The 111,520-nt window shown below is 64.9% G+C and carries 111 protein-coding genes and 1 pseudogene (1 of these 112 cut by a window edge); 52 read left to right on the forward strand and 60 right to left on the reverse strand.

What is annotated here, in order from left to right:
* A partial coding sequence (locus tag VSR34_RS18465; protein WP_342963166.1) for a peptidoglycan DD-metalloendopeptidase family protein occupies positions 1–383 on the forward strand: 383 nt, incomplete at its 5' end.
* A 174-nt stretch (positions 384–557) separates the two neighbouring features.
* Here VSR34_RS18465 and VSR34_RS18470 read toward each other — a convergent pair.
* On the reverse strand, positions 558–1,346 hold the full coding sequence (locus VSR34_RS18470) for a DNA/RNA non-specific endonuclease (RefSeq protein WP_028209817.1): 789 nt from the start codon (positions 1,344–1,346) through the stop codon (positions 558–560).
* Between the two features lie 251 nt (positions 1,347–1,597).
* Positions 1,598–1,957 (reverse strand): DUF3564 domain-containing protein, encoded by a 360-nt coding sequence (locus tag VSR34_RS18475; protein WP_028209816.1) that lies wholly within the window; start codon positions 1,955–1,957, stop codon positions 1,598–1,600.
* Positions 1,958–2,252: 295 nt separating this feature from the next.
* Here VSR34_RS18475 and VSR34_RS18480 point away from each other — a divergent pair, with 295 nt between their 5' ends.
* From VSR34_RS18480 to VSR34_RS18490, 3 genes are all read left to right on the forward strand, one after another.
* Entirely contained in the window at positions 2,253–2,675 is a 423-nt protein-coding gene (locus tag VSR34_RS18480) for a rubrerythrin family protein (RefSeq protein ID WP_028209815.1), read from the forward strand.
* A 118-nt stretch (positions 2,676–2,793) separates the two neighbouring features.
* Positions 2,794–4,131 carry a heterodisulfide reductase-related iron-sulfur binding cluster gene (locus VSR34_RS18485; RefSeq protein ID WP_028209814.1) on the forward strand — a complete coding sequence of 446 codons (1,338 nt, stop codon included), beginning with the start codon at positions 2,794–2,796 and terminating at the stop codon, positions 4,129–4,131.
* A gap of 39 nt (positions 4,132–4,170) precedes the next feature.
* A complete protein-coding gene (locus tag VSR34_RS18490; RefSeq protein ID WP_028209813.1) occupies positions 4,171–4,752 on the forward strand; it encodes a DUF3501 family protein in 582 nt (193 codons plus the stop codon).
* Between the two features lie 6 nt (positions 4,753–4,758).
* On the opposite strand, the gene VSR34_RS18495 is transcribed toward VSR34_RS18490, so the two are convergent.
* Positions 4,759–5,223: a GNAT family N-acetyltransferase gene (locus tag VSR34_RS18495; protein WP_028231301.1), complete on the reverse strand. Its 465-nt coding sequence runs from the start codon at positions 5,221–5,223 to the stop codon at positions 4,759–4,761.
* 97 nt (positions 5,224–5,320) lie between these two features.
* Here VSR34_RS18495 and VSR34_RS18500 point away from each other — a divergent pair, with 97 nt between their 5' ends.
* Positions 5,321–6,799, forward strand: a complete 1,479-nt coding sequence (locus VSR34_RS18500; RefSeq protein WP_342963167.1) for a PLP-dependent aminotransferase family protein — start codon at positions 5,321–5,323, stop codon at positions 6,797–6,799.
* Positions 6,800–6,803: 4 nt separating this feature from the next.
* On the opposite strand, the gene VSR34_RS18505 is transcribed toward VSR34_RS18500, so the two are convergent.
* The 12 genes and pseudogenes from VSR34_RS18505 to VSR34_RS18560 form a co-directional block, all read right to left on the reverse strand.
* Entirely contained in the window at positions 6,804–7,778 is a 975-nt protein-coding gene (locus tag VSR34_RS18505; RefSeq protein ID WP_028209810.1) for an aldo/keto reductase, read from the reverse strand.
* Positions 7,779–7,893: 115 nt separating this feature from the next.
* Entirely contained in the window at positions 7,894–9,198 is a 1,305-nt protein-coding gene (locus VSR34_RS18510; RefSeq protein ID WP_342963168.1) for an FAD-dependent oxidoreductase, read from the reverse strand.
* Positions 9,198–10,490, reverse strand: a complete 1,293-nt coding sequence (locus tag VSR34_RS18515) for an FAD-binding oxidoreductase (protein WP_028231304.1) — start codon at positions 10,488–10,490, stop codon at positions 9,198–9,200. The genes VSR34_RS18510 and VSR34_RS18515 overlap by 1 nt, the downstream gene beginning before the upstream one ends.
* Positions 10,491–10,550: 60 nt before the next feature.
* The gene (locus tag VSR34_RS18520) at positions 10,551–12,143 is read right to left on the reverse strand and encodes a DUF3138 family protein (protein WP_028209807.1); all 1,593 of its coding nucleotides are present in this window, start codon (positions 12,141–12,143) and stop codon (positions 10,551–10,553) included.
* A gap of 97 nt (positions 12,144–12,240) precedes the next feature.
* Complete coding sequence (locus VSR34_RS18525; RefSeq protein ID WP_028231305.1) at positions 12,241–13,152, reverse strand: ABC transporter permease subunit; 912 nt, start codon at positions 13,150–13,152, stop codon at positions 12,241–12,243.
* Complete coding sequence (locus VSR34_RS18530) at positions 13,149–14,120, reverse strand: ABC transporter permease subunit (protein WP_028209805.1); 972 nt, start codon at positions 14,118–14,120, stop codon at positions 13,149–13,151. Before VSR34_RS18530 ends, VSR34_RS18525 begins: the two co-directional genes overlap by 4 nt.
* Before the next feature lie 13 nt (positions 14,121–14,133).
* Positions 14,134–15,213, reverse strand: a pseudogene (potA, locus tag VSR34_RS18535) (polyamine ABC transporter ATP-binding protein); the annotation flags it as partial.
* A gap of 322 nt (positions 15,214–15,535) precedes the next feature.
* Entirely contained in the window at positions 15,536–16,657 is a 1,122-nt protein-coding gene (locus VSR34_RS18540; RefSeq protein WP_028209803.1) for a polyamine ABC transporter substrate-binding protein, read from the reverse strand.
* A 76-nt stretch (positions 16,658–16,733) separates the two neighbouring features.
* Positions 16,734–18,176, reverse strand: coding sequence for an aspartate aminotransferase family protein (locus tag VSR34_RS18545; RefSeq protein ID WP_342963169.1), 1,443 nt, complete (start codon positions 18,174–18,176; stop codon positions 16,734–16,736).
* Positions 18,177–18,194: 18 nt separating this feature from the next.
* Entirely contained in the window at positions 18,195–19,529 is a 1,335-nt protein-coding gene (locus VSR34_RS18550; RefSeq protein WP_342963170.1) for a glutamine synthetase family protein, read from the reverse strand.
* A gap of 31 nt (positions 19,530–19,560) precedes the next feature.
* Positions 19,561–20,370, reverse strand: a complete 810-nt coding sequence (locus VSR34_RS18555) for a gamma-glutamyl-gamma-aminobutyrate hydrolase family protein (RefSeq protein ID WP_342963171.1) — start codon at positions 20,368–20,370, stop codon at positions 19,561–19,563.
* Positions 20,371–20,648: 278 nt separating this feature from the next.
* The gene (locus tag VSR34_RS18560; protein WP_112171111.1) at positions 20,649–20,873 is read right to left on the reverse strand and encodes a hypothetical protein; all 225 of its coding nucleotides are present in this window, start codon (positions 20,871–20,873) and stop codon (positions 20,649–20,651) included.
* A 445-nt stretch (positions 20,874–21,318) separates the two neighbouring features.
* Between VSR34_RS18560 and VSR34_RS18565 the strand changes: the two genes are divergently transcribed.
* The 3 genes from VSR34_RS18565 (at position 21,319) to VSR34_RS18575 (ending at position 23,667) form a co-directional block, all read left to right on the forward strand.
* On the forward strand, positions 21,319–21,870 hold the full coding sequence (locus VSR34_RS18565) for a cupin domain-containing protein (RefSeq protein WP_342963205.1): 552 nt from the start codon (positions 21,319–21,321) through the stop codon (positions 21,868–21,870).
* Between the two features lie 80 nt (positions 21,871–21,950).
* Entirely contained in the window at positions 21,951–23,441 is a 1,491-nt protein-coding gene (locus VSR34_RS18570; protein WP_342963172.1) for an aldehyde dehydrogenase, read from the forward strand.
* A 67-nt stretch (positions 23,442–23,508) separates the two neighbouring features.
* Positions 23,509–23,667, forward strand: coding sequence for a hypothetical protein (locus VSR34_RS18575; RefSeq protein ID WP_154671281.1), 159 nt, complete (start codon positions 23,509–23,511; stop codon positions 23,665–23,667).
* 13 nt (positions 23,668–23,680) lie between these two features.
* On the opposite strand, the gene VSR34_RS18580 is transcribed toward VSR34_RS18575, so the two are convergent.
* From VSR34_RS18580 to VSR34_RS18590, 3 genes are all read right to left on the reverse strand, one after another.
* Positions 23,681–24,526 carry a carbohydrate ABC transporter permease gene (locus tag VSR34_RS18580; RefSeq protein ID WP_028209797.1) on the reverse strand — a complete coding sequence of 282 codons (846 nt, stop codon included), beginning with the start codon at positions 24,524–24,526 and terminating at the stop codon, positions 23,681–23,683.
* Complete coding sequence (locus VSR34_RS18585; RefSeq protein ID WP_028209796.1) at positions 24,523–25,428, reverse strand: sugar ABC transporter permease; 906 nt, start codon at positions 25,426–25,428, stop codon at positions 24,523–24,525. The genes VSR34_RS18580 and VSR34_RS18585 overlap by 4 nt, the downstream gene beginning before the upstream one ends.
* A gap of 214 nt (positions 25,429–25,642) precedes the next feature.
* On the reverse strand, positions 25,643–26,875 hold the full coding sequence (locus VSR34_RS18590; RefSeq protein WP_028209795.1) for a sugar ABC transporter substrate-binding protein: 1,233 nt from the start codon (positions 26,873–26,875) through the stop codon (positions 25,643–25,645).
* Between VSR34_RS18590 and VSR34_RS18595 the strand changes: the two genes are divergently transcribed.
* The 4 genes from VSR34_RS18595 (at position 26,860) to VSR34_RS18610 (ending at position 30,031) form a co-directional block, all read left to right on the forward strand.
* On the forward strand, positions 26,860–27,168 hold the full coding sequence (locus tag VSR34_RS18595; RefSeq protein WP_155836757.1) for a hypothetical protein: 309 nt from the start codon (positions 26,860–26,862) through the stop codon (positions 27,166–27,168). The two genes, VSR34_RS18590 and VSR34_RS18595, sit on opposite strands and share 16 nt — an antisense overlap.
* A complete protein-coding gene (locus VSR34_RS18600) occupies positions 27,165–27,938 on the forward strand; it encodes an SDR family oxidoreductase (protein WP_028209794.1) in 774 nt (257 codons plus the stop codon). The genes VSR34_RS18595 and VSR34_RS18600 overlap by 4 nt, the downstream gene beginning before the upstream one ends.
* 58 nt (positions 27,939–27,996) lie before the next feature.
* A complete protein-coding gene (gene ugpC / locus VSR34_RS18605) occupies positions 27,997–29,058 on the forward strand; it encodes a sn-glycerol-3-phosphate ABC transporter ATP-binding protein UgpC (protein WP_342963173.1) in 1,062 nt (353 codons plus the stop codon).
* 61 nt (positions 29,059–29,119) lie between these two features.
* Entirely contained in the window at positions 29,120–30,031 is a 912-nt protein-coding gene (locus VSR34_RS18610; protein ID WP_342963174.1) for a MurR/RpiR family transcriptional regulator, read from the forward strand.
* Between the two features lie 9 nt (positions 30,032–30,040).
* Here the strand turns inward: VSR34_RS18610 and VSR34_RS18615 are convergent, their stop codons facing one another.
* The 3 genes from VSR34_RS18615 to VSR34_RS18625 form a co-directional block, all read right to left on the reverse strand.
* Positions 30,041–31,495 (reverse strand): cytochrome P450, encoded by a 1,455-nt coding sequence (locus tag VSR34_RS18615; RefSeq protein ID WP_342963175.1) that lies wholly within the window; start codon positions 31,493–31,495, stop codon positions 30,041–30,043.
* Positions 31,496–31,575: 80 nt separating this feature from the next.
* On the reverse strand, positions 31,576–32,460 hold the full coding sequence (locus VSR34_RS18620; RefSeq protein ID WP_342963176.1) for an IclR family transcriptional regulator: 885 nt from the start codon (positions 32,458–32,460) through the stop codon (positions 31,576–31,578).
* Entirely contained in the window at positions 32,448–33,338 is an 891-nt protein-coding gene (locus VSR34_RS18625) for a helix-turn-helix domain-containing protein (protein ID WP_028231311.1), read from the reverse strand. The genes VSR34_RS18620 and VSR34_RS18625 overlap by 13 nt, the downstream gene beginning before the upstream one ends.
* A 292-nt stretch (positions 33,339–33,630) precedes the next feature.
* Between VSR34_RS18625 and VSR34_RS18630 the strand changes: the two genes are divergently transcribed.
* From VSR34_RS18630 to VSR34_RS18655, 6 genes are all read left to right on the forward strand, one after another.
* Entirely contained in the window at positions 33,631–34,590 is a 960-nt protein-coding gene (locus VSR34_RS18630) for an MBL fold metallo-hydrolase (protein WP_342963177.1), read from the forward strand.
* A gap of 38 nt (positions 34,591–34,628) precedes the next feature.
* The gene (locus VSR34_RS18635) at positions 34,629–36,341 is read left to right on the forward strand and encodes an FAD-dependent oxidoreductase (protein ID WP_342963178.1); all 1,713 of its coding nucleotides are present in this window, start codon (positions 34,629–34,631) and stop codon (positions 36,339–36,341) included.
* Between the two features lie 27 nt (positions 36,342–36,368).
* Positions 36,369–36,599 (forward strand): DUF2783 domain-containing protein, encoded by a 231-nt coding sequence (locus tag VSR34_RS18640; protein WP_036017696.1) that lies wholly within the window; start codon positions 36,369–36,371, stop codon positions 36,597–36,599.
* 360 nt (positions 36,600–36,959) lie between these two features.
* Entirely contained in the window at positions 36,960–38,168 is a 1,209-nt protein-coding gene (locus tag VSR34_RS18645) for a Crp/Fnr family transcriptional regulator (protein WP_028209785.1), read from the forward strand.
* Between the two features lie 100 nt (positions 38,169–38,268).
* Complete coding sequence (locus VSR34_RS18650; protein WP_342963179.1) at positions 38,269–39,072, forward strand: flagellar motor protein; 804 nt, start codon at positions 38,269–38,271, stop codon at positions 39,070–39,072.
* A 21-nt stretch (positions 39,073–39,093) separates the two neighbouring features.
* Complete coding sequence (locus VSR34_RS18655; RefSeq protein WP_342963180.1) at positions 39,094–39,762, forward strand: OmpA family protein; 669 nt, start codon at positions 39,094–39,096, stop codon at positions 39,760–39,762.
* A gap of 40 nt (positions 39,763–39,802) precedes the next feature.
* Here VSR34_RS18655 and VSR34_RS18660 read toward each other — a convergent pair whose 3' ends face one another.
* Positions 39,803–40,285: an Lrp/AsnC family transcriptional regulator gene (locus tag VSR34_RS18660; protein WP_028202732.1), complete on the reverse strand. Its 483-nt coding sequence runs from the start codon at positions 40,283–40,285 to the stop codon at positions 39,803–39,805.
* A gap of 386 nt (positions 40,286–40,671) precedes the next feature.
* On the opposite strand from VSR34_RS18660, the gene VSR34_RS18665 reads away from it, so the two are divergent.
* On the forward strand, positions 40,672–41,298 hold the full coding sequence (locus tag VSR34_RS18665; protein WP_028231315.1) for a LysE family translocator: 627 nt from the start codon (positions 40,672–40,674) through the stop codon (positions 41,296–41,298).
* A gap of 62 nt (positions 41,299–41,360) precedes the next feature.
* Here the strand turns inward: VSR34_RS18665 and VSR34_RS18670 are convergent, their stop codons facing one another.
* The 3 genes from VSR34_RS18670 to VSR34_RS18680 all read right to left on the reverse strand — a co-directional run bounded on the left by VSR34_RS18670 (position 41,361) and on the right by VSR34_RS18680 (position 45,053).
* Positions 41,361–42,452, reverse strand: a complete 1,092-nt coding sequence (locus tag VSR34_RS18670) for a DUF2242 domain-containing protein (RefSeq protein ID WP_342963181.1) — start codon at positions 42,450–42,452, stop codon at positions 41,361–41,363.
* Between the two features lie 297 nt (positions 42,453–42,749).
* Positions 42,750–44,105, reverse strand: a complete 1,356-nt coding sequence (locus VSR34_RS18675; protein ID WP_028209782.1) for an APC family permease — start codon at positions 44,103–44,105, stop codon at positions 42,750–42,752.
* Positions 44,106–44,222: 117 nt separating this feature from the next.
* The gene (locus VSR34_RS18680; RefSeq protein WP_342963182.1) at positions 44,223–45,053 is read right to left on the reverse strand and encodes a carbon-nitrogen hydrolase family protein; all 831 of its coding nucleotides are present in this window, start codon (positions 45,051–45,053) and stop codon (positions 44,223–44,225) included.
* A 129-nt stretch (positions 45,054–45,182) separates the two neighbouring features.
* On the opposite strand from VSR34_RS18680, the gene VSR34_RS18685 reads away from it, so the two are divergent.
* Positions 45,183–46,043 carry a LuxR C-terminal-related transcriptional regulator gene (locus VSR34_RS18685; protein ID WP_342963183.1) on the forward strand — a complete coding sequence of 287 codons (861 nt, stop codon included), beginning with the start codon at positions 45,183–45,185 and terminating at the stop codon, positions 46,041–46,043.
* Here the strand turns inward: VSR34_RS18685 and VSR34_RS18690 are convergent.
* The 5 genes from VSR34_RS18690 to VSR34_RS18710 form a co-directional block, all read right to left on the reverse strand.
* Positions 46,040–46,471: a rubredoxin gene (locus VSR34_RS18690; RefSeq protein ID WP_081715803.1), complete on the reverse strand. Its 432-nt coding sequence runs from the start codon at positions 46,469–46,471 to the stop codon at positions 46,040–46,042. The two genes, VSR34_RS18685 and VSR34_RS18690, sit on opposite strands and share 4 nt — an antisense overlap.
* Before the next feature lie 40 nt (positions 46,472–46,511).
* On the reverse strand, positions 46,512–46,640 hold the full coding sequence (locus VSR34_RS18695) for a hypothetical protein (RefSeq protein WP_255217789.1): 129 nt from the start codon (positions 46,638–46,640) through the stop codon (positions 46,512–46,514).
* A 287-nt stretch (positions 46,641–46,927) separates the two neighbouring features.
* Positions 46,928–47,527: an FUSC family protein gene (locus VSR34_RS18700; RefSeq protein WP_238327596.1), complete on the reverse strand. Its 600-nt coding sequence runs from the start codon at positions 47,525–47,527 to the stop codon at positions 46,928–46,930.
* 165 nt (positions 47,528–47,692) lie between these two features.
* Entirely contained in the window at positions 47,693–48,106 is a 414-nt protein-coding gene (locus VSR34_RS18705; RefSeq protein ID WP_028209777.1) for a DoxX family protein, read from the reverse strand.
* 120 nt (positions 48,107–48,226) lie between these two features.
* Entirely contained in the window at positions 48,227–48,952 is a 726-nt protein-coding gene (locus VSR34_RS18710; RefSeq protein WP_342963184.1) for a pirin family protein, read from the reverse strand.
* Between the two features lie 112 nt (positions 48,953–49,064).
* Here VSR34_RS18710 and VSR34_RS18715 point away from each other — a divergent pair, with 112 nt between their 5' ends.
* The 3 genes from VSR34_RS18715 (at position 49,065) to ahpF (ending at position 52,738) form a co-directional block, all read left to right on the forward strand.
* Positions 49,065–49,973, forward strand: a complete 909-nt coding sequence (locus tag VSR34_RS18715) for a LysR family transcriptional regulator (protein WP_028209775.1) — start codon at positions 49,065–49,067, stop codon at positions 49,971–49,973.
* A gap of 425 nt (positions 49,974–50,398) precedes the next feature.
* Complete coding sequence (ahpC, locus tag VSR34_RS18720) at positions 50,399–50,962, forward strand: alkyl hydroperoxide reductase subunit C (RefSeq protein ID WP_028209774.1); 564 nt, start codon at positions 50,399–50,401, stop codon at positions 50,960–50,962.
* Between the two features lie 174 nt (positions 50,963–51,136).
* The gene (gene ahpF, locus VSR34_RS18725) at positions 51,137–52,738 is read left to right on the forward strand and encodes an alkyl hydroperoxide reductase subunit F (RefSeq protein ID WP_028209773.1); all 1,602 of its coding nucleotides are present in this window, start codon (positions 51,137–51,139) and stop codon (positions 52,736–52,738) included.
* Positions 52,739–52,863: 125 nt separating this feature from the next.
* Here the strand turns inward: ahpF and VSR34_RS18730 are convergent, their stop codons facing one another.
* The 4 genes from VSR34_RS18730 to mprF form a co-directional block, all read right to left on the reverse strand.
* On the reverse strand, positions 52,864–53,151 hold the full coding sequence (locus VSR34_RS18730; RefSeq protein ID WP_202905066.1) for a HigA family addiction module antitoxin: 288 nt from the start codon (positions 53,149–53,151) through the stop codon (positions 52,864–52,866).
* A gap of 7 nt (positions 53,152–53,158) precedes the next feature.
* Positions 53,159–53,407 (reverse strand): type II toxin-antitoxin system RelE/ParE family toxin, encoded by a 249-nt coding sequence (locus tag VSR34_RS18735; protein ID WP_342963185.1) that lies wholly within the window; start codon positions 53,405–53,407, stop codon positions 53,159–53,161.
* Between the two features lie 133 nt (positions 53,408–53,540).
* Positions 53,541–54,923 carry an AcvB/VirJ family lysyl-phosphatidylglycerol hydrolase gene (locus VSR34_RS18740; protein WP_342963186.1) on the reverse strand — a complete coding sequence of 461 codons (1,383 nt, stop codon included), beginning with the start codon at positions 54,921–54,923 and terminating at the stop codon, positions 53,541–53,543.
* Positions 54,920–57,529: a bifunctional lysylphosphatidylglycerol flippase/synthetase MprF gene (mprF, locus tag VSR34_RS18745; RefSeq protein WP_028209772.1), complete on the reverse strand. Its 2,610-nt coding sequence runs from the start codon at positions 57,527–57,529 to the stop codon at positions 54,920–54,922. The genes VSR34_RS18740 and mprF overlap by 4 nt, the downstream gene beginning before the upstream one ends.
* Before the next feature lie 447 nt (positions 57,530–57,976).
* Here mprF and VSR34_RS18750 point away from each other — a divergent pair, with 447 nt between their 5' ends.
* Entirely contained in the window at positions 57,977–59,140 is a 1,164-nt protein-coding gene (locus VSR34_RS18750; RefSeq protein WP_028209771.1) for a porin, read from the forward strand.
* 93 nt (positions 59,141–59,233) lie between these two features.
* Here the strand turns inward: VSR34_RS18750 and VSR34_RS18755 are convergent, their stop codons facing one another.
* Positions 59,234–59,647, reverse strand: coding sequence for a DUF2917 domain-containing protein (locus VSR34_RS18755; RefSeq protein ID WP_051381433.1), 414 nt, complete (start codon positions 59,645–59,647; stop codon positions 59,234–59,236).
* Between the two features lie 550 nt (positions 59,648–60,197).
* On the opposite strand from VSR34_RS18755, the gene VSR34_RS18760 reads away from it, so the two are divergent.
* The 5 genes from VSR34_RS18760 to VSR34_RS18780 all read left to right on the forward strand — a co-directional run bounded on the left by VSR34_RS18760 (position 60,198) and on the right by VSR34_RS18780 (position 64,732).
* The gene (locus VSR34_RS18760) at positions 60,198–60,470 is read left to right on the forward strand and encodes a hypothetical protein (RefSeq protein WP_081715801.1); all 273 of its coding nucleotides are present in this window, start codon (positions 60,198–60,200) and stop codon (positions 60,468–60,470) included.
* On the forward strand, positions 60,451–61,179 hold the full coding sequence (locus tag VSR34_RS18765) for a GntR family transcriptional regulator (protein ID WP_028209769.1): 729 nt from the start codon (positions 60,451–60,453) through the stop codon (positions 61,177–61,179). The genes VSR34_RS18760 and VSR34_RS18765 overlap by 20 nt, the downstream gene beginning before the upstream one ends.
* Positions 61,180–61,640: 461 nt before the next feature.
* Positions 61,641–62,888, forward strand: a complete 1,248-nt coding sequence (gene frc, locus VSR34_RS18770; protein ID WP_028209768.1) for a formyl-CoA transferase — start codon at positions 61,641–61,643, stop codon at positions 62,886–62,888.
* Between the two features lie 14 nt (positions 62,889–62,902).
* Positions 62,903–63,715, forward strand: coding sequence for a fumarylacetoacetate hydrolase family protein (locus tag VSR34_RS18775; protein WP_028231324.1), 813 nt, complete (start codon positions 62,903–62,905; stop codon positions 63,713–63,715).
* A 72-nt stretch (positions 63,716–63,787) separates the two neighbouring features.
* Positions 63,788–64,732, forward strand: a complete 945-nt coding sequence (locus VSR34_RS18780) for a hypothetical protein (protein WP_342963187.1) — start codon at positions 63,788–63,790, stop codon at positions 64,730–64,732.
* A 159-nt stretch (positions 64,733–64,891) separates the two neighbouring features.
* Here the strand turns inward: VSR34_RS18780 and VSR34_RS18785 are convergent, their stop codons facing one another.
* Positions 64,892–65,836 (reverse strand): LysR family transcriptional regulator, encoded by a 945-nt coding sequence (locus VSR34_RS18785; RefSeq protein WP_028209765.1) that lies wholly within the window; start codon positions 65,834–65,836, stop codon positions 64,892–64,894.
* Between the two features lie 369 nt (positions 65,837–66,205).
* Between VSR34_RS18785 and oxlT the strand changes: the two genes are divergently transcribed.
* Positions 66,206–67,561, forward strand: a complete 1,356-nt coding sequence (gene oxlT / locus VSR34_RS18790) for an oxalate/formate MFS antiporter (protein WP_028209764.1) — start codon at positions 66,206–66,208, stop codon at positions 67,559–67,561.
* Positions 67,562–67,581: 20 nt separating this feature from the next.
* Positions 67,582–68,688, forward strand: a complete 1,107-nt coding sequence (locus tag VSR34_RS18795) for a LysR family transcriptional regulator (protein WP_081715818.1) — start codon at positions 67,582–67,584, stop codon at positions 68,686–68,688.
* A 117-nt stretch (positions 68,689–68,805) separates the two neighbouring features.
* On the opposite strand, the gene VSR34_RS18800 is transcribed toward VSR34_RS18795, so the two are convergent.
* The 3 genes from VSR34_RS18800 to gltS form a co-directional block, all read right to left on the reverse strand.
* Positions 68,806–69,783 carry a 2-dehydropantoate 2-reductase gene (locus VSR34_RS18800; RefSeq protein WP_028209763.1) on the reverse strand — a complete coding sequence of 326 codons (978 nt, stop codon included), beginning with the start codon at positions 69,781–69,783 and terminating at the stop codon, positions 68,806–68,808.
* Between the two features lie 206 nt (positions 69,784–69,989).
* Entirely contained in the window at positions 69,990–70,610 is a 621-nt protein-coding gene (locus VSR34_RS18805) for a LysE family translocator (RefSeq protein WP_028209762.1), read from the reverse strand.
* 84 nt (positions 70,611–70,694) lie between these two features.
* Positions 70,695–71,921 (reverse strand): sodium/glutamate symporter, encoded by a 1,227-nt coding sequence (gene gltS, locus VSR34_RS18810; RefSeq protein WP_028209761.1) that lies wholly within the window; start codon positions 71,919–71,921, stop codon positions 70,695–70,697.
* 325 nt (positions 71,922–72,246) lie between these two features.
* Between gltS and VSR34_RS18815 the strand changes: the two genes are divergently transcribed.
* The 9 genes from VSR34_RS18815 (at position 72,247) to VSR34_RS18855 (ending at position 80,391) form a co-directional block, all read left to right on the forward strand.
* Entirely contained in the window at positions 72,247–73,656 is a 1,410-nt protein-coding gene (locus VSR34_RS18815) for a DUF2252 domain-containing protein (protein WP_028231327.1), read from the forward strand.
* Between the two features lie 229 nt (positions 73,657–73,885).
* A complete protein-coding gene (locus tag VSR34_RS18820) occupies positions 73,886–74,929 on the forward strand; it encodes a transporter substrate-binding domain-containing protein (RefSeq protein WP_238327595.1) in 1,044 nt (347 codons plus the stop codon).
* 23 nt (positions 74,930–74,952) lie between these two features.
* Complete coding sequence (locus VSR34_RS18825; RefSeq protein ID WP_051390722.1) at positions 74,953–75,735, forward strand: SDR family oxidoreductase; 783 nt, start codon at positions 74,953–74,955, stop codon at positions 75,733–75,735.
* A gap of 129 nt (positions 75,736–75,864) precedes the next feature.
* Positions 75,865–76,134, forward strand: a complete 270-nt coding sequence (locus tag VSR34_RS18830) for an oxidoreductase-like domain-containing protein (RefSeq protein ID WP_081715799.1) — start codon at positions 75,865–75,867, stop codon at positions 76,132–76,134.
* 14 nt (positions 76,135–76,148) lie between these two features.
* The gene (locus VSR34_RS18835) at positions 76,149–77,015 is read left to right on the forward strand and encodes an NAD-dependent protein deacetylase (protein WP_028231328.1); all 867 of its coding nucleotides are present in this window, start codon (positions 76,149–76,151) and stop codon (positions 77,013–77,015) included.
* Positions 77,016–77,044: 29 nt separating this feature from the next.
* Entirely contained in the window at positions 77,045–77,662 is a 618-nt protein-coding gene (locus VSR34_RS18840; protein ID WP_342963188.1) for a pyridoxamine 5'-phosphate oxidase family protein, read from the forward strand.
* A gap of 47 nt (positions 77,663–77,709) precedes the next feature.
* The gene (locus tag VSR34_RS18845; protein ID WP_342963189.1) at positions 77,710–78,324 is read left to right on the forward strand and encodes a DUF938 domain-containing protein; all 615 of its coding nucleotides are present in this window, start codon (positions 77,710–77,712) and stop codon (positions 78,322–78,324) included.
* 119 nt (positions 78,325–78,443) lie between these two features.
* Positions 78,444–79,853 carry an NADP-dependent phosphogluconate dehydrogenase gene (gene gndA / locus VSR34_RS18850; protein WP_028209756.1) on the forward strand — a complete coding sequence of 470 codons (1,410 nt, stop codon included), beginning with the start codon at positions 78,444–78,446 and terminating at the stop codon, positions 79,851–79,853.
* Positions 79,854–80,064: 211 nt separating this feature from the next.
* A complete protein-coding gene (locus tag VSR34_RS18855) occupies positions 80,065–80,391 on the forward strand; it encodes a DUF4148 domain-containing protein (protein WP_028209755.1) in 327 nt (108 codons plus the stop codon).
* Between the two features lie 382 nt (positions 80,392–80,773).
* Here VSR34_RS18855 and VSR34_RS18860 read toward each other — a convergent pair whose 3' ends face one another.
* Complete coding sequence (locus VSR34_RS18860) at positions 80,774–81,565, reverse strand: DUF2968 domain-containing protein (RefSeq protein WP_028209754.1); 792 nt, start codon at positions 81,563–81,565, stop codon at positions 80,774–80,776.
* A gap of 152 nt (positions 81,566–81,717) precedes the next feature.
* Complete coding sequence (locus VSR34_RS18865; RefSeq protein ID WP_028209753.1) at positions 81,718–82,038, reverse strand: hypothetical protein; 321 nt, start codon at positions 82,036–82,038, stop codon at positions 81,718–81,720.
* A gap of 265 nt (positions 82,039–82,303) precedes the next feature.
* Between VSR34_RS18865 and VSR34_RS18870 the strand changes: the two genes are divergently transcribed.
* Both VSR34_RS18870 and ltaE read left to right on the forward strand, forming a co-directional pair.
* Positions 82,304–83,038: a peptidoglycan DD-metalloendopeptidase family protein gene (locus tag VSR34_RS18870; protein ID WP_028209752.1), complete on the forward strand. Its 735-nt coding sequence runs from the start codon at positions 82,304–82,306 to the stop codon at positions 83,036–83,038.
* A 155-nt stretch (positions 83,039–83,193) separates the two neighbouring features.
* Positions 83,194–84,198, forward strand: a complete 1,005-nt coding sequence (gene ltaE / locus VSR34_RS18875) for a low-specificity L-threonine aldolase (RefSeq protein WP_028209751.1) — start codon at positions 83,194–83,196, stop codon at positions 84,196–84,198.
* A gap of 72 nt (positions 84,199–84,270) precedes the next feature.
* Here ltaE and VSR34_RS18880 read toward each other — a convergent pair whose 3' ends face one another.
* Entirely contained in the window at positions 84,271–85,683 is a 1,413-nt protein-coding gene (locus VSR34_RS18880) for an MFS transporter (protein ID WP_042288451.1), read from the reverse strand.
* Positions 85,684–86,214: 531 nt separating this feature from the next.
* Between VSR34_RS18880 and VSR34_RS18885 the strand changes: the two genes are divergently transcribed.
* Positions 86,215–88,668 (forward strand): glycogen/starch/alpha-glucan phosphorylase, encoded by a 2,454-nt coding sequence (locus VSR34_RS18885; RefSeq protein WP_342963190.1) that lies wholly within the window; start codon positions 86,215–86,217, stop codon positions 88,666–88,668.
* An 82-nt stretch (positions 88,669–88,750) separates the two neighbouring features.
* On the opposite strand, the gene VSR34_RS18890 is transcribed toward VSR34_RS18885, so the two are convergent.
* From VSR34_RS18890 to VSR34_RS18905, 4 genes are all read right to left on the reverse strand, one after another.
* Positions 88,751–89,131 (reverse strand): DUF6232 family protein, encoded by a 381-nt coding sequence (locus tag VSR34_RS18890; protein WP_028209748.1) that lies wholly within the window; start codon positions 89,129–89,131, stop codon positions 88,751–88,753.
* A gap of 62 nt (positions 89,132–89,193) precedes the next feature.
* Positions 89,194–89,979 carry an SDR family NAD(P)-dependent oxidoreductase gene (locus VSR34_RS18895; RefSeq protein WP_238327594.1) on the reverse strand — a complete coding sequence of 262 codons (786 nt, stop codon included), beginning with the start codon at positions 89,977–89,979 and terminating at the stop codon, positions 89,194–89,196.
* Entirely contained in the window at positions 89,979–90,632 is a 654-nt protein-coding gene (locus tag VSR34_RS18900; RefSeq protein ID WP_342963191.1) for an SDR family oxidoreductase, read from the reverse strand. Before VSR34_RS18900 ends, VSR34_RS18895 begins: the two co-directional genes overlap by 1 nt.
* A 4-nt stretch (positions 90,633–90,636) precedes the next feature.
* Positions 90,637–91,254 (reverse strand): NAD(P)H-dependent oxidoreductase, encoded by a 618-nt coding sequence (locus VSR34_RS18905; protein ID WP_028231333.1) that lies wholly within the window; start codon positions 91,252–91,254, stop codon positions 90,637–90,639.
* A gap of 109 nt (positions 91,255–91,363) precedes the next feature.
* Here VSR34_RS18905 and VSR34_RS18910 point away from each other — a divergent pair, with 109 nt between their 5' ends.
* Together VSR34_RS18910 and VSR34_RS18915 are read left to right on the forward strand one after the other, a co-directional pair.
* The gene (locus tag VSR34_RS18910; RefSeq protein ID WP_028209745.1) at positions 91,364–91,798 is read left to right on the forward strand and encodes a helix-turn-helix domain-containing protein; all 435 of its coding nucleotides are present in this window, start codon (positions 91,364–91,366) and stop codon (positions 91,796–91,798) included.
* Positions 91,799–92,805: 1,007 nt separating this feature from the next.
* The gene (locus VSR34_RS18915) at positions 92,806–93,498 is read left to right on the forward strand and encodes an alpha/beta family hydrolase (RefSeq protein WP_028209744.1); all 693 of its coding nucleotides are present in this window, start codon (positions 92,806–92,808) and stop codon (positions 93,496–93,498) included.
* Between the two features lie 479 nt (positions 93,499–93,977).
* Here VSR34_RS18915 and VSR34_RS18920 read toward each other — a convergent pair whose 3' ends face one another.
* Positions 93,978–94,376 (reverse strand): nuclear transport factor 2 family protein, encoded by a 399-nt coding sequence (locus VSR34_RS18920; protein ID WP_028230705.1) that lies wholly within the window; start codon positions 94,374–94,376, stop codon positions 93,978–93,980.
* Positions 94,377–94,456: 80 nt separating this feature from the next.
* On the opposite strand from VSR34_RS18920, the gene VSR34_RS18925 reads away from it, so the two are divergent.
* Both VSR34_RS18925 and VSR34_RS18930 read left to right on the forward strand, forming a co-directional pair.
* The gene (locus VSR34_RS18925; RefSeq protein ID WP_028209742.1) at positions 94,457–95,398 is read left to right on the forward strand and encodes a LysR substrate-binding domain-containing protein; all 942 of its coding nucleotides are present in this window, start codon (positions 94,457–94,459) and stop codon (positions 95,396–95,398) included.
* Positions 95,399–95,550: 152 nt separating this feature from the next.
* Positions 95,551–95,763, forward strand: a complete 213-nt coding sequence (locus VSR34_RS18930; RefSeq protein WP_154671209.1) for a hypothetical protein — start codon at positions 95,551–95,553, stop codon at positions 95,761–95,763.
* Positions 95,764–95,810: 47 nt separating this feature from the next.
* On the opposite strand, the gene VSR34_RS18935 is transcribed toward VSR34_RS18930, so the two are convergent.
* The 4 genes from VSR34_RS18935 to VSR34_RS18950 form a co-directional block, all read right to left on the reverse strand.
* A complete protein-coding gene (locus VSR34_RS18935) occupies positions 95,811–96,539 on the reverse strand; it encodes an amino acid ABC transporter ATP-binding protein (RefSeq protein ID WP_028209740.1) in 729 nt (242 codons plus the stop codon).
* 40 nt (positions 96,540–96,579) lie between these two features.
* On the reverse strand, positions 96,580–97,239 hold the full coding sequence (locus tag VSR34_RS18940; RefSeq protein WP_028209739.1) for an amino acid ABC transporter permease: 660 nt from the start codon (positions 97,237–97,239) through the stop codon (positions 96,580–96,582).
* 74 nt (positions 97,240–97,313) lie between these two features.
* Complete coding sequence (locus tag VSR34_RS18945; protein ID WP_028209738.1) at positions 97,314–98,126, reverse strand: transporter substrate-binding domain-containing protein; 813 nt, start codon at positions 98,124–98,126, stop codon at positions 97,314–97,316.
* Between the two features lie 194 nt (positions 98,127–98,320).
* The gene (locus VSR34_RS18950) at positions 98,321–98,551 is read right to left on the reverse strand and encodes a DUF6356 family protein (RefSeq protein ID WP_028209737.1); all 231 of its coding nucleotides are present in this window, start codon (positions 98,549–98,551) and stop codon (positions 98,321–98,323) included.
* A gap of 480 nt (positions 98,552–99,031) precedes the next feature.
* On the opposite strand from VSR34_RS18950, the gene yegQ reads away from it, so the two are divergent.
* Positions 99,032–100,336: a tRNA 5-hydroxyuridine modification protein YegQ gene (gene yegQ, locus VSR34_RS18955; protein WP_028209736.1), complete on the forward strand. Its 1,305-nt coding sequence runs from the start codon at positions 99,032–99,034 to the stop codon at positions 100,334–100,336.
* Between the two features lie 138 nt (positions 100,337–100,474).
* Here yegQ and VSR34_RS18960 read toward each other — a convergent pair whose 3' ends face one another.
* The 9 genes from VSR34_RS18960 to phnG form a co-directional block, all read right to left on the reverse strand.
* Positions 100,475–101,590 (reverse strand): succinylglutamate desuccinylase/aspartoacylase family protein, encoded by a 1,116-nt coding sequence (locus VSR34_RS18960; protein WP_028209735.1) that lies wholly within the window; start codon positions 101,588–101,590, stop codon positions 100,475–100,477.
* Positions 101,591–101,818: 228 nt separating this feature from the next.
* A complete protein-coding gene (locus VSR34_RS18965; protein ID WP_028209734.1) occupies positions 101,819–102,586 on the reverse strand; it encodes an ABC transporter substrate-binding protein in 768 nt (255 codons plus the stop codon).
* Between the two features lie 464 nt (positions 102,587–103,050).
* Positions 103,051–104,184 carry an alpha-D-ribose 1-methylphosphonate 5-triphosphate diphosphatase gene (locus tag VSR34_RS18970; protein ID WP_028230702.1) on the reverse strand — a complete coding sequence of 378 codons (1,134 nt, stop codon included), beginning with the start codon at positions 104,182–104,184 and terminating at the stop codon, positions 103,051–103,053.
* Between the two features lie 46 nt (positions 104,185–104,230).
* Positions 104,231–105,025: a phosphonate C-P lyase system protein PhnL gene (phnL, locus tag VSR34_RS18975; RefSeq protein WP_028209732.1), complete on the reverse strand. Its 795-nt coding sequence runs from the start codon at positions 105,023–105,025 to the stop codon at positions 104,231–104,233.
* Between the two features lie 10 nt (positions 105,026–105,035).
* Positions 105,036–105,806, reverse strand: a complete 771-nt coding sequence (gene phnK / locus VSR34_RS18980) for a phosphonate C-P lyase system protein PhnK (RefSeq protein ID WP_028209731.1) — start codon at positions 105,804–105,806, stop codon at positions 105,036–105,038.
* Complete coding sequence (locus VSR34_RS18985; RefSeq protein ID WP_342963192.1) at positions 105,803–106,732, reverse strand: alpha-D-ribose 1-methylphosphonate 5-phosphate C-P-lyase PhnJ; 930 nt, start codon at positions 106,730–106,732, stop codon at positions 105,803–105,805. The genes phnK and VSR34_RS18985 overlap by 4 nt, the downstream gene beginning before the upstream one ends.
* Positions 106,729–107,847, reverse strand: a complete 1,119-nt coding sequence (locus VSR34_RS18990) for a carbon-phosphorus lyase complex subunit PhnI (RefSeq protein WP_342963193.1) — start codon at positions 107,845–107,847, stop codon at positions 106,729–106,731. Before VSR34_RS18990 ends, VSR34_RS18985 begins: the two co-directional genes overlap by 4 nt.
* On the reverse strand, positions 107,847–108,479 hold the full coding sequence (gene phnH, locus VSR34_RS18995) for a phosphonate C-P lyase system protein PhnH (protein WP_342963194.1): 633 nt from the start codon (positions 108,477–108,479) through the stop codon (positions 107,847–107,849). Before phnH ends, VSR34_RS18990 begins: the two co-directional genes overlap by 1 nt.
* A complete protein-coding gene (phnG, locus tag VSR34_RS19000; protein WP_342963195.1) occupies positions 108,476–108,982 on the reverse strand; it encodes a phosphonate C-P lyase system protein PhnG in 507 nt (168 codons plus the stop codon). Before phnG ends, phnH begins: the two co-directional genes overlap by 4 nt.
* A gap of 209 nt (positions 108,983–109,191) precedes the next feature.
* Between phnG and phnF the strand changes: the two genes are divergently transcribed.
* From phnF to VSR34_RS19020, 4 genes are all read left to right on the forward strand, one after another.
* Positions 109,192–109,947 (forward strand): phosphonate metabolism transcriptional regulator PhnF, encoded by a 756-nt coding sequence (gene phnF, locus VSR34_RS19005; RefSeq protein ID WP_028209726.1) that lies wholly within the window; start codon positions 109,192–109,194, stop codon positions 109,945–109,947.
* Positions 109,944–110,669: a DUF1045 domain-containing protein gene (locus tag VSR34_RS19010; protein WP_028209725.1), complete on the forward strand. Its 726-nt coding sequence runs from the start codon at positions 109,944–109,946 to the stop codon at positions 110,667–110,669. Before phnF ends, VSR34_RS19010 begins: the two co-directional genes overlap by 4 nt.
* Positions 110,666–111,217: a phosphonate metabolism protein/1,5-bisphosphokinase (PRPP-forming) PhnN gene (phnN, locus tag VSR34_RS19015; RefSeq protein ID WP_028230696.1), complete on the forward strand. Its 552-nt coding sequence runs from the start codon at positions 110,666–110,668 to the stop codon at positions 111,215–111,217. Before VSR34_RS19010 ends, phnN begins: the two co-directional genes overlap by 4 nt.
* Positions 111,218–111,331: 114 nt before the next feature.
* Positions 111,332–111,520, forward strand: partial view of a LysR family transcriptional regulator gene (locus VSR34_RS19020; protein WP_028209723.1) — the beginning only. 732 nt of this gene lie beyond the right edge of the window; only the first 189 of its 921 coding nucleotides appear in the window; the start codon lies at positions 111,332–111,334; its stop codon lies beyond the right edge, outside the window.

The raw sequence follows: 111,520 nt of genomic DNA on the forward strand, positions 1-111,520 counted from the left end.
CCCCCGCCCCCGCCCGCGCCAAGCCCCCGTTCGTCTGGCCGATCGAAGGCAGCGTCGCGCAATCTTTCAAGGGGAAATCGAAGGGCGTGGTGATCGCGGGTCCGGCGGACCAGCAGGTGAGAGCGGCGGCGGCGGGGCGCGTGGTCTATGCCGGGAGCGGCATGAAGTCCTACGGCAAGCTCGTCGTCGTGAAACACGGCGCGAATCTCGTCACGGCGTATGGCCACAACGGCAAGCTGCTCGTCAAGCAAGGCGACCCGGTGAAGCAGGGCCAGCCGATCGCCATGAGCGGCACCGATGGCGCGGGCATTTCCGCCCTCATATTCGAAGTGCGGGAGAACGGCAAGCCTGTCGATCCGCTTGCCTGGCTGCCGAAGCTGTAGCAGGAATCAGGAAGGATGCCGAAGCCGATGAAGAGAAGGGAATTTCTCGCAGGCGGCTCGCTCGCCCTGGCCGCGTGGCTCGTCGCGAGCGCAGGGCGCGCCATGAACCCGGCTTGCGCCGACCGGTCTCGCGGCTCGATAACTAGCGCGCCAGGCGTTCGTGCGCCCGGCTCTTTACCAGCCCCACCGGCTTACAGCGAAGCTGCGGCCGTTGAACGACACTTTCTCCTTTGATGCCGCCTCCGCCGGAATACCGGGGAACGCAATACCACTCTGCGCCTCGAGGTCGCGCACCGAGCGTACTTCATAGCGATCGACGGCCGCGTTGTCCGCGACGATGGCGAACGCGAGCTGCTGCGAAGGCACGTACACGACCTTGAAGATCCGCGTGGGCACGAGCACGCGCGTGGCTCCGATCGTCTGGAGTTGAGCACCCGTGAAGAGCGGGCCGGTCACGACCCAGGCCTCGCCATATTTCGTCGCGAGCTTGCGCACCGCGGTTTCGATATGGGCCCAAAGACGCTGGTTGTTGTCGCGATTCTGCGGAACGATGTTCGCGAGTGAAAACGATTCCGCCATCGCCTGCGCATTCCAGCGATTGCCCGCGGGGCTCATGTGACCGCGGTCGAAGCCGCTGCGCTTGTAGTCCGCGAGCGTCGCGCCTTCGCCTTCGGGCAGGCGGTCGTCTTCGAAGAAGCGGTTCGTGCGCGTCATGTCCTTTGCGGCTTCGAGGTGATCGCGCGTGAGATGCTCGGCCGACCACAGCGGCCCGTGCGTGATGCCCGAATGCAGCACGACGAAATCCGAATAACAGAGCACGCGCGTTTTCGGCGCCATGCGCGGGTTCGTGAGCGTCGGGAATTGACCGTCGGGCACGAATTGCGAACAGGCAGGCGCGGCCGAGGCATGGCTCGCAGCTGCGAGCATCAGGGAGGAAATCAGCGAGACAAACAGCTTCTTCATCGGGGAACTGACAGGACCGGGGTGGGATCAGGCGGCCTGAAAGTATAGCGGCCGTGATGACGTGCGCGAAACGCGTGGCGCAAAAAAACGCGCGCCCGCCTCATGGGCGGGCGCGAGCGCGCGTCACGTCAGAGCGGACGCACAACCAGATGCAATGAGCGCGGCAGCATTGCGTTGCTGCGCGAGGAGCGAGACGGCGAACGATGCCGCCTGCATTCAATCAGTCAATCGGTCGAGACGCCTGTAGCGACTCAGCCTGCAAAAAGCGCATGTTCGGCGTGGACCTGCTGGCGGTCCACGGCCTGGAGGCGCCACTGGCCCTCCATTGGCGAGTGCGATGCTTCACACGACCAGGTCGCGTCGCCGTGCGCGGAACTGATTTCCTGGCGGCGGTTCACATGCAGCCCGCGCAGCGTGCACAGCGGCTCGTTCTCGAGCGGCGCACACAGCGACGTGACACCATTCACGTCGCGTAATTCCCCCCATTCCGGCAGGTCGATCCCTTCATGGGACTCGCGGGACCAGCGTTGCTGATCGGTGTCGAGCCAGAGCACTGCATAGTCATGATTGACGGTCGGATCGGAACCGTTGATCAGGATCGTAAGTCGCATGGCATCTCCGTAAAGATTGAACGGGCGCGTCGGCATTCCCAAGTCTAGAACGAGTCTGCGGGCGCGCAAAGCAGTTCGCGCGGGGCAGATCGTCGCGCGCACGGCGCATGCCCGGAGCGCCCTCGCTGATGCCCGCGTAAACCCGGTGACACTATCGACCGGATTGAAAATCACAATTGGGAAGACAGAGGCCACAATCTAGATTAATAGTGCGGCGGACTCGCCCTCCGTTCTGCAGCGCACGAAGGCGAATTGCGTCGCGTCCCCAATATCAGGTCGAAAGACGGAGGAACAGATGGCACAGCTAAAGGGCTCGAAGACGGAACAGAACCTCAAGGATGCATTCGCCGGCGAATCGCAGGCCAACCGCCGTTATCTGTATTTCGCAGCGAAGGCCGACGTAGAAGGGCAGAACGATGTCGCGGCGCTGTTTCGCTCGACCGCTGAAGGCGAAACCGGCCACGCGCACGGCCACCTCGAATATCTGGAGGCGGTAGGCGACCCGGCAACCGGACTGCCGATCGGCACCTCGCGCCAGAATCTGCAGGCGGCGATTGCGGGCGAAACGCACGAATATACGGACATGTACCCCGGTATGGCCAAGGCGGCGCGCGAGGAAGGATTCGACGAGATCGCGAACTGGTTCGAGACGCTCGCGAAGGCTGAGCGCAGCCACGCCAACCGCTATACGAAAGCGCTGGAAGTGCTGGCGGACTGAGCATCGCTGCGTGCCCCGGCTCGGCACGCGTGCACCACGCGCGCTTTTTTTCGCGTGCCGGGCAGGATCCGGCGCGCGTTCGCGCGCGCCCAGCCGATAACTAGAAGAAGGAGACGTCATGCCCCACAAGGAAGGCAGTCTCGAAGCGCCCACCCGCCATCCGCTCGACTGGCGCTCGGACGCGTTCTACGATCAGGCGCAGCTCGACACCGAGCTTGCGCGCGTATTCGACATCTGCGCGGGCTGCAGGCGCTGCGTGTCGTTATGCGGCGCGTTTCCGGCGCTCTTCGATCTCGTCGACGAGACCGACACCGGCGAAGCGCACGACGTCGACAAATCGTTGTACGGCAAGGTCGTCGACCAGTGCTATCTGTGCGATCTCTGCTATATGACGAAGTGTCCCTACGTGCCGCCGCACCCGTGGAACGTAGATTTTCCGCATCTCATGCTGCGCGCCAAGGCCGTGCACTATCGCAAGGGCGAAGTGAAGCTGCGCGACCGCGTGCTCTCGAACACCGATGCGCTGGGCCAGCTCGCCGGCATTCCCGTCGTCACGCAAACGGTGAACGCGATCAATCACACGAAGGCGATGCGCGGCGCCATGGAGGACATGCTGGGCGTCGATCGCAAGGCGTGGCTGCCCGACTTCGCCGCACACAAGTTCCGTAACGTTGCAAAACGCGCGACCGCGAGCGAGGTGCGCGACGGCGAGCGCACGCCGGGCAAGGTCGCGATCTACGCGACCTGCTATGTGAATTTCAACGAGCCGGGCATCGGCCACGACCTGCTCGCGGTGCTCGACCACAACGAGATTCCCTATGAGCTGGTGAAGAGCGAATGGTGCTGCGGCATGCCGCTGCTGGAGCAAGGGAACCTGGAGGGCGTGGCGCACAAGCAGGCGCAGAACATGCCGATGCTCGCTCGCTACGCGCGCGAAGGCTATGCGCTGATCGGCGCGGTGCCGAGCTGCGTGCTCATGTACAAGCACGAACTGCCGCTCATGTTCCCCGACGACGCCAACACGAAAGCCGTGAGCGATGCGTTCTGGGATCCCTTCGAGTATCTCGTGGCGCGTCATCGCGATGGCTTGCTCAAGACCGACTTCCGCGCGCCGCTCGGCAACGTGTCGTATCACGTGCCTTGTCACGCGCGCGTGCAGAACATCGGCCGCAAGACCTTCGACCTGCTCTCGCTCGTGCCCGAAACGAAAGTGACCGTGGTCGAGCGCTGCTCGGGCCATGCGGGCACGTTCGGCGTGAAGAAGGAATTCCACGCAATGTCGATGAAGATCGGCACGCCTGTGTTCAAGCAGATGGGCCAGGCCGCGCCCGACTTCATCTCGTCGGACTGCCAGCTCGCGGGCCATCATATCGCGCAGGGCATCGAGGAAAACCAGCTTGGCGAGCCGCCGCTCGCTCACCCCATCACGTTGCTGCGCCGCGCCTATGGCATTTGAGCGGCGCCGCCATCATGCAACGGACACGAGGCACGACTCATGACGATCGCCAGAAATTCGCTGTTGACGCTGGAAGCCTATGCCAGGGTGCGAGGCGACATGCGCAAACGCATCATCGAGCACAAGAAGCAGCGCGTGGTTTCGCTCGGCAACCACCTCACGTTCCTGTTCGAGGACGAGACCACGATTCGCTACCAGATCCAGGAGATGCTGCACATCGAAAAGATTTTCGATGAAGACGGCATTCAGGGCGAGCTTGCGGCGTACTTGCCGCTCGTGCCGGACGGCAGCAACCTGAAGGCGACCATGCAGCTCGAATACGAGAGCGAAATCGAGCGGCGCGCGGCGCTCGCGCGGCTCATCGGCATCGAGGACAGGGTGTTCGTTCAGGTGGAGGGCGAACCGCCCGTGTATGCGATCGCCGACGAAGATCTCGAACGCGAGAACGCCGAAAAGACTTCGGCGGTGCATTTCGTGCGCTTCGAACTCACGCCGCAAATGAAGACGCGGCTGCGCGAAGGCGCCGCGTTGGCGATAGGCTGCGATCATCCGCACTACCGCGTGCCGACGCAGACCCTCGACGGCGAGGTGCGCGCGTCGCTGCTCAAGGACCTCGCCTGAGGCGCTTCATATGTCCTTGCGATACATGACGAAGCCGGGCTTGTTCGCCACGTCGTCGTAAAGGCGCATGGCCGTGTGGTTCGTTTCGTGCGTGTGCCAGTACACGCGCGACGCGTTCGAGTCTTTCGCGTGCGCATACACGGCCTCGATCAGCGCGCGGCCCACGCCCTGGCCGCGCGCGTCTTCCACGGTGAAGAGATCCTGCAGATAGCAGATCGGCCCTTCCATGATCGTGTTGCGGTGATAGATGAAGTGCACGAGGCCGAGCACGCGCTCCCCGCGCACGGCGATGAACGCGTGCATTGGCTCGTAGCCGTCGAAAAAGCGCGACCATGTCGTGCGCGTGATGTGCTCCGGCAGTGCCGTCTCGCCAAAGCGCCCATAAAAGCGGTTGTAGCCGTTCCACAGCGGCAGCCATGCGTCGAAATCGTCGCGGGCGACGGCGCGCACGTGAAGCGTCGTGTCGGTCATGGTTGGTCTCCTTTCAGGCATCGTCAAGCCTCAAAGCGTAAGCGACTTGTGGCACCATTGTTAGTCCCACCGAAACCGCAATTGATGGAGCCACGGGTTGGACTATGCATTGATGATGGCGGCCTATGCGAAGCGCGCCGTGCGCAAGCTCACGCAGCAGGACTTGCTTTACGAGAGCCTGCGCCGGTCGATTCTCGACGGCGACATTGGCCGAGGTACGCGCCTCGCCTCGAGCCGCGCGCTTGCGGAGCAGCTCGGCATTGCCCGCAACTCCGTGCTGTATGCGTACGAGCGGCTCGTGGAAGAGGGGTTTGTCAGCGCTACGCGTCACGGTTCGGTCGTCAATGCCGTCAACGCGGGCGGCACGGCAACACCCGCGCAAACCGCGCCGCCTCACCCCGGCACGCCTCTACTCGCGCGCCGCGTGCGCGAACTTCCGCCGCGTCGCGCGAACCGCGATGGCGCAAGAGCGCTGCGCCCCGGCGTGCCCGCGCTCGACCAGTTTCCGTACGCGCAGTGGCGCAGCGCGGTCGAGCGCGCGCTGCGCGAGTTGCGCGCGCACGATCTCGGCTACGGCGACAGCGCGGGTATGCCCGCGCTGCGCCAGGCGATCGCGCAATATGTGCGAGTTTCGCGCGGCGTGCGCTGCCAGCCCGAGCAGGTGTTCGTCACGGACGGCACGCAGGCGAGCCTCGATCTCTGCGCCCGAATCTTTGCGGACGAGGGCGAGCGTGCATGGATCGAAAATCCCGGCTACCTCGGCGCGCGCGTGTCCTTCGCAGCCGCGGGCCTGCAACTCGTGCCGATGAGCGTGGACGCAGCGGGCATGGCCGCGCGCCCCGAGGACTGGCGCGAGCGGCCGCCGCGCCTCGTCTATCTCACGCCGTCGCACCAGTATCCGCTTGGCTGCGTGCTGAGTCTCGAAAGGCGGCTCGCGCTCATCGAGCAGGCACGCGCGTGCGGGGCGTGGATCATCGAGGACGACTACGACAGCGAACTGCGCCACGACGGGCCGCCGTTGCCGTCGATCCAGGGCCTCGCCGACGACGCCCCCGTGATCTATCTCGGCACCTTCAGCAAAACGCTCTTTCCGGCCCTGCGCATCGGCTTCATGATCGTGCCTCAGCGCGTGGTCGCGCCGTTCGCGCAGGCCCACCTCACGCTCGTGCGCCAGGGGCGCGTGGCGGAGCAACTGGCGCTGGCCGATTTCATCGAAAGCGGGCGCTACTCGCGCCATTTGCGGCGCATGCGCAAACTCTACGAAGAGCGCCGCGACGGCCTCGTCGCGGCCATCGACAAGCATCTCGCGGGCATGATGACGGTCTCGGCCGACGCGGGCGGCATGCACCTGAGCGTGCGCCTCGACGCGCCGCTCGCCGACGTCGAAGTGAGCGAAGCCGCGCGTGCGCATGGCCTCCAGCTTTCGCCGCTGAGCGCGTACTGCCTCGATGCCCCCGATGCGGCGCGCTACAACGGCTTCCTGCTCGGCTATGCGGAGACGCCGCCGCGCGTGGCCGACACGCTCATCCAGACGCTCGCGCAAATCGTGCGCGAGCGTTTGCCGGCCTCTCGATGACGCGTCATTGATGCCCGGCGATCACGTGCGGCAAGTAGGGTGCTTCGAGCGCCTCGACCTCTTCGTCGGTGAGCGTCAGGGAGAGCGCCGCGACGGCGTCTTCGAGATGATGGGGTTTTGATGCGCCGATGATCGGCGAGGTGATGCCGGGCTTTTGCAGCAACCAGGCGAGCGCGACCTGCGCGCGCGAGACGTTGCGCGCACGCGCGATCGTTGCGACCGCATCGATAATGGCTTTGTCAGCATCGGCGCCATAGAGCGTCTTGCCGAACTTGTCGGTGGCTTCGCGCTCGCTCGTTTCGCTCCAGTCGCGCGTGAGGCGGCCACGGGCGAGCGGGCTCCACGGCATCACGGCGATGCCCCGATCGGCGCACAGCGGCAGCATTTCGCGCTCCTCCTCGCGATAGAGCAGATTCACATGGTTCTGCATGCTCACGAATTCGGTCCATCCGTGCAGACGCGCGGTGTAGAGCGCCTTGCCGAACTGCCACGCATACATGGACGAAGCGCCGATGTAACGCGCCTTGCCCGCCTTCACGACATCGTGCAGCGCTTCGAGCGTCTCTTCGATGGGCGTGTTGTAGTCCCACCGATGGATCTGATAAAGATCGACATAATCGGTGCCGAGGCGCTTGAGGCTATGGTCGATTTCCGTGAGGATGGCCTTGCGCGAAAGCCCCTGACCGTTCGGGCCCGGCCGCATGCGGTTGTAGACCTTCGTTGCGAGCACGATGTCGTCCCGCTTGACGAAGTCGCGCAGCGCCCGCCCAACGATCTCTTCGGAAGTGCCGTCCGAATAGGTGTTTGCGGTGTCGAAAAAGTTGATGCCGGCGTCGAGCGCCTGGCGGATGAGCGGTCGGCTGGCGTCCTCGCCGAGCGTCCACGGGTGCGTGCCGCGCTCGGGCACGCCGTAGGTCATGCAACCGAGGCAAAGACGCGAAACCTGCAGCCCCGTCGAGCCGAATCTGACGTAATCCATTGCTGTTGCTCCTGGCGAAAAAGCGAATGAAGCAGGGGAAGCTCGTGCGCCGCGCGAGGGCGGCGGACTTTCGCAAGGGTATAACAGCGAGGGACAACGTGCAGGGCGCGCCGCTTCAGAACATCTCCATCACGCGGTGATAGAGCATGCCGATTTCGAGTGCGGGGCGCCGCCACGCGGGGCCGCCGGGGAAGCGCGCGTGTTGCAGGCGCGCGAACAGATCGAATGAAGCGCGCTCACCCACGATCGCCTGTGCAACGAGGCGCCCCGCAATGCCGGTTAGCGCGACGCCGTGCCCGGAAAAGCCTTGCACGTAGTAATAATTCGCGTCGATCGCGCCGAAGTCCGGCGCGCGATTGCGCGTGACGTCGACAAAGCCGCCCCATGCGTATTCCACGCGCGCCGCCGCGAGCTGCGGGAACGTATCGCTCATACGCGTCTGCATGGCCGCCGTGAGTCGCGCGGGCGCCGCGCCCGTCGAATCGGCGCGGCCGCCGAACAGCATCCGGTCGTCTGCCGAAACGCGGAAGTAGTCGAGAAAGAAGTTGTTGTCGCACACGGCAGAACGTTGTGCGATCAACGAGTTTGCCAGTTCGCGCCCCAGCGGCTCGGTGGCGATGATGTACGAGGCGATGGGCGCGATGCGTGCGGCCACGTCGGCAGGCAGCACGCCGCCCGGCGCGGCGTTGCAGCAGGCCACGACGAAGCGGCAGCGCACTTCGCCGCGTGCGGTCTTCACGACGGGCCGCGCGCCGCGCACGACCTCGAGCGCGCGGGTATGCGCGAACAGTTGCGCGCCTTCGCGGCGCGCGGCAGCGGCGAGGCCAAGACAGTACTTGAGCGGATGCAGATGCCCGGAAACGGGATCATGAACGCCTGCGATATAGCGCTGCGAGGCCACGCGTGCGCGCGTGGCGTCGGTATCGAGCCATTCGAGGCGGTCGTAGCCCCAGCGCGTGCGTGCTGCGTCCATCCACGCGCGCAAATCGGGAACGCGCTTCGCTTTGGTCGCGACGGTCAGAAAACCGGGCGTGAAATCGCAATCGATGCCGTACCGTGCAATGCGCTCGCGCACGAGGTTCACGCCTTCGACGGAGAGCGCCCACGCGGCGCGTATGCCCTGCGAGCCGAGCTGCTTTTCAAGCACTTCGTCTTTTGCGAAGCCCACGAGCGTTTGGCCACCGTTGCGGCCCGAAGCGCCCCAACCCGGGCGATGCGCGTCGAGCACCACGACGGAGAGACCACGCGCGCGGCACTCCAGCGCGACCGAAAGCCCGGCGAAGCCCGCGCCGATCACGCAGACGTCGGCGTCGAGCGCGCCTTCGAGAACGGGGTCGTCAGCGGCGGGGCGCGTGGCAGTGGCTTCGTAGTACGAGTCGCGGGCGAGTGCGTTCGCCTGGGCGTCGAGGTCGAGTGTCATCAGAGCAGGTCCTTCATTCGGTACCACGCCATCGCGAGCACGAGGGCAGGGGTTCGAAGTGTAGCGCCGCCCGGGAAATCGCGGTGGCGGATCTTGCCGAACAGGTCGAAGCGCGCGGCCTGGCCGTGAATGGCTTCGGCGATCAGCGTACCCGCGAGTCCCGTGGTGTTCACGCCGTGACCCGAGAAGCCCTGCGCGAAATACACGGTGGGCGAGAGGCGGCCGAAGTGCGGCGCACGGTTCATCGTGATGTCCACGTAGCCGCCCCATGCGTACTCCACCTTTACATCGGCGAGTTGCGGAAACGTTTTGAGCATGTCGCGGCGCATGGCTTCGCCCAGATTCGGCGGCGCGAATGTCGAATAGCTCACTTTGCCGCCCCACAGCAGGCGTGTGTCCGGCGCGGGCCGGAAGTAGTCGAGCACGAAGCGGCTGTCGCATACGGCGGCCTGGGCGGGCATGAGGGCCTTCATGCGATCGGCGCCCAGCTTTTCGGTGGCGATCACGTAGGTGCCAACGGGCATGATTTTGCGCGCGAGAGCGGGTGCGAGGTTGCCGAGGTACGTATTGCATGCGAGCACAACGAATTTCGCGCGTACGTTGCCGCGTTCGGTTTCGACCACGTGGGTGCCGCTTTCGTCGCGCAGGCGCGTGACGGGGCTGTTTTCGAATATGCGCACGCCGGCTTCGACGGCGGCGCGCGCGAGGCCGAGCGTGTAATTGAGCGGATGCAGATGCCCGCTATCGGGATCGTAGAGGCCGCCCCGATAGCGCGACGACTGCACATAGCGCCCGACGCCATCGCCATCCACGTACTGGAAACGGTCGTAGCCGAAGCGCTGCGCCGCTTCATCGCGCCAGCGCTTAAGCGCATCCACGTCGCGCGCCTTGTTCGCGGCGGTGAAATAGCCTGGCGTGAGCGAACAATCGATGCCGTGCTGCTTGACGCGCCGTTTCACGATATCGAGCGTTTCGAGGCCCATGTTCCAGATCTGCCGGACTTCGGCTTCGGGCATGAACTGCGCGAACGTATCGATATCGCAGGCAAAGCCGCCGATCAACTGCCCGCCATTGCGCCCGCTCGCGGCCCATCCGACTCGCGAGGCTTCCACGAGTGCGACGCGGTAGCCGCGTTCGGCAAGATTGAGCGCAGCGGAAACCCCCGTGAGGCCCGCGCCGATCACGCAGACATCGGCTTCAATGGCGCCTTCCAGCATGGGGTGGGCCGTCGTGTCGTTGACGCTCGCCGCGTACCACGAGGGCGCATGCGGTTGATTGGCGAATTTGAGCATAGGAAAAGGTACAAAAAAAGACGGGCGACGACCCGATGGCCGCCGCCCGTCCTGGCTCCATCAGAACGAGTAGATGAACTGCGCGCCGAACAAGTCGTTGCTCTTGCCGTACGAGCCGTCGTTGTGGAGGAATACGCGCTGCGTCGCCCAGTCGTGACGATATTCCATCTTCACGATGATTTGCTGCGTCGGGAAGAACAGCAGGTCGAGCGCCACGTCCTGACGCGTCGCGCCCTTGCACTCGAAGCCGAAGCCGCCGCCCGCCTTCGAGTTCGTCAGGCAGTCCGCACCAATGCCGAAACCGTTGGACGTATCCATGCCGTTCGAGTTGAGCACGATGCCGCCGCCGCCGCCGCCGTTCTTGCTGTTGGCGAGCAGGTCGTAGCGTACGGTCGCGCCCATGCGGCCCACCACCGGCGCATTGAACTTGCGGTGCGCGAGCAGCGAGAAGCCGTACCACTGTGCATTGCCGCCGTTGAACGCCGCGTGCTGCTGCTGGCCGTAATCGACTTCGGCGTTGTACTGGATGTCCGCGAGCGTGTAGCTCGCGTCGACTTCGCCGAAGAAGAAGTAGCCACCCGAGCTCGATGCCTGGCCGCCCACGCCGTATACGGCCTGGCCCGTAGTCGAATTGAACGCGCTCGGCAGCGTCTGGCGGCCGATGTTGAACGAACCGCCGATATCGAGCGCGCTGGACCACGTGTAATCCGCGCGCGCCGTGAAGGTCGGAATCTTGTTGCTCGTGGTGATCGGGTCGCCCAGTGCGTTCTGGCCCGTTTGCACGACCGCGCCATTGGTGCGGTACTGCTCGTTGGCGATCATGAACTTGAAGGCCCACTGGCCGCCCGGCGAGTAGTTCCAGCCGACACCCACATAGCTGCCCGGATCCGAGAAGTCATAGAGCAGGTTGTGCGTGAGTGTGAGCATCTGGTTGGACTGCTGCACTTCATAGCCGCCGAAGCTCGGCATGAGACCGGCGACGAAGGTGCCCGTGGGCGTGACCGGCACGGTGACGACAGCCGTGTTCAGGATGTTGCTGCCGATCTGGCCATGCTCGTTCTGCAGCAGCGTGATGCCGTTGCCGCGGTTGGGCATGAGCGTGATTTCGGCCGAAGGCGCCATCGGGCCTACGCCAAAGGTCTTCTTGATGTCCAGATAGACATCGCCGAACGTGCTGTTGAAGTAGTTGTACGCACCGGTATGGTTCGCGAACAGGAACGACGAGGTGCCCGGCGCGCGGTTGTAGATATACGTCGGGTCGATGTAGCCGGTGATCGACAGGCCCGCGAGCGGGCCGGTCGTGGCCGCGTCGGTGAGCGAATCGACCTTGAGCTGCTGGCTCGCGATCTGCTGCTTCATCGCTTCGACCTGATCGTTGGTCAGATTCGCCGGCGCCTTGCCGTAGTCGGGCGAGGTGATATCGACGACCGGCGCCGCTGCCGTTGCCGGTACCGTGGGCGCCGCCGCGGCGGTCTTCGCGGAAGGTCGTGCCGAAGCCTTCGATTCGGCCAGTTCGTTCCTGAGCGATTTCACCTCTTTTTGCAGCGCATTCAACTGCGCCTGCAGGGCCTTGATCTGTTCGCTGGTCGAGTCCGCGAGCGCGAGCCCCGGCAGCGCCCCGGCCACCAGCAGACAGATTAACTTCTTCTTCATTGAAATTCTCCTTGTTGGTCGTTATTGCAGTTACTTCAAGTGCGGCTAAGGGACGGCGGGCGGCCGCGCGCCGCCCCTCGTTGTTACGCAATCCTCATCAGACAGCGCGCCGGCCGATGGGCGTGCCCACGGCGCCCGCAGGGGCGGCCGGTTTGATGACTTCGGCGGCCTCGGGCTGGACGAAGGCGAGCTGCATATCGCGCATGCGTCGTTTCTCGCGCGCCGACATCAACTGGTTCACCACGATCACGCCGATCGTCACCGCGCTGATGAAGAGCGTGGCGAGCGCGTTCATCTCCGGATTCAGACCTAGGCGCACGCGCGAGAACACGACGAGCGGCAGCGTGGTCGAGCCCGGCCCGGAAAGGAACGCGGACAGCACGAGGTCGTCGATCGAGAGCGTGAACGAGAGCAGCCAACCCGAAAGCAGCGCCTGCGAGATGAGCGGGAGCGTGATGACGAAGAACACCTTGAGCGGCGTCGCGCCGAGATCGAGCGCGGCCTCCTCGAGCGACTTGTTCATCTCCTTCACGCGCGACTGCACGATGATGGCGACATAGGAGACGCACAGCATCACGTGGCCGATCCAGATCGTCACGATGCCGCGCCCTTTGGGCCAGCCGAGCATCTGCTCGAGCGCGACGAAGAGCAGCAGCAGCGAGATGCCCTGAATGACCTCGGGAATGACGAGGGGCGCATTGATCATGGCGGTGTAAAGCGTGAATCCGCGAAAGCGCCCGAAGCGCGCGAGCACGAAGCCGGCCCATGTGCCGATCACGACCGAGGCGAAGGCCGTCATCAGGCCGATCTTCAGCGAGAGCCACGCGGCACTGAGCAGCTCGTCGTCCCGGAGCAGCGCCGCGTACCACTTCAGCGAGAAGCCAGACCACACCGTGACGAGCTTCGACTCGTTGAACGAGTACACGACGAGGCTGATGATCGGGATATAGAGGAACAGGAACCCGAGGCTGAGAACGCCGGTGGAAAGCGTACGGTTGGGCTTGATCATTTGCCTTCCTCCAGTTCCTTGACCTGGTAGTACTGAAAGATCGCCATCGGCACGAGCAGCAGCAGCACCATCGCAACGGTGACGGCCGAGGCCATTGGCCAGTCCATGTTGTTGAAGAACTCGTCCCACATCACGCGGCCGATCATGAGCGTGTCCGCGCCGCCGAGCAGTTCGGGAATCACGTACTCGCCGACTGCCGGAATGAAGACGAGCAGGCTGCCTGCGATGATTCCGTTCTTCGAGAGCGGCAAGGTGATCTGCGTGAACGCGACCCAGGGCCTGGCGCCCAGGTCGTATGCGGCCTCCAGCAGCGTGAGGTCCATCTTCACGAGGTGCGCGTAGAGCGGCATCACCATGAAGGGCAAATACGAATACACCATGCCGATGTAGACGCCCGCGTCGCTGTGATAAAGCCGCAGCGGAGCGTGGAGGAGCCCGATGGCGATGAGCGCGTGATTGAGCAGGCCGTCGTCTTTGAGAATGCCGATCCACGCATAGACGCGGATCAGGAACGACGTCCAGAACGGCAGCATCACGCCCATCATGAGCAGGTTGCGCGTGGCCGGGTTCGAACGCGCGATGTAGTAAGCGATGGGGTAGCCGATCAGCAGGCAGAAGATCGTCGAAACCGCCGCCATCTTCAGCGAGCTGATATAGGTGGCGATATAGAGGCTGTCCTGAAGCAGGAACGCATAGTGGCCGAGCTGCAGCGCGAAGTGCACTACGCCGTCCTTCATCTGGACCAGGTTCGAGTAGGGCGGAATGCCCATCACCTGGTCGGCGAAGCTGATCTTCAGCACGAGCACGAACGGCAGCGCGAAGAACAGCGTGAGCCACACGAACGGCACGCCGATCACGGCAGTGCGGCCCGAAGGCACGAAGCGCGAGAAGAAGCGAGCGAATGCGCCGCGGCGCGTGTCCGCGGCCGCGCGCCCTGATGCAGGCGTGGTGTGAACAGTGGTACTCATGGTTCAGGTCTCCTTACTGCGTGAGCACGACGCCGCTGGCCGGCGACCAGGACACATAAACGTCGTCGTTCCAGGCTGGCGCGCCGTCGGTCATGAGGTGCGAGCTGGAAAGATTCGAGACGACCACCTTGCCGCCCGGCAGGCGCACGTGGTAGAGCGAGTAGCTGCCCATGTAGGCGACGTCCGTGACTACACCGCGCGCCCAGTTGTGCTGCGTGCCGGGCCTCTCGCGCGTCACGCGCACCCGCTCGGGGCGTACCGAAATGCCCACCGGCATGCCGAGCGGCCCGGTCACGCCGTGGCTCACGTACATGCGCGTTTCGAGGTCGTCGCTTTCCACGAAGATGTGATCGGGTTCGTCTTCGACCACGCGGCCTTCGAACAGGTTGGTCGAGCCGATGAACTCGGCCGAGAAGCGGCTGTTGGGGAATTCGTAGACTTCGCTGGGCGAGCCGATCTGCACGATGCGGCCTTCGCTCATCACGGCGAGGCGGTTGGCCATCGTCATCGCCTCTTCCTGGTCGTGCGTGACCATCACGCAGGTGACATCGACTTTCTCGATGATGTTCACGAGTTCGAGCTGCGTTTTCTGGCGGATCTTCTTGTCGAGCGCGGACATGGGCTCGTCGAGCAGCAGAAGCTTTGGCCGCTTCACGAGCGAGCGCGCGAGCGCCACGCGCTGTTGCTGGCCGCCGGAAAGCTGATGCGGCTTGCGCTTGGCGTAGCGGCCCATTTGCACGAGATTGAGCGCGTCGGCCACGCGCTCGCGAATCTCGTTCTTCGCCACGCCTTCCTGCTTGAGGCCGAACGCCACGTTCGATTCCACGCTCATATGCGGGAATAGCGCATACGACTGGAACATCATGTTGACGGGGCGGCGGTAGGGGGGCAGCGTCGCGAGATCTTCCCCGTCGACGAAAATGCGGCCCGACGTGGCGGTCTCGAGGCCCGCGAGCATGCGCAGCAGGGTGGATTTGCCGCAGCCGGAGCTGCCGAGCAGGGCGAACAGCTCGTTCTTGGCGATGTTCAGGCTCACGTTGTCCACGGCGGTGCTCTCGCCGAACTTCTTGACGACGTTTTCGATGCGCACGAACGCGTCGTTCTTCGCCGGGTTCGAGTTTGCGCGCACAGCTTCTGGGGCATTGACTTGGGACGTCGAATTCATGATCTGACCTTGGTTCTTTTCTGATCGCAGCACAGGTTTTTCGGGCGCGAGCCGGCCCGCACGGGGCGCACGGGCGACTCGCGATTAGTACTGCGAACGGAGCTCGTTAAAGGCTCGCGCGCGTCGTCAGATAAAGCGGGCGGCGCTGCGCGGCCGGACTTCGGCATTGCGCACTTCAGGCGGGGAGGGGTCGAGCGATCCCTCTCCCGCGTCGTCTCCTTCTTGTTTCCTTCAGGGGGTGATCCGCGTTTCAGTGGCCCGACTTCAACTGGGCCCAGAGGCGGTTTTCGAGGCGCAGGATTTCAGCAGGCATCGGTTTCATCAGCGTCATTTTCTTGAGCACGTCTTCCGGCGGGTACACCGTCGGGTCCTGCGCAACGGACGCCGTGACGAACTGGCGGGCCGCCTTGTTCGCGGTGGGGTAGAACACTTCGTTGGTGATTTGCGCGTTGACCTTCGGGTCCGAGATGTAGTTGATCCACTTCATCGCGTTTTCCGGATGCGGCGCGTCCTTCGGCACGACCATCACGTCGAACCACAGCAGCCCGCCTTCCTTCACGTTCGAGAACTTGACCTCATACGAGCGCTTGGCTTCCTCGGCGCGGCGGTGCGCGATGCCGACGTCGCCCGACCACGCCACGGCCACGCAGATGTCGTTGTTCACGAGGTCGTTGATATAGCCCGACGAATTGAACTGGGTGATGTACGGGCGGACCTTCTTCAGCACTTCAAACGCTGCCTGGTAGTCACCCGGGTTCGTGCTGTTGGGGTCCTTGTGCATGTACTGCAGCGTCGCGGCAAACACGTCCACGGCCTGGTCGAGGAACGACACGCCGCAGCCCTTGAGCTTCGAGAGATTCTGCGGATCGAACACGAGCGCCCAGCTATCGACGGGCGCGTTCGGCCCGAGTGCTTTTTCCACAGCTTGCTTGTTGTAGCCGATGCCGTCGGTGCCGAACGCCCAGGGCACACCGTACTGATTGCCCGGATCGGCGTCGGCGATCATGTGCATGAGCACGGGATCGAGATTGGCCAGGTTGGGGATCTTCGACTTGTCGAGCTTCTGGTACACGCCGGCCTGAATCTGCTTGGCCATGTAGTTCGATGTGGGAACAACGATATCGTAGCCAGAACTGCCCGCAAGCAACTTGGCTTGCAGCGTGTCGTCGCTGTCGTAGTTATCGTATTTGACCTTGATGCCCGCTTCCTTTTCGAAGGTCGGGATCGTGTCTTTCGCAATGTAGTCGGACCAGTTGTAGACGTTCAAATCGCCGTCGGCCGCGCGCGCAGGCACGCTGGACATCGCCGTGAGGCCCGCACACGCTGCGAGGGCCGCGAGCGCGACCGTGTGACGAAGATGACTGACACCCATGTTGTTTCCCCTGAAGATGAAGATCGGCGGGAGGCTCTGCACCCCGTTGTGTGCCGCCCGCCGTGGACAAGAAGCGTTATGAAAGACCCAGTTGCTGCGCCGTTGCATCGATGGCTTTCTTCGCCTTCGACACGATCTCGTCGATCTCGCCGCGCGTGACGACGAGCGGCGGCGAGAGCAGCATGCGATCGCCCGTGGCGCGCATGATGAGGTTCCCGTTGAAGCAGAAGTCGCGGCAGAGGGTGCCCACGTCGCCGCCGTTCGCGAAGCGCTTGCGCGACTTCGGGTCTTCGGCGAGCTGCAGGCCCGCAACGAGCCCGGCGCCCGAGATGTCGCCGATGATCGGATGATTGCCGAACGTCTCGCGCAGGCGTTGCTGGAAATACGGGCCCGTATCGTTCTTCACGCGCGTGACGATGCCTTCGTCGCGCAGCAGCTTGAGGTTCGCCACGGCCACGGCCGCTGCGACCGGATGCCCCGAGTACGTGAGGCCATGATTGAATTCGCCGTGCTCGATCAGCGCCTTCGCGACGCGATCATGTATGCCCACCGCGCCCATCGGCACATAGCCGCTCGTGAGGCCCTTGGCCATCGTGATGAGATCGGGTTCGAAGCCGAAGTGCTGATGCGCGAACCATTCGCCCGTGCGGCCGAAGCCGCCGATCACTTCATCGGCACAAAGCAGGATGTCGTACTTGCGGCAGATGCGCTGGATTTCCGGCCAGTAGGTCGAAGGCGGGAAAATCACGCCGCCCGCGCCCTGGAACGGCTCGCCGATGAAGGCGGCCACGTTTTCCGCGCCCACTTCGAGAATCTTCGCTTCGAGCTGCTGTGCGCGTGCGAGACCGAACTCCTCGGGCGTCATGTTGCCTTGTGCTTCGCCGTAGAAGTATGGCTGGTCGATGTGCACGATGTTCTCGACCTTCGATGGCATCTGCTCGTGCATGTAGCCCATGCCGCCCAGCGTGCCGCCCGCGATCGTCGAACCGTGATACGCGTTCTTGCGCGAAATGACGACCTTCTTCGAAGCCTTGCCCTGCGTGAGCCAGTACTGATGCACGATGCGCAGCACCGTGTCGTTGCCTTCCGAGCCACTGTTGCAGTAGAAAAAGTGATTGAACGGCTCGGGCGAGAGCTGCGCGAGCAACGCGGAAAGTTCGATGACCGGCGGGTGCGTGGTCTTGAAGAACGTGTTGTAGAAGGGCAGTTCCTGCATCTGCCGGTACGCGGCGCTGGCCAGTTCCTCGCGGCCATAGCCCACGTTCACGCACCAGAGCCCGGCCATGCCGTCGATGATCTGGTTGCCCTCCGAGTCCCACAGATACACGCCTTTCGCCTTCACGATCACACGGCTGCCCGCCTTGTTGAGCGAGCCCATGTCCGAGAACGGGTGAATGTGATGCGCGGCGTCCAGCGCGCGGTACTCGCTCGTCGAGCGCGTGGCCTGTGCCGGGTGTGCACGCAGCGTCGTCGGCACTTCCTGCAGCGCGGCGGCGGGGGCGTCGATTCGATAGCTCATTGCGATGTCTCCTTTCGTTTATACGTGCAGCAGCAGGTGCTTGCGTTCCCACGAACTGATCACGCGGAAATACGCTTCGTATTCGGTTTCCTTCAGCGCAAGGTAGGCGCGCACGAACTTCTCGCCGAGAATGTCCATGAGCGGCTGGCTTGCGCTCATCAACGTGAGGCCTTCTTCCAGGTTGCGCGGCAACTGGTAGGGCAGCGAATAGCCGTCGCTCACGAGCGGATCGGTGGGCTTGAGGTGCTGCGTCATGCCCAGATAGCCGGCGGCGAGCGTCGCGGCGATCGCGAGATACGGATTGGTGTCCACGCCCGGGATGCGGTTCTCGATGCGGCGCGCGGCCGGCGACGAGTACGGCACGCGAAAGCCCACCGTGCGGTTGTCATAACCCCATGCCACGTTGATCGGCGCTGCCATGAAGCGCGAAAGACGGCGATACGAGTTGATGTACGGCGCGAAGATCGGCATCAACGCAGGCGTGTACTTCTGCTGGCCGGCGATATACGCGTAGAACATGTCGGTCGGCTTGCCGTCGGAACCGGTGAAAAGGTTCTGGCCGCTTTCCGCCGAGACGAGACTCTGGTGGATGTGCATCGCCGAGCCCGGCTCGTTCTCCATCGGTTTCGCCATGAAGGTGGCGTACATGTGATGGCGCAGCGCCGCTTCGCGCACCGTGCGCTTGAAGAGGAACACGCGGTCGGCGAGATTGAGCGGGTCGCCGTGCAGGAAGTTGATTTCCATCTGCGCCGCGCCCACTTCGTGAATGAGCGTATCGACTTCGAGATCCTGAATATCGCAGTACTCGTAAATGTCTTCGAACAGCGGATCGAATTCGTTCACCGCTTCGATCGAATACGCCTGGCGGCCCGTCTCCGGGCGGCCCGTGCGGCCGATCGGCGGCGTGAGCGGAATGTCCGGGTCCTTGTTCATGTCGACGAGATAGAACTCGAGCTCCGGCGCGATGACGGGCTTCCAGCCCTTCGCCTCATAGAGTTCGAGCACGCGGCGCAGCACGCGGCGCGGCGAGATTTCGACGGGCGAGCCGTCGAAATGCACGCAGTCGTGGATCACCTGGGCCGTGGGATCGACGGCCCAGGGAATGATGCGGATCGTCGATGGGTCGGGCACGCACACCATATCGGGATCGGTGACGCCGGTGAGGCTGCCGTCCTCGGGATAGTCGCCGGTGACGGTCTGGATCATCACGGCCTGCGGCAAGCGCATGGATTCGCCCGATTCGAACTTGCTGCGCGGAATGATCTTGCCACGCGCGATGCCCGCCATGTCGGGGATGATCGCTTCGATTTCGGTGATGTGGTGTTTCTTCAGGAATTCGTCGATTTCATGCATGATCTTTCTCTCTGTTCTGTATGGGCCGGCATCAGGCGTGGGCGGTGCGCGGCGCGTGCGCCACGTCGTGTCCGGCCCCGCCCGGTATTCGGGCCAGCATGCGGTTGCGGCAAGCCTCGCCGAACGCGTGGAAGATGGCGGTGGACAGGGCGTCGTCGGCATGCTTCCACTCGGGGTGCCACTGCACGCCGAGCGCGAAGCTGTTCGCGTTTGCAACGCTCACGGCTTCGATGAGGCCGTCGGGCGCGAATGCCTCGGCTACGAGGCCCGCGCCAAGCCGCTCGATGCCCTGGCCGTGCAGCGAATTCACGCGAGCTTCGCGCGAGCCGCCCGCAAGCCGTTGCAGCAGGCCGCCTTCCACGAGCTTCAACGCGTGCGCAGGACCATATTGCGTGTCGAGCGGATCGTCCTTGTTCTCGCGGTGGTCGTCATAGCGGGCAACGGTGTGCACCTGCTGATGCAGCGTGCCGCCGAAGACGACGTTCATTTCCTGAAAACCGCGGCAGATGGCCAGCACCGGCACGCCTGCCTCGATAGCGGCGCGCATGAGCGGCAGCGTCGTCGCGTCGCGTGCGGGATCGTGCAGCGTGCCGGTCTCGCTCGCCGGGCCGCCATAACGGTGCGGCTCGACGTTCGAGTAGCTGCCGGTGAAGAGCAGCCCGTCCACGGTTTCCAGAATGTCCGCCGCCGTCTGGCGCTCGCCGAGCGCGGGAACGACCAGCGCGAGCGCGCCTGCGCCGTCCACCGCCGCGGCGATGTACTTCTCGCCGGCAACGTGCGACGCGTGCGGCCCCATCATCGTGCGGTCGGCTGTGACGCCAACTAATGGTCTGGTTCGCATGACTAATGATTCACTTCCTTGCCCTTGCGCCATGCATCGACGCTACGGGCGTGACATGACCTTGCAGCCTTGCTGGACGCAAAACTACAACCCTGTGTGCTCCGGGGCAGCGACGCTAACGGATGGCGCTGCGCGTGGAGATCATGTAGGCGGTTCGCTTTCTTCCGGTGTGGGGCGCGACGGTGTTCAGACGCGCACGACGACATCGTTCAGGCGCGACGAGACACCTCGCGAACGAACGACGGCGAAGAAAACGAACGGCGCAGGAAGGAGAGGCGCTACGGCAGAAGCGACGCGACTTCGTCCGTGTGGACGGCGATGAATGCGCGCGCGGAAACGGAGTTGTGACGCCGCACGGAGCGGCGGGAAAGGATCGTGAAGACGGACAGGAACAGGCGAGAGGCAAGCCTGCCGCTACTGCCGTCGGCGAGGGCGGCGCAGTCACTGCGAAGACACCTCGCATGACTACGATCCCATCTCACCAGAGGGCCACGGACTCTCACAATAACACTCGACCAGTTGCGTTGAGGAAGACGTTTGGTGCAGGCATTCGAGGTCGTCAATTTTATTGCCGTTTCACACATTGAACGACTTCGATGTATCGCTTTCCAAACGCGGTCGATTTGCAATGTTTCTCGCATAAAACGCGTTTTTTGCACTGCAACGCGGCTGAAACACTGCGCTGTTCGACCTGTGGTTCAGCATATACGAGCCAAAAAGGGCGTCAATTATTTTTTTAAGTTTTTGACGTCAGCACTTTCCCCGAGGGTCTTTTGGATATAGCACGCTGTGCGAAACAAGGGCTTTTCTCCTTATATTTCGTATCACTTACAGGGGTTTGTACTGACGCAAAATAGAACAAACTGATTAGAATATTCAACACCTGCACCGCGTCGTGCACGCGCGTCTCCTTGTCAACGGTCCTTCATCGTGTCCGAGTCCTCCTCTGTGTCGTCCGAAGTCGCCACGCGCCTGCGGCATGTCCGCAAACGCTATGGCCTGTCGCAGCGGGAACTGGCCAAGCGCGCCGGCGTGACCAATGGCGCGATCTCGCTGATCGAGCAAAGTCGCGTCAGTCCCTCTGTCGGCTCGCTCAAGAAACTGCTCGAATGCATACCGATGAGTCTTGCGGAGTTCTTCACGTTCGATCTGAGCGAGGGTACGGGTGTCGTGTCGCGGCGCGGCGAAATGCCGAACCTCGGCAACGCGTCCATCGAGTTCTATCTGGCTGGTGCGAACATCAAGGACCGCAACATGTGCATCATGCGCGAGGTCTATCAGCCGCTTGCCGATACGGGGCCCGAGATGCTCACGCACGCCGGTCACGAAGGCGGCGTGGTGGTCGCGGGTCAGTTGGAGCTGACCGTGGATGGGACGACGTGGCTGCTCGACCCCGGAGACAGCTACTACTTCGAAAGCCGCTTCCCGCACCGGTTTCGTAATCCCAGCGCGAACGAAGTTTGCGAAGTGGTGTCGGCGAACTCGCCGCCCAGCTTCTGACTGCCTGATCGCGCAAACCCGTTTCATCTGGCGCCGCATCGAGGCGGACAGGGTGAATCGCAAATCATTGAGGCATCCTCATGGAAATGAAAACGCTCACTTACTGGCAGGACAAGGCCGCGACGCTATCGATCGAGGGCCGCGCATTCATCGACGGCGCGTATCGCGACGCGTACTCGGGCCGTACCTTCGACTGCGTGAGCCCGATCGACGGCAGGGTGATCGCGAACGTGGCAGATTGCGGCGCGGCCGACGTGGACGCGGCGGTTGCAGCCGCGCGCCGCGCGTTCAATGAAGGCGTATGGGCGGGCCTGAACCCACGCGCGCGCAAGGCAGTCCTGCTGCGCTGGGCCGCGCTCATGCGCGAGCATCTCGACGAACTCGCGCTGCTCGAAACGCTCGACGCGGGCAAGCCCATTGGCGACACCACGACCGTGGACGTGCCGGGCGCGGCCTATTGCGTGGAATGGTTCGCTGAAGCCATCGACAAGGTGGGCGGCGAAGTCGTGCCCGCAGATCATCATCTGGTGGGCCTCGTGACGCGCGAGCCCATTGGCGTGGTGGCCGCGGTGGTGCCGTGGAATTTCCCGATCCTCATGGCCTCGTGGAAGTTCGGCCCCGCCCTCGCCGCGGGCAACAGCGTCGTGCTCAAGCCATCGGAGAAGTCGCCGCTCACCGCGATTCGCGTGGCGCAGCTCGCGCACGAGGCCGGCATACCGGCAGGCGTGTTCAACGTGCTGCCGGGTGGGGGCGAGCCCGGCAAGCTGCTGGCACTGCATCACGACGTGGACTGCATTGCGTTCACGGGATCGACCAACGTGGGCAAGCAGATCATGCAGTACGCGGGCCAGTCGAATCTCAAGCGCGTGTGGCTGGAACTGGGCGGGAAGTCGCCCAACATCGTGCTGCCCGACTGTCCGGATCTCGACCGCGCCGCCAACGCCGCGGCGAGTGCGATCTTCTACAACATGGGCGAAATGTGCACGGCGGGCTCGCGCCTGCTCGTGCATCGCGAGATCAAGGAGGTGTTCCTCGCGAAACTCATCGAGGCCGCGAAGGCATATAAGCCTGGGAATCCTCTCGATCCGCAGGTGTCGATGGGCGCGATCGTCGACAAGATCCAGCTCGAGCGCGTGCTGGGCTACATCGAGGCAGGCCGCAAGGACTCGAAGCTGCTGGCAGGCGGCGAGCGCGTGAACCATCAAAGCGGCGGCTTCTATATCGAGCCCACCGTGTTCGACACGCACCACGACGCGAAGATCGCGCGTGAAGAGATTTTTGGGCCGGTGCTGTCCGTCATTACGTTCAACACGATCGACGAGGCCGTGCGCATTGCCAACGACAGCGATTACGGGCTGGCAGCGGCCGTCTGGACAGCAAACCTCACGCACGCGCACGAAATTTCGCGGCGCCTGCGCGCGGGCACGGTCTGGGTGAACTGCTACGACGAAGGCGGCGACATGAATTTCCCGTTCGGCGGCTTCAAGGAGTCGGGCAACGGCCGCGACAAGTCATTGCATGCGCTCGAAAAGTATACGGAGCTGAAGTCCACGCTCGTGCGGCTGCGCTAACGCAAAAGTAAGGGGCCCGCAGCGCTGCGGCGGCTCCTCGCGACCGCCGCCGCGCGTGGACGCGCGCGTGATGCTGCTGTTCGACTTCAAGATGATGTTCGTGGCGACGCTTCTCGTCATTCCGCTGCTATTTCTGATCCGGACTGGCCCGAACACCGTCACCCCCGATACGAGTCACGCGGCGATGGACCAGGCACGTCCTTCGCCTTTTCGCCCGGGCGCTTGAAAAAGCCGAGCCCTCACTTCACGGCGCCAAGCGCGAGGCCCTTCACCATATAACGCTGGAGCCACGCAAACACCACCGAAACCGGCAGCGTGGCCGCGAGCGTCGCCGCCATCACGAGTTGCCATTCCACGGTGTACTTGCCGGCCACCATGTCGGTGACCTGCACGGTGAGCGTTTTGTTCTCGGGCGAGCGGATCAGCGTGTAGACCACGGCGAACTCGTTCCATGCGCTGATGAACGTGAAGATCGCCGTCACGACCACCGCCGGGACCGCGAGCGGCAGGAACACGCGAAACACCGCACTGGTGCGGCTGCAGCCTTCGAGCCATGCCGATTCTTCGAGATCGCGCGGCACGGTCTGGAAATACGATGAGAGCATCCATACGGCGAATGCGATATTGAAAGCCGCATACGAGACGATCACGCCGATCTTCGAATCGACGAGATTGCCGTCGCCGTACGGAATCATCGCGGCGAGCCGGAACAGGCCGACCACGAGCAGGATCGGCGAGAGCATCTGCGTGACCAGCAGGAACTGCCGGTAAAGACCGCGCCCGCGAAACGGAAAGCGCGCGAGCGCATAGGCGGCCGGCAGGCTCACGGCGAGTGCGAGCGCGGTGGAAAGACAGCTCACCACGATGCTGTTGCGCAGCGCGACGCCGAAGTTCGCGGCCTGCCACATGTCGACGTAGTTCTGCCAGCGCCATTCCATGGGCAGCCAGCGCGCCGGAAAGACGAACACTTCCGATGCCGGCTTGAACGAGGTGAAGAACATCACGGCGAACGGGAACAGCACGACGAGGACGAGCGGCGAGAGCGCGAGCCAGCACCAGATCGAGCGTTTGAGCTTGCGGTTCATGCCAGGTCTCCTTGCGCGCTGCCGCGTTTGGCCTGCAAGCGCAGGTAGGCCACCGAAAATGCGAACAGAATGACGAGCATGATGAGCGAGACGGCGGCGGCTTCGCCTGGTCGTCCCAACCGAAAGCCGAGTTCGTAAAGGTAGGTGACGAGGATATGCGTGCTGTCGTCGGGGCCGCCTTGCGTCATCACCCAGATGATCGGGAACGAGTTGAACACGTAGATCACGTTGAGCAGGATCGCCATGTTGATGAACGGCTTGAGCAGCGGCAGCGTGAGCTGGCGGAACTGCTGCCAGGCCGTAGCGCCGTCGATGCGGGCGGCTTCGTAGATGTCGCCCGGCACTGAGGAAAGGCCGCCCATCAGGATGGTGGTCGTGAACGGTATGGACACCAGTATCCCGACGCAGATCTCGACCGGAAACGCATACTCGGGCGTGGCGAGCCAGTGAATCGGCCCGGCCGTGAGCCCGAGGCGCTGCAGCGTGACGTTGACCATGCCGTAGTCGTCGTTGAACGCCCAGCGCCACACCACGGCGGTCATGGTGAGCGAGACGGACCACGGCAGCATGACGATCGTGCGCGCAATGCCGCGGCCGTAGAAGTCCTGATTGAGCACGAGCGCGACCGGCACGGAAATGAGCACCGTGCCCACCACGACGAAGAATGTCCAGATCAGCGTGTTCCTTAACGCGCTCATGAACACCCGATCGCCGAACACGTTATAGAAGTTCTGCAGACCGCTGAAGTCGCGGATCTGCCCGAAGCGCGATACATCGTGCAGCGACTGGTACACGATGTTGAAGATCGGATAGCTGATGATGAAGAGCGCGAGCACGAGACTCGGCACGATCAGGAGCCACGGTGCGCGGGGCGTGGAAACGGCGCGGGGGAGTCGGCTCATGCGGGTTCGTGCGCGTGATCGGTCGGGGGCATCGCCGGCCGGCGGGGCGGCGGGCGAGGGCTTCAGTGGACCCGTAGTCATGTCGAAATCGTCGGTGCTTCGAAACGTCGGTTCTCAGGCGGCCCGGCGCGCGCCGCAGACTCTGGGCGCGCGCCGGGCAGGCCATCAAGGCAAGGCTTCCTGGCTGGCCGATACGCCAACCAGGTTGCCAAACTTACTTGCCGAGCGCCTTGTTCGCCTCGGTGGCCGCCTGGTTCAGCGCGTCGGCGGGCTTGGCCTTGCCGAGGTAGATCGACTGCATCGCGTTGGTCACGGCCTTCGCGGTGTCTTCCCAGCCCGTCACGGTCGGCGCGAACTTCGCGTGCGGCAGGAGCGCGATGAACGCCTTCGTGTCCGGGTCCTGGAACGCCGGGTCGGTCGCCTCGGCCTTCGTGGTCGGCAGGAAGCCTTCCGTGCTCGTGAACTGCACGCGCGGCTCCTTCGTGAACAGGAAGTCGAGGAACTTCCAGGCGCTCTTCTTCACCTTGGAATTCTTGAACATCATGATCGAGTCGGTCACCGCGTAGGTGGCGGGCGTCGTCGCAACCGGGATCGGGTCGATGCCGTACTTGATGTTCGGCGCTTCCTTCTTGAGCTGCTTGGCGAGGAACGGCGCCGAGATCATCATCGCCACGCGGCCCTGCTTGAAGAGGTTCTGCACGTCTTCGCGGCTGTAGCCCGTCACGCCAGGCTGCGTGAGACCTTCGTCGATCATGCTCTTGTAGAGCGTGGCGGCCTTCACGCCGGCCGGCGAGTTGAACGCGGCCTTGCCGTCCTTGCCCACCACGTCGCCGCCGTGCGTCCACAGCGCGTAGTAGTAGTACACGTCGGTTTCGATTTCCTTGCCTTGCAGACCGAAGCCGGCAATGCCCTTCGCCTTGAGCTTCTTCGAGGCGTCGATCACGTCGTTCCAGGTCTTCGGGCCGTCCGGATAGCCAACCGAAGCCAGCATATCCTTGTTGTAGTACAGCGCACGCGCCGAGGCGGCGATCGGCAGACCGTAGGTCTTGCCGTTGATCTGACCCGGGGCGAGGAACGGGCCGATGAAGCGGCCCTTGAAGTTCGCGTCCATATACGGGTCGAGCGGCTCGGCAATGTCGTCCTTCACGAAGTCGAGCAGCCAGCGCGTGCCGATGATCGCGAGGTCGGCATTGGCGCCGCCGGAGATGTCCGTTTGCAGCTTCTGTTGCAGCGAGTCCCAGTTCACGTCTTCGATCTTGATCGTGATGCCGGGATTGGCGGCCTCGAACTGCCTCGCCATTTTCTCGAAGTACGGAGCGGTGGCATCGCTGTAGTGCGCGACGGTCACGCGGACCGTATCGGCGTGCGCCGCGGCGGTGATGCCGGCGAACGCGAGCGCGACGGCGAGCTTGCCGAACATGGTGGTTGCACGTGCCTGAAACGACATTCTCTCTCTCCTGGGTAGTTGTTCCTGCTTATGCCGCCGCCATTTCCCCGGCCGCTGGGTTGCGTTGTTTGAAAAAATCCTACAGGATGAAAAAAACGTTGTCACCTGGTATTCCCGATATTGTTTCGAGCGCCGGGATTTGCATAACATGCTGTAAAACAGGGGAAATTCATGCGGTGCAGCAGCGCGGCGCGGTCGGTATAAACCCGCACAGGGCCGCCGCGCGTCATTCGTATGTAGGAAATTTACAGGCCCGCTGGCGCGACTGGAGGGCCGCACGGAGAGGGTTATGAGCCGGGTAGTGCTGGTGACGGGCGCGAGCGGCGGCATAGGCCGCGCGCTGTGCAAACGGTTTCTCGATGCGGGCGACACGGTGCTCGCGCTCGACCGCGACGCGGCGGGTGTGCAGCAGCTCGCGGACGAATTGGGCGCGGTGCGGCTCGAACCGCTCGCCGCCGACGTGAGTGACCCGGCCGCCGTGACTGCTGCGGTGGCGCGCGGCACGGCGGCGCGCGGCCCCGTGGACGTGGCGGTGGCGAACGCCGGCGGTGCGCTCGGCACGACGCTCGCGCGCACCGACGCCGAGAGCTGGCGGCGCGACATCGAACTGAACCTGAACGGCGCGTACTACACGGTCGAAGCCGTGCGCGCCTCGATGATCGAACGCAAGAGCGGTGCACTCGTGCTGATCGGCTCGGTGAACGGGCTCACCGCGCTCGGTCATCCCGCGTACAGCGCGGCGAAAGCCGGCCTCGTGAGCTACACCAGGGCGCTCGCCATGGAGCTGGGTCCGCATGGCATACGCGCGAACATCGTTTGCCCCGGCACGGTGAAGACGCCCGCGTGGCGCGAGCGCGTCGACCAGCATCCGAAGATATTCGAAGAACTAAGCAAATGGTATCCGCTCGGCGACGTCGCCACGCCCGAGGACATCGCCGACGCCGTGCAGTTTCTCGCCTCGCCGCAGGCGCGCGTCATTACGGGCGTGGCACTGCCCGTGGACGCAGGCCTGATGGCCGGCAACCGGCTGATGGCGAACGAGCTGACGCTCGATCCGTTCTGAGCCGCTCGAGCAAGCACGACGCAGCGACCTGTAAAGACTTCACGCACACGAGGACAGCATGGCAGCGGTACAACTGAACGGCATCTACAAGCGCTATGGCGAGACCCAGGTCGTGCATGGCGTCGATCTCGACATCGAAGACGGCGAGTTCGTCGTGCTCGTCGGCCCGTCGGGCTGCGGCAAGACCACGCTGATGCGCATGATCGCGGGTCTCGAAGACATCTCGGGCGGCGACCTCACGATCGCCGGCACGCGTGCGAACGCGCTGCCGCCGCAGCAGCGCAACATCTCGATGGTGTTCCAGAGCTACGCGCTCTACCCGCATCTCTCGGTGTACGACAACATCGCGTTCGGCCCGCGCATTCGCAAGGAGCGCGAAGGCGCGTTCAAGCCGCGCATCGAGGCCGCCGCGAAAATGCTCAACCTATCGAGCTATCTGGAGCGTCTGCCGCGTGCGCTCTCGGGCGGTCAGCGCCAGCGCGTCGCGATGGGCCGCGCCGTGGTGCGCGAGCCGGCGGTGTTCCTGTTCGACGAGCCGCTCTCCAATCTCGACGCCAAGCTGCGCGTGCAGATGCGCACCGAAATCAAGGCGCTGCACCAGCGCCTGCGCAATACGGTGGTGTACGTCACCCACGACCAGATCGAGGCGATGACGATGGCCGACCGCATCGTCGTGATGAACGCGGGCCGCATCGAGCAGATTGGCCGCCCGCTCGACCTTTACGACAAGCCGGGCAACCTGTTCGTGGCGAGCTTCCTGGGCTCGCCTTCGATGAATTTCGCCGAAGGCACGGTCATGAGCGACGCGCGCGGCACCGCGCTCGTGCTCGAAGACGGCGTGCGCATCGCGCTGCCCGAAGGCAAGGCGCAGGCGGGCGCGCGCGTGACGCTCGGCGTGCGTCCCGAGCACATCGAGGCGGGCGGCGACGTGCCGTTCAACGTCGAAGTGATCGAGCCGACTGGCGCGGAGACCCACTTGTACGGGAAAATAGGCGGCACGACATGGTGCGTCACCACGCGCGCGCGGACGGACATAGCGCCCGGCCAGCGCATGACGCTGGAATTGCCTCTCGCGCACCTGCATCTGTTCGACACTGAAAGCGGCAAGCGGCTCGATTGAAGCGGAAGCCCGCATCGAAACTGGATAGCGGGTGCCTCGTATCATTCACGGGAAAAACAGCTTGCCGGTCTCCAATCTCATCCATCACGTCCGCAACGTCGCGGCGTCGCTGCGTCCCGCCGAGCGCAAGGTCGCGGAGATGGTGCTCGCCGACATCGACTTCGCCATGCGCGCGAGCATCACCGAACTCGCGCAGCGCGCGGACGTGTCCGAGCCCTCCGTCACGCGCTTTTGCCGTGCGGTGGGCGCGCACGGCCTGCGCGACTTCAAGATGCGGCTCGCGCAGAGCGCGGCGGGCAACGTGCCCTTCGCGCTCGCCACCGAGACGACGGCAGGCGAGGCTGGCGGCGCTCAGTGGGCCGGTGAGGTCGGCACGCTGCTCGACAAGGTGACCGAGTCGGTCGTGCAGGGGGTGACGCACGCGCGTGCCTCACTGGATACCGCCGTGTTCGAAGCGGCCGTGGCGGCGCTGGGCAGCGCGCGGCGCGTGTACTTCTTCGGCGTGGGCGCGGGTTCGGGGCTCGTCGCGCAGGACGCGGCGCTGCGCATGCTGCGGCTCGACATCGCGGCGAGCGCGTTCACCGACGCGCATCTGCAGCGCCTCTACGCAGGGTTGCTCGAACCCGGCGACGTGGCGTTCGCGATCTCGCAATCGGGGCGCAGCGTGGAAGTGAACGAGAGCATTCAGATCGCCAAGGAGCGGGGCGCGACGACCATCGCACTCACGAGCGCGGGTTCGCGTCTCGCGTGGGTGGTGGACATTCCGCTCCTGCTGCGCGTGCCGGCCGCGAGCGACGCGCACGCGCCCGCTGTGGTGCGCATCGCGCATCTCGCGGTGCTCGATGCGCTCGCCCTGGGCGTGTCGCTCGGGCTCGGGCCCAAGGCGCTCGCGAAGATGCGCGATGCGCAGGCGCGCAGCGATGGCGCGCCCGACGATGCCTCGGCCGTTGGGACTCCCGAAGACGGGCGCTGAAACCCCGGCTCACGCGCTGCCGCTGCTGCTGCGCTCGCGAGGCCTCAGCCGCACGGGCATCGTATCCGGCACCATCGTAAACGCCTGCACTTCCCGGATTTCCGCGGGATCGATCGCCAGTTCGATCGTGAACGATTTCATCAGCATCGAGAGCGCGAGGCGCATTTCCACGGTCGCGAGATGGCGGCCCGGACACACGCGCGGCCCCGCGCCGAACTGCAAATAAGCGCGGACGTCATGGACTTTTTCGTCGGTGTCCTGATCGCCGCGCTTGATCCAGCGCCACGGATCGTAGCGCTGCGGATCGGAGAAGTGCTTCGCATCGAGCATCGCCGGACGAGCCACGAAGAACATGCGCGTGCCTTTGGGCAGCGCCACGTTGTCCACCACGACATCCTCCAGCGGCTCGAACGAATGCACGGACGCCACCGGACGAAGGCGCGTAGCCTCGATACAGATCGCCTCGAAAATATCGAGGTCTTTCAACGTCGCGTAGTCGGGGCAAACCGTCGAAGCGCCGAGCGCGCCTGAGGCCGTGTCGCCGAGATGCCGCTGCAAATCCGCATCGGCGGCGATGTAGGGCAGCGTCCAGGCGATGGAGTCGGCGGTCGTGTCCTCGCCCGCCAGCAGCAGCGTGAGCACGTTGGCGCGGATCTGCGCGTCGCTGATCGGCGTAGCGCCGTCTTGCGTCTCCTGCTGCGCGAGCATCGCTTCGAGCAGATTGCGCGGCGTTTCGGATGGTTCGTCGCGCATGCGCTCGCGGGCGCGCGCCATCATTGCGTTCACGTAGCGGTGCACTTCCTCCAGCGACTGCTCGAGCTTGCGATCCGCCGGCAGCTTGACGTATCGCCAGTAGGGGAAGAGCGCGTTCGTGCGCCTCATGACGCCAGGCAGGATGCGCTCCAGGTGCTCCTGAATCACGCCATGATCGCGCTCCAGCGTGCGCGGGTCTTCGCCGAACGCGAGCGCGCTCGTCACGTCCACCGTGTAGCGCTTGAGGTCGTCGGTCATCTCGATCGTCTCGCCGCGCTCGGCCGCGCGTTGCCAGCGGGTATGCAGGCGCTGCGTGATATCGGCCAGCGTTGGATAGAACGCCTTGATGTTGGGGATGGACAGCGCCTGCATCACGAGCCTGCGTTGCGGCTCCCACGCAACGCCTTCCGCGGAGAAGAGCCCGTTGAACCCCATCTCCTCGAACACGGCTTCGATCGGCTGATAGCGCCGGTAGCGATGCGGGCGCTCGCGCATGATCTGCTGGATCAGTTCGGTGTCGGTCCAGATCGTAATGGGGATGCTGCCTACCTGGAAGCGGTAGGGCGCACCGAGTTCGGCGGCCCATTGCTCGAGGATCAGATGCAGACGCGGCGGCGAAAGCTGCAGCAGATTGCCGAGCAGCGGCACGCCGCGCGGGCAGGGCAAGTCGGCGATCTGGCGCAAGGCCGGGCCGGTGGAAGCGGTGCTCATGTGCGGTCCTCGTCAAGTGGGCGCGCCGCTATATGCGGCTTGTTGTGCGCCGTGTCGTTTGCTACTGCCCCAGTGGGCGATCAGAGCGGGGCTGCCGCCGCGCCCGCCATGTAGCCGAAGCGGCGCGAAAGGCGCTCCGCTGCGGCCATGAGCAATTGCCCCGCCGTGCCTTCGCGCTCGACGTCGAGGCTGCCCGTAGGTCCCATCACCGCGAGCACGAGGCACACGCTGCCGGTATGGTCGAACACCGGCGCGGCAACCGTGCTGATGCCGGGAATGGGTTTGTCGAGCGCCGTGTCCACCCCGTGCGCGCGAATGGCCGCAAGCCGGGCGAGGTAGTCGGGTGTTGCGCCCTCGCGCGGCTTTGCGCCCGCTAGCCGCAGTTCATCCTGCGCGAGCAGCGCCTCGCGCACGTCGTCGTCGACCCATGCGGCGAATACGCGCCCGATCGCCGTGTTCACGAGCGACATCACCGTGCCGGGACGCAGGCTCACATGCAGCGGCAACGCCGATTCTTCGAGCCGCACGACGGTCGGGCCCAGCGGCCCCGGCACCGCGAGCGCGACGCTCATGGCCGTGGCGGCGGCGAGGCCGACCAGTTCGGCGTCGGCTTCGCGCACCGGCGAGAGGCGCGCAAGGCCGATCAGGCCGAGTTCGAGGCTGAGCGGCCCCGCTTCGTAGCGGCCCGCCGCATCGCGTGCGAGCAGGCCGATCTTCTGGAGGCTCACCAGATGCGGGAACGCTTTGGCGGGCGCCATGCCGGCGGCGGCGGCCAGGTCGCGCAGCGGCAGCGGCGTGCCCGCCGCGACGAGCGCCGCGAGCAGGTCACCCGTCACGTCCAGGGACTGGATGCCGCGCTGCGGCTTTTCCGCGGCATCGGCGGCTTCGTCGGCAATAGTGGCCGTCTGAACGCTGACCGATTCCGCTGCGTCGGACTGGGGGGGCGGGGCGCTTACTCGGGGCATGTTGGTGTCGGGGAAAAAGCAGCCGCGGCGATCTCGGCCGCGGCGTTGCGCAACGCGCGCACGACGGCGCCATTGGCGTGCACGTCGAGCACGCCGCTCGCGCCGATGGCGGTGAGCGTCAGCTTCGGTTCGCGCTGCGGATCGAGCACCGGCACGCAGACGCTGCTAACGCCGGGGCTGGGCGCGTCGATGCCGAGTTCGTAGCCGCGCGTGCGGATGGCCTCGAGCGATGCGAGGAACGCGACGTCGGGCGCCGGCGGCGTGCTTTCCTGCGACGCGCCGGCGCCATCGGCCGCATGACGGGTGCCGCGCCAGGCAGGCTGCGCCGACTGCCGCGTCCAGACGTCCTGCAGCGCATCCGCTGTGAGAAACGCGCAGAACACGCGGCCCGTGGACGTGGCGCGCAGCGACATCACAGTGCCCACGTGCAGGTTCACGTGCAACGGCAGGCTCGCATGCTCGTAGCGCACGATGGTAGGCCCCTGCGGCCCGGCGATGCACAGCGCGACGCTGCAGTTGAGCGCTTGTGCGAGCGCGGCTGCGCGCGGCACGGCCTCGCGCAGCGCGGGCTGCTGTGCGAGATGCAGGAGGCCGAGGCGCAGCGCGAGCGGGCCCGGCTCATAGCGCCCCGAAAGCGCGTCGCGCTTGATGAGCCCGAGGCGCGTGAGGCTCACCAGGTAGGCATGCGCCTGGCTCGACGGAATCTCGCCGCTCGTCGCGAGATCGGTGGCGCCAAGCGGCGCGCGCGCATCCGCGAGCGCGCGCAGCAGGCGCCCGCCCACCTCCACGCTCTGGATGCCGCGCTGCGTGCGGGCCGGCGCCGCGCTCTCAGGCGCTTGCGCGGACACCGATGCGGCGCTGTCGTTGCGACGTCTCATTGGCGCTTTTCTCTGGCTGAAAAAGGGTCCATGTTAACTGATGGGCGGCGCGCAATGGCTGCGGTCGTCAAGCCCTCGTGCCATCCAGCGTAGTGCGCGAAGAAATTAACGTATAGCGAAGTGAATCGCTATTGACAAATAAAACAGTGAAGGCCATCATGGCTTCACCCCGACACAACAGCGGTCCAGTTCTATTTCCAACGGGGCGAGACAAAGGCTGGCGCGTTGCGCGCCCCGCTCGTCGCGCTTCGCCCCGCCCGGCTTCAAGAGCCCCTCAATACGGAGACTCAACATGGCAAAGGCGTTCGCATCCCAGGCCGACCTCGAGGAAAAGAAGGTCACCTTCACGCAGCTCTCGGAAAACGCATACGCATACACCACGGAAGGCGATCCGAACTCGGGCGTCATCATCGGTGACGACGGCGTGCTGATCGTCGACACCACGGCCACGCCGGCCATGGCGCAGGACCTCATCGCGAAGATCCGCACGGTCACCGACAAGCCCATCAAGTATGTGGTGCTCTCGCACTATCACGCGGTGCGTGTGCTGGGCGCTTCGGCGTATTTCAAGGAAGGCGCGCAGCAGATCATCGCGAGCCGCGGCACCTATGAAATGATCGTCGAGCGCGGCGAAGCCGACATGAAGTCGGAAATCGAGCGTTTCCCGCGCCTTTTCGCGGGCGTCGAGACGGTGCCGGGGCTCACGTGGCCCACGCTCGTGTTCGAGAAGGAAATCACGCTGTTCCTCGGCAAGCTCGAAGTGAAGATCGCGCACCTCGGCTCGGGCCACACGAAGGGCGACACCGTGGTGTGGCTGCCGCAGCAGAAGGTGCTGTTCTCGGGCGACCTCGTCGAATACGACGCGGCCTGCTATTGCGGCGACGCCCAGCTCGCCGATTGGCCCGCCACACTCGAGGCGCTGCGCTCGCTCGGTGCCGAAAAGCTCGTGCCGGGCCGCGGCCCCGCGCTGCTCAACCCGGCGGAAGTCAACAAGGGGCTCGACTACACGAAGGACTTCGTGACGACGCTGCTCGCGCAAGGCCGCGCCGCCGTGGAGCAGAAGCTCGATCTCAAGCGCGCGATGGACCTCACGCGCAAGGCGATGGACCCGAAGTTCGGCCATGTGTTCATCTACGAGCATTGCCTCCCGTTCGACGTGACGCGCGCCTATGACGAGGCGAGCGGCATCACGCATCCGCGCATCTGGACGGCGCAGCGCGACAAGGAGATGTGGGACGCTCTGCAAGACTAAATACTGCGTTCGAGAACGGCATGGCTGGAGACAAAACGATGACTGACTATCAGACGCTGACCTTCGACTACGTGCGATGCAGCGAGCAAGCCCCGGACGCGCCGGCCAGCGTGCGCCCGGTCGTGGTGGTCGGCGCGGGGCCGGTGGGCCTCGCGACGGCCATCGACCTCGCGCGGCAAGGCGTTCCGGTCGTGCTCGTCGACGACGACTGCACGCTTTCCACGGGCTCGCGCGCCATCTGCTTTTCGAAGCGCTCGCTCGACATCTTCGACCGTCTCGGCTGCGGCGAGCGCATGGTCGAAAAGGGCGTGAGCTGGAACGTGGGCAAGGTGTTCCGCAAGGACGAACTCGTCTACACGTTCAACCTGCTGCCCGAAAGCGGCCATCACCGGCCGGCCTTCGTGAATCTGCAGCAGTACTATGTGGAAGGCTATCTGCTCGAGCGCGCGCAGGAATTGCCCAACCTCGAAATCCGCTGGAAGAACAAGGTGACGGGCGTCGCGCAGCGCGGCACGCCGGGCGAAAGCGACGCACACGTCGCACTCGAAATCGAAACGCCCGATGGCCCGTACACGCTGCTCGCGCGTTACGTGGTCGCCGCCGACGGTTCGCGCAGCCCCTTGCGCAAACTGCTCGGCCTCGACAGCCACGGGCGCACCTTCAAGGACCGCTTCCTGATCGCCGACGTGAAGATGGAAGCGGACTTCCCCACCGAGCGCTGGTTCTGGTTCGATCCGCCGTTCCATCCGAACCAGTCGGTGCTGCTGCATCGGCAGCCCGACAACGTCTGGCGCATCGACTTCCAGCTCGGCTGGGACGCCGACCCGGTGCTCGAAAAAACGCCCGAGCGCGTGATTCCGCGCGTGCGTGCGCTGCTCGGGCCCGACGTGAAGTTCGAGCTGGAGTGGGTGAGCATCTATACGTTCTCGTGCCTGCGCATGGACAGTTTCCGCCAGGGCAACGTGCTGTTCGCCGGCGACTCGGCGCATCTGGTCTCGCCGTTCGGTGCGCGTGGCGCGAATAGCGGCTTCCAGGACGGCGAAAACCTCGCGTGGAAGCTCGCCATGGTGCTGGAAAATCATGCGCCCGACGCGTTGCTCGACACCTACGCGAGCGAGCGCGAATACGCGGCGGACGAGAACCTGCGCAACTCCACGCGCTCGACCGACTTCATCACGCCGAAGAGTGCGGTGAGCCGCGTGTTCCGCGACGCCGTGCTGACGCTTGCCCGCGAACATCCGTTTGCGCGGCAACTGGTGAACAGCGGCCGGCTTTCCGTGCCGGCGGTGCTGCGCGAATCGTCGTTGAACACGCCCGACGAAGAGACGTTCGACGGCCAGATGGAGCCGGGCGCTTCGTGCGTGGACGCGCCGGTCGTCGATGCAGCAGGGCACGAGAGCTGGCTCCTTGCGCACCTGGGCGACCGGTTCGCGGGACTCCTGTTCAGCCGTGCGGGCTCCGCATTCGATACCGCGACGCTCGAAACGCTGCAGGCGCTTTCACGCACGCCGGTGCCGCTCAAGTTCGTCGTGATGCTCGAAGGCGATGCGGCGGTGCCCGCGGGCCTGCCCGCGGCGACGGTGGTGTTGCGCGACGTGCAAGGACTGGCCGCGCAGCGCTATGGTGCGCAGGACGGTGCGTTTTATCTGATACGCCCGGACCAGCACGTGAGCGCTCGCTGGCGGCGCGCCGATGCCGTGCGTGTGGAGAACGCGCTCAAGCGGGCGCTGTGCGTTCAAGGCACGGCATAGCGCTTTTTGAGGATCGAGGAGACGACAATGCTGAACACCCAACCGAATCTGGCACGGCCGGACGACTTCTACGAAGCGCTCATCGACATGCACCGCGATCTCGACGAAGCGCAAAGCCAGTCGGCCAACGCGCAACTGATCCTGCTGCTCGCGAACCACATAGGCGATCACGAAACGCTGATGCAAGCGATCCGCTTCGCACGGGCAGGTGTGACGGCGCCGGCAAGCAACGGCGCCACGGGAAAGCTTGCGGCGTGAAAGCGTCGATACGTGAAGACGTGCGGCTGGCGTAAGCGGGCCGCACGTTTTTTTGCGGCACGTGACGGCCCAATCAAAAATAAAAAAGCGCCGCGCAATTTGTCGCACGTTGCAATTCACAAGCGCCTTTGTAGCGCTACGCGCACACGCAATCGTTTGCGCGCGCGAATCACGATCGGCGCGATCGTGCACACACTTTCGACATGGGCTTTCGGCGCGCTTTCCGCGAGTGCCGGCTATGCAAACTGATTCAAGAACGCCCCGTAACGCGCCGTAAACGCAGCACATGGGACTTACATCGCGGACGCACGAGCCATTCGGATTCGTGTGAGCGATGGCAACGATTTCCGGGGACAGAACTTGAATCGCAGTCAAACATGGTCACGTACGGCGGCGCCTGGCGAGATCATTTATTCGGAAGGCTTTGCAGGCGAACGAGTGATATTCGTGGTCGCCGACGGCAAGGTCGAAATCTCCACTCGCTGCGACGACAAGAAGGTCGTGATGGCCACGCTGGGCCGCGGCGAGTTTTTCGGCGAGACCGCGCTGCTCGGCGCCGAGCCGCGTCCGAACACGGCCAAGGCACTGAGCTTTTGCCAGTTGACGGTCGTGCCGGCGAGCCTCATCGAAGAAGAGCTCGAACGCGTCTCGCCGATGCTGCGCCACGTCGTGCGCACGCTCACGCGGCGCGTCAAGGCGAAGGACGATCTGCTCGCGACCTATACGCATGCCGATTTCATGCCGGGCGTGCTTTCGTACGCGCACGTGCTCGCGCTGATCGCGGGCGCGAGCGATCGCAGCGATGGCGGCGATACCTGGTCGCGGCATGGCGCAAGCGGCGGCGAGGCGAGCGTGCCGCTGGCCGACGTGGTGCAGAAGTGCCGCGCGGTGGCCGGCCATTCGCGCCCGCATGTGATGGCCATGCTGCGTCGCATGGAGAAGCTCAATCTCATCGCCGTGCAAAGCGCGCAAGCCACGCATCTCGCCAACGGCGCGGCAGCCGAGGGCGCGTTGGGCCGCCAGGTCGTGACGTTCGACCCCGCGCGCATCGTCGAACGCGCGGCGCAGGTGGCCGACAGCGATCTCGACGTGTCGATCAACAGCGAACTCGAACTGATCGAACTGGCCGATCTCGAAGCGTTGATCGGCGTGGAGCGCAAGGTCATTCTCAACAAGCTCTCGCACGCCGAGATCGCCGACGAGGTTTTCGCGTTCCGCAAGTCGAAGGTACTCAACTTCGTCGAACAGAAGGGCGTGGCGTACTTTTCGAAGCGCGCGAGCCGCGGCTCGGGCGAACTCAAGTCGCTCGACGATCTTTTGTTCGTCGATCAGCGCACGTTGTTCGAAGCCGTGAGTGCGCTCGATACCTACGATCTCGCCAAGCTGCTCGCCTCGATCGAGGATGCGGCCGTGTCCGAGCGTTTGCTCGCGGTCATGGCGGACGCGCGCAAGAACGAGGTGTCGTGGGTCATGCGCCGCGACATCAAGATCGATCCCGTGGAAGTCGAGGACATCGAGCAACGCCTGCTTGAAACCGTGCGCACGCTCAAGTCGCCTGGCGCGCGCTGAGCGGCGCTATTTCACCTTCGCGCATTGCCGTCCCGGGCCGCGACCACGCGCCGGGCGGCGCATGCGCACGCAATGCGGATGGATTCATCCGGAGACATGCATGGATCTGCTTACCTTGTTGGGTATCGCCGTCGGGGCGCTGGCCGTGGTGGCCGGCTTCTCGCTCGAAGGCGGTCACTTCGTCACGCTGCTTCAGCCCGAGGCGCTTGCAATCGTGCTGGGCGGCACGCTCGGCGCCGTGATGATCCAGAACACCTGGGCGCGCTTCTTCGACGCCGTGAAGTCTCTGCGCATGGCCTTCGTGAAAGCGCCGCGCGTGGATCAAGCGAGTCTCGCCGCCGTGCTGGAGTGGGGCGATCAGGCGAAGATCAACGGCCTGCTCGCGTTCGAGTCGATGGATCTGCAAGGCATTCATCCGTTCGCTCGTCGCGGGCTGGAACTGCTCGCGAGCGGCGTCTCGACCGCCGTGCTCGAAGACGCACTCAATCGCGAGCTCGAAGCCTGCGGGCGCACGCATATGGCAGCGGCGCGCGTATGGCAGCAAGCGGGCGGCTATGCGCCGACGTTCGGCATACTTGGCTCGGTGCTCGGTCTCATTCAGGTGACGGGGCATCTCATCGAACCTGCGGAACTGGGGCCTGGCATCGCCGTGGCATTCGTCGCCACGCTGTATGGGCTCGCCTTCGCGAACCTGGTTTTTCTGCCGCTCTTCGGCAAGATGCGCGCGTACATCGAAAGCGAACTGCGTCTGCGCAAGCTCTACCTCGACGGCCTGCTCGCCATTTCCCGCAAGGAGTCGCCCCATACGATCGCCACGCGCCTCGCCGGTGAAGTCGGGCGCAACACCGGCGGCTTGCAGGGCGAAGCGAACGTGTGGGCGCTGGACACGACGCGCGCAAGCTGAACCGCAATCCGGCAACCCCGCATGCACATGCCTTCCGAAAAAGACCTGCCGCTCACGGCGCAATTCGATCATGCCGATGACGGAGGCGGCGAATCCCATTCCGGCCGCTGGCTGATTTCCTACGCGGACTTGATCACCACGTTAATGGTGCTGTTCCTCGCGCTATACGCAATGCAGCTCGCCAAGCATAAGGAATCCGAAATTCGTACGGCGGCGCAACGGACCAGCACGCCGGCACCCGCAGACAAAGTGCCACCCGTCGATCAGGCGTTGCTCGCCTCGCTCGAAGCGCTGCGCGAGCGCGGCGAGATCACGATCGTGCCGGCGGCGCGCGGCGTGGAAATCGGCATCAACGCGAAGATCCTGTTCAACGCGGGCGATGCCACGCTGCTGCCCGAATCGCTCGGCGTGCTGGCCCGCATCGCCGAAGTGCTGCGCGCGGCGCCGGTGGGCAATATCCTCGTGGAAGGGCACACCGACAGCACGCCGATCTCGAACGCGAAATACGCGTCGAACTGGGAGCTTTCTTCAGCGCGCGCGGGCGCCGTGGTGCGCTATCTCGCCGAGCGCGGTATCGAGCCTCACCGGCTCGCCGCGATTGGCCGCGCTGATAACTATCCGCTCGTGACGGGCAGCGACCCCGCGAGCCGCGCGTTGAACCGGCGCGTGACACTGATCGTGCAGCGCTGAGTCTGCCGGATATCAATCGTTCGGACGCCGAAGTAAAACATCAAACCTGCATGGACGGAACATCCTTCATGCAGCGCAACGCGAACATCGACCGGCTGTGCCGAATGCTCGAGATGCGATAGAGCTTCTCGCGCAGAAAGCGCTCGTAGCCGGCGGTGCCATCCACGGCCACCTTGATCCAGTAGTCGTATTCGCCGGAGACGAGATAGGCCTCCAGCACTTCGGGCAGCGCCGCGAGCTCGGCGCCGAACCGCGCGAGCGCGTCGTCTTCGTGACGATCGAGCGTCACTTCCAGAATCACGATATCGGCGTAACCCAGCTTTTGCTGGTTCACGAGCGCGACATAGCCGTCGATGTAGCCATCGGCTTCGAGCTGGCGCGTGCGGTTCCAGCACGCGGTGGTGGACATGCCCACCTGCTCGGCCAGTTCGGCGTTCGAAAGTCGGGCGTTTTTTTGCAGGGCGCTCAGGATCTTGCGATCCTGGTTGTCGAGCGCTTTGGGCGGGCGTTCACGTGGGCTCATGAGTCGAAAAGAATTTTGTACAGGTGAAGGCGATTTTAGCGGAACGTGCTTCCGCACATTGACGGTTTTCACCGGAAAACAGGAAGCCTATACAGGCTTTTGCCCGGTATATTTTCTCCATGCCTCTTGCCCGGCACGACCCACGCGGCTATCTCGCTGCGCTGGGGTGCGCCGCCGCAGCCACAAGCTGCAGCGGTCCGTCAGGGCCCGTCTTCCGCTGCACCAGCGGCGGCCAACCGGGCGTTGCGCGCGTTCACCACGCAGCCAGCAATGTCCGGCCGGGCAGATGGCATTCGAAGACCGCGCGCTCACCCGGTCTTTGGTCGCCCCGTTTTTCGTCATATCGAGCGCTTCCCGTCACAACGCCTTCACCAGCACGCCCAGCAATGTCGATCCCGCTGTATCTGTCTTTTTTCGCCGCCGCGCTCGTACTCGTCTACACACCCGGTCCTGTCAACGTGCTCACCATGAGCCAGGCCCTTCAGGCCGGCTGGCGCGGCGCGCTGCCGTGCGTCTGGGGCGGCACGCTCGCCGTGCTGCTCCAGCTTGCGCTGACGGCGCTGTGCCTCAACTCGCTGCTGCTCATCAGTGAGCATTCACTTACGGTTCTGCGGTGGCTGGGCGCGGCTTATCTCGTCTGGTTGGGCTGCAAGCAATGGCGCAGCCGCTCGCTCGCGGGCGCGAACGCGCCGACGGAAGCCGATGGCGCTAGCCGCCGCGATCTGTTCTGGCGCGGATTTGCGACGTCGGGACTCAATCCGAAGACGCTGCTGTTTTTCCCTTCGTTTTTCCCGCAGTTCATGAGCGCCGAGGCGCCCTGGAGCGCCAACCGTCAGTTTTTTCTGCTGGCCGCGACGTTCGTGCTGCTGTTCGCAGGCGGCGTGGCTTCGATGGCCTTGATTTCACACCGGCTGCGCCATGTGCTGCGGCGGCCGAAGCGCCTGCGCGCCGTGAATCGGCTGATGGGGAGCCTGCTCGTGGGGATGGGCGCGATGATGGCCGGCTTGCGCTGAGCGCGACGAGCCGTTTGTAGGCGTAGCGCCGGTTTGCCGCGCTATGTCGATGGGAACAGTGCTTAAGGCGTGGCCGTAGTACCCGCGGTCGATGCAGTCGGCGCTGTGGAGATCGCCGCGGCTGCCGGAGCGGTCGCCGCCGCGCTCTGGGTCGCGGTCGTCGAAGCGAGCGTTTGCGCCGTCTTCGCGCTGCCCGCAGCGGCATTCGCCGTGGCCGGCGTCGCAATGGGCGCGGAAGCGGCCGCCGGCGGCGTCGCGTTGTGAGTGGTCACACTCGCCGTAAGCGCCGCACCTGGAGCGTTTGCCGAAACGGAGGCCGGCGCGCCGATGATCGCCGCCGCAGCCGCCGTGGCGTGGTCGACCGGGAGGGCTGGCGCGGCATGCGCCGACACGACCGGCGCAGCCGGAACCGCGTCGTTGTGCAGGACCGCCGCACCGGTTGCCGCAGCTGCCGCTGTGGCCGCGGGCGCTGCGGAACCCACGCTGGCCGCGGCGGGCGCGGCGCTCACTGCGGCGGTGGCAGGCTCGAGGGGCGGTGGCAGCGGCGAGACCTTGATTGCGCCGCTGCCCGGTACGGGCTCGCTTTTCGCCGAGGCGTTCAGATAGCGCCCCACCAACTCGAAGAAGCGCGTATAAAACGGCCCCGACTGGATCGTCTCGCTCGAAATTCTGACCATCTCGTCGCTGTTCGAGCGGATGGGCAGGGAGACCGACCCCAGAATCGAGAGCCCCACGCTCGCCGAGGTGTCGCTCTTCTTGAGCGCGTAACCGTTCTGTACGGCGTTCACGTACACCATGCTGGTATTGCTCGCGTCGCCGGGCGTACAGACCACATGCACTTCCACGACGATGTGCTGATCCGCGGTCGGCTGGAAGTTCTTGGTGGCATCGACGGTGTCATTGCGCGCCATCGTCGTCATGTAGCCCTGGCTCAGCAGCGCGCGGCGCGATGCTTCGCAGGCGTCGGCGCTCGCATAGTTGAAGCTGCGCGCGAACTGGCTCGACCCGCTGCTCAGGAGCTGGTCTTCCTGGAATTTCGGACTGGGCGAAGAACACGCGCCGAGCGAAGCGGCCAGCGCCACCGTAACGGCGGTGAGGGCGGCTATGCGAAGCGGCACGGGCAGGAGAGGGACGGCTTTGGAAAAACGGGACATGTTCGGGGCCAAACAGGGCAGGAATGCGGCATTGCATCGGACGGGATGCATTGTAGTTCGGTTCCGCTGCGCGTGACCGAATGCTCAATATATCGAAAGCTGCCCGAAGGATTCGCGGCTCGCGCCTCGCGATGCGAAAAAAAAGGCGGCGAGCGAAGTGAAAGCCCCGCGTGGCGGCGCGGCTGGCGGCGCTGGATTAGCGAGCGCGCGGAAATGCCGGCTGCACCGCACTATGTCAAAAAAAACGGCTAGCGCCCGTTGCAGAGGACGCTCGCCGTTCTTGCTTCAACACGCGCCTTACACCGCCATTTCCGGCGGCGCCTGACGGAAGCACCGCGTGATCCAGCCGAGGTACACGAGGCCTAACACGAACCAGATCGCGCCGAGCACGATCGCGGTCTTTTCGAGGCTACACAGCAGCCAGATATCGGTCACGGCGCCGATCAGCGGGAACACCACGCCGCCGAGAATGCCGAATCCGCGCGAGCCCGCCGCGCCGCTGAAATACTGGCGGATCACGCACAGGTTCACCGCAGTGAACGCGAGGAACGCGCCGAAGTTGATGAACGACGTCGAGGTGGCCACGTCGAGCTTCAGCGCGACCAGACCGATCACGCCGGCAATGGCGATGTTGATCGCGGGCGTGCGAAAACGCGGGTGAATGTAGCCGAAGATCGACTTGGGCAGCACTTCGTCGCGGCCCATTGCATAGAGCAGCCGGCCGACGCTGGCCTGCGCCGAGATGCCCGAGGCGAACTGCGCGAGGATCAGGCCCGCGAGGAAGATCGTCACGAAGATATCGCCGCCCACCTTGCGCGCGATTTCGAACGCCGCCGAATCGGGATCCTTGAACACCGCGCCCGGATGCGCGAGCTGCAGCGTGTACGCGGCGATCACGAAGATCGCACCGCCCACCAGCGCGATCAGCACGATGGCGCGCGGAATCGTTTTTTCTGGCTCGATGGTTTCCTCGGTGAGCGTGGAAACCGCATCGAAGCCGAGGTACGAGTACGCGGCGATCGCGGCGCCGGCCATCGTGGCCGAGAGCGGCACGTGCGGCTGGAAGAACGGCTGCGCCGAGATGAGACCGCCGGGGCCCGCGGCTGCGGAGGCGTAGTGGAAGCAGAGGACTACGAACATTGCCGTAATGCCGAGCTGCACGATCATCAATACGATGTTGAAGCGCGCCGCGAGTTCGATGCCGACGACGTTCAGTGCGCTCGTGAGCACGATGAACGCGACGATCCAGATCCACGTGGGCACGCTGGGAAACGCGGCGCCGAGATAGGCCGCGCCGATCAGCCAGATCACCATCGGCAGGAAGAAGTAATCGAGCAGCGTGGCCCAGCCGATCATGAAGCCGAGATGCGAATTGAAGCTCTTGCGCGTGTAGGTATAGGCCGAACCTGCCACCGGAAAGAGCCGCGCGAGCTTGCCGTAGCTGAGCGCCGTGAACACGATGGCGATGAGCGCGATGAGATACGCGAGTGCGGCGGTGTCCTGGCTTGCGCCGGCGAGCACGCCATAGGTGCCGTAGACGATCAGCGGCGCCATATAGGCAAGGCCGAACAGGAGCACGGACGGCAGGCCGAGCGTGCGCTTGAGGTGCGGTTCGTGAGCGCCGCGTTCATGCGACGGCGAGGCAGGCTTCATGATGCAGTTGTCTCCAGGGTGCTGCGGATTTGACGGGCATGGGCGTGCCTGGCCGGCCGCGAGTGGCGGCTGGCCGGCGCGCCCGTTACGGGGCTTGTTACCTGAGTTGCTGCGCCTTTAGCGCGTGCGCGGGCGGATGCCGAGCGAGCGGCGGCCTTGCGCGTCGTTCTCGTCGACGAGATCGAGCGCAATGCGTGCGTCATGCAGATAGCTGTAGTGCTCGCGGCTTTGCGCGAGCAGCGCGCGGTCCACCTCGGCATGCAGCACCGCGTCTTCGTTTTTCAGTTCGCAGAGCACGTCGCCGAACGGGCTCACGAGTGCCGTCTCGCCGGGGAACGTGAGGTCGTCGTCGCCGTCGCCGATGCGGTTCACGAGCGCCGCGAACATCTGGTTCTCCATGGCGCGCGCAACGATGGCGCGGCGATGCACGGGGCCGAACGGGTCCATGTTGCCGTTCGTGACGACGAGCATTTCCGCGCCGAGCGAGGCCACGGCGCGCGCCGTTTCGGGAAATTCGATGTCGTAGCAGATGAGCAGGCCGACGGTCGTGCCCTTGAATTCGCACACCTCATAGCGGTCGCCGGGCGTGAACACGCCCACGTCCGTGGCCCACAGGTGCGTCTTGCGGTAGCGCAGTGCGATCTCGCCGCGTTCGTCGATCAGGACAGTCGTGTTGTAGAAGCGCTCGCCTTCGCGTTCGGCAAGGCCTACCGCCACGCCGATGTTCGCGGCGCGCGCGGCGTCGCGAACTTTGGAGAGCGAGGGGCCGTCGAGCGTTTCGGCCACGTCGCGCACGTTCTCGCGCGTGGGAAAGCCGGTGAGCGTGGCCTCGGGGAAGACGATGAGATCGCTGCCCTCGCGGCGCCTGGCGATAGCATCGAGCACGCGGGCCAGGTTGGGAGCGACTGCGCCGTCCACTAGCGGGATCTGCGCGAGTTCGAGTTGCATGCTTGTCTCCTCTTTGTTTATGACGTAAAGCACCGCGTGGGCGTCAGGAGCGGCTATTATCGCCACGTTATTTTTGTCCAGGAATTACCCACCCGGGGTACCCTGATCGGAGGACGCATGGAACCCCTCATGGAAAACAACTGGCACGACCGCGCGTTCCACCACCATATCGCGACGCTGATCGACGCCCTCGACGGCCCCGATTTCTGGACCCGCATGACGCGCGTAATCGAGCGCTTCGTCGCGTTCGACAACTGGGTGGCGCTCGTCTTCCGGCGCGATCGCGCACCGCTCGTCTGCGCCGAGTCGCCGATGCCCGACGGCACCGTGGATCGCTTGTTCCGCGCGTATCTGGAGGGGATGTACCTGCTCGATCCGTTCTATATCCACGCGAGCGAAAAGCCGCGCGCGGGGCTCGTCACGCTCGCCGAAGTCGCGCCCGACAACTTCCGCATGACGGACTACTATCAGCGCTATTTCAAGAGCAACATCATCGGCGACGAAGTGCAGTTCAACTTGCCCGTCGATGGCGAGCGCACGCTGATTTTCTCGTTGGGCGCAAAGCACCATTACACGGAGCGCGATATTGCGCAGTTCGCGATGTTCGCGCCGTGGGTGGTCGCGCTCATGAAACAGCGGCTTGCCTATGAGACGTTCGCCGAGGGTGCCGCGGAGGCCGTGGCGTCCGATTCGGTCGAAGCCGGGAGCGCGGCGCAACAGGGGCAGTTGAGCGAGGCAGGCTTTGCGAGCCGCATCGAGTCGGTCACGCAGCAAAGCGGACGCGTGGCGCTCACGGCGCGCGAGATCGAAGTGGTGCGTTTGAGCCTGAGCGGCTTTTCCACGCGCGCGATTGCGGAACGGCTCGACATCTCGTTCGAGACCGTGCGTGCGCACAAGAAGCACATTTACGCGAAGCTCGGGGTGAGTTCGCAGTCGGAGTTGTTCGCGCTCTTCTACGAGCCGCTCGGGCGCATGAGCGCCGCACTTTAGAACTCGACCAGCGCGAAATCTTCCTTGCCCACGTCGCAGAGCGGGCAGCGCCAGTCGTCGGGCACGTCGGCCCAGCGAGTGCCGGGGGCGAGGCCGTCGTCGGGTGCGCCGGCCGCTTCGTCGTAGACCCAGCCGCAGATCACGCAGACCCATTGCTTGAGGCCGGCGTCGGCGTTGTCTTCAGCGCCGGCGGCGGACGAACCGGCGTTTGCGTGCGCTGCTTCGGGTGCAGCGCTTTCGCGCGGCGTGTCGAGCGCGACCACGAGCGGCGCAGCGGTGCTCTCGCGCAAGGCGAGCTTCGCTTGCAATGTGGCGAGCAGCGCGGCAGCTTCTTCGGAGGTGAGGTCGATCCAGTAGGGATCGCCCGCGCCGTCATTGAGGCGTTCGGGGGAGAACTGGATTTCGAGGGCGACGCCTTTCTTGTACATGAGCAAAAACGATTGGCTTAGCGTTCCGCACGCGCTGCGCTCACAGGAAGTAGCGGAACAGCAGCGAAGCCGCGATGCCGGCGGCGGCGATCACCGTGAGCATCTGTAGCAGCGTGATCGACTTGCTGGACTTGGCGTTCGGTGCGGCGGGACGGGTGGTGGTGTTCATAGGATGAAATGGCGGCGTGAATTGCGTTCTCGATGCGCCGTCATTCCGCCATGGCGGAACGGCGCGGCGGGGGAGTTTCGCACGATTTCGCGTTGAATGGGCGTTTTGGGCGGCGGCTGCGCGCATGCGCCGCAGGATTCGCCGCGCGCGCATTCGGACATTCCGCCACCGGCAGCCTTCGCCGCACAGCGGCACAGATTATTGCCGCTAATCCCGGGCGCGATTCCTGAGCACGCGGAGATGGACTATTTCGCGGCAGTTGAGAGCGCGGCGCAGATCGAGCGCGCTCAGATATGCAGCCAGCGCTGCTCGATCCAGGAGAACAGCCACGACACCGGCACCGCGCACGCCATGCCGATGGCGACCTGGGCCACGCGAATGAGTGCGACGTCCCACACGGGGCCGTTCATGGGCACCAGCAGCACGATGGTGGTGGTGATGGCGCCTAGCCGCGCGGCGGTGCTGACGCTCAGGCACCAGCAGCCAATGATCACGACGCTCACGGCCACGAGGTAGGCCGCGAGATTCTCGGGGCCGAGCACGGCCGTCGCGAGGCCCACGATGCCGCCCGCAATCGCGCCGATGAACTGGTCGCGCGACTGCGCGAGCGTGTCCGCGTAGTCGTGCTGCGTGACGGCGATGGCCGTGATCACGGCCCAGAACGCCTGTTGCGTGTGGAGCGCGCGGCCGATGCTGTATGCGAGGCCCGCTGCGCATACGGCGCGTAGCGCCATGAGCGCGCCCTGCACGACGCGGCTCTTGAGCGGCAAGCGCTTGAGCGTACTCACCGCCGTTTGCTGGAGCGAGGTGAGATAGGCGAAGAGGTTGTCTTGCGGGTCGTGCATCGAAAGGCCAACGTTGGGAATGGCGGGCGCGTTACGAAGCATATCAAGCCGTGTTCCCGATGCGCGAATCGACGGGTAGGCGATGCACGCGCAACGGTTTCGCAGCATAGCGCGGGGGAAAGCCTTCGGCGTCGCGCCAGAAGCGCAAAAAGAGCGCGATGCCCTCGAGCATCGCGCCTTTTCGCAGCCAGGGCCGTGCGTGACTTCCTACTTCCGGTCGATCGAAATCCCACCGGGACCCGTCACCGCGAGCGCGAGCAGGCCGCCCGCGATGCTGATGTTCTTGTAGAAGTTGATCATGTTCGCCATTTGGTCGGCGCCGGTCATGGTCCAGAAATGATGGCCGATGAACGCCGTCGCGACGGTGTAGATCGCGAGCAGCACCGCGAGCGGCCGCGTGTAGAAGCCCACGAGAATCAGGATGCCGACCACGAATTCCATGATCACGGCGATGACGGCCGAAAGCATCGGCACGGGCGCGCCCACGTGCGCCATGTAGCCGACCGTGCCCGAAAAGCCGGTGATCTTGGACCAGCCGAACAGGATGAACAGGGACGTCAGCAGGATGCGCGAAACCAGCAGCACGACGTGATTGCCGGGCCCGAAAAGGTTGTATCGCATGGTTATCTCCCAAGAAGAATTATTGACGGTTCACTACGTATGACTTCGCGCTTGCCGGACGGCGGGCCGCCTTCACTCGCTTTCAGCGGTCCGCCGCGCTCGGGTCAACGCACGGCAATCTTACGACCAGAGCTCCGACACTTCGATATTACGCAGTTCGAACACCAGGACCTCCGCATCGTGTCCGTCGCTGAAGCTCAATTCGCGCTCGGAGCGGATGCGCGCGCCGTCGCCTTCGCCGAGTTCCACGCCGTTCAGCTTCACGCTGCCGCGCGCCACATGAACGTAGACGTAGCGGTCTGCGCCGACTTCGAGCTTCGCCGTTTCGCTGCCGTCGAGCCGGCCGGCATAGACGCGGGCGTCCTGGCGCAGCAGCAGGGAATCCTCGGCGCCGTCCGGCGAGAGGATCAGGCGGAACTTCCCGCGCTTTTCCTCATCGGCGATGTGCTTCTGCTGATAGCGCGGCTGCGCGCCCTTCACGTTCGGTGCAATCCAGATCTGCAGGAAGTGCACCGGATCGTTGGCCGAGTGGTTGAACTCGCTGTGCGCGACCCCGGTGCCGGCGCTCATCAGCTGCACGTCGCCGGGGACGATCACCGAGCCCGTGCCCATCGAGTCCTTGTGCTCGAGCGCGCCTTCCAGCACGTACGAGAAGATCTCCATGTCGCGGTGCGGGTGCTTGCCGAAGCCGCGCGCCGGGGCCACGCGGTCGTCGTTGATCACGAGCAGGTCCGAGAAGCCGACTTGCTTCGGATCGTAATAGTTGGCAAAGGAAAACGTATGACGCGAGCTGAGCCAGCCATGTTCGCCGCGGCCGCGTTGGTCTGCCTTGCGAAGTTCGATCATTTTCCGTCTCTCCGTTGTGAATCGGTTGCGATGGAAAGGATTGTAGGTCAATCAAATCGTAGTGAATCGACGTAAAATACGACTCACTGTCACTCTTCAGTGGACAATTGGGATGCAACTCGACGACATGCGGATCTTCGTGAACACCGTGGATGCGGGCAATTTCACGGCGGCGGCGCACCGGCTCCGGCTTTCCAAGCAGTTCGTGAGCCGGCGCGTGGCGGCGCTGGAGGCGGACCTGGGCGCGCGCCTGCTCGTGCGCAACACGCGCAAGCTGGCGGTCACCGACCTGGGCCAGGACTTTTACGAGCGCGCGAAGCGCATTCTCGCGGACGTGGCCGAGGCCGAGCAGGCCATGTCGGACCGGCGCAGCGAACCGCGCGGGCTCCTGAAAGTGAGCGCCCCGATGTCGTTCGGCATGGCGCATCTGTCGCCGCTCGTCGCCGAATTTCTGCGCGACCATCCGGACGTGCGCTTCGACATGGACCTGAGCGACCGCACCGTCGACGTGATCGGCGAGGGCTTCGACATGGCATTGCGCATCGGGCGCCTCGCGGACTCCACGCTGGTCGCGCAAAAGCTCATCGACGTGCGCATGATGGCCTGCTGCAGCCCCGGCTACCGGCGCCGCCGGCGCGCGCCCCAAACGCCCGCGGACCTCGCGCAGCACGCCTGCCTGCCTTATGGGCAGCAGGGCCGCGCGCCGTGGGAATTCATCGTCGATGGCGTGCGCACGCCGTTCGAAGTCCATGGGCCGCTGCGCGCGAACAACGGCGAGGTGATCCGCGATGCGGCCGTTGCCGGGCTCGGCATCTGCTATCTGCCGGACTTCATCGTGGCGGGATCGGTAGATGCGGGCTTGCTCGTCGAGGTGCTCGAGCCGTTCATGCCGCCGCCCAACGCGCTCCATGCGCTGTATCCGCAGCATCGTGAAGCTTCCGTGACGATTCGCGCGTTCACGCAATATCTGCGCGAGCGGCTCACGGCCCGTGCGGCGACTGCGCGCGGCGGCGCGCTTTGACGCAGCAAACAAGCGCGGATCTTGCAGAAGGGCAGTTGCGCCTGCATCTAACGCGTAAACGTTCGAGCCCGCGAGCGCAGGCAATGCGGAACCGAACGCCTGCCGCGGCGCTCACACTGAAAGCAGGGCATTCCCGGATTCGTCCCGGTTCCACAGTGGCAACACGAATGCCCCCGGATTCATCAGGCACGTGAGGCGCACTGTCGCACTTTCGTTGTATGCTCACCGCCCCGAGGGTTGCTCGGGCCGCTCGAAGCGCGTTCGACGCGGGCATGGAATCCCCTGCTGGCGGGCATCCGGGCAATGTCATGGGGCCCGATAGGCAGGGTTTATACCGGCGATCAAAGCAACCAATTTTTCAAACGGACGCGGTTCCCGTAACCTGTGTCCATACCTTTTCCCAACCCAGAGCGAGGAAACAACGCATGTCTCTCATCAACACGCAAGTCAAGCCGTTCAAGGCAACCGCATACCACAACGGTAAGTTCGTTCCGGTCTCTGAAGATAATCTGAAGGGCAAGTGGTCGGTTGTCGTGTTCTACCCGGCCGACTTCACTTTCGTGTGCCCCACGGAACTCGGCGACCTGGCTGACCAGTACGCGGAATTCCAGAAGCTGGGCGTCGAAATCTACGGCGTCTCGACCGATACGCACTTCACGCACAAGGCGTGGCACGACACGTCGGAAACCATCGCCAAGATCAAGTACCCGCTGGTCGGCGACCCGACGGGCGCGATCACGCGCAACTTCGACGTGATGATCGAAGAAGAAGGCCTGGCGCTGCGCGGCACGTTCGTGATCAACCCGGAAGGCGAGATCAAGCTGTGCGAAATCCACGACAACGGCATCGGCCGTGACGCCAAGGAACTGCTGCGCAAGGTGCAAGCTGCCCAGTACGTGGCATCGCACCCGGGCGAAGTCTGCCCCGCCAAGTGGACGCCGGGCGCTGAAACGCTGAAGCCGTCGCTCGACCTCGTCGGCAAGATCTAAGCGTCGCAGTTTTCATGCGATCGCCCTGATCGCATGACGCTTCAGATATCCAGCAGGACTTCAAAGCTGTAAATCGAAGCTGTAAATCCGGGCCGCGCCCTCGCGGCCTGCGGCCCGGACGCATCCCAAGCCTCAAGGCATTCCCCCGCTTCTTCTCCAGCCGGAAATAACGCCATGCTCGACGCCAATATCAAAGATCAACTCAAAAGCTACCTCGAAAAAGTCACGCAGTCGATCGAGATCGTTGCGTACCTGGACGACGGCGAGAAGTCGCAGGAACTGCAGCAACTGCTGCAGGACATCGCATCGCTTTCGAATCGCATCGGCTACGAAGAACGCCGTGGCGCCGCAGCCGGCGACGCGCGTACCCCTTCGTTCGACATCAAGCGCGCGAACTCCGACGTGAAGGTGACGTTCGCGGGCATTCCGATGGGCCACGAATTCACGTCGCTCGTGCTCGCGCTGCTCCAGGTGGGCGGCCACCCGGTCAAGCTCGAAAACGAAACCATTGAACAGGTGAAGGCGCTCGACGGCGTGTTCTCGTTCGAAGTCTACATGTCGCTGTCGTGCCAGAACTGCCCGGAAGTCGTGCAGTCGATCAACGCGATGGCCACGCTCAACCCGAACGTGCGGATCGTCACGATCGATGGCGCGCTCTATCAGGACGAAGTCGAGAAGCGCCAGATCATGGCCGTGCCGACCATTTACCTGAACGGCGAAGTGTTCGGCCAGGGCCGCATGGGCGTCGAGGAGATTCTCGCGAAGCTCGACACCGGCGCATCGGCGCGTGCCGCCGAAAAACTGAACCAGAAGGACGTATTCGACATGCTCATCGTCGGCGGCGGCCCCGCAGGCGCGGCGGCTGCGATCTACGCGGCGCGCAAGGGTATTCGCACCGGCGTGCTGGCCGAGCGTTTTGGCGGGCAGGTGCTCGACACGATGGCGATCGAGAATTTCGTCTCGGTCACGGAAACGGAAGGGCCGAAGTTCGCGATGGCGCTGGAGCAGCACGTGCGCGCCTATGACGTCGACATCATGAATTTGCAGCGCGCCGAAGCGCTCGTGCCCGCGGGCAACGGCTTCGAAGTGCGCACGCAAAGCGGCGCGACGCTGCGCGCGAAAAGCGTGGTGCTTGCAACCGGCGCGCGCTGGCGCAACGTGGGCGTGCCGGGCGAGCAGGAGTACAAGAACAAGGGCGTGGCTTACTGCCCGCATTGCGACGGGCCGCTCTTCAAGGGCAAGCGCGTGGCGGTGATCGGCGGCGGCAACTCGGGCGTGGAAGCGGCGATCGACCTGGCCGGCATCGTGAGCCATGTCACGCTGCTCGAATTCGGCGCGCAACTGCGTGCGGACGAAGTGCTCCAACGCAAGCTGCGCAGCCTGCCGAACGTCACGGTGCACGTGAACGCGCAAACCACGGAGATTTCCGGCGACAGCCAGAAGGTCACCGGCCTTGCGTATCTCGAGCGCACGACGGGCGAGAAGCGTCACGTCGAACTCGAAGGCGTGTTCGTGCAGATCGGTCTCGTGCCGAACACGGAATTCCTCAAGGGCACGGTGGCGCTCTCGAAGCACGGCGAGATCGAAGTGGACGCGAAGGGACAGACGTCGGTGCCGGGCGTGTTCGCCGCGGGCGACGTGACGACCGTGCCGTTCAAGCAGATCGTGATCGCCGTGGGCGAGGGCGCGAAGGCATCGCTTGGCGCATTCGAATACCTGATCCGCTCGTCGGCGGAGCAGGAAGAGGATGCGAAGGCTACGCCTGTGGTCGCGTAAGCGAAGGTTTGCAGTAGTCTCTCTTTACGCCGGCTTGCGCCGGCGTTTTTTTGGGGGGCTTCATGCCGCCGACTTCCCGTACGGCAGCCCGCTCGTGCGGGACAGAGCGAGTTCGCGCCCGCGGCCTACGCGGCCAAGGGCCGTAGATCCGATAGATCGGCGTTTCGAGCGGCTTCCTCCAGATCGTAGTCGCTCTGAAGGGTCATCCAGAATTGCGGCGTAGTCCCGAATACAATCGACAGACGCAGCGCCGTGTCGGCGGTTACGCTGCGTGCGCCATGGACAATCTCGTTGATGCGTCGCGGCGGCACCTTCATGGCGCGAGCGAGCGCGTTCTGGCTCATCTCCATCGGCGTGAGGAATTCTTCCTGCAAGACTTCGCCGGGATGGACGTTTCGGAGTCTTTTCATCATCCGCACCTCAGTGGTAGTCGACGATTGTCACGTCGTGGGCGTGGCCGCCGTGCCACCGGAAACATACCCGCCATTGGTCGTTGATGCGGATACTGTGCTGGCCGGTGCGATCACCGTTCAGTGCCTTGAGACGGTTGGCCGGCGGGATGCGCAAGTCTGCGAGATTTTGCGCGGCATTCAGTATGCGCAGTTTACGGCGCGCCACCTGCTGGACATCGACTGGGAGCCGACGTGACTGCGCCCCGGACCAGATCAAATGCCGTTTCTCTGTCGCGGAAGTTCTGGATCGCCATGCCAAAGCATAACGCCATGCGTCATATGTCGCATGGCGTTATAGTTGGCGAAAGTCTGTCCGCCGTCAAGCGAACGGCGATAAACTGCCCGCTCCCTTACCCCCGCGCCGCAATTTCCCTCTTCCACCCCGCGATGATCTTGCCGGCCAGTGCGTTGTAGTCGCCGTCGAAGTGATGGTCGCCGCTGGTCTTCACGACGTCGATGCCGGTGTTCACGAGCGCCGGGCACAGCGTGTCTTTCTCGCCCGCGCCATACACGCATTGCACGATCGAAGGCGGCACCTTCGCAATCTCGGGGCGCACCTGGAGCGCCTTGTCGCTTGCCGGCATGCCGAGCCAGCCCGTCACGCGAATCTGGAAGTCCGCGTCCGGTGCGAAGCCGAGCAGCGACATATACGACACCTTCGCGCGCAGCGCATCGGGCAGACGGCTGTAGGCGAACGGCATCACGTCCGCGCCGAACGAGTAGCCCACGAGCGCAATGTGCTGCGCGTGCCAGCGCGAGCCGTAGGTCTTCAGCACGCGTGCGAGATCGTGGCTCGTTTGCGCAGGCGTCTTTTCGCTCCAGAAGTAACGCAGCGAGTCCCAGCCGATCACGGAAACGCCTTGCCTTTGCAGCGCTTCCGCAATCGTCTTGTCGAGATCGCGCCAGCCGCCGTCGCCCGAGATCACCACCGCGAGCATGTCGGTGGGGTGCGCCGCGGGCAATTCGACGAGCGGCAGGTCCGATACGTCCTCTTCGCTCTCGGTCACGACGCGCAGATGACTCGATGTGAGCGCAACGATCTTGTCGGCATCGGCGATAGTTGCAGCGAACCGCGCCACGCCGGTTGCGACATCATTATTTGTTGCGCGCGCATCTTTCGTCGTCACGCCCTGCTCGAAAAAGCCGGGCAGCCCGGTGCCGCGCGAGAGCTTGGGATCGGCGGGGCACGGCGCGAAGCGCGGATCGAGCGTCGCGGCCGGGTCGAGCGACACGGCGCCCGCCATCGTGTTCGCGGGCGCCTGCGCAAGCATGCGCTGCGCAATGAGCGCGCCTTCCCCGCTGCCGATGGCGATCGGCGCGTAGTACTCGCTCGATCCCAACTGGCGTTCGAGCTGGTGGCTCAACGCTTCCGCGTCGCCGTAGAGCTTGTGGCAGGTCTCGTTTTTCACGGCGGCGAGGTTGTTCGCGTAGCGCTCGGTCTCGACGCCCACGACGAGCGCGCCATGCTGCGCGAGCGCGTCGGCGCGCGCCTGGTCGGCTGCGCTCCACTGCTTGTCCGCCGAGAACAGCACCGCGAAACCGCGCATCGCGCCGGTGGGCTTCGTCACGGCGACTTCGCCGTAACGGCCGCCTGGGACATGCATCGTCGCGGTGGAAGCGGGCGTCGAGGTCGGCGTCGAAGCGGCATTGGCGTGTGCTGCGAATAATGCGAGCAAGGCTGTGCCCGCTGCCGCGCCTGCAATGCGCGGCAGCGTGGGAATACGGAATGTCATGAGCGCCAGCCTCCTGCCAGCAGCGATAGATCGGCGAGGGTGATGAACACGCTGATCGAGCCCGAGGCGGCCAGATAGCGCGGCTCCCAGCGCGGCGCGAACTTGTTCTTGAAGCCGCGCAGCCCCCGGAAGTTGTAGAAACGGCCGCCGAAGCGCCAGATGAAGCCCGCGAGCCGGTGCCACGACGAAGCGAGCGGCGACGGACCCATGCCCGAGAGCGGCGCCATGCCGAGCGAGAGCGACTGGTAGCCCGCGGCCTTCAGGTGCAGCGCGAGTTGCGTGAACAGATACTCCATCGCGTAGGGCGAAGCGCCCGGCAGATGGCGCATGACGCCCACGGTCGCGTCGGTGTTGAGGTCGGTCGTCATGAAGGTGACGAAGGCGAGCGGCTCGCCGTTCTGGCGGACGAGCAGCACCGACTGGGCGGCGAGATAGTCGTCGTCGAACGCGGCCACCGAGAAGCTCTTTTCGCGCGCTTCGCGGTCTTCGAGCCAGGCGTCGGAGATCGCGCGCAGCACCGGCAGGTTCTCGCTTATCTGCGCCGGCTCGATATGCTCGATCGAGAAGCCATCACGTTCGCCGCGCTTGAGCGCGTAACGCAGATGCGCGCGCTGCGGGCCCTTGAGGTCGAATTCCTGCAGCATCACGCGCGCTTCTTCGCCGAGCTTCATCAGCGTGAGGCCGGCGTCGAGATAGAGCGGCAGCGCGTCGGCGCGCACCTGGTAGAACGCCGCGCGCCCGCCGTGCGCGTGCGCGAGCGTGACGAATTCGCGGATCAGCGCCGGCCACTCTTCGCGCGGGCCCACCGGGTCGTGCAGCGCGGCCCACGTGCGGCCGCGCTTGGCGTACATGAGGAAGGCCTGGCGCGTGGCCGAGAAGAGGAAGCTCTTGTCGCCCATCAGCGCGAGGCCCGCGTCGCTGCGCTCCTGCGCACGCACGATGCGAGCGGCGGCTTCGAGGTCTTCGTCGGGAGGCGTCACGAAGCGGCCCGCCGCGGGGCGCAGCAGTTGCCACAGCGCGAGCGCGGCGGCGAATCCGCCTGCGCCTAGCGTCGCGCGCAGCGCGCGCGGAGCGCGGCTGTGAAAGGCGAACTGCCACCAGAGATGCTGCGAGTACTGCACGTCGCGGAACGCGAACAGCAGCACCCAGACGGCGAGCGCGATCACGCAGCCCACCGAGGCGAGCCAGGCCGGCGTGAAGCGCTCGGCGAACAGCGACGAGTGGCGGTTGAAGCGCTTGCGCGTGGCGAGAAGCAAGACGATCAGCACGCACAGCACGCCCGCTTCGACGAAGGCGAGGCCCTTGGCGAGCGAGAGCGCGAGGTTGGCCACGGCGATCACGAGCGCGAGCCACCACGCGGCGTCCAGACGCCGCAGCAGGCCGCGCGCGACGAACAGGAGCAGCACGCCGAAGAGACTGCCCATCAGCTGCGAGCTTTCGAGCACCCAGAGCGGCAAGAACGTTTGCAGCAGGGCGATGCGTCTGGAGAACGCGGGCGTGGCGCCCGAGATCACGAGCATGCTGCCGGTCACGAACGTGACGATGGCGAGAAAGAGCGGCGCGAGCTGCGAAACGCCGTCCGCGCCACGCTTCGCGAAGCGGGCGCCGAGCGGTGTCTTGAGCGCGCGGCCCTCGAACACGGCCAGGACGGCCGCCGCGAGCGCGAGCGGCGCGCCGAAGTAGATCGCGCGGTACGCGAGCAGCGCCGCCAGCACGTGGGGCGTAGGCACGCTCGGGCCGAGCGCGTAGACCATCGCGGCCTCGAACACGCCGATGCCGCCGGGCGTATGGCCGATCAGGCCGAGCAGCATGGCGGCGCAATAAACGGTGAGGAAGTCGGCGAAGCCGATGTGTCCATGCGGCATGACGGACCAGAGCGCGAGCCCGGCGCCGATCACGTCGAGCGCACCGAGCAGCAGCTGGGCGATGAGATCGCGCCGCGCGGGCACCGCGAAACGCAGCCAGGCGCGGCCAAACGGTTCGATTTCGCGCGCGCTGGCCGGGCAGAGAATCACCATCACCGCCCCGCAGCCGAGCAGCAGGCCGCCGATCAATTGCAGTTCGTCTGGCGAGAGCGGCAACAGGCCGGAGAGCGTGCCGGCCCCGCCGACCATGCCGAGGGCGGTCATGAAGACGAGCGCGAGGGCGAGCGTGACGCTCGTGAATACCGTCATACGGCCTACCTGAGCGGCGGTGACGCCCGCGCCGCCGTAGACGCGGCAGCGCACGGCGCCGCCCGTGAGCGCGCCGAAGCCCGTGACGTTGCCAAGCGCCGATCCGGCGATCGCGCCCGTCCAGAGCGCGCCGCGCGAAACACGCGCGCCGAGGTAGCGCAGGCTCACTGCGTCGCGTCCGACCAGCGCGACGAAGCTCACGGCCGTGGCAGCGAGTGCGCCGACCCATTGCGCGGGCGTGAGCGTCCAGAGCTGGCGGATCACCGAGTGGTAGTCGACCGTGCGCGAGAGATGCTCGAAGACGATCAGCAGCAGCGCGCAGATGCCGAGCGCGAACGCCGGCGCCACGAAGCGCTGCAGGCGCAGGGCACCGGCGCGGCGGCGCAGCGCCTCGAGGGCGCGCGCCGCGCGCGAAGAATGCGATTGGGACATGGATCGGCCTGGTGACTCTCTGCGTTGTCGCCGTATCGACTTGCTACAGCTTCCCCGGCGGTGACATCGCGTTTATTCGTTGCGTTTCTGGTAGGCCGGCTCTGGCGCATCCCGCCGTGAACCGGAAAATCGAGTCAAATCGTAAACATTCGGAAAGGACTAGTTAAGCTCAGCAAACGCATAGGTCTGCCCGACGGTTGACGCCCCGATGCAATAAACCGATATGGGGGCGGATGAGATTGAAGCCCTGCGTGACGGCGTTCTGCCAACCATGCCCCGCTCGATTGTTGCCGATTGTTTCCTTCAGGGCGATTCGGCAGTCGCACGAACTGGTTCGGAACGTCGTTGTTACCAAATCGAGACAGCTCATAGAATCCTTTTACAACCCTCGATGACCGAGTTAGTCTGCTTTGGTCGACAGTTGTTCTACTGCGCCAGGAGAATGACGTGAAAAGACTCGCCTTGGCTTCCCTTTCGCTGGCCACGCTCGGGGTTGCTGGCGTGGCTCAGGCACAGACCAGCGTCACGCTGTACGGCACCATCGACACATCCATCACCTACGTGAATCACGCCGAGGGCAGCAAGAATCTGTGGGCGCTCGGCAACAGCAGCTATGGAAATCTCTCCGGCTCCCGCTGGGGTTTGAAAGGCGCCGAAGACCTCGGCGGCGGCCTCAAGGCGATCTTCCAGCTGGAAAGCGGCTTCAATCCGTCTACGGGCGCGCTCGGGCAGGGCGGCAGGCTGTTCGGGCGTCAGGCGTACGTGGGCCTCACGGCGGCACAGTACGGCACACTCACGCTGGGCCGGCAGTATGACCCGCTCATCGACCTCGTTCAAGGCATTACGGCGGACAACTACTTTGGCTCCGTGTTCGCCACGGCCGGCGACGTCGACAACTACGACAACAGCTTTCGTGTGAACAACGCCGTCAAGTACACGACGCCCGTGTGGAGCGGCCTGCAGGTCGCCGCCATGTATTCGTTTGGCGGCATCGCGGGTTCGACGGGCGCGGAGCAGTCGTACTCGGCGGCGGTCAACTACACGAACGGTCCGCTCGCGCTGGCAGGCGGCTACTTCTATGCGGCGAACAGCCAGGCCACGAACGGCATCCGGACCGGCGGCTGGACGAGCACCTCGGACGGCACCTTCGACGGCCCGATCAACGCGGGCTACACCACGGCCCACTCGCTCGCCATCGCACGCGCGGCGGCGCAATACCAGTTCGGCCAGTTCACCTTCGGTCTCGGTTACAGCAATGCGCGCTACGCGCCGGACGGCAGTTCGGTGTTCCACGACACCCAGAAGTACAACACCGGGCAGGGGTTCATGAACTACCAGCTGAGCCCCGCGCTGCTGCTGGGAATCGGCTACAGCTATACGCACGCCAATGGCGACACGACGGCGAGTTATCACCAGGTCTCGCTCGGTGCCGACTACAGCCTTTCCAAGCGCACCGATCTCTACATGACGGCCGCGTGGCAGCACGCGAGCGGCGATACCGGCGATGGCCTGGGCGGCTCGATGCCGGCCGAGGCCTCGATCGGCTCCTATGGCTACTCGGGCACGTCCAATCAGACGATTGTGAACTTCGGGCTGCGGCACAAGTTCTGATCCAGCAACTGAGCTTGCGACGCCGGATGCGCCAGTCGGACGGCACATCCGGCGTTTTCACGTGCCTTGTCGCTTACGGTGCGTCGCCGTCACTCACGCCTTGCGCGGGCGCCGTAGCGTGAGCAACGCAAGCCACGCCGCGAGGCGCTCCGTGCCGCGTCGCACGCCGGCGAACGGTGGCCGCCACGCACTCGTGAGCGTCACGCGCGCGGGCAAGGCGGCCTCCGTGCTGAGCCAGATGCGCTCGCCGCGCTCGAGCCTGAGCGTCTCGCCCGGTTTGAGCCAGTAATCGTAAGGCGAGCGGGCGCGCGTCACCCACACCGGGGCCACGTGAATGCGCAGCGTGGCCGATGCGGTCACGCGCCAGGTGAGCGTAAGCTGTGGCGGCACGGCGAAGTGAATCGATTGCGCGGGCAACGGGTCGTCGAAGAAGTCGATTGCGTCTGCAACGGGCTGTGCGGCGGCCTGCGGATCGGACTGAAAAGCGGGCGGAAAAGCGCTATCCATCGTTTTCTCCAGTTTTGGAGCCGACAAACGGAGCGCTGCCACCCTGAAAAACAAAAAGCCCCGTCGATGCCGGCGGGGCTTGTGATTTGCGTGACGACAGACTGCTAGTACGCACACCCTCCCCATGGATGACCCGTTCGGGTTTTCCACGGATGATTCATCGTGTTTGCGATGACGAAGAGGCGGGAGGCGGTGTGCATGGGTCGAGTGTGCGGGGCGCCCGTCTGCTCTGTCAACCGGAAATGCTCACATGGCCGTGCAGTCGGAATTCCTGTTGCGCGCGCGTCTCGTTTAGACCTTCGCCATCATATGATCGTGCCCTCCGAAGTCATATGCCCTTGCCGCAGGTACCCACTTCTCTCTAGCATTAGGTATTAGCAGGCGAAATCCGGCTCGGTCATGTTGCCAAGTGAGGGAGCGGGCGCCGACGACGTCCCGAAGTGTTGTGTGGAAACGACTGTATCTGATATATCACATACAGAATTTTGACTTTTGTCGCGATGCAACATACCATTGAGTTATTCGATTACTCAATCATGCGGAGCTTCAAATGGATTTCGTTTCTCTCGCGCTCTTCGGTGCAGCGGTCGTGGGTCTGGGCGCTGCCGCTACTGTCATGATCGCCAGATGGCTGCCACAGTCCGCTATCGAGCAGGCTGCGCAGCACGGCCGCTTTGCCGGTTTGGGTGAGGCGCCGCGTGGAAAGCCGGCGAATCGAGGTCGATTCGGAGCGCGATATGGATGGCAATTCGGAGCACAATTCGGTTCGCGCATCCGTCCGCAGGTCGGGAAAGAGGGAATCAATGTCGTCAGAACAAACTGAAGCTGTAGCAACCCGGGAAGCGGCGCCGCTCAAGCTGGCGCTGCAGCCCATCAACGCAACGCTGAGCCTGCGTGATCAGGCGTATGCCATGCTCCGCCAGGCCATTGCCGACGCCGACATCTACCAGTCGCGCGAGGAAATCCGCCTCGACGAGCGCGTACTGAGCGAATCGCTCGGCGTGAGCCGCACGCCGGTGCGCGAGGCCATGACGCTGCTCGAGCAGGAAGGCTTCCTGCGCATGGTGCCGCGCCGTGGCATTTATATCGTGCGCAAGAGCAAGCGCGAGATCGTCGAGATGATCCAGATGTGGGCGGCGCTCGAAAGCATGGCCGCGCGTCTCGCCACATTGCATGCCACCGACGAGGAAATCGCGCGGCTGCGCCACATGTTCGACGACTTTCGCGACAGCACGCCTGCGGAGCACATCGCCGAATATTCGGACGCCAACATCGCGTTCCACCAGGCGATCGTCGAACTTTCCAAGTCGCAGATCATTCTGGACACGATCAAGAACATCTTCGTCCACGTGCGTGCGATTCGCCGCATGACGATTTCGCAGAGCGACCGGGCTTCGCGCTCAATCGTCGATCACTTGCGCATTATCGAGGCGCTGGAAAAGCGCGACACCGAACTGGCGGAAAAGCTCGTACGCCAGCACTCGCTCGATCTTGCAGCCTATGTGGAGAAGAACTGCGATTTCCTTGATTGAGGCAGGCTGTGCCTGCTTCTTCGATCGCGTCGATGACGTCGATCAGCGCGAAACGGGAGACTGGAAAGTCTCCCGTTTTCCGTTTACGGCCTTGGCGCATGAACCGCGAGGTTGACCGGCTTTATGCGCATCAATTTTAGGCAAGCGGTGACCCATCCGGCCCTTGACGGCCATTCTTCATGCTGTATCTCGGAAATCAGCATTGCCGTGCCCTCGTGGTTTTCCCTTGTGTGCAGTGCATCAAACTCGCTGGGCTCTCGCCGAACCCAAGCGCGATAAGCCTCCGAGGCTAGCCTGGTGGATTCCCGACGAGCAAATTGCCTCTTGCTTCGTTCTGATATATCACATACCGTATTGCTCAAGGACGCAGATGTCGCGCCATCGCGCGAAATGCCTCTGCCCACGCAACCCCATCGATTTTCGAAACTCGCCCGGCCACGGTTAAAACAAGGAGACATGACATGGGCAAGGCATTGAACGGCGTGCGCATCCTCGATTTCACGCACGTGCAGTCAGGACCCACCTGCACGCAGCTGCTCGCCTGGTTCGGCGCAGATGTGATCAAGGTGGAGCGCGCAGGCGCCGGCGACATCACACGCGAGCAGTTGCGCGACCTGCCGGACGCGGACAGCCTCTATTTCACGATGCTCAACGGCAACAAGCGCTCGCTCACGCTCGACACGAAGAACCCGGAGGGCAAGCGCGTGCTGGAGCGGCTCATTCGCGACTGCGACGTGCTGGTGGAGAACTTCGCACCGGGCGCGCTCGAGCGCATGGGTTTCAGCTGGGAACGCATACAGACGCTGAATCCGCGCATGATCGTCGCCTCGGTGAAGGGCTTCGGCCCTGGTCCCTATGAGGCCTGCAAGGTCTACGAGAACGTCGCGCAGTGCGTGGGCGGGGCGGCATCGACGACGGGCTTCGACGATGGCCCGCCCGTGGTGTCCGGCGCGCAGATCGGCGACAGCGGGACGGGCCTGCATCTCGCACTCGGCATCGTCACCGCGCTCTATCAGCGCACGCACACGGGGCGCGGCCAGAAGGTGCTCGCGGCCATGCAGGACGGCGTGCTCAACCTTTGCCGCGTGAAGCTGCGCGATCAGCAGCGGCTCGAGCGCACCGGCGTCATGAAGGAGTACCCGCAGTATCCCAACGACGGTTTCGGCGAAGCCGTCCCGCGCGCCGGCAACGCGTCGGGCGGCGGCCAGCCGGGCTGGATCCTCAAGTGCAAGGGCTGGGAGACGGATCCGAACGCCTACATCTATTTCATCGCGCAGGCGCCCGTATGGGATCGCATCTGCAAACTGATCGGGCGTGAAGAGTGGATCGACGATCCCGACTACGCCACCCCGAACGCGCGCCTGCCGCGCCTGAAGGCGATCTTCGAGGAGATCGAGCACTGGACCATGCACCGCACGAAATTCGAGGCAATGGCCGTGCTCAATCGTTACGACATTCCATGTGGCCCGATTCTCTCGATGAAGGAGATCGCCGCCGACGAATCGCTGCGCGCGAGCGGCACGATCGTCGAAGTGGATCATCCGGTCCGCGGCAAGTACCTCACGGTGGGCAACCCGATCAAGCTCTCGGACAGCCCGACCGAAGTCACGCGTTCGCCGATGCTCGGCGAGCACACCGACGAGGTGCTGGCCGAATTCGGCTACACGAACGACGAGATCCACGCGCTGCGGGCTTCGGGCGCGATTTGAAAAGGGAGCGAAGCATGGAAACGTGGATGCGTTTGATGGCGAGCGACGGCAGCATCGTGTTCGGTCGCGTCGAGAACGGTTACCTGCACGAATACGAAGGACTCGATCAGCCGGTGCCGACTGGCGCGGTGCTCTCGCTGCGTGCGCTCACGCCGCTCGCGCCGTGTGCGCCCGGCAAGGTGATCGCGCTCTGGAACAATTTTCACGCGCTCGCCGCGAAGCTGGAAAAGCCGGTGCCATCGCATCCGCTATTCCTCATCAAGCCGGCTGCATCGGTGATCGGTTCCGCGGAATCGATTCGGCGTCCTGCCCACTATGCGGGAAAGATCGTCTTCGAAGGCGAGCTTGGCATCGTGATCGGCAAGCGCTGTCGCGACGTGAGCGTGAAGGAAGCCGAGGCGGCGATCTTCGGCTACACGATCGTCAACGACGTGACGGCCGCCGGCCTCATCACCGAGAATCCGCACTTCCCGCAATGGTGCCGCGCCAAAGGTTTCGATACATTCTGTTGTCTGGGACCGGCGATCGTTTCGGGGTTCGCCTGGCAGCGCGCTCGCGTCGTCACGCGGCTCGATGGCGTGGAGCGGCAGAATTATCCGCTCGACGACATGGTGTTTTCGCCGGCGCAACAGGTGAGCCTCATCTCGCAGGATCTGACGCTCGAACCGGGCGACGTCATCGCGTGCGGTACTTCGCTCGGCGTAGGCTCGATCGTTGATGGCGCAACCGTCGATGTCACGATCGAAGGAATCGGCACGTTGAGCAACACACTGGCTGCCACGTGCGTTGAGGACGAGCCGCTGATCACTGCGCATGGCGTCGCCTGATTGCATCACTCGAGTGTCGACTGAAGGCATGAACGAAAGACGCGCGGCGGACATGCCGCGCGAGGAGGAGAGATGCCGGTGCAACTGGCTGGCGACCTGGCGTGGCTAGGCGCTGGCGTGCTGTTCGCATGGTTCGGCTGCGCATTCGCGCAACTGGCGGCGCTTGCGCCGGTGCGCTCGCGTCGCGTGTGGGACCTGCCTCGCTGCGTCGATCGCGCTGGAGCGTCGCACAAGCATCGGCTTGCTCCCTCGATTTCGATCGCGTTGCTGCTGACCGTACCGTTCGGCGTGCTGGCCGCCTGCTGGACCCATGCGGCCGATGCAACCGTGGCTGTCGAAGCCGGCGTGCTGGGCGGATTTTCCCTTGCACGCAGCCGTGACCTCACGCGGCGTGTGCGGATAGTGGCGCTGCTGGGCGGCGTATCGGGCGCGAGCGTCTTGATCGGCGTCTTCGCTGGCCTGGTGTTGCAGCCTGAGCGCAGTCCGTACGAACGCGTTGCGCTGTTCGTCGCCGTGGCGATTGGCGCGCTGCTGGCCGGCGGGGCGCTGAACCTGTCACGACGCGGCAAGCTGGGCAGGCATGTGCCGCCCGGCCTTGGCGACCGCGCCATGCTGAGCCTCGCGTTGCTGCTGGGCGTTGCGCTCGGCTGCGGGTTCGTGCGCGCGCGCATTTCCGCCGAGTTCGAGATTTCGGTGCTGGTCGCGGCGAGCGTACTTTACGCGGCGCTGGGCGCGCGGCTCATGAGCGGCGCGAGCCGGCAGCGGCTCGCGCGTCCTGGCGCAGCCGCCGTGACGCCGCGGGAGCGCTTCAGTGCGATGTTCAACGCGAGTTTTGCGGGCGTCCCGGACGAACTGCTCGTCGCGGCCTGCGGCGGCGGCGCGTTCGAGCCCGCGTGGCTGGCCGCGGGCGACGCGCCGCACGGCGGCGGCCGCGCGTCTCATCACGCATCGCGGGACTTGCCCAGGCGACGGCGCAGCCGTGGCGGCACGCTGCGCCAGCGACAAGGGCCGCACTGACGCCCGCAACCCATACCGCGCCGTGACCAATGAAAAGGCGGCGCCCCGAGACGCTCTGGCGACAGCGGCACACGCCGGAACGCGCAAGAGCCGCTATTGCCGGCGATTTGGCGCGAAGGATTAGCGTTGCCTGAAGGTTTCTAGCGAAACCATAAAACCTTACTTATGCAAGCTCGCTTCTGACACTCTTGTAATGTTCTCGATGAGCTGTGCGCCTTCCTCCATGAGGAAGCGTTTGAACGCGAGCGCGACGGGTGGCAGGCGCTTGTTCTTGCGGTGCACGACGTACCAGTTGAGCATGACCGGGAAGCCTTCGACATCGAGCACCGTGAGGTGACCGACCTGCAGTTCGAGGCTGATGGTGTGCGCCGATAGAAAGGCGATCCCCATGCCCGCGATCACGGCCTGCTTGATCGTTTCGGTGCTCTGGATCTCCATGGCGATCTTGAGGTTCGTGATCTTGCCCGCGAAGCCTTCTTCCATCGAATTCCAGGTGTCCGAGCCGCGCTCGCGCACGATGAACGCCTCGTTGGCGAGCGTGCTGAGCTTGATGCCGCGCTTGTTCGCGAGCGGATGCGTAGGCGCCGCGACGATCACGTATGGATGCGGTGCGAACGGCTCGTTGATGGCGTCAGTCGCGTGCGGGGGACGCACCATGACGGCGAGATCCGTCTGGTTGGTGGCGAGCTGCTGGAGCAGCTGCTCGCGATTGTGCACGGAGAGATTGAGCGCGACGCCCTTGTACCGGCGCGTGAATTCGGCGAGCAGGCGAGGAAAGAAGTAGTCGCCGGCGCTAATGACGGCGACGTTGAGCTTGCCGCCCGACACGCCTTTTAGCTGGCTCATCGCCTCGTCGACTTCGTGGAACTGCTGCATGATCGCGCGGCTGTAGTGGAGCATTTCCGTGCCCGCCGGCGTGAGATAGATCTTCTTGCCGAGCTGCTCGAAAAGCGGCAAGCCAGCATGGTCTTCGAGCTGCCTGACCTGCGTGGAAACGGCCGGTTGCGTGAGGTGCAGCTCTTCCGCCGCACGCGAAAAACTGAGGTGACGCGCCACGGTCTCGAAGACCTTGAGCTGGCGCAGCGTGGCGTTTCGCATCGTCATGGCCGAACCATAAAGAAAACTGAATGCACATAATAACAAACTTTAATTGTGAGTAATTCAGCAATCACCCTAGCATGAGTTGAAAGGCGTCCGAATGCCGGGGCAACGCGTTGGGAGAGGTTGGGGTTAACGCTCGGAAGTCCGGTTTCATAAGGGACAACGCGTAGAAAAGGCCTTTTTTCATGATGTTTCAGGGACATGTCGTATGGTCGGGTGAATGAGGGCTGCCGAATTGGCATTTGGATTGTTTCATTCATTCCGATGAATAAAACGCAGTGCAGCGAAGCGCAAAGATAAAACGATAAGTCTTGATTTATGCAGACCCGTAATCATGCAGGCTGCAATGAATAGATAGTGGAGACAAGCGAGATGAGTGCAATCAGTCAGAGGAGCGAGAGCGGTCCGTTCTGGAAGAACCGCTGGTTTCAGTTGGTCGTGGGCATGCTATGCATGGCGCTCGTTGCCAATCTGCAGTACGCATGGACGCTGTTCGTCGCCCCGATGAACTCGCGGCATCATTGGGGCCAGGCCGAGATTCAACTGGCGTTCTCGATCTTCATTCTGACTGAGACGTGGCTCGTGCCGGTCGAAGGCTGGCTAGTCGACAAGTTCGGCCCCCGTCCAGTCGTGGCGGGCGGTGCGGTTTGCGCGGGCCTCGCATGGGTCATCAACTCGTACGTCACGACGCTGCCGATGCTCTACGTTTCGGCGGTGATCGCCGGCATCGGCGCGGGCGGCGTGTACGGCACCTGCGTGGGCAACGCGCTCAAGTGGTTCCCGGACCGCCGCGGCCTCGCCGCGGGCCTCACGGCCGCCGGGTTCGGCGCCGGCGCCGCCGTGACCGTGATCCCCATTGCGAACATGATCACGCGCTCCGGCTACGAGCACACGTTCTTCTTCTTCGGTGTGCTCCAGGGCGTATCGATTCTCGTGCTGTCGTTCCTGCTCGTGAAGCCCTCGCCGCGCCCCTTCGCCGCGGCTGGCCGCCGTCTCGTTTCGCGCGTCGACTACACGCCGGGGCAGATGGTCAAGCAGCCGGTGTTCTGGCTGATCTACGTCTGCTTCGTTGCGGTTGCCGCTGGCGGCCTCATGGCAACGGCGCAGATCGGGCCCATCGCGAAGGACTGGGGCCTCGCGCGCATTCCGATGACGGTGTTCGGCATGACGCTGCCGCTGCTCACGCTCACGCTCTCAATCGACAACATCTGCAACGGCTTCACGCGTCCGCTTTGCGGCTTCATCTCCGACAAGATCGGCCGCGAAAACGCGATGTTCCTGATCTTCGTGGGCGAGGGGCTCGCGCTGCTCGGCATGATGCAGTTCGGCACCAACCCGTATGCGTTCATGACGTTCGCCGCGCTCATCTTCCTGTTTTGGGGTGAGATTTTCTCGATCTTCCCGGCCATCTGCGCGGACACTTTCGGCAGCAAGTACGCCGCGTCGAACGCCGGCACGCTGTACACCGCAAAGGGCACCGCGGCGCTGCTCGTGCCGGTGGCCTCCGTGCTCTCCGCCACGGGTGGCTGGAGCGCCGTGTTCATCGCGGCCGCGGTCATCACGATCGCGGCGGGCGTGAGCGCCAAGTTCATCCTCGCGCCGATGCGCAAGCGCCTGATCGAGCAAAGCAGCGGCGTGACCAGCGAAGCGGGCAACGAGCCCTCCGCGACGCTGGCTGCCAATACGGGCGCAGGTCTGCAGCCCTGGTCCAGCCAAAGCGGCGAATGAGGCTCGTCCGCGCCATGTCGATGAACGTCTCCCTCCAGCAGCTCAAGGTGTTCGTTGCGGTGGCGCGGGCGCGCAGCTTTACGCGAGCCGCGCGCGAGTTCGGGCTCACGCAGTCGGCTGTGAGCCGCTGCGTGCGCGAACTGGAAGAGGCGATCGAGCTCAAGCTCTTTGATCGCACCACGCGCCAGGTGGAACTCACGGTCGCGGGCAGCGGCTTCGAGCGGCGCATCGGCCGCCTGCTCGACGAGATCGACATGGCGCTCAGCGAGGGCCGCGACGCGCACCAGGCGCACAGTGGCGTCGTGCTCGTGGCGAGCAACCCGGTGCTTTCGTCGACCTGGGTGCCCGCGGCGCTCGCGCGCTGTCAGGCCGCCTTTCCATCGCTCACGCTGCAATTGCAGGACTTGCCGCAGGCAGCCGTGCTGCAGGCGGTCGAGCAGGGCGAAGCCGACTTCGGCGTGATCGCGGAATGCGTGCCGTTCGCGAGCGGCAGTCTCGATGTGCAGCCGCTCTCGGCCACGCCGCTTTGCGCGTTGTTGCCGGCGCATCATCCGCTCGCGCTGCAAGGTGCGTTGCGCTGGGACGACCTCGCGCGCGAACCGCTCGTCACGCTCAATCGCGACGCGGGTTGCCGTGGTGCCGTGATGCGCGCGCTCGACGGCCTGCGGCCCGAAGGCAGACCGTTGCAGGAGTTCGCGCATGTGGCGGGCGTGGCGCGCATGGCGCAGCTCGGCATGGGCATCGGCGTACTGCCGGTATGCGTCGAGGGCGCGCGCGTCGCGTGCCATTGGCCCGCGCCGGCGGGGCCGCTCGTCGCGCGCTTGCTGCATCCCGTCGTGAACGTGACGACGATGCTCGTGCGCCGTCGGCATCGTTCGCTTCGGCCGTGCGCTCAGGCCGCCTGGTCGCAATTCATGGCGGACGGCTCAGTCCAGGATGCCTCAGTACGGGAAGGCTGGGTTGCGGATGCATCGCACGCGTCGTCTTCGGACACGGAAGCCGTGGAAACGTTGATCGACGGCTCGCCCGCACGCGGCGCGAATGGCGCGCCGATGCGCGTGGCCTTGCGCGGCCCCGATGCGCCGCCGCCGCTTCAGGTCACCCTCACGCACGCCCGCATCGAATAGCGCGGTTCCTGCTCTTCCAACGCAAAACGGATCGTTCATGACGATCCGTTTTGCTTTTTCCGGCACCAGCAGCAGTGCAAAAGAAGGGCGGCGCAAGCGCCGCCCGTTCTCTGTCGCTCACGCGGCCTGCATCGCCATGCGTTCGCGCTGCTTCACGAGTGCGAGCACCGTGTCGATGGTCGGCGTCGGCTCCCCTACCAGCCTGCCCATCTCCTGAACTACGGTGAGCAGGGGATCGATTTCCATCGGCCGGCCGGTTTCGAGGTCGACGAGCATCGAGGTCTTGTGCGCGCCCACTGCGCCCGCGCCGTCGATGCGACGCTCCACGTCCACCCGGAAGTTCACGCCGAACTGCTCGGCAATGCGCTTGCCTTCGAGCATCATCGTGCGGGCGACGGCGCGCGTGGCCGGGTCGCTGGTGATGACGTCGAGCGTGGCATGCGTGAGCGCGCTGATCGGATTGAAGCAGAGATTGCCCCACAGCTTGAGCCAGATTTCATCGCGGATGTTTTCGCGGATCGGCGCGTCGAAGCCTGCGGCCTGCATGATTTCGTGCAGCGCGACGATGCGCGGCGTGCGCTCGCCCGAGGGCTCGCCAATGGGAAACTTCTTGCCGTATACATGGCGGATCACGCCGGGCGCCTCGATTTCGGCGGCCGGATAGAGCACACAGCCGATCGCGCGCTCGGGCGTGAGGCGGGTCCATTGCGAGCCGTCCGGGTCGATGCTTTCGAGCCGGGTGCCCGCAAACTTGCCGCCATGCTGGTAGAAATACCAGTAGGGAATGCCGTTGGTGCCCGTAACGATCGCGGTGTGCTTGCCGATCAGCGGCTGCATCGCGTCGATCACGCCCGCCACCGAATGCGCCTTGAGCGTGACGATCACGACGTCCTGCACGCCCAGCTCGCGCGCATCGGAGGTGCAGCGCACGTTTGCCACGTACTCCTCACCATCCATCAGAAGTCGTGCGCCGTTCTCGCGCATGGCCGCCAGATGCGGGCCGCGTGCAATGAAGCTCACGTCGGCGCCCGCGCGCGCGAGTTGCACGCCCATCATGCCTCCGATCGCGCCCGCTCCAAAAATGCAGATCTTCATGTTGAAACCCCAATGACGTTGAAAACCGCGTGTCCGGTGCAGCGTTTTTTCACGACGCGTCGCGAGCATTTGGGAAAAGCTTCCCGCTCGCCGCGACGCCGGACGATGGTTTGAGCATAGGGGCTGCCGTCGATTAACGACAGTTAAACTTTCTCGCGAAAATCATCAGCGACAGTTTATGGATGAGCGGACGCGCGACAGGATGTTCAGGCGCGCCGCACGAGCAGAAAGCTCACGCCGATCACGCCCAGAAACGCACCGCAAGTGCGATTGAACCAGCGGCGCACCGTGGCGCGCGTGAGCCAGCGGCCGAGGTACATGCCCGCGAGCGAGTACAGGGCGATGGCCACGCATTCGAGCACGAGAAAGCTTGCACCCAGCACGCCGAATTGCGGCGCAATGGGCTTCGCGACGTCGACGAATTGCGGCAGGAAGGCCGTGAAAACCAGAATCGCCTTGGGGTTGCCCGCCGCCACGAGGCATTCGCGCCACGCGAGGCGCGCGAGCGAGGCGTCGCCTTCCAGGCCCTCGCCGATGGGGTTGGCGTCGCTGCGCCAGAGCTGCACGGCGAGCCACACGAGGTAGGCCGCGCCCGCGAGCTTGATGGCGAGGAAGATCGCCTCGGAAGCGCGCAGTACCACGGCGAGGCCCGTGGCCGCGAGCGCGATCATGGCGGCGAACGCAACGAGCCGGCCAGCGCCGCCAGCGAACGCGCGCAAAAACCCGTGGCGCGCGGCCACGTTGATGGACAGCAGGTTGTTGGGTCCCGGCGCCATGTTCAGTGCGAAGCAGGCGGGCAGGAAAAATAACCAGGCGGTGAGGGACATGATGACGCTCGCAGATTGGGCGCAGTGCAAGGCGCGCCGTGAATCGGACAATTCTAGCGCGCCTCGCGCGTCGCGCTGCGCCGCTCAGTGGAAAAGCGGTAGCGCGAGAAAGAGCTTGATGGTGATGGCGTTGGCGATGTCGATGAAGAAGGCGGCCACCATCGGCACCACGAGAAACGCGAGGTGCGAATGGCCAAAACGTGCCGTGACGGCCTGCATGTTTGCAATCGCCGTGGGCGTCGCGCCGAGGCCGAAACCGCAGTGGCCCGCCGCCAGCACGACGGCGTCGTAGTTCGCGCCCATCACGCGGAACGTCACGAACACCGCGTAGACGACCATGAGCAGCGTTTGCGCGGCGAGTATCGTGAAGACGGGCAGCGCGAGCGCGGCAAGGTCCCACAGGCGCAGCGTCATGAGCGCCATGGCGAGAAAGAGCGCGAGACTCACGTTGCCGATCAGCGCGACGGCATGCCCGGCCACCGGGCGTCCCACGAGCGCTAGTGCGTTGGCGAGCAGCACAGCCACGAACAACACGCATACGAAAGCGGGTAACTCGAACGCTGTGCCCGCGATCAGTCCGGAAAGCGCGTCGCCCACCGCGAGGCTGATGGCGATGAGCGTGAGCGTTTCGATGAACGCGCCCGGCGTGGTCGGCTGTTCGGCCTTCGGTTCTTCGAAAGCATACGGGTCGGGCGCCGTTGCGCTAGTCGCGCTGGTCGCGCTCGTTGCGTTCGCGGCATCTGCCCCCGTGCCGATGCGTTTCATGAGGTGTTGCGCAACGGGGCCCCCAAGAATGCCGCCCATGACCAGCCCGAACGTTGCGCAGGCAATGGCCGCTTCGGTGGCGGACTGCAGCCCGTGATGCTCGGTGAACACCGCGCCCCACGCGGCGCCCGTACCGTGTCCGCCCGCGAGCGACACCGAGCCGCCCAGCAGCCCGTATAGCGGATCGACGCCGAACGCCAGGGCGAGCACGATCCCCAGCGCGTTTTGCAGCACGAGCAGCGCGACCACCACGGCGAGAAATCGCGCGAGGACAGGTCCGCCGTGTTTCAGGTTGGCGAGGTTCGCATTGAGGCCGATGGTGGCGAAGAACGCTTGCATGAGCGGCGCCTGCAGCGAGGTGTCGAAAACCACGTCTCTGTGCGCGAAGCTGTGCAGCGCGAAGACGATCAGCGCGGCGACGATGCCGCCCGCCACGGGCTCCGGTATCGTCCATTTGCGCAGAAGCGGCACCGCGGCGACGAGCCATTGGCCAACCAGCAGCACGAGCGACGCGACGACGAGCGTTGAGTAGACGTTGACGTTCATATCCGAACCTTCATTCGAGGGCTCATGCGTGGTCTCTCCGGACAGCAGGACTGCTGCATCGCCGCAAGAGGACAAAACCTGCAGATAGCAGGGACGTATCCCAGGCACGGTACAGGAGCCGCGTGCCCGGTGCGTGCTTCGTGCGCAATCGCGGCGGCGCCGGCCGCCTGGCTTGCACGAAACAGGGCCGCACGCTTAAATACGCAGGCGGCGAAACGCACTGCGTGCGAGCCCGCCGCTCATGCAGGACGAATACGCTTCGCATCGCCTGCATTTCGCACTGTCGCCACGATGCCGCGAGACCGCACAAGAACCGGAGAAGGTCATGAATGGGAGCACCGTTGCTGAACGCGAGGCGGCCGGGCGTGCCGCGCGCGAGCGCTCGAAACGTTCGAGCCACAAGGAGACCGGCGACATCCGGCGCGATCCGCTCGAGCTGTTGCGCTCGAACAGCGAGGGCCGCGTGCCCAATCTCGTGCAATTGCGCTATGGGCGCATGATCGTTTCGCCCTTCACGTTCTTTCGCGGCAGCGCGATTTTGCAGGCGCACGATCTGGCGGGCGTGCCCCATACCGGCATGACGATGGAGATCTGCGGCGACGCGCACTTGCTGAACTTCGGCGCCTTCGCCACGCCCGAGCGCCAGCTCGTGTTCGATCTCAACGACTTCGACGAAGTCGCGCCCGGCCCGTGGGAGTGGGACGTGAAGCGCCTCGTGGCGAGCTTCGTGGTGGCGGCGCGGCACATGCGCTATTCGCGTGGCGTGGCCGAGGAACTCGTGATGACGGCCGTGACCAGTTATCGCGACCGCCTGCGCCACTACGCCGAGTACGGCGCGCTCGATCTCTGGTACGACAAGATTACCTTCGACCGGATGGTCGAAACGGCGCTCACGCCAGAAGGCCGCCGCCTGATCCGGCGCGGCATGGAGAAGGCCGCGAGCCGCACGCACGAAAACCTGCTCGAAAAGCTCGCGGAGCGCGACGGCGATCACTGGACGATCCGCGACGCGCCGCCCGCGCTCTTTCACGTGCATGGCGCGAACACGCTGTTCGAACCCGAAGACGACTGGTTCATGCTGGGCGACTGGCGCAAGCTGATCGAGCCAATGTATGCGCAATACGCGAATACACTCGCGCCCGACCGGCGCGAACTGCTCGATCACTTCGCCGTTCAGGATCTCGTGTTCAAGGTGGTGGGCGTGGGCAGCGTGGGCACGCGCTGCCTCGTGATGCTGCTCGTCGATCATCACGACAAGCCGCTCTTCCTGCAGGTGAAGGAGGCCAGGCGATCAGTCGTTTCGCAGTACTTCAAATCGCATTCGCCGAAGCACGAAGGCGCGCGCGTGGTGCACGGTCAGCGGCTCCTTCAGGCCGCGAGCGACATCTTCCTTGGCTGGACCACGGGGCCTTCGGGCCGCAACTTCTACGTGCGCCAGTTGCGCGACATGAAGCTTTCAGTCGATCTGCAGTTGCTCGACAGCGCGCTGCTCGTCGGCTATGCGCGACTGTGCGGATGGGCGCTCGCGCGTGCGCATGCGAAGTCGGGCAGGGCGGCCATCGAGATCTCTTCGTACATCGGCCGCAACGACCAGTTCGCGGAGGCGCTCACGGGCTACGCGTTTGCCTACGCAGACCAGGTGGAGCGCGATTACGACGCGTTCGTCAAGGCGGCGCGCAGCGGCGCGATCGTCGCGCGCAGCGACGACGATATGGCGGCCGACTTCCGTATTTGAGGGCAGCTCGCAAGCGATTTTCTTGCGTTTTTTCTTCCGCCGCGCTGGCGTCTTTCGCTCATGCGTCTCATTGCGTTCCGCGTCATATCGAAGTCTTTCACGCGATCGTGCGCAGCGGCTCGCGCGACGAAGCGGCGACTTGCCGCGGGCCGCCGGTACAATCGCGCGTGGGGGAGCGTCGCCATGAGCGCGTCGCTTCGCGAGAACTAAAGATCCGGGGGAAACTCTGTTGAAGAGCGAGTTGATGCGCGAGGCCCGGTCGACCGGCATCGCCACATGGCTGCGTGGCCGTGCGCGTCGCGGCAGTACCGCCCGCGCGCGGTCGGCCACCGTCTTCAGCGCGGTTGCCAGCGCCTGCGCGCTGACGGCTGCGGGCGCCGCCAGCGCCGACGAACTGGAAAGCGCCACACTGCGCAAGATTCGCGACACCGGGACGATCGTCATTGGCGTGCGCGAGGCCGCCGTGCCGTTCTCCTACATGGCGGGCGGCGAACACGCAACGGGCTACTCGTACGAAATCGCCCAGCGCATCGCGGCAAACGTGCGCGAGACGCTCAAGCTTCCCGCGCTGCGGGTGCGCGAAGTGGTCGTCACGCCGCAGAACCGCATTGCGCTCGTGCAGAACGGCACCGTCGATCTCGAATGCAGCACCACGACCCATACGCGCGAGCGCGAAAACGACGTGGCGTTTTCGAACAGCATTTTCGTGTACGGCGTGCGCATGCTCGTGAAGCGCGATTCGCCGGTCAAGGACTTCGGCGATCTCGCGGGCCGCACCGTGGTCACGACCGCGGGCACCTCGGAAGAGCGGTTGCTGCGCCGCTGGAACGTGGAGCGCGCGATGGACATGCGGATCGTCGTCGCGAAGAGCCATGCCGATTCGGTCGAAGCGGTGCGCTCGGGCCGCGCCGTTGCCTTCGTGATGGACGAGCCGCTGCTGTACGCTTCGCTCGCGACCGGCTATGTGGCGAACGATACGCCTGGCGAGCCGGTGACGCGCGCGCGCAATGCGGACGACGCGCGCGCGCTCGCGGTCGTCGGCAGCCCGGCCCGGTCCGAGGTGTACGGCTGCATGTTCCGGCGCGGCGACGGCGCGTTCAAGCGCATCGCCGATAGCACGATCGCGCAGATGGAGCGCTCGGGCGAGGCGCTCGCGCTCTACCGGCGCTGGTTCGAGTCGCCGATTCCGCCGGCGGGCGTGAGCCTCGACTATCCGATGTCGGAGCAGATGAAGGCGCTTTTCGCGCATCCCAACGACGAGCCGCTCGATTGACGGCCCAACCGAAAGAGGCAACGATGAGTGATACGCAAGCGAACGCAGCGACGTCCGCGCGCAAGATCGCGCTCGTGACGGGCGCGGGCAGCGGCATCGGCCGCGCGTGCGCGCGCAGGCTGCTCGCGAACGGCTTCGCCGTCGTGCTGGCGGGACGCCGGGCCGCGCCGCTCGAAGCGCTCGCCGACGAAGCCCGCGCGCGCGGGGAAGAGGCGCTCGCGGTGCCCTGCGACGTGACCGACGCGGCGGCCGTCGAGGCGCTCTTCGAGACGATCCGCGCACGCTACGGCCGGCTCGATCTGCTCTTCAACAACGCGGGCCGCAATGCGCCGGCCGTGGACATCGACGAGCTTGCCGTGGACGACTGGCGCGCCGTGGTCGACACGAACCTCACCGGCGTGTTCCTGTGCACGCGCGCGGCGTTCGGGCTCATGAAGCGGCAGACGCCGCGCGGCGGCCGCATCATCAACAACGGCTCGATTTCCGCGCACGCGCCGCGGCCGTTCAGCATCGCGTATACGGCAACCAAGCATGCCATCACCGGCCTGACCAAAACCGTTTCGCTCGATGGCCGGCGCTACGACATCGCGTGCGGGCAGATCGACATCGGCAACGCGGCGACCGAGATGGCCGAGCGCATGGCGCGCGGCGTGCCGCAGGCGAACGGCGAGATCGCCGTCGAGCCGCTGATGGATGTGGAACTGGTCGCCGACGCGCTGCTGCACATGGCGCAGTTGCCGCTGGAGGCGAACGTGCAGTTCATGACGATCATGGCGACGAAGATGCCGTTCGTGGGGCGCGGCTGAGCGGATTGCGAGCGAGCGGGGACCGGGGCGGCGCCGCACGCGCTCGCACTTGCCGCGTACTGGCCCGCGTACTCTCCCGCGCAGTGTCCCGTATACTGGCCGCTGAACCGCCACGACGCCCGAGCGCCCATGCCTTTGCCCCAGCGTCCGGACGACGATCCCCGTCCCCAGCCGCCCGAACGCCCCAATCTCGACGACTGCTGCCATAGTGGCTGCGATCCCTGCATCTTCGATCTCTACGATCAGGAGATGGACCGCTACCGCGCCGCATTGGCTGCATGGGAAGCGCGCGAAGCGGCGCGGCAGGCTGCGGCGCGAGCGCCGCGAAGAAAGCCGGCGAAATCCGCGGCGCCTTCGCGCAGCAAGTCTTCACGTCCGCCGCGCAGCGACGGGCACTGAATGCCTCTTCCGCCATGACCGAATCCATTCTCGTCTCCCACGCCCCCGCTCACGACGCCGCCGCGCTCGACGCGCTGCAGGTGTTCGTCGAGCGTCATCCGCGCCTGTTCGTGCTGACCGGAGCGGGTATCAGCACGGATTCGGGCATTCCCGGCTACCGCGACGAGAACGGCGCGTGGAAGCGCTCGCCGCCCATCACGCTGCAGGAGTTCCTCGGCTCCGAGAGCATGCGGCGGCGCTACTGGGCGCGCAGCATGATCGGCTGGCCGACGGTCGGTCTCGCCCAGCCCAACGGCGCGCATCGCGCGCTCGCGCGCCTCGGCGCGGCGGGCTACGCGCGCACGCTCGTCACGCAGAACGTGGACGGGCTGCATCAGCGCGCGGGCAGCCGCGAGGTGATCGAACTGCACGGCAGCATCGCGCATGTGCATTGCCTCGACTGCGGCGCGCAGTACTCGCGCGCATCGATCCAGCCGGAACTCGTGGCGCGCAATCCGGCGATTGCGGGCGCGAGCGCGGAGCCCGCCGCCGACGGCGACGCCCATCTCGACTTCGACGGCGAGAACGCCTTCCACGTGCCGGCGTGCGCCGCGTGCGGCGGCATGCTCAAGCCTTCGGTGGTGTTCTTCGGCGAGAACGTGCCCCGCGAGCGCGTGGCAAGCGCCTCGAACGCGCTCGACGAGGCCGACGCCGTGCTCGTGGTCGGCTCCTCGCTCATGGTCTATTCGGGTTACCGCTTCTGCGCTTGGGCCCAGCAGCGCGGCAAGCCCGTGGCCGCGATCAACATGGGCAAGACGCGCGCCGACCCGTTGCTCGCACTGAAGCTCGAAGCGCCGTGTGCGGCCGTGCTCGAAGCGCTGGGCGCGCGCCTTTTTCCCTGATATCGCCACGACGCCAAGGAAGCGACGACATGCTGAACACGCTAGCCGACCTCGAAGCCCACTACGGCACGCCGAACGAACGCTCGTTGCGCAAGGAAATCGATCACGTCAACGCGGATTACCGGCGCTTCATCGAAAGCTCGCCGTTCGTCGTGCTCGCGACGGGCGGGCCGGAAGGCCTCGATTGCTCGCCGCGCGGCGACGCGCCCGGCTTCGTGCGCATTGTCGACGAGCGCACGCTCGCGCTGCCCGACCGCCCAGGCAACAACCGCGTGGACAGTTTGCGTAACGTGATCGCTTCGGCGCAGGTGGCGCTGCTCTTCATGGTGCCGGGCGTGGGCGAAATGCTGCGCGTGAACGGACGCGCGCGGGTGAGCACCGAAGCGGCGCTCGTGGCGAGCTTCGCCGTGGACGGCAAGCCGCCGCGCTCGGTGCTCGTGATCGACGTGGAGAGTGTGTATTTCCATTGCTCGAAGGCCATCGTGCGCTCGAAGCTGTGGGACGCTTCGCACCACGTCGAGCGCTCGCACCTGCCGAGCGCGGGCGAGATGTTGCGCCGCGTGAACGAGGAGCAGTATGGCGAGACGTTCGATGTCGGGACCTACGAAGCCGGCCTCGCCGAACGCATCAAGCGCTCTCTTTACTGAGCCGAATCTGTGCGAACCCTGAGTGAACCCTGAACGAGCGCAAGACGATGAACGACCCGCAAGCCGCACAGCGCCTTTGCGCACCCGCCGCCGAACGCAACGCCGCGCCGATTCTGGAGGTGCTGCGCGGTGCGCTGCCCGCCCAGGGCACCGTGCTCGAAATCGCGAGCGGCACCGGGCAGCATGCCGTACATTTCGCGTCCGCGTTGCCCGGCCTCACCTGGCAGCCCAGCGACGCCGACGCCCGCGCCCGCGCTTCGATCGCCGCCTGGCGCGCGCATACGGGCCTCGCGAACCTGCTCGAGCCGCTCGACCTCGACGTATGCCGCGAGCCCTGGCCGATCGAAGCGGTGGACGCCATCGTCTGCATCAACATGATCCACATCGCGCCGTGGGAAGCGGCACGCGCGCTCATGAAGGGCGCGCGCGTGCGCATTGCTGAGGGAGGCGCGCTCGTGCTCTATGGGCCGTACCGGCGCGGCGGCGCGCACACCGCGCCGAGCAACGAGGCCTTCGACGCCGATCTGCGCGCACGCGACCCCTCGTGGGGCGTGCGCGACATGGAAGACGTGGAGGCGCTGGCGCAGGCGCAAGGCTTCGCGTGTGAAGCGCGCGTGGCGATGCCGGCGAACAATTTCTGTCTGGTGTTCAGAAAACGCTAGGCAGCTCCGGAAACATTCGTCGCGCGTGCTCGCGTTGGCGCAGCGCTTGCGGGTTTCCCTTATGCTTGCACGGTTGGCGCCCTGAGCGGCGCCGTCATTGAATGAAGTGGAGAATCAACATGAGCAAACAGCCAATCGGCGTGGTGGGTCTGGCCGTGATGGGCAGCAATCTGGCGCTCAACATCGAGAGCCGCGGCCATGCGGTCTCGGTGTTCAACCGCAGCCGCGCGAGAACCGACGAGCTGATCGCTGAGTTTCCGGATCGCAAGCTCGTGCCGGCTTACACGCTGGAAGAGTTCGTCGACTCGCTTGAAAAGCCGCGCCGCATCCTGCTGATGGTCAAGGCGGGCGAGCCCACCGACGACACCATCGCCGCGCTCAAGCCGCTGCTGGACAAGGGCGACATCCTGATCGACGGTGGCAACACGCATTTCACCGACACCATCCGCCGCAACCAGGAGCTCGCCAAGGCGGGCCTGCACTTCATCGGCACGGGCGTGTCGGGCGGCGAGGAAGGCGCGCTCAAGGGCCCGTCGATCATGCCGGGCGGCCAGCGCGACGCTTACGATCTGGTGGCGCCGATCCTCACGGAAATCGCCGCGAAGGCGCCGGACGGCGAACCGTGCGTGGCCTATATGGGTCCGGACGGTGCGGGCCACTTCGTGAAGATGGTGCACAACGGCATCGAATACGGCGACATGCAGTTGATCGCCGAAAGCTATGCGGTGCTCAAGCAGGTGCTCGGCCTCTCGAACGAGGAACTGGGCAAGGTCTACACCGAATGGAACGAGGGTGAGCTCGATAGCTATCTGATCGAGATCACGTCGAAGATTTTCGGCAAGAAGGACGCGGAAACGGGCAAGGATCTCGTGGACGTGATTCTCGACCGCGCCGCGCAAAAGGGCACCGGCAAGTGGACGAGCCAGAACGCGCTCGACCTCGGCGCGCCGCTGCCGCTCATCACCGAAGCCGTGTTCGCGCGCGTGCTCTCGTCGCTCAAGACACAGCGCGTGGCGGCGAGCAAGGTGCTCGCGGGCCCCGACGCGAAGCCGTTCTCGGGCGACCGCCAGGCGTTCATCGAATCGGTGCGCCGCGCGCTGTACTTTTCGAAGGTCATTTCGTATGCCCAGGGTTTCGCGCAGCTGCGCGCCGCCTCCGACGAGTACAAGTGGGATCTCCAGTACGGCACGATCGCGAAGATCTTCCGCGCGGGCTGCATCATCCGCGCGCGCTTCCTGCAGAAGATCATGGACGCCTACGCCAGGAATCCGCAGCTCGACAACCTGCTCCTCGATCCTTATTTCCGCGACATCGCCGCGAACTATCAAGCGGCGCTGCGCGACGTGGTGATCCAGGCGGTGAGCGCAGGCGTGCCGGTGCCGGCGTTCTCGTCGGCCGTGGCGTACTTCGACGGCTACCGTTCCGAGCGCGTGCCCGCCAACCTCGTTCAGGCGCAGCGCGACTTCTTCGGCGCTCACACGTTCGAGCGCATCGACAAGCCGGGCAGCTTCCACGCCGACTGGTCGTAAAGAAACCGCAAGACAAAAGGCCGCATTGTCGTTGCGGTCTTTGTGGGAATGAAAGGTGAGTCCGTCGGACTCACCTTTTTTATTGCTGAAATTGCAACGGTGTTTTGAGGAATAAGGGTTTTCCCTAGAGAGCTAAGGCGCCTACACTGTAATCAATCGCTGACGAACACGGTGTTCCGAAGCGGAAATAAAACCAGTTGGAGGTCCGATCATGAACAAGCTCATCCCCGCAGTCGTCGTTGCCGCCGCGCTTGCCATTCCGGCAATGTCGTTCGCCCAGTCGAGCCAGCAAGGCCTGACCCGCGCCCAGGTGCGCGCGGAACTCGTCGAACTCGAGCACGCAGGCTACAACCCGACGGCTGACCATGCCGACTATCCCAAGAATCTCCAGGCTGCCCAAGCCCGGGTGACCGAAGAGAAGCTCGCCGCCGGCGACACCAGCGGCTACGGCGCGCCGGCCGCGGGTACCTCGCAGTCGGGCGCAGCGGTGCAACCGGCACAGCTTTCCCCGCATCAGCAGGTTTATTTCGGCCACTAAGCCCTGACCGAACGGGGCCGCTTCAGGCGGCTCCGGTGCAAGACCCCTGTAGTTCCATGCAGTACGCAGTGAGCGGTCGTTTTTGGTTGTTGCAGTAGTTAGTAGTTGCGGTACGCGGTAGAAGTCGCACCGCAGAGAACGTTGTTGCAGTTCGGCAGTTGCAAAGCGCGTTGTGAGTTGTTGCAAACTCAATTGCAGTAAGCAGAGAGCCGTAGGTAACAGGCAGTTGAAGTTGGCTGGCGCAGTGAGAGGTGCAGCCGTGCAGTGGCAGTTGGCAGTATGTTGTTGCAGCAGGCAGTAAGCAGTATGCAGTCCAGCACGGACCGGTTCTCAACCGGTCCGTACTTTTTGGTGCGCCCGTTTTGCGACTTAATGCGCGACTTCAGCGCATATGCAGATGCGGCACGCCCTCGCTCGTCGCGACCTTGAGTTGATGCAGCGCCCGGTGCGCCTTGTTCAACTGGGCCTGGGCGGCGATGCGCTGCGCCTCCAGTTGCGCCACTTCCTTGCGCACCTGATGCTGGCGGCCCGTCACCATCTGCTCTTGCTCCGCGTGGCGCTGCAAGTCCACGCGCAGCCGTTCGGCCTGCGCTTCCGATTCTTCGATGAGCCGCGTGAGCTCCGCGTTTTGCGCGACGAGTTGCACGCGGCGCGTTTCGCCGTCGGCGAGGCGCGTCGCTTGCTCCTGCATGAGATGGAACGCGGAACCGGCCGCATCGAGATCGTTGGCCTTCAGCGCGCGCCACAGCACCGTTTCCTGATGCAACGCGACGAAGTAGCCGAGTGTCGGCGGATGGAAAAACAGGCTCACGGTATAGGCGAAGCAGCGATAGACGCGGAAGGTCAGCAGCTCCTCGGCCGCGTGGAGCGCTTCGAACGCTGCGCCGTCGGCGATCTGCACCGGGCGGCCGTTGAGGTGCGCGGGCATGACCGGCACCGGATGGAGCGTGGATACCGGACGAGGCGCGCCCTCGTGCAACGCGCCTGTCGCCGGTTCTGCGCGAGGCTCGATTTCGCCTGCGGCATCAGGTGACGTATCGGCGGGGGGAAGCGGGTCGAGCGCGACGGCGCCGCTCGAGGCGGCGCGTTGCATGACCGGGTCGTGCGCCACGGCAACGAGGCGGGATGAGCCCCCGGAAAGCGAGGCATTGCGGCGGTTCAGAATGGATTTCACGGCGGTTCCCCCAGTTTGCGCGCCAAGGCACGGCTGTGATGCGATAAGGCGCTCCGCGCGCGGCAGCGACGTATACGAAATGACTAGTGCCGGCGCGCAGGCAAATGGGGCGGGCGATGCGGGTGGGGCGCCGTCCGCTCCGGGTTCGCGGACTAGTGAAGCAGGCGAGGCCGGCGTGCAATGTCATTGAAGAGCGCACTGCCGGGTTCGAGCGCGAAAAGCCAGGTTTCGTCATAGCCGCTCAGCGTATCGAGCGCATCGCGCAAGCGCTCGATCACGACGGCGGGAATTTCCACGCTCGCCTCGATGGCGCCGGAAAGCCTGGCGATGCTGGCGTGCTGCACCAGTTCGTCGGCGGCTTCGGCCACGTCGGCCGCAAAGACGAGATGGTTGTTCAACAATTCGACGAGGCCAGGCGACGACGCGACATCTTCGACGTTGAGCTGCAGTGAAAGAAAGGTGGCTTTATTCATGCTCGAATCCCTCAGGGCCATGGGACTGCAGCGAGAGGCCTTTCATCTGATTATCGGATCATGCGTGACTCAGTATAGGCGTTGACCCGCGCAAACGCAGGCGGGGCGCGCATGACAGCGAAAAAAGGCGTGAACGATATAATGGGGACGTTCGCCATTTCCGGCCGATTCGCGGAATATGGTGCGCACGCGAACGTCAGCGGCCCGCCGCGCATCCAATATGCGTATCTCCCGGATACGCGAGGACCAAGCGAGGAACAGCACGATGAACCGACAACGGCGAAACCCCGGCGCCTATGCGGCGCTGGCCGGCCTCGCGCTCGTCTGCAGCGCCTGTAGCACCCCGTTCGCGCCCTGGGCGGAGTCGCCGAGCGCGCCCGCGATGTCGACCAGCGGCGTGCCTGCCGGCTATTACCGCGTCAATCCCGGCGACACGCTTTCGCGCGTCGCCGCGGCCTTTGGCCAGCATCCGCAGGACCTCGCGACCTGGAACCAGCTGCCGTCCGCCTACGCCCAGATCTTGCCCGGCCAGGTGCTGCGCGTCGCGCCGCCGCCGAACTACGCCATGGCGGCGCCCCCGCCCCCGCCGGCGCAGGTGCAGGGCAACGCTCCCGCCGCGGCGGGCGTGGCCGTGCCCGCGCCCGTCGCGCCTTCGATTGCGCTTGCGTGGCCCGTGCGCGGGCCGGTCCTGCAACGGTTCGTGCCGGGCAAGTCCACCGGCATCGTGATCGGCGGCACGGCCGGCGAACCGGTCAAGGCCGCCGCCGCCGGGCGCGTGGTCTATGCGGGCACCGGCATCGAGGCCTATGGGCCGCTCGTCATCATCAAGCACAACGACCAGGTCGTCACGGCCTACGGGCGCAACGGCAAACTGCTCGTCAAGGAAGACGACGCCGTCTCGCAAGGCCAGCCTGTCGCGGAGATGGGCCCCGGTGGCGTTCAGTTCGAAGTCCGTAGCGACGGCAAGCCCGTCGATCCGCTGCCCCTGCTCAGCCGCTAGCGGCGCCCGCTGGGCTGGTGCGCGGCGGCCGGCGCCGCCCGGCATTGCGCTGCCCCGCCGTTTGAAAATACACTCGATGATTCTCACGTCGCGCAGCGGCCGCCCAGCGAGGCGCGCTGGCCCGCGCGTGCGCCAACCACGAGGATTTCATCGCGATGATCGATCTGCGCAGCGACACCGTCACTCGCCCGAGCCAAGCCATGCTCGCCGCCATGACCCGCGCCGAAACCGGCGACGACGTGTGGGGCGACGACCCGACCGTGCTGCGCCTGCAGGCGCGCATGGCAGAGGAGGCGGGCAAGGAGGCGGGTCTGTTCTTTCCGAGCGGCACGCAAAGCAACCTCGCCGCTCTGATGGCGCACTGCGCGCGCGGCGACGAGTACATCGTCGGCCAGGCCGCGCACACCTACAAGTACGAGGGCGGTGGCGCGGCCGTGCTCGGCAGCATCCAGCCGCAGCCGCTCGATAACGCCGAAGACGGCACGATCGCGCTCGAGCGCATCGCCGCGGCGATCAAGCCGATCGACGACCACTTCGCGCGCACGCGTCTGCTCGCGCTCGAAAACACGATTGGCGGCAAAGTGCTGCCCGCCGACTACGTCGCGAAGGCCACGCAGCTCGCCCACGAGCGCGGGCTATCCACGCACCTCGACGGCGCGCGCGCATACAACGCGGCGGTCGCTTCCGGCCAGCCTTTGAAGGCGCTCGCAGCGGGCTTCGACTCGGTATCGATCTGCTTTTCGAAGGGGCTGGGGGCACCGGTGGGCTCGGTGCTGGTGGGCAGCCGTGCGCTCATCGACGTCGCGCATCGCTGGCGCAAGGTGCTGGGCGGCGGCATGCGCCAGTCCGGCGTGCTCGCGGCCGCGTGCCTTTACGCGCTCGATCACAACGTCGCGCGCCTCGCCGACGACCACGCGAACGCCGCGCGTCTCGCCGCCGGTCTCGCGCAGATCGATCAGGTGAAGGTCGCGTCGCAGGCCACCAACATGGTGTTCGCGCAGTTCCCGCAGGCGCATTGCGCGCCGCTGGAGGCATATCTCAAGGAGCGCGGGATCCTCACGCAGATGCTGTACGCCTCGCGCTTCGTCACGCACCTGGACGTCACGGCCGCCGATATCGATACGTTCGTGGCGGCAGTGAAGGGCTACTTCGCGCGCTGAGCGCCGCCAAGGCGAGGGCGCGCTTCTCCCGCGCGCCTTTGCCTCGGACCTGGTGGAATCCGGTTACGCGCCTCATCCGCGCCGCACCGCGCGGTGGGACGGCGCGAGGAGCCGCAGCCCGCTCGCGATGGCCGCCGCGCCCGCAAAGGCGCAGCCGAGACCCAATGCGAGCGCCGGCCCATGCCGGCCCGCGACCCCGAAACACAGTGCCACGAGCGCCGCGCCCGTGGTCTGCCCAAGCAGACGCGAGACGGCGATGGTGCCGCTCGCGCCGCCGCTGCGCTCGGGCGGCGCGCTTGCCATGATCGCCCGCAGATTGGGCGACTGGAAGAAGCCGAAGCCCGCGCCGCAAATCGCCATGCGCACGACGATGTCGGGCAACGAGGGATGCGCGGGCAACAGCGCGAGCGACGCCATGCCCGCCGAGAGTATGGCGAGTCCGATCGCGCCGAGCAGCCCCGGCGGATAGCGGTCAGAGAGGCGTCCCGCGATGGGCGCGGCCGCTGCGACAACCACGGGCCAGGGCGTCATCAGGAAGCCCGTCTCCACCTGGCTGCGCATGAGCACGGTTTCGAAATAGAACGGCAGCGAGACGAACGCGAGACCCTGTGCCGCGAACGAGCACACGGCCGTGACCGACGAAAGCGCGAAAACCGGCCGGCGAAACAGGTCCACCGGCAGCATCGGCGCCGGATGCCCGGCCTCGCGCCGGATCAGCAGCGCGCCGAACACCAGCGCCACCACGGCGGCGATCCCCACTTCCATGCCCGGCGCGCGCTGCGCCGCCTCCCCGAGCGCGAAGATCAGCGCGGCGAACGTGACCACGTTGAGCAGCGCCGCGACAGGATCGAACGCGTGCTTGCCGCGTGCCGTTTGCGGCAGCGCGGGCAGCGCGAACACGAGCGCGAGCACGCCGAGCGGCACGTTGATCGCGAAGAGCCACGGCCAGGTGCCTGCGGAGAGGATCAGCGAGGCCATCGTCGGGCCCACTGCGAACGAGACCCCGACGATCAGCGCGTTCATGCCTAGCCCGCGCCCGAGCCGGTGTGGCGGATACAGAAAGCGGATCAGCGCCGTATTCACGCTCATGATGGCGCTCGCACCGAGCCCCTGCAGCACGCGCGCGAGAGCGAGCGCGGTGAGGGTGGGCGCGAGCGCACAGGCGAGCGAGGCGACCGTGAAGATCGCGAGGCCGCTGATATAGATGCGCCGGTGGCCGACGATGTCGCCGAGCGCCGCGAGCGGCAAGAGCGTCGCGACCATCGCGAGCTGGTAGGCGTTGATGATCCACACCGAGGCGGCGGGGGCCGCATGCAGGTCGGTGGCGATGGCGGGCAGCGCCGTGTTGGCGATGGCGGTGTCGAGCGTCGCGAGCGCGACGGCAAGCATCACGGCGGCCATGGCGCGGCGGTTCTTCGCGGACATGGGGGCGTCGGCGAGCGGGCTCTCGTGGCGCTCGCGCGGCGCGGAACAGGTTTCGGACAAGACGGTCTCGGGCGGTTGGACGATGAACCCGCGGCGCGGGCCTGGCGGACGAATCTCGCGATTGTTGCAGAGGCCGCCCAGTCTTGCAGGAGACGCTTCACAGCGTGAGGCGACTGTAAGCCTTCGCTCCGTTCGCGCGAGCCTACTCGTGCCGCCATGGTGCAACTAACTGCCAAGCCCGCCACGCCCACGCCTGCCGCCGCGCTGCGCGCGCGGAGCCTGGGCAACGCACGGAGGGGAAGCGAAATCCGCGTCAGTACGAGTGGCGGGCGCAGCGCTTGCTTGCCTGACGCGCTGCCGCACGCCATCTCAAAATGCACTACTCTGCAAGTTGATCTGCGCTGGCTGGCGGGCGGAGCTGGTCCCCAGCGCCGCGACGCGGATGCGTCATCGTCCCGGCTCGACGCGCGCGGCGCAGGGCCCGGACAGCCGCGCGTCCTGCACCACTTCGGGACGCTCTCCCTTTTTCCAGTGCTCTGCGTGGGACCGCACCAGGCGCCGTTGTGAGGTGCGTTCGACAGGAGTCAACAGATGACAGCGATCGGTCTCGAGTTCGAACATTTGCAAAGCAGCGTCGAGGCGCTGCGCCGTTCTCTCTCCAACCGTCTGATGTACGGCGTCGGCAAGGACGCCGTGACGGCCCGTCCGCAAGACTGGCTGCACGCCGCGTCGCTCGCCGTGCGCGACCGGCTCGTCGAGCGCTGGATGATCACGACGCGCCGCCAGTACGATCAGGACGTCAAACGCGTCTATTACCTGTCGATGGAGTTCCTCATCGGCCGCACGTTCTCGAACGCGCTGATCGCGCTCGGCATCCACGATCAGATGAAAGAGGCGCTCGCGAGCGTCGGCGTCGACCTGGACACGGTGCTCGACTACGAGCCCGACGCCGCGCTCGGCAATGGCGGTCTCGGCCGGCTCGCGGCGTGCTTTCTCGATTCGATGGCGACGCTCGGCATCCCGGGCTTCGGCTACGGCATTCGCTACGATTACGGCATGTTCCGCCAGCAGATCGTGAATGGCGAGCAGGTCGAGGCGCCCGACTACTGGCTGCGCTACGGCAATCCCTGGGAGTTTCCACGGCCCGAGGTCCAGTACCCCGTGCATTTCGGCGGGCGCACCTTGCAGCGCAACGGCCAGGTCGAATGGGTCGATACGCAGCACGTCAACGCCATGGCCTACGACACGGTGATTCCAGGCTACGCCACGAGCGCGACGAACACCCTGCGCCTGTGGTCCGCGCGCGCGGACGAAGAGCTCGACCTCTCGGCGTTCAATCAGGGCGATTATCAGCGCGCCGTGGAAGCGCGCAACATCTCCGAGAACGTCTCGCGCCTGCTCTATCCCGACGACTCGACGACGGCCGGGCGCGAGTTGCGCCTGCGCCAGGAATACTTCTTCGTTTCCGCGACGATGCAGGACCTGATTCGCCGCTACCTGCGCACGCACAGCACCTTTGGGCGCTTTTCGGAGAAGGTCGCGGTGCACCTGAACGACACGCACCCGGTGCTGGCGATCCCCGAACTGATCCGCCTGCTCGTCGACGTGCATCATCTGCCGTGGGACGAGGCGATGCGCCACGTGCGCCGCGTGTTCTCGTACACGAACCACACGCTGATGCCCGAAGCGCTGGAAACCTGGGACATCGAACTATTGGCGCGCCTGCTGCCGCGCCACCTCGAAATCATCTTCGATATCAACGCGGCGTTCCTGCGCGACGCAAGCGACCGCGGCGCGCACGACCTCGACCTGATCCGCCGCATCTCGCTCGTCGACGAGTACGGCCAGCGCCGCGTGCGCATGGCCTACCTCGCGATCGTGGCGAGCCACAAGGTGAACGGCGTCTCGAAGCTGCACTCGCAACTGATGACGCGCGATATCTTCGCCGATTTTTCGCGCCTCTTTCCCGAGCGCTTCACGAATGTCACGAACGGCATCACGCCGCGCCGGTGGCTCGCGCAGGCGAGTCCGCCGCTTGCGCACCTGATTGACGACGCGATCGGGACACGCTGGCGCAGCGACCTGTTCGAGCTGGGCGCGCTGCGCAAGCTGCGTGGCGATGCCTCGTTCGAGGCCGCGTTCCGCGCCGCCAAGCGCAGCAACAAGGTGCGCCTCGCGCACCGCGCCCACGCGCGCACGGGCATCGTGTTCAATCCCGATGCGCTCTTCGACATGCAGGTCAAGCGCATTCACGAATACAAGCGCCAGCTCCTCAACGTGCTGCACGTGATCACGCGCTACAACCGCATACTCGAAGCGCCGGAGCGCGACTGGGTGCCGCGCGTCGTGTTGTTCGCCGGCAAGGCCGCTTCGGCTTACCGCATGGCGAAGATGATCATCCGCCTCATCAACGACGTAGCGGCGAAGATCAACCATGATCCCGTGGTGGGCGAGCGCCTCAAGGTCGTGTTCGTGCCGAACTACGGCGTGAGCGTGGCCGAAATGCTGATTCCGGCGGCGGACCTTTCCGAGCAGATCTCGACCGCGGGCACCGAAGCGTCGGGCACCGGCAACATGAAGCTCGCGCTCAACGGCGCGCTCACGATGGGTACGCTCGACGGCGCGAACATCGAGATTTGCGAGGCCGTGGGGCAGGACAACATCTTCATCTTCGGCCACACGTCCGACCAGGTGGACGCGCTGCGTTGCGCGGGCTACCGGCCCCGCCAGGTCTACGAGGAAAACGCCGAACTGCGCCGCGCGCTCGATCAGATCCGCACGGGCTTCTTTTCGCCGGGCGATCCGGCGCGCTACACGGAAATCTTCCACACGCTCGTGGACTGGGGCGACCACTACCTCGTGCTGGCCGACTACTCGGCCTTCGTCGAGGCCCAGGACGCCGCCGACCAGCGCTTCATGGACGTGCCGGCGTGGACCGCGAGCGCGATCGAGAACGTGGCGGGGATGGGGCAATTCTCATCGGATCGCGCCATCGCGGAATATGCCCGCGATATCTGGCACGTCAAGTCGATCGAGATGGAGTGAGGAGCGATCTCCCGGAGTCCTTCGGGATGCTTACGGTTGCCCCGGGCGGGCCGGGTGGTGCCGCCCTCGGTCTCCCACTGGCCTACGCGCTTTGCGCGGCCTTGGCGGCGCGCACCGCCTGCTCCACGCGTTCGAGAAACGCGAGGTCGCCGCTCGTGACCGCTTCGCGCGATTCCCCGCCGGTGAGGACGTAAAGCCGGTGGACGGCCTCCTGCCAGATCCAGGCGAGCCAGCCCACCACGATCACCATCACGCCGCACGCGAGACCGGCCGCCGAGCCGAACGCGGCGCCAACGGCGGCGCCAGCGGCACCGAGCACGCTGATCGCGATGGGCACGGCGCGGCTGCGCCGCCCGGCGACGATGCGCACGTCTTCTATGTCGCGCAGCGGGAAGACCTGGCCGCCGGCGGAGAGCGCGCTGCGCGTGACCGAAACGGCGGCTTCGTTGAAAGGGAGTTCCATTGGTTCGAAAGCTGCGAGGTGAGAAAGCGCAGCGTACCAGAAACGGGGCCAGGGTGTGGCGGCTACGCGTGGAAGTCCGCAGGCATGCGGCAAAAAGCGCTTCGTAGTTCTGCCGGCGCATCTGGCAGTAGCAGGCCGATCAATGACATTGCGATGTTGCCCCACCAGCTATCGCGCGCAAGGTTGGTTCCAGCAAGGCCCGGATGGCAGGCCACTGCCGTAACAGGTGTACCCGCCGCTCGCAGTCGCCGATCCAGCTCAAAGATAAAAAGCAGATTCGCAAGCTTGCTGGCTGCATAGCGAGGCATCCACTTGTAACTCTTCTCCGCATTAAGATCGTCCCACTCGATCTTCGCGTCCTTGTGCAGACCGCTGCTCGTGACAACGATGCGCGACCCGGATGTTTCCGTGAGCTTGGGCAACATGAGCGCGGTGAACGCAAAGCAACCAGGATGATTGACGCCGAATGTCAGCTCGAAGCCTTGCACCGTGTGCTTTAGCTTCGGCCCTTGCACGCCCGCATTATTGATGAGCGCGTCGATGCGCGGTTCCTTTTCGGCCAGTTTGGCTGCGTTCCGCACGCTCGTCAGGTCTGCGAGGTCAAGCGGCAAGAATGCGAGATTCGCTTCAGATGCCTTCAGACGAATCCGGCTAATGGCTGCTTCCGCTTTCCGCTCGTCACGGCACGCGAGAAGCACCCTGGCTCGCCGCGCCGCCAACGTACTCGCTATTTCAAAGCCTATGCCGGTGTTGGCGCCGGTGACGATAAAGGTCTTTCCCGATTGATCGGGTACATCAGCATTGATGAATCCGCTCATGGCGTGAACATTGTTGAGACGTTCCTGCATCAATGGTTAGCGATGCCTGGCGCGGCACGCACGAACTTCTTGTCGGTCACCTGGTCAACCAGGAACTTCGCAAGATTGCCTCTGGAGAGCTTCATGCTGAGTTTGGTCTTTCCATACCAACCCACATCCACGCTGCCATCGGCGGGGTCATCCTTGAGGTTAGGAATGCGTACCAGTGTCCAGTCCAGGTCCGAATTGGCGATCAATTCGCCAGTCGCCTTGATGTCCTCATACCCCTTGCGCACGATAACCTTGAACAACAGTACGAACGCATGGGTTTTGAAGGCAGAGCCATCCTTGGGATCACGATAGGCAGCCGTGGAAATCTGGATAAGACGGCGCACGCCTGCGTGCTTCATCGCGGCGATGATGTTGGTCAAGCCGTGCATGATCGGCTTATCGCCTTGCACCTTGAGACTGTTGGGGCCAAGGGCGCTGATGACCGCCTCGGCACCTTGGACGCACTTCGCAATGGCGCTTTGGTCTTGCAGGTCGCCGACAACAATTTCGATCCTTCCCGCGGACGACGCGAGTTTCTTTGCGTCGCGCGTATAGACCGACAGGTTGTAGCCCTGCTTCAAGGCTTCCTCGATGATGTGCCTTCCGGTCGGTCCGGTTGCACCGAACAGCGCGATGGTTTTTTTCCCGGCCACGAGGTCACGCAGCCTTCGCCAACAAGGCTTTGATGGCCGTTTCGGTGTTGGCGATTGCGGCCTTCGCCGCATCGGGGCCGAAAACCGTGCCTTCGACACGCACCACTTCAACGTCGGTCAGGCCGATGAAACCAAGCAGATGCAGCAAGTAGTTGGTCTGGAAGTCGAACGGCGCCCAGGCACCTTCCGAGAACACGCCGCCGGTAGCGGTAACGAGATAGACCTTCTTGCCGGCCAGCAGCCCCTTCGGCCCAGTATCGCCGTAGCCGAAGGTGACGCCCGGCCAGGTGACGTGATCGAACCACGCCTTGAGCTGCGAGGGCAGACCGAAGTTGATCATGCCCGAACCGAGCACGATCACATCGGCGACCTTCAACTCATCGACCAACTCTTGCGCGACCTTCACCGCCTCGACCTGTTCCGACGTGCGATCTCCGGGCGACGTGATCCGGCCTTGGATGTAGGCCGGTGCGATATGGGGCGGAGGATTCGCGGCAAGGTCGCGCACGATCAGCGGGCCGCCCGCGCGGGCCTGGATGCCCTCTGCGATTTCGGTTGCGAAGCGGGTGGACAGGCTGTCACCCCCGCGCGGGCTGGACGTGACAAGTAGGGTGTGGCTCATGACGGCTCCTAGGTATAAAATAAGAACTAAGTCAGTTAATTGTCCTGACTTACTAATTCATACGTAGGATGGTATGGTTCCTGTCCTGTCCTCACAAGAAGGCACACGCATGTCACTTAGTCACATCGAGCTACCTGCCGATATGCCTGCGCCTGACACCGGCGGCTGTGTGGCAACCCGCGAAATATTGGATCGCATCGGCGACAAGTGGAGCCTCTACATTGTCGCTATGCTGGCCAAGGGCCCGCGGCGCTTCAACGAATTGAAGCGCGGCATCGACGGCATTTCCCAGCGCATGCTGACACTGACCTTGCGCGGACTGGAACGCGACGGACTGATAACGCGAACGATGTATCCAACGATTCCTCCTCGCGTCGATTACGAACTCACTGACATGGGAAGAACGCTGTTGAAGCCTGTCATGGCGTTGGTCAACTGGGCGAGCGAGAATCAAGTCGCCATTGCCGAGGCGCATAAACGTTTTGACGAGAAGCCGGAGGCAGATCAAGTCTTGATTCAGGGCGTTGTCTACCAGCGTCGATAAACGAGTCCATGCCGTAGGCTTGTGCAAACACAGCGGCGAAATCCAACTGCCGGCTCGCGTTGGGACCTGTCCCAACGCGGATCTTTCCTGGGGTGAAGGCGCTGCATTTTCCGATCTATCCAACCAGGAGTCGGCCACGGCCGATCGAAAAAGTCGCATAGCATGACTTGGGTGTCCGTTCCCTGACCAAATGGGACGCCTCAACGTCTCGCCGTCGACGCAAACCATTGACGGTTGATCGCCGAGTTCTGCCTGCTGTCGACCTGGGGCACCTGGCCGCCACTGTGGCGTCGTCCGTCGGGCCGGAACGTCCCCAAGGACGCCATCCTCCATAGCAACATGGAGGCGCTTCTGTTTGTGGGCATGGCGTCCTCGGCATCAGTGAGACGAGCGTGTATAGCGAAACTCGCTGCGCTGTGGCCTCCGTGCGACGCCTCCAGCGGGCTCGCCTGACCGGGACAGAGAGCCCTACGCGCAACTTTCGCGACGGGAGCGGGGCCAACTCCCCCACTATCTCTATCCAACACCGCTGCGGAGATCTGGTATCGCAGCAGTCGCCGACATTTTGTCGTCTCAAGGCCGGCTGGAAGCTTGCACTGCTGACATCGGGGTGTCTCGGCGCGAGCACTGGCCAGCGTCGGCTAGTGGCCGAACCCAGAACTTTCTGCAGCCGGACATGTTCTTCCAGAGAGCCGGACAAATGAACTGCCCTTCGAGAACTTCCTTTGACGGTGATTGCAGTGTCGTAACAGCTCGCTGACAATGATGCAGGCGTGCTATTACGCAGATGTCTCAAAGCGCGGATCACGTTGCGGCCCGCAGGTCGGGCTTGCGGTCGTCAACCGACACATCGCGACTGCAGCGCCGTTCACGATGGGCGCGCGCTCCATGGATCGGCCGGCAAGCTTCGCCTGCGCAATGCCTTGCCGGAGGCCGCCACAAACGCTCCCCGATGCCTGATTGATGCAGAATCGGCGCAAAGGCCACAACGACACGACCTGAATACGATGGACGACCCAGAATCGCTTTCCCTGGCACTGCCCGACGGCACTAAGGTCTCTGCGCTCCTCCGAGTCCCGGAGGATGCGCGAGCCCTGTATGTCTTCGCGCACGGTGCCGGGGCGGGCATGCAGCACGCCGGCATGTCGTCATTGGCCGACGCGCTTGCGGCGACCAATGTCGCCACATTGCGCTACCAGTTTCCGTACATGGAGCGGGGCTCCAAGCGAGTGGATTCGCCGGCCGTGGCACATGCTGCCGTGCAGGCAGCCGTCGCGGAGGCTCGCCGGCGGCTGCCAGCCCTGCCGCTCTTCGCGGGCGGCAGGTCGTTCGGCGGCCGCATGACGTCCCAGGCGCAAGCCATCTCCCCGCTCGACGGCGTGCGTGGCCTCGCTTTCGTCGCGTTCCCGCTGCACCCGGCGGGCGCGCCCGGCGTGGAGAGGGCACGGCACCTGGCGGACGTCACGGTGCCGATGCTCTTCCTGCAGGGCACGCGCGACAAGCTGGCCGAGCTTCACCTGCTGAGGTCGGTCGTCGAGACGCTGGGGCCACGCGCCACGCTGCATGTGGTGGACGACGCAGATCATTCGTTCCACGTGCGCGCGTCCTCCGGCCGGACCGACGCGGAGGTCGTGCTCGAACTGGCACGGACGATGTCGGCGTGGTTCTTCGCCGAAGGAGAGTTCGTGCCTGTTACCTGAGCAAGTGCAGGAATGGTTGTAGCAGAATCGGGACGGCGAGCCGGCGAATTCGCCGTGCTGCACTCGCCCGCTCAATCCCTTCGCTATGCGCAGATGGTCTGTCGCATAGCCACGATAAGCGACGCCCGTCGCGTCAGCGACGTTTTCCCAGTGCCGGGTGAGTAAATTTGTCAGATCCGCTTGCGGTGATCCGCCCCGGAAATCGCGGAGGGCATCTGCTTTTATTTGGCCGACACACCTCCGGTGTCGGCGCCGATCCGTGAGTGACCGCTTAGGGATGCGGGCGAACCAGGCAGGCGGAGCGTCGAACGACGCGCATTGGCCGGTCACTTCCCGACACGGTCGCGCAGGAAGTGCCGCGCTTCAGCTACCGGCGGATGTCGGCGTGATCAATGAATGCCCTGCGAGCGCGTGGCGATCAACGTCGGCACCCGCCCTTCACAAACGCCAGCCTTCGGTATCGAGCGACATCGATTCGGCTACGCGTATTTGTCACCTACCGTACTGCGAATCGGATGGGTATCGTAGACGATGATCATCCGCTCGATTAGCCCGTTGTCGTCGAATTCGAAAACATCGACGCACTCGAAACGCACCGCGGAGCCATCCTTTAGTCCCCAATCATAGACGAAGTAACCGGTCGCACGTCGGGCCCCCATCGTGCTAACGCAGATGTCGATAGGCGTTATTCTGCTTTCTCCAGACGCTGCGTTGACCTTCGCAAAGAATGGCGCAGGGCGCATCCAGCCGAGAAACGGCGAGAAGATCTGGGCGTCCGGCGTGAACAACGCGCAGATCGCCGCGACATCGCCGCGCTCCAACTCCCCGAGATAGTTGCGAACCTGCCGCGTGTATAGTGCTTCCGACGATGAGGCCATCTTCATTCTCCAATCATTCGTTGACACTCCGCGCATTCGAGCGCATGCGCATCCGATACAGGCACGATAGCGATGCACCGATGACCAGACAATCGAAAAATCCGCAACCCGGGTATGCAACCCATGCATATCCATTGGCCGACCTTACGCGGGCGCTGCCGCCACTGACAGCGTTCCAGGCATTCGTCGCCGGGGCGCAACTCGGGAGCATCAGCAAAGCCGCTGACCATCTGTGTCGAACGCAGGGCGCGGTGAGCCGCCAGATCCAGCAACTGGAAGCGCACTACCGGTGTGCACTTTTCGTGCGCCATGCGTCGGGGCTGACGCTGACGGCGGAAGGAAGCGAACTGTTGACCGTGGCCGTGAGCGTACTCACGCAACTGGTTCAGCACGCAGACATTCACGCCAGGACAGCGTCTGTCGTCACCCTGCGGTTGCCATCCACGTTCGCGATTCGCTGGTTGCTCCCACGGCTGGCAGACATCAATCACGCGTTGCCTGGAACAGAACTCCGCATCTCCACATCGGCGGACGACACGCCAGATTTCACCATGCCTGACGTCGACGCCATCGTTGTTCGTGGAACCGGGCAGTGGGCGGGTATGGACGCGGTTCCGTTGTTTGCCGAGCAACTCACACCGATGTGCACAAGCGAAATGGCCGCATCACTTGGCTCGGCAGCCGACCTTGCCCATGTCACATTGCTCCATCCCGGGCACGGCCATGAGGAGTGGCGATGCTGGCTGGAAAGCGTTGGGGCACGGCACATCGACGCGGACCGTGGACTCGTTTTTGATACCCTCGAATTGACGCTCACCGCTGCGGCGGAAGGGCATGGCGTTGCAATAGGCGATCCCCGGATGGCGCGGGACCGCCTGCGGGCTGGGACACTGGTGACGCCTTTTATCGACGTGGCGCAAAACGGCTTGTCGTACTTCGTCGTCTATCCATCTCAACGAGCCGCACAGTCCAAGATTCGCGCCCTCGCTGACGTCTTGTTTCGGCTTGCGCAGGAAGACTGATTGTTATCGAGGGAAGCAGTCCTGTACTGCGGCGTCCCAGTCAGCAGTTGACGCGCGGCTCGAACACAGCCAATGCCAGTGTTCAGATCTTCGATGATCACGTTGCGCATCGCCATCGGGTGAGCGAGGCGTATCCGGGCGCGGCCGCCGGCATGAGCGACATCCACGTGACGAACGAGATCGTCGGCAAGGACAAGCTCGCCATGGCGACCGAGCTAGCGGCACATGTCCGCCTGAGCGTGTGCGTGGAGGACGTGTCGCAGTTGAGCGCACTGGGCGTTGCGGCGACGGCGGCGGGTGTGACAATCAGCGGAGATTGCGCGGGCACACAGTTGCAGACCCAGTATTGGGCAGCCCCGCCTTGAGTCATTGGCTCCAGGGCAACACAATGGGAGGCGCCAGAGGAATCCGGTCAATGGGGTAGCACGCGCCTCAGAAATTCCTTCGCGCGCTCAGATTTCGGATCCTCGAAGAAGGCATCCTTGTGGGCATCCTCGAAAATGCTGCCGTTGTCCATGAAGAGCACCCGGTGCGCGACTTTCTTCGCGAAGCCCATCTCGTGCGTGACACACATCATCGTCATGCCTTCCTGGGCGAGTTCGATCATCACGTCGAGGACTTCGTTGATCATCTCGGGATCGAGCGCGGACGTTGGCTCATCGAACAGCATGGCGATGGGATCCATCGACAGCGCGCGTGCAATCGCCACCCGCTGCTGTTGCCCGCCGGATAACTGCCCGGGATACTTGTCGGCGTGTGCCCGAAGACCAACCCGGTCGAGCAGCGCCATGCCTTTTGCGGTTGCCGTGTCGCGATCTCGGCCGAGCACCTTGATTTGGGCGAGCGTCAGGTTTTGCGTGATTGACAGGTGCGGGAACAGCTCGAAATGCTGGAATACCATCCCGACCTTCGTGCGGAGCTTCGGGAGGTCTGTGTGCCTGGCCCCAACCGACTGCCCGCCGACGACGATCTCGCCTTGCTGGAACGGTTCGAGGCCATTCACGGTTTTGATCAGCGTCGATTTGCCGGAGCCGGACGGGCCGCAGACGACGACAACTTCGCCCTTGCTCACTTCGGTCGAGCAGCCGCTCAGAACCTGAAACGGTCCGTACCACTTCGACACATCTTTCAGTGCAATCATCTACCTTTCCTTTTAATCCGCGATCGCTAACCCGCTTTTCTCAGCGCACGTGTGCCTGCGCGAGCCGTCCTTCGACATGACGTTGAATCCACGACATCGCAGAGCTGAGCAGCCAGTAGATTGCCGCCGCGGCCAGATAGAGCGGTAACGGCTGGAACGTGGACGCTATGACTTCCTGTGCCGCACGCAGCATCTCGGTCACCGTGATCACGGACACCAGCGACGTGTCCTTAATCAGGCTGATCAGGGTGTTGCCCAGACTCGGCACGGCCATTCTCAGGGCCTGCGGGCAAATGACATACCGCAGGGTCTGCAGGTGGGTGAGGCCCAGGCTGTGTGCCGCACTCCACTGGCCGCGGCCGATGCCGAGAATCGCGCCACGCATGCTTTCCGAGAGGTAGGCACCGGCATTGGCCGTCAACGCGAGAATGCCGGCGCTTGTCGGATCGAGAGAGATGCCAAGGTCGGGCAACCCGTAGTACACGACGAAAATTTGCACGAGCAGGGGAGTGCCACGCATGAGGCTGACATAGCCCCGTGCGATGCCCACGATGAGCGGCTGGCCACTGATACCCATGATCGCGACGACGATGCCGACGCACAGTCCGAGGACGGCCGATGCGAGTGCGAACTTCAGGGTAATCATCGCCCCCATGAGGAGGACAGGCAGCGCGTGAATAACAAGGTCGATTGGTGCCATGAGAGGTGTTGCCCGCGCGGGCGCATCACCTCGGCCGGAGCCGGGGTGATGCAGCAAATGAGGAGGTGGAGCGATTACTGCGAGACGGGTTGCGTGACGTCAGTGCCGAACCAGTGCATGGAGATCTTCTTCAACGTGCCGTCCTGCTTCATCGAGGTCAGGGCATCGTTGATCGCCTTTTCGAACCCCGGATTCCCCTTGCGGAACGGAATGCCCATTTCCTGCTCGCCACCCTTCAGGACCGAGCCCGGCCGAAGCGGCAGATTCGATGTCTTGATGATGTACGGCAGCATCAGGCGATCGTCGAGCGTGGCGTCGATACGGCCCGCCCCGAGATCGCGCAGTTTCTCCGGCGCACCCGGATAGGTTTGCACATTGATGCCGGAGACGGCGCGAGCCATCTGGTCGTAGTTCGTACCGAGCGTCACGCCGATCTTCTTGTCGCCGGAGAACTCATTGAGCGAGCTGAACTTGCGCTTGTCGTCTGCTCGCTGAATCAGTTGCGCCGCCGAGAACGTATAGGGCTGGCTGAAATCGAGCGCCTGTTTGCGTTGCGGGGTGATCGTGACCTGGTTGACGATCACGTCGAATTTGCCGGCCTGCAAACCGGCCAGAATACCGCTCCACTCGGTAGGGATGAATTCTGTTTTGACGCCCAGCTTGGCGGCGAGCGCCTTGGCGACATCCACATCGAAGCCCTCAAGCTCCCCGGACGCATTCCGGTAGTCGAACGGGGGATAGGTGCCCTCGAGGCCGACCCGCAGCACGCCGTTCGATTTCACCGTTTCGAGCAAATCCTGGGCGTGGGCGCTGGCGCCGATAAAACTGAGCGCAGTGGCAACGACGGCACCGCTCACAAGCCGGCTGATAGCATTCTTGAACTTCATTGTCTCCTCCTTGAATATTGGGTTACTACCTTACTGGGCATGCAGAAAGCGGAATGCTTTCTCCAGGTCCCCAATCAGATCTTCTTTCGCTTCAAGTCCGACATGCAGCCGGAACGCATAGCCCTCGTAAACGTGCGTGCGCCTGAACTATCGGTACGCGAGGGACCGGCGCGACCCGTGTGCACCGGATTCGCTCAGGTGCCTGCACGTTGTCTGTTTCTGGCGGCTACCATCCGCTCGTGCAGTGTCGTCACCACATGGCTTCCTGTTCGCACGAACAGGAAAGGAAGCAGCGCATGCACGATCAGGGCAAGTGACGCGAAAAGCATCGGCAGACTGAACGAGAACGACATCTTCATATGCTGGAGGTATGTCTCGTCGACAGAGCCAGGATGCTCGCGGAAAAGCCGGAGCAGAAAGTTCATGGATGAAACTCCGTTAGCCTGTTGTGCGGGAATTCCCGGCTACGCGACGCATTAGTTCTTGCATCCCATCCCGCCTCGGATGCTCGCTATCGTACGGAGGTGATGAGAGAATTTTTTTCCAAATGACCTACTGTTTTCCCCCTGGCGCCCGGAAAAATATTCTTCTTGAGGGTGTAGTGGTCAAGCCTCTTTGGACACCAACAAAGGGGCTTGACCACTACACCCTGAGCGTCAGCAATGGCCGACAACTGCGCGTTGAGCATCGGGCGGGTTTCGAGTGGACCGGTAGTTCGAACGACCACCGCATGACTCAGGAAGCGGCAGAAAGTGGCCGATCGCCGACTTCACCCGCGGCACTGCCAGGCGGTTCTGATCCAAACCTCACGAGATACTGAAAACATCACGCCGACATGCGCTAACGCAAAGAAAACCCAGAAAAGCACGGGTAGGCTTGCAGGTTTTTTCCTGCAAGCCTACGCCATGAAGCGCCCAACACTTCTCAGCCCCGCCGGCTCGCTGCGCGCCTTGAACTACGCTCTCGCATACGGCGCCGATGCGGTGTACGCAGGGCTGCCACGCTACAGCCTGCGTGCACGCAACAACGAGTTCCGCAACACGGGCTTCCTCGGCAAAGGTATCGAAGCCTGCCGGGCCGCCGGCAAGCGCTTCTACCTGACCGTCAATCTGATGGCGCACAACCGCAAGGTCGACACCTTCATCAGGGACTTGAGCGATGCAGTGGCCCTTGGACCGGATGCACTGATCATGGCCGACCCGGGACTAATCATGATGGTCCGCGAGACGTGGCCCGACATGCCGGTCCACCTTTCCGTGCAGGCCAACACGGTCAACTACGCCAGCGTTCGTTTCTGGAATTCGATCGGCGTATCGCGGGTGATCCTGTCGCGCGAACTCTCGCTCGACGAGATCGCCGAGATCCGTCAACGCTGCCCTGACACCGAAATCGAAGTCTTCGTGCACGGCGCGTTGTGCATGGCGTATTCCGGCCGCTGTCTGCTCTCCGGCTATTTCAATCACCGCGACTCGAATCAGGGCACCTGCACCAACGCCTGCCGCTGGAGCTATCGCATGACCGAATCGGCGCTCACGCCTGAAGGCGAACACGTGCCGCGCCATACGGCAGCGGATAACGTGTATCTGCTGGAAGAAGAAGGGCGCCGCCACGGAGAATGGATGGAGGTGTCCGAAGACGAACACGGCACGTACATCATGAATTCGCGCGATCTGCGCGCGATCGAGCACGTGCAGCGACTGATCGATATCGGCGTCGATTGCCTGAAAATCGAAGGTCGCACCAAGTCACATTACTACGTCGCGCGTACCGCGCAGATCTATGCGCGCGCCATCGACGACGCGATCGCCGGCCGCCCGTTCGACGCGGGGCTCATCGGTCGCCTCGACGGCCTCGCCAATCGTGGCTACACCGACGGCTTCCTGCAGCGGCATCGCTCCGAGGATTATCAGAACTACGCCAGCGGAGCATCGGGCAACGCGCGTCAACAGTTCGTCGGCGAATGGCTGGCTTATGACGCAGCGAGCGGGCTTACGACGCTCGAAGTGAAGAATCGCTTTGCCGTTGGCGACGCACTGGAGATCGTTACTCCGGGCGGCTCGCGCGACGTAACCCTGACTCGCATGGAAAACATGGAAGGACGAACTTGTGATGTCGCGCCCGGCAGCGGCCACACGGTCCGGATCGACATTGGAGTAACCGGGCCGATGACGCTCGTGGCCCGATACGTCGGGGACGATCGTATAGAGTGAGACGAGTCAGTCAACACCGCTCCGTAGCCATGACGCGGAAAAGTGCGGGGGAGATGACACTTTTCGTCCACCCGGAGCGCAAGGAGAACCCGTAAAAATGGCTCGCGCAGCTGGCGCGAGCCATTTTCCGGTCAAGCGTTACAGCGAGAGCAGAGAGCCGCTGCGGATGGGCTTTTCGCCGGCAATGCGCGCGACTTCCATGCCGGCCGTGGCGAAGCGCGTGCTTTGGCGTGCGTACATCACGCCGCTCACGCCGGCGTGCAGGGTCGTCACGGTGTCGGCGAGCGGATCGACGATATCGGCGATCGCCGCACCGCGTTCCACCCACGTGCCGCAATCCACGCGAAATACGAGCACGCCACTGGCCGGCGCGACGATCGGTTCGGTGCCCGCGAGCGGCGTGGCCGCGTAGGCGAGCGGCGGCAGCGGCGCGGCCGTGCCTTCGATCACGCCGCGTCCGGTCAGATAGTCGACGATGGCCTGAGCGTCGTGCTCGGCGGACTCGTGGGAGACGTCGCGCTGGCCGCGCAATTCGACCGTCACCGAAATCGAACTGTGCGCAATGGGGTAGCGGTTGCCGAAGTGCTCGCGCAGTTCCGACCAGCAGAAGCTGTGGATCTCGTCGAACGGATTGCCGATCGAGTTGAGCGCGAGCAGCGAGGCCTTGGCGTCGAGATAGCGCGCGAGCGGCTCGACTTCGGGCCACAGCTCCGGGTTCGTGTAGATGTGCATGGCGGCTTCCCAGTCGCAATGCAGATCCAGCACGATGTCGGCGTCATACGAAAGGCGCTGCAGCGCGAGCCGCATCGAATCGAGCTCCGTTCTGGGCTGCTGTGCAGCCAGGGCTTCGCCCATGGCCGCGCGAATGGCCGTGCGGTTCGCGGCTTCGTCAGGCCCGAGGCGTGCCTCGATATTCGGCAGCACCAGCGCGGTGAGTTCGTGGAAGTTGCGGTTGAAGTTCTGTGCCGTATTCGATTCGAAGCGGCCGATCATATGCCCGAGCCAGTGCTGGTTGAGGCCGACCGGGTTGGGCACCGGCACGATCACGACCTCGCCGCGAAGGCGGCCCGCGGCTTCCAGCTCCGCGAGCTTGCGGCGCAGCACCCACGAGACGAGCATGCCCGGCAGTTCATCGGCGTGCAGGGACGACTGGATATAGACCTTGGGGCCGCCCGACGGGCCGTAGTGGAAGCTCGTGATTTGCCGCTCGGTGCCGAGCGCGGGCGCGATCAACGGATGGTTGCGGGTTTGCATGATGGATACGCGTGGCGCGGCGGCCCGCGATAGGCATTGGAGTTGAAGGTCGCCCCGAAAGGCGCGGTTGCTCGATATTAGCGGATTCGCCGCAGTGCCGGAACCCTCGTGCCCGGCGTGCTTGCCGCATCGCCGAAAAATATGGAATGCGAAATAAAAATCCGGAAAAGAAAAAGCCCGGACGCAAGTCCGGGCTTCGTGCGCTGCTATGGGGCGCCGGTGCGGCGCTTAGCTGCCGTACACGTCGAAGTCGAAGTACTTCGATTCGAGCTTCTTGTACGTGCCGTCCTTGATCATGTCGGCGATGGCCTTGTCGATCTTCGTCTTGAGGTCCGTGTCTTCCTTGCGCAGGCCAATGGCGGCTGCGCCCGTCGGGATTTCCTTGCCCGCGAACTGGAAGCCGGCGCCGCGCGGGGTCTTCAGGAAGCCCAGATCGGCTTGCACTTCGTCCTGCAGCGCGGCGTCGAGACGGCCCGAGATCAGGTCGGCATAGACCTGGTCCTGGTTCTGGTAGGGAACGACGTTCACGCCCTTCGGCGCCCAGTTTTCCTTCGCGTAGGTTTCCTGGATGGTGCCTTGCTCGACGCCAACCGACTTGCCCTTGAGCGAGTCAGCCGTCGGCGCGAGGCTCGAGCCCTTCTTGGCGACGAGGCGCGTCGGCGTGTTGAACAGCTTCGCCGAGAAGGCGATCTGCTCTGCGCGCTGCGGGGTGATCGTCATCGACGAGAGCACGCCGTCGAACTTCTTGGCCTTCAGGCCGGGGATCATGCCGTCGAAGTCCTGCTCGACCCACACGCACTTGGCGTTCAGGCGCTTGCAGATTTCGTTGCCGAGGTCGATGTCGAAGCCGACCAGCTTGCCATCAGGTGCTTTGGATTCGAACGGTGCGTAGCTGGCGTCGACGCCGAAACGCACGGTGGTCCAGTCCTTCGCATGGGCGGCGCCGGCCGAGACGGCGAGCAGGGCAACCGTGAGGGCGGCAAGCAGTTTCTTCACTATGGGTACTCCTCGAGATGGTTCAGGGCGCGTCGCGTGCGGTCGTGCCGCCAGGGCGCATTTTCCGGCGCGGCTTGCGCCGGATTATTGTTGGACCTGCCAGCCTGCGGCCAGCGAAGCGCGGCAAGCTTACCAGGTCGGAAATTGCTGCGTCGCTAGTGTAATACCGGATGGCGTCAAGCGGAGCAATAAGCGCACGCCCGTGCTCTTGTACGATCTCAGGCGAAGCCTTGTTGCGCAAGGCCAATGGGGCATAGAGGGCGCGCCCGGGTCATGGCGCGTGCGACCGCGTGGGCGATGCGCTGCCGCAACAGTCCGATGAATGCGAGGCCGCGCGGATGGAGATTGAGATCGAACGACGGCGCGCCGTTGGTTTTCGGCCCGTGACAGGCCAGCCGGCGACGCGATTTTGTGCGCCGCAACAAAAGCAGCAGGCGCAGCCCCGGGGCAGCGCCTGCTGAGCGTCACACGACGCGCACGCCCGCGCGCCAGGTCGCGCGCGGCACGGGCAGCGAGTCGAGCATCGTCACGCGGACGAAGTCGGCGCGCAGGCCAGGCTCGATCGCGCCGCGGTCATGGAGGCCCGACTTGCTGGCTGGCTCCCAGGAGACCGTGGCGAGCGCGCGCGGCAGCGTCCAGTCGGCCTGGGTCACGAGATCGAACGCGGCGGTCAGGAGGCTCGAGGGCACGTAGTCGGACGAAAGGATGTCGAGTAGCCCCGCCTGCGCCAGCTCCAGCGCGGAGACGTTGCCCGAATGCGAGCCGCCGCGCACGACGTTCGGCGCGCCCATGATCGTCGCGATGCCGCGCTTTTTCGCTTCCTCGGCGGCCGCACGCGTGGTCGGAAATTCGGCGAGCACGATGCCTTCGGCGGCGGCCTGCTCGACGTGCTCCACGAGCGTGTCGTCATGGCTCGCGAGCGGAATGCCGCGCGTGCGGCAGCGCTGCACGATTTCGAGTCGGTGTGCGTCCGCGTAGCGTTCCTGTTCGGTGGCCATTTCGGCGAGCATGGTGTTGGTCTGCTCGTCTGTCCACTTGCCGTGGCGCTCCTGGAATTTGCGCCATTGCTCGCGGTCGTGCCACTGCCGCTGGCCCGGCGTGTGGTCCATCACCGAGGCGAGGCGCAGCAGCGGGTGCTCGCTGAGCGTATCGAACAGCTCGATCACGTCTTCAGTGGCGATCTCGCAGCGCAGATGCAGGAAGTGCTCGGCGCGCAGCAGGTTGCGCTCGGAAAAGCGCGTGAGCGCGGCGGCGCTCGCGAGCTGCACGTCGCGGCCGCGCACGCCCACGGCGAGGCGCGTGCCGATGGCGAGCGCGTCGAACACCGTGGTGATGCCGGCCGCCGCGATCTGCGCGTCGTGGATGACGAACGCGGCGTCGGTGTTCCAATGCACGCCGGGGCGGGGCGCAAGGTGCTTTTCGAGGTTGTCGGTATGCAGCTCGACGAGACCGGGCAGCAGGAAGTCGCCTTCCCAGTCTTCGGCTTCGGACGCGGCGGTCGAGCCGCGCGAGATGTCGCGGATCTTGCCGTCTTCCACGCTTAGCGTGCCGGTGAAAACGTCGTCTCGCGTCACGATGCGAGCGTTCTTGATCAACATCGTCAGGCTCCGTATCAGATTTCGATGTTCAGTCTGCAATCAGGGTTCACGCAGCGGCCGTGAGCGGCGTTTGCGCGCGCGGCGCGGTCAGTTCGAGCACGCGTGTGGCGACACGCACGCGCGTGTCCTCGTCGTGGAACACGCCGACGATCGCCGCGCCGCGCTCGCGCGCCTCGCCGATCAGGCTCGCGACGACTTCCCGGTTCTCCGCATCGAGCGAAGCCGTGGGTTCGTCGAGCAGCAGCACGCGGTGCTGCGCGATCAAGCCCCGCGCGATGTTCACCCGCTGCTGCTCGCCGCCCGAAAACGTGGCGGGTGCGAGCGGCCACAAGCGGCGCGGCACGTTCAGGCGCGCGAGCAGCGTTTGCGCCCGTTCGCGCGCCTCGTCTTCTTCCACGCCACGCGAGACGAGCGGCGCGGCCACGATATCGAGCGCGCTCACGCGCGGAATCACGCGCAAGAACTGGCTCACGTAGCCCACCACGTTGCGGCGCAGACGCAGGATGTCGTGGGGCGCGGCGCCCGTGACCTCCAGATGCTCGAGCGGCGCGCCTTCGTCGCGGATCGCGATCGAGCCGCCGCTCGCGAGATAGTTGCCGTACAGGCAGCGCAAGAACGTGCTCTTGCCCGCGCCCGAGGGCCCGACCAGCACGATGCATTCGCCGCGCGCCACGTCGAGCGAGACGCCCGCGAGCGCTTCGATGCCGATGCCGCCCTGGCCGTGCAGCGTGAAGGTCTTGCGCACGTCCTCGGCGCGCAGCATGAGCGCGGGGCGCTCGATGAACGCGCGCGTGCCGCGCTGCGCGCCCGGCGTGAGCGCCGATGATGGAGTGAATGTCATGTCGATCATCCTAGACCGGCAGCACGGAGGCCACCAGCGTCTGCGTATAGGGATGTTGCGGGTCGTCCAGCACCTGGTCGGTCAGGCCCGATTCGACCACCGTGCCGCCTTGCATCACCATCAAGCGATGCGCGAGCAGACGCGCCACGCCGATGTCGTGCGTGACGATCAGCACCGAGAGATGCAGCGTGGTCGTGAGCGTGCGCAGCAGGTCGAGCAGGCGCGCCTGCACGGAGACGTCGAGGCCCGCGGTGGGCTCATCCATGAACACGAGCCGCGGGCCCGTCACGAGATTGCGCGCGATCTGCAGGCGCTGCTGCATGCCGCCCGAAAACGCCGAAGGCAGTTCGTCGATGCGCATGGCGTCCAGCTCCACGCGCTGCATCCATTGCTGCGCGGTGTTGCGAATCTGCCCGTAATGGCGCGCGCCCACGGCCATGAGCGGCTCGCCGATGTTGGCGCCGGCGGAGACGCCCGCACGCAGCCCGTCGCGCGGATTCTGCTGCACGAAGCCCCATTCGGTGCGCGCCAGCAGGCGCCGGCGCGGTTCCGAAAGCGTGCGCAGGTCGAGCGTTTCGCCGTTCGCGCCCGTGTAGTGCAGCGCGCCCGAATCGGCTTCGGTGCGCAGCGCGAGCGTGTTGAGCAGCGTGGTCTTGCCCGAGCCCGACTCGCCGACGATGCACAGCACCTCGCCGGGATACAGATCGAAGTTCACGTCGCGGCAGCCATTGCGGCCGCCGTACTGCTTCGTGAGCGCGCGTGCGCTGAGCAGCGGCGTCATGCGGTTTCTCCCGATTTTTTCGTTGCGCGCGCATCGATATCTTCGCGGCGCTCGTGGCAGTAGTCGCTGTCCGAGCAGACGAACATGCGCTTGCCCGAGTCGTCGACGATCATCTCGTCGAGGAAGCTCTCGCGCGAGCCGCACAGCGCGCACGCGTGCTCCCAGCGCTGCACCTCGAACGGATGGTCGTCGAAGTCCAGGCTTTTGACGGGCGTGTAGGGCGGAATCGCGTAGACGCGGCGTTCGCGCCCCGCGCCGAACAGCTGCAGCGCGGCGTTCATGTTGAGCTTGGGGTTGTCGAACTTCGGGATCGGCGAGGGCGAAGTGAGATAGCGGCCGTTCACCGTCACCGGGTAATCGTAGGTCGTGGCGATGCTGCCGTGCTGCACGATGTCCTCATAAAGCTTCACGCTGATGAGGCCGTAATCGGCGAGCGCATGGAGCTTCCTGCATTCGGCCACGCGCGGCTCGAGCCGGAACAGCGGCTCGGGCATCGGCACCTGGTAGACGAGAATCTGCCTGTGAGTGAGCGGCGTTTCGGGAATGCGGTGGCGCGTCTGGATGATCGACGCCTCGCTCGTGCGGCGCGTGGTGGCGACGCCCGTCGTGCGCGCGAAGAAGCGGCGGATGTTCACGGCGTTCGTGGTGTCGTCCGAGCCCTGGTCGATCACCTTGAGCGTGTCCTTCGCGCCGATGATGGCCGCCGTCACCTGAATGCCGCCCGTGCCCCAGCCATAGGGGAGCGGCATTTCGCGCGAGGCGAACGGCACCTGATAGCCCGGCACGGCAACGGCCTTGAGAAGCGCGCGGCGCAGCATGCGCTTGGTCTGTTCGTCGAGGTAGGCGAAGTTGTAGCCGGAAACGGCCTGCGTTTCGTGCGAGGCGACTTCGGCTGCGGTGGTCTGCAAGACATCGGGCGCGTTCATGCGGCCTCCCTGTTCGGCGCGCCGGCATCGGCGTTTTCTTCGTGCTGCGCGCGCAGCCGCCGCACGAGTTCCAGCTCGGCCTGGAAGTCCACGTAGTGCGGCAGCTTCAGATGTTGAACGAAGCCCGAGGCCTCCACGTTGTCGCTATGCGAGAGCATGAATTCGATGTCCTGGGTGGGCGAGGCGATCGTCTCGCCCAGCTCCCCGGCGCGCAGCGCGCGGTCCACCAGCGCCATCGCCATTGCCTTGCGCTCCGCGTGGCCGAATGCGAGGCCGTAGCCTTGCGTGAATTTCGGCGGCACGTCTTTCGCGCCCGCGAACTGGTTGATCATCTGGCACTCGGTCAACTCGATCTCGCCGATCTCGACGGCTTCATCCAGTTCCTCCAGAACCATTTCTACGGACACCGAACCAAAGCGGATCTCGCCCGCGAACGGGTGCGAATGCGCGTAGCCGCGCTGCGTGGCATAGCCCATTGCGAGCAGGAAGCCTTCGTCGCCGCGCGCGAGATTCTGCAGGCGCACCGTGCGATCGGCGGGGAACGCCAGCGGCTCGCGCGAGAGGTCGCCGGGTTCGCGCGGCGCGGGCGAGCGCGTTTCCTGCTCGATCAGGCCTTCCTTGTCGAGCAGCGAGAGCACGCGCGGCATCGGCTCATGGGGCGGCGCTGCGCGCGGCGCGGGCTCGGCGCGGTTCGCGCCATCGTCGCCTTCGGCGAGCAGCGCGAAGTCGAGCAGGCGCTGCGTGTAGTCGTAAGTGGCGCCGAGCACCTGGCCGCCGGGCACGTCCTTGAAGGTCGCGGAAATGCGGCGCTCCACCACCATGTTTTCCGTTTCGACGGGCTGTGTATAGCCGAAGCGCGGCAGCGTGGTGCGATACGCGCGCAGCAGAAAGATCGCTTCGACGAGATCGCCTGCGGCCTGCTTGATCGCGAGCGCGGCGAGTTCCTCGTCGTAGACCGAGCCTTCGGCCATCACGCGCGCTACGGCGAGGCGCAACTGTTCGCGGATCTGCGCGACGGTGAGCTCGGGCACGCGCGTATCGCCGCGGCGAGCCTCGTCGAGCAGACGCCACGACGCTTCGATCGCGCGTTCCCCTCCTTTGACGGCGACGTACATCAGTGCATCTCCACGAGCGTGGTGCGCGGCAGGCCGAGAAGGCGATCGCCGCACACGAGATAGAAGTCGATGCCGCACGGAAAGTGCGGCGCGAGCGCGGCGCGTTCGTGCCAGAAGCGCTCGGGCAGGCCGACGGGCGCGATGGCGCGGGTCGTTTCGATGCCGGGGCCGCGCAGCGCGAGCGGCGCGCCGCCGCTGAGCGCTTCCACGCGCACGAACACGGTGGCGGATTGCTCGGGCGACTCGGGCGTGCCGCTCGCGAAGGCGTCGAGCGGCGGCAGCGTGGCGGCGTCGTGCACGTAGGCGAACGCGGCTTCGCGCGGCGCCTCGGCAAGCGGCGCGCCTGCGTGAAAGCGCAGCGCGGCCGCGAGCGCGGCGTCGGGCTGCGCGAGCCAGACAGGCGTGGCGTAGTCGGCGAGCGTGAGCAGCCCCGCAAACGCGGCGAGGCCGGCACGTGCGGCAGCGGCTTCGGCCGCCGGCAGACGCATTTCGATCACGCCGATCGTGCCCGGCCGCGCCAGGGCGTCGAGCAGCGTGCGGAACACGGCTTGACTGTCATGGACCGGATCGCCGAAGCCGGGCGCGAGCGCCGCGAGCAAATCAGGCGTCATGGCATTGCGTGCGTCGCTCATGCGTCACCTCGAACCATCGTGAAGAACTCGACCCGCGTGCTGGCTGCATCGGCGCGGCGCGCATCGCGCCGTGCGGCGAGACGCGCCGCGAGCGGCTCGATCAATTGCGCGTGCAACCGGGCATGGTGCGCGGGAACTTGCAGCAGCGCGTCGGCGAGCGCGGCCAGTTCGGCGCGGCGCTTGTCGCGGCCCAGATGGCACGCTACGCCGACAGGGCCGGGCTCGCCTGCGCCCGTGGCCTGGGTGTCCGAGGCGCGCAGGCGCAGGGTGGCGCGGGTGACGGTGGCTTCGCCAAGGTTGAAGGCGTCGCCGGTGCCGCCGACGCGCCCGCGCACCATGGCAAGACCCGTTTGCGGCGGGCGCAACCAGTCGAAGGCGGGTGCGGGCGCGCCGCCGAGCGCCTCGCCCAGTGCCGCTTCGAGCTCGGCGCGCGGCGTGCGCGCGAGAACCGCCATCCAGGCGCGCCGGGCGGCGGCAGAGGATGAGTGAGAGGAGGCGTTCATCGGAATTCCTGTGTCGTGAACGAAGGAAGGACTGACATGGCAACCGGGCTTGCGAACAGCATCCATTGAAGCATCTATTCGTCTAAACGTCTAGACGTCTATTCATACAGTTGTCCAGCGCCGATGGAATGGGGGTTTTCATATTTCCATCACGCCATGCGCACTACAATGCACAAAACGCCATTGAAACCGAGAGGAATGACAGCACCATGACATCGAACGACGACGCGCCGTCCAGCCTGCTTGAGCGCGGTGCGGGCGTAGCGGTGTGGCGGCAGATCGAGCAGATCCTCGCGGCCGAGATCGCCGCGAAGGGCTTCGGCGAAGACGGCCGCCTGCCGAGCGAGGGTGAACTCGCGCGCCGCTTCGACGTGAACCGCCACACGGTGCGGCGTGCGATGCTGGGACTCGCGGCGCTCGGCCTCGTGAGCGTCGAACAGGGGCGCGGCACCTTCGTGCAGCCAGGCGCGATCGACTACACCATCGGCAAGCGCACGCGCTTCACCGAGAACCTGAAGCGCCATCAACATTCGGCGGCGGGCAAGCTGCTTGCGTCGTCGCGCGTGAAGGCGGACCCCACGGTCGCGAAGGCGCTGGGCCTGCGCGCGGGCGCGCTCGTCTACCGGCTCGAAACGCTGCACGAGTCGGACGGCGTGCCGCTCACCTACGCGCGCAGCTGGTATCCGGCCGCGCGCTTCGCCGATCTGCCCGTCGTCATGGAGCGCGTGGACAGCACCTCGAAGGCGCTCGCCGAATATGGCGTGACGGACTATCTGCGCAAGTGGAGCCGCATCGGCAGCGTGCTGCCCGAGGCCGAGGTGGCGCGGCGCCTGAACATCAACCGTCAGCAGCCCGTGCTGTGGGTGGAAAACGTCGATGTCGATCTCGACGGCACGCCGATCAAGTACGGCATCACGCACTTCGCGGCCGATCGCGTGCAGCTGATGGTGGAGCACGACCTATGAGCGTGCCGCGGGCAGACTGGAGCGAAGCCGCGCGCTTCGCGCTCTACTATGCGCCGCCGCGCGAATCGGCATGGTGGCAGGCGGGCTGCGCGTGGCTCGGCCGCGATCCGGAAACGGGCGACGAGCTTGCGCCGCCTTTGATCGACGGACTCTCGCAACCGCTGGAAACGCTCACGGTCGCGCCACGCCGCTATGGATGGCATGGCACGCTCGTGCCGCCGTTCCGTCTCGCGCCCGGCGTGGCGCCCGAAACGCTCGTGGCAGCCGCGCAGCAGTGGGCGCAGCGGCAGGCGCGCCTGGCGGTCCATGTCGAGGCGGCGACGATCGGCCGTTTCGTGGCGCTGTGCCCGGCCGACGAAGCCGGCGAAACGGCGCTGCGCGAACTCGCCGCCGATGCACTGCGCGCGCTCGACTCGCTGCGCACCCCGCAAACGGGCGCCGAACTCGCGAAGCGCCTCGATGCGCCGCTCACGGCGCGCCAGCGGGCCTACGTCGAGCAATGGGGGTATCCGTACGTGTTCGAAGAATTTCGCTTTCACATGACACTTTCCGATTCGCTGAACGATGCGCCAGCGCGCGCGCAACTCGTCGAGGCCTGGAATACGCGGATGCGCGACGCCGGGCCGCTGCCGGTGGAAGGCGCGGCGCTCTTCGTCGAGCCGGAGCCGGGCGCGCCGTTCGCACTGTGGCGCCGCCTGCCGTTCGCAGGGGGGCATGCATGAAAGGCGGTCTGATCTACGTGATGGGGCCTTCGGGCGCGGGTAAGGACACGCTGCTGCGTTATGCGCGCGGGCGCCTCGCCGGCGAGAGCGTCGTGTTCGCGCATCGATACATCACGCGCGAAGACAGTGGCGGCGAGAACCACATCGCGCTCACCGAGCCCGAATTCGAGGCGCGCTCGCAGCGCGGTCTCTTCGCGCTGCAATGGCGCAGTCACGCGCTGCGCTATGGCGTGGGCGTGGAGATCGACCAGTGGATGGCGCTCGGCTGCACCGTGGTGGTGAACGGCTCGCGGGAATATGCGCGCGAGGCGTTCGGGCGCTACGCCCGCATGACGCTCGTGCATATCGAAGCCGCGCAACACGTGCTGGCCGCGCGCCTCGCATCGCGGGCGCGCGAGACACCGGAGCAGGTCGCGGCGCGCCTCGCGCGGCGCGCCGTGTTCGAGGTGCCGCCGGGTGCCGCGTTCTCGCGCATCGACAACTCGGGGCATCTGGAAGCGGCGGGCGAGGCGTTCGTCGAGATCGTGAGGCGGGTCGCGGCCGGATAGTGCGGGCGCGGTCCTTAACCGCTGCTTAAGGGCTCGCATCGGCTGGGGGATTTTTGGTCGGGCGGGGTCGCCGTGAGAAGATGCAAGCGACCCGAGAACTCAAAGAGAACGCCCTTGGACCGCTTCCAGGAGATGCAGATTTTCACGCGCATCGTCGACCGCCGCAGCTTCACGCAGGCGGCCGAGGATTTGAACCTGCCGCGCGCGACGGTCACCAACTCGATCAAGCGCCTCGAAGCGCGGCTCGGCGTGCGCCTGCTCGAACGCACCACGCGCCAGGTGAAGCCCACGCTCGACGGCGAA

Source organism: Paraburkholderia sp. JHI2823 (assembly GCF_038900695.1).
GTDB classification, from domain to species: domain Bacteria; phylum Pseudomonadota; class Gammaproteobacteria; order Burkholderiales; family Burkholderiaceae; genus Paraburkholderia; species Paraburkholderia mimosarum.

Coding starts and splice junctions, on each gene's coding strand:
- gltS (WP_028209761.1), bottom strand. CDS start 71,921: ATGAACGTCAACGTCTACTCAACGCTCGTCGTCGCGTCGCTCGTGCTG.
- VSR34_RS18670 (WP_342963181.1), bottom strand. CDS start 42,452: ATGTCCCGTTTTTCCAAAGCCGTCCCTCTCCTGCCCGTGCCGCTTCGC.
- VSR34_RS18695 (WP_255217789.1), bottom strand. CDS start 46,640: ATGAACACCACCACCCGTCCCGCCGCACCGAACGCCAAGTCCAGCAAG.
- VSR34_RS18960 (WP_028209735.1), bottom strand. CDS start 101,590: ATGCAAACCCGCAACCATCCGTTGATCGCGCCCGCGCTCGGCACCGAG.
- VSR34_RS18840 (WP_342963188.1), top strand. CDS start 77,045: ATGCTGAACACGCTAGCCGACCTCGAAGCCCACTACGGCACGCCGAAC.
- VSR34_RS18675 (WP_028209782.1), bottom strand. CDS start 44,105: ATGAAGCCTGCCTCGCCGTCGCATGAACGCGGCGCTCACGAACCGCAC.
- yegQ (WP_028209736.1), top strand. CDS start 99,032: ATGAAGCGCCCAACACTTCTCAGCCCCGCCGGCTCGCTGCGCGCCTTG.
- mprF (WP_028209772.1), bottom strand. CDS start 57,529: ATGTCCCAATCGCATTCTTCGCGCGCGGCGCGCGCCCTCGAGGCGCTG.
- VSR34_RS18765 (WP_028209769.1), top strand. CDS start 60,451: ATGTCGTCAGAACAAACTGAAGCTGTAGCAACCCGGGAAGCGGCGCCG.
- VSR34_RS18910 (WP_028209745.1), top strand. CDS start 91,364: ATGTCACTTAGTCACATCGAGCTACCTGCCGATATGCCTGCGCCTGAC.
- VSR34_RS18555 (WP_342963171.1), bottom strand. CDS start 20,370: ATGCGAACCAGACCATTAGTTGGCGTCACAGCCGACCGCACGATGATG.
- VSR34_RS18580 (WP_028209797.1), bottom strand. CDS start 24,526: ATGAACCGCAAGCTCAAACGCTCGATCTGGTGCTGGCTCGCGCTCTCG.
- VSR34_RS18865 (WP_028209753.1), bottom strand. CDS start 82,038: ATGAATAAAGCCACCTTTCTTTCACTGCAGCTCAACGTCGAAGATGTC.
- VSR34_RS18925 (WP_028209742.1), top strand. CDS start 94,457: ATGACCAGACAATCGAAAAATCCGCAACCCGGGTATGCAACCCATGCA.
- VSR34_RS18780 (WP_342963187.1), top strand. CDS start 63,788: ATGCCGGTGCAACTGGCTGGCGACCTGGCGTGGCTAGGCGCTGGCGTG.
- VSR34_RS18760 (WP_081715801.1), top strand. CDS start 60,198: ATGGATTTCGTTTCTCTCGCGCTCTTCGGTGCAGCGGTCGTGGGTCTG.
- VSR34_RS18945 (WP_028209738.1), bottom strand. CDS start 98,126: ATGAAGTTCAAGAATGCTATCAGCCGGCTTGTGAGCGGTGCCGTCGTT.
- VSR34_RS18540 (WP_028209803.1), bottom strand. CDS start 16,657: ATGGGTGTCAGTCATCTTCGTCACACGGTCGCGCTCGCGGCCCTCGCA.
- VSR34_RS18895 (WP_238327594.1), bottom strand. CDS start 89,979: ATGCAGGAACGTCTCAACAATGTTCACGCCATGAGCGGATTCATCAAT.
- VSR34_RS18845 (WP_342963189.1), top strand. CDS start 77,710: ATGAACGACCCGCAAGCCGCACAGCGCCTTTGCGCACCCGCCGCCGAA.
- VSR34_RS18530 (WP_028209805.1), bottom strand. CDS start 14,120: ATGAGTACCACTGTTCACACCACGCCTGCATCAGGGCGCGCGGCCGCG.
- VSR34_RS18520 (WP_028209807.1), bottom strand. CDS start 12,143: ATGAAGAAGAAGTTAATCTGTCTGCTGGTGGCCGGGGCGCTGCCGGGG.
- VSR34_RS18650 (WP_342963179.1), top strand. CDS start 38,269: ATGGATCTGCTTACCTTGTTGGGTATCGCCGTCGGGGCGCTGGCCGTG.
- VSR34_RS18930 (WP_154671209.1), top strand. CDS start 95,551: ATGAGCGACATCCACGTGACGAACGAGATCGTCGGCAAGGACAAGCTC.
- VSR34_RS18655 (WP_342963180.1), top strand. CDS start 39,094: ATGCACATGCCTTCCGAAAAAGACCTGCCGCTCACGGCGCAATTCGAT.
- VSR34_RS18590 (WP_028209795.1), bottom strand. CDS start 26,875: ATGTCGTTTCAGGCACGTGCAACCACCATGTTCGGCAAGCTCGCCGTC.
- VSR34_RS18485 (WP_028209814.1), top strand. CDS start 2,794: ATGCCCCACAAGGAAGGCAGTCTCGAAGCGCCCACCCGCCATCCGCTC.
- VSR34_RS18570 (WP_342963172.1), top strand. CDS start 21,951: ATGGAAATGAAAACGCTCACTTACTGGCAGGACAAGGCCGCGACGCTA.
- VSR34_RS18515 (WP_028231304.1), bottom strand. CDS start 10,490: ATGCTCAAATTCGCCAATCAACCGCATGCGCCCTCGTGGTACGCGGCG.
- ltaE (WP_028209751.1), top strand. CDS start 83,194: ATGATCGATCTGCGCAGCGACACCGTCACTCGCCCGAGCCAAGCCATG.
- phnH (WP_342963194.1), bottom strand. CDS start 108,479: ATGAGCGACGCACGCAATGCCATGACGCCTGATTTGCTCGCGGCGCTC.
- ahpC (WP_028209774.1), top strand. CDS start 50,399: ATGTCTCTCATCAACACGCAAGTCAAGCCGTTCAAGGCAACCGCATAC.
- phnK (WP_028209731.1), bottom strand. CDS start 105,806: ATGACGCCGCTGCTCAGCGCACGCGCGCTCACGAAGCAGTACGGCGGC.
- VSR34_RS18855 (WP_028209755.1), top strand. CDS start 80,065: ATGAACAAGCTCATCCCCGCAGTCGTCGTTGCCGCCGCGCTTGCCATT.
- VSR34_RS18775 (WP_028231324.1), top strand. CDS start 62,903: ATGGAAACGTGGATGCGTTTGATGGCGAGCGACGGCAGCATCGTGTTC.
- ahpF (WP_028209773.1), top strand. CDS start 51,137: ATGCTCGACGCCAATATCAAAGATCAACTCAAAAGCTACCTCGAAAAA.
- VSR34_RS18890 (WP_028209748.1), bottom strand. CDS start 89,131: ATGGAACTCCCTTTCAACGAAGCCGCCGTTTCGGTCACGCGCAGCGCG.
- VSR34_RS18940 (WP_028209739.1), bottom strand. CDS start 97,239: ATGGCACCAATCGACCTTGTTATTCACGCGCTGCCTGTCCTCCTCATG.
- VSR34_RS18950 (WP_028209737.1), bottom strand. CDS start 98,551: ATGAACTTTCTGCTCCGGCTTTTCCGCGAGCATCCTGGCTCTGTCGAC.
- VSR34_RS18505 (WP_028209810.1), bottom strand. CDS start 7,778: ATGGATTACGTCAGATTCGGCTCGACGGGGCTGCAGGTTTCGCGTCTT.
- VSR34_RS18635 (WP_342963178.1), top strand. CDS start 34,629: ATGACTGACTATCAGACGCTGACCTTCGACTACGTGCGATGCAGCGAG.
- VSR34_RS18600 (WP_028209794.1), top strand. CDS start 27,165: ATGAGCCGGGTAGTGCTGGTGACGGGCGCGAGCGGCGGCATAGGCCGC.
- VSR34_RS18680 (WP_342963182.1), bottom strand. CDS start 45,053: ATGCAACTCGAACTCGCGCAGATCCCGCTAGTGGACGGCGCAGTCGCT.
- VSR34_RS18495 (WP_028231301.1), bottom strand. CDS start 5,223: ATGACCGACACGACGCTTCACGTGCGCGCCGTCGCCCGCGACGATTTC.
- VSR34_RS18630 (WP_342963177.1), top strand. CDS start 33,631: ATGGCAAAGGCGTTCGCATCCCAGGCCGACCTCGAGGAAAAGAAGGTC.
- VSR34_RS18705 (WP_028209777.1), bottom strand. CDS start 48,106: ATGCGATACAACCTTTTCGGGCCCGGCAATCACGTCGTGCTGCTGGTT.
- VSR34_RS18710 (WP_342963184.1), bottom strand. CDS start 48,952: ATGATCGAACTTCGCAAGGCAGACCAACGCGGCCGCGGCGAACATGGC.
- frc (WP_028209768.1), top strand. CDS start 61,641: ATGGGCAAGGCATTGAACGGCGTGCGCATCCTCGATTTCACGCACGTG.
- phnL (WP_028209732.1), bottom strand. CDS start 105,025: ATGACATTCACTCCATCATCGGCGCTCACGCCGGGCGCGCAGCGCGGC.
- VSR34_RS18915 (WP_028209744.1), top strand. CDS start 92,806: ATGGACGACCCAGAATCGCTTTCCCTGGCACTGCCCGACGGCACTAAG.
- gndA (WP_028209756.1), top strand. CDS start 78,444: ATGAGCAAACAGCCAATCGGCGTGGTGGGTCTGGCCGTGATGGGCAGC.
- VSR34_RS18470 (WP_028209817.1), bottom strand. CDS start 1,346: ATGAAGAAGCTGTTTGTCTCGCTGATTTCCTCCCTGATGCTCGCAGCT.
- VSR34_RS18480 (WP_028209815.1), top strand. CDS start 2,253: ATGGCACAGCTAAAGGGCTCGAAGACGGAACAGAACCTCAAGGATGCA.
- VSR34_RS18730 (WP_202905066.1), bottom strand. CDS start 53,151: ATGATGAAAAGACTCCGAAACGTCCATCCCGGCGAAGTCTTGCAGGAA.
- VSR34_RS18690 (WP_081715803.1), bottom strand. CDS start 46,471: ATGTACAAGAAAGGCGTCGCCCTCGAAATCCAGTTCTCCCCCGAACGC.
- VSR34_RS18795 (WP_081715818.1), top strand. CDS start 67,582: ATGAACGTCTCCCTCCAGCAGCTCAAGGTGTTCGTTGCGGTGGCGCGG.
- VSR34_RS18585 (WP_028209796.1), bottom strand. CDS start 25,428: ATGAGCCGACTCCCCCGCGCCGTTTCCACGCCCCGCGCACCGTGGCTC.
- VSR34_RS19010 (WP_028209725.1), top strand. CDS start 109,944: ATGAGCGTGCCGCGGGCAGACTGGAGCGAAGCCGCGCGCTTCGCGCTC.
- VSR34_RS18905 (WP_028231333.1), bottom strand. CDS start 91,254: ATGAGCCACACCCTACTTGTCACGTCCAGCCCGCGCGGGGGTGACAGC.
- VSR34_RS18920 (WP_028230705.1), bottom strand. CDS start 94,376: ATGGCCTCATCGTCGGAAGCACTATACACGCGGCAGGTTCGCAACTAT.
- VSR34_RS18985 (WP_342963192.1), bottom strand. CDS start 106,732: ATGAACGCGCCCGATGTCTTGCAGACCACCGCAGCCGAAGTCGCCTCG.
- VSR34_RS18640 (WP_036017696.1), top strand. CDS start 36,369: ATGCTGAACACCCAACCGAATCTGGCACGGCCGGACGACTTCTACGAA.
- VSR34_RS18800 (WP_028209763.1), bottom strand. CDS start 69,783: ATGAAGATCTGCATTTTTGGAGCGGGCGCGATCGGAGGCATGATGGGC.
- VSR34_RS18830 (WP_081715799.1), top strand. CDS start 75,865: ATGCCTTTGCCCCAGCGTCCGGACGACGATCCCCGTCCCCAGCCGCCC.
- VSR34_RS18490 (WP_028209813.1), top strand. CDS start 4,171: ATGACGATCGCCAGAAATTCGCTGTTGACGCTGGAAGCCTATGCCAGG.
- VSR34_RS18785 (WP_028209765.1), bottom strand. CDS start 65,836: ATGACGATGCGAAACGCCACGCTGCGCCAGCTCAAGGTCTTCGAGACC.
- VSR34_RS18545 (WP_342963169.1), bottom strand. CDS start 18,176: ATGAGCTATCGAATCGACGCCCCCGCCGCCGCGCTGCAGGAAGTGCCG.
- VSR34_RS18525 (WP_028231305.1), bottom strand. CDS start 13,152: ATGATCAAGCCCAACCGTACGCTTTCCACCGGCGTTCTCAGCCTCGGG.
- phnG (WP_342963195.1), bottom strand. CDS start 108,982: ATGAACGCCTCCTCTCACTCATCCTCTGCCGCCGCCCGGCGCGCCTGG.
- VSR34_RS18620 (WP_342963176.1), bottom strand. CDS start 32,460: ATGCCCCGAGTAAGCGCCCCGCCCCCCCAGTCCGACGCAGCGGAATCG.
- VSR34_RS18700 (WP_238327596.1), bottom strand. CDS start 47,527: ATGCTTCGTAACGCGCCCGCCATTCCCAACGTTGGCCTTTCGATGCAC.
- phnN (WP_028230696.1), top strand. CDS start 110,666: ATGAAAGGCGGTCTGATCTACGTGATGGGGCCTTCGGGCGCGGGTAAG.
- VSR34_RS18625 (WP_028231311.1), bottom strand. CDS start 33,338: ATGAGACGTCGCAACGACAGCGCCGCATCGGTGTCCGCGCAAGCGCCT.
- VSR34_RS18665 (WP_028231315.1), top strand. CDS start 40,672: ATGTCGATCCCGCTGTATCTGTCTTTTTTCGCCGCCGCGCTCGTACTC.
- VSR34_RS18835 (WP_028231328.1), top strand. CDS start 76,149: ATGACCGAATCCATTCTCGTCTCCCACGCCCCCGCTCACGACGCCGCC.
- VSR34_RS18755 (WP_051381433.1), bottom strand. CDS start 59,647: ATGGATAGCGCTTTTCCGCCCGCTTTTCAGTCCGATCCGCAGGCCGCC.
- VSR34_RS18935 (WP_028209740.1), bottom strand. CDS start 96,539: ATGATTGCACTGAAAGATGTGTCGAAGTGGTACGGACCGTTTCAGGTT.
- VSR34_RS18825 (WP_051390722.1), top strand. CDS start 74,953: ATGAGTGATACGCAAGCGAACGCAGCGACGTCCGCGCGCAAGATCGCG.
- oxlT (WP_028209764.1), top strand. CDS start 66,206: ATGAGTGCAATCAGTCAGAGGAGCGAGAGCGGTCCGTTCTGGAAGAAC.
- VSR34_RS18715 (WP_028209775.1), top strand. CDS start 49,065: ATGCAACTCGACGACATGCGGATCTTCGTGAACACCGTGGATGCGGGC.
- VSR34_RS18870 (WP_028209752.1), top strand. CDS start 82,304: ATGAACCGACAACGGCGAAACCCCGGCGCCTATGCGGCGCTGGCCGGC.
- VSR34_RS18805 (WP_028209762.1), bottom strand. CDS start 70,610: ATGTCCCTCACCGCCTGGTTATTTTTCCTGCCCGCCTGCTTCGCACTG.
- VSR34_RS18475 (WP_028209816.1), bottom strand. CDS start 1,957: ATGCGACTTACGATCCTGATCAACGGTTCCGATCCGACCGTCAATCAT.
- phnF (WP_028209726.1), top strand. CDS start 109,192: ATGACATCGAACGACGACGCGCCGTCCAGCCTGCTTGAGCGCGGTGCG.
- VSR34_RS18615 (WP_342963175.1), bottom strand. CDS start 31,495: ATGAGCACCGCTTCCACCGGCCCGGCCTTGCGCCAGATCGCCGACTTG.
- VSR34_RS18885 (WP_342963190.1), top strand. CDS start 86,215: ATGACAGCGATCGGTCTCGAGTTCGAACATTTGCAAAGCAGCGTCGAG.
- VSR34_RS18970 (WP_028230702.1), bottom strand. CDS start 104,184: ATGTTGATCAAGAACGCTCGCATCGTGACGCGAGACGACGTTTTCACC.
- VSR34_RS18740 (WP_342963186.1), bottom strand. CDS start 54,923: ATGACATTCCGTATTCCCACGCTGCCGCGCATTGCAGGCGCGGCAGCG.
- ugpC (WP_342963173.1), top strand. CDS start 27,997: ATGGCAGCGGTACAACTGAACGGCATCTACAAGCGCTATGGCGAGACC.
- VSR34_RS18815 (WP_028231327.1), top strand. CDS start 72,247: ATGAATGGGAGCACCGTTGCTGAACGCGAGGCGGCCGGGCGTGCCGCG.
- VSR34_RS18550 (WP_342963170.1), bottom strand. CDS start 19,529: ATGCATGAAATCGACGAATTCCTGAAGAAACACCACATCACCGAAATC.
- VSR34_RS18990 (WP_342963193.1), bottom strand. CDS start 107,847: ATGTACGTCGCCGTCAAAGGAGGGGAACGCGCGATCGAAGCGTCGTGG.
- VSR34_RS18685 (WP_342963183.1), top strand. CDS start 45,183: ATGGAAAACAACTGGCACGACCGCGCGTTCCACCACCATATCGCGACG.
- VSR34_RS18510 (WP_342963168.1), bottom strand. CDS start 9,198: ATGACACTCGACCTCGACGCCCAGGCGAACGCACTCGCCCGCGACTCG.
- VSR34_RS18660 (WP_028202732.1), bottom strand. CDS start 40,285: ATGAGCCCACGTGAACGCCCGCCCAAAGCGCTCGACAACCAGGATCGC.